This window comes from Pontibacter oryzae (genome assembly GCF_003576375.1).
GTDB lineage: Bacteria > Bacteroidota > Bacteroidia > Cytophagales > Hymenobacteraceae > Pontibacter > Pontibacter oryzae.
On record NZ_QWGE01000005.1, the window covers coordinates 115,344 to 230,686 of the forward strand.

The following is a 115,343-nucleotide window of genomic DNA, read 5'->3' on the forward strand; positions in this document are numbered from 1 at the left end:
ATCATCGCTTTCGGATCAATCACACCGTTTTTCACGTGCTCTATCAGGCGTGGCAGCAGGCGTTTCACCGATGCCTGGTTACCGCGTATTGTCAGGCCTTTGTTAACCGCATTACCTATTGGCACCAAGTTGCCTGTTGGGCCATACACGCCAACCACCGAAACGATACCGCCCTTTTTGGCAGAGTTGATCGCCCATTGCAACGCAGTGGCTGAACCCGCCTGCATCAGTGTTTTTCTACCGGTAATAGTTTGCAGAACATCGCCGGCGGCCTCAGCACCCACAGCATCGATGCATACGTCGGCACCGAGCGAGTCTGTGGTTTTCTTCATAAATAAAACCGGGTCCTTGAGCGAGCGGAAATTATACGTTTCGCACTGTGCATACCGCTGCGCAAATTCGAGTCGGTAATCCTCTTGGTCGAACACGATTACGCGGCCAGCCCCGAAAAGCCAGGCACATTTCGCAGCCATAATCCCGATTGGCCCGGCACCGAATATCGCAACCGTATCGCCCTTCTGTATACCGCCCATCTCAGCGGCCTGGTAGCCGGTTGGCACCACGTCTGTCAGCATTACGGCATCGTCCGGGTGCATCCAGTCGGGTATCACTACGGGGCCAACGTTGGCATAAGGTACACGCACATATTCGGCCTGGCCACCGTTGTATCCTCCGGCAATGTGTGAGTAGCCAAAAATACCACCCACGGCTGTTGCCTGCGGGTTTGACTCGTGGCAGTTGCCATAAAGCTCCTGCTTACAAAAGGTGCACTTACCGCAAGCGATGTTAAACGGCACAATCACCTGGTCGCCCACTTTCAGGTTGGTAACCTCAGAGCCTAGGTCTTCTACTACGCCAATAAATTCATGGCCAAAGGTTTCGCCCACGCGTGTGTCGGGCACGTTTCCGTTATACAGGTGGAGGTCCGACCCGCAGATGCAGGCACGCGTTACCCGAACAATCGCATCCTGGGGGTGTTGGATTTCCGGCATCGGTTTATCTTCAATCCGAACCCGTTGCGGCCCCCTATAAGTCATTGCAAGCATAAGATTTGTTTTCAGTTGTTAAAGTCTAATTATCCGCAATAAGCAGCATGTCAGTTTATTTAAGTTGTGCCCTGTTGCCTAGTGCATTTAACCTGATACTTGCATGCCATACCAAAGGTTTATCCAAAACCAGATAAAAGACCTGCTTTGTGCCGCTCAGCGCAATTTCCAGCAACATGGCCAAGTGCTTCCCGTTTTGCTTTTCACCGATTCAGCCTGTTTTTCCGGATGGCATTTCCGATCTTGCCTCAAGTCCGGAAGTATGTTTTATCTAATGCACCAATTCATGAACCGATTTTTACCAACCGATACCGCGCATAAGCTACTGCTGGGCCTTCAAAAGCAGGACCGCCCCATGGAGTATGATGCGGAGAAGCACAGACTTATACTTACAGATGTGCCCGGCACGGAGCAAGTATACTTTCGGTTGCCTATCACCCTGGCTTACCCCGGAGCTGACATTATCCTTCATAATTACATCATTCTGCTTATACAGGCTGGCAACTGCGCGCTAGGCTATTTTGAGGACGGCATCAACCTGAACCACAAAGCCTTCCGTTCCTACATGGTGCGCAAAAAACAGGGTAAAAGCCAGATCAAATACCTGAAAACGAAAGGAAAATCACGGGCTGGCTCACGGGTTAGGCTCGGCGAGACGGCAGAGTTTTTTGAGAATATCAACGAGCGCCTGCAATCATACTTCGAAGAGCATGACATCCACCGCATTGCGATAAGTTGCTCTAAAACCCTGCTCCCGTACCTTTATAGCGCCAAGGTTGCTACACCCTTTACCAAAAATGATCCGCGCCTCTACAAAATACCAAAGCATATCCATACGCCGATCTATGAGGTGCTGCTGGATGCCAACAAGTTTCTGCTGCGCGGCGAGTTAATTTATCAGGAGAGCCAGCAGGAGTATATAAACGGCCTGCTTGGCAACCTGGCGAGTTACACGCCGGATGATGATACCGTGGAAGATTGGGAGACCGAAAATTGGGGCGAGGAGGAGTGGGAATAATCTTTCATGCTATCCTTTATTAATTTATATTTACTAATACGCTTCGTTCTCTCACAACTTAACTTCACACATATGAAACCACTTACAGCTGTTATACTTACCTGCTTTTGCGGCCTAATGAGCTGCTCCTCCCCTTCCGGAGACGAGCCAGCAGAAAAGCGCCCGGACCTGGCCGAATACCTGGACAGTGCTGGTAAAGAAGATGAGTTAAGCGGGGGCGCACGCCAGATCAAGATTTCAACACCTAAAGGCGATTTTAAGGTATGGACGAAGCGCGTTGGCAATAACCCGACCATGAAGGTACTGTTGCTGCACGGCGGGCCAGGCGGTACTCATGAAGCTTTCGAGTGCTTCGACAGTTATTTTCCGGAAGAAGGGATAGAATATTATTACTACGACCAACTTGGCTCCCATTACAGCGACCAACCCCAGGACACCAGCCTTTGGAATATAGACCGTTTTGTAGAGGAGGTGGAGCAGGTGCGGGCAGCTTTGCAACTTAATAAGGAGAATTTCTATCTGCTAGGTCACTCCTGGGGAGGGATCCTTGCCATGGAGTATGCGCTAAAGTATCAGGACAAATTGAAAGGGCTCATCATTTCGAATATGATGTCGAGTGTGCCGGCTTATAATAAATACGCACAGGAAGTGCTGGGCCCCCAGATGGCACCGGCGGTGCTCGCTGAGGTTAAACAGTTGGAAGCAGACAATGACTTCTCGAACCCACGGTACATGGAACTTTTGCTTCCCAACTTTTACACCAAGCATGCTCTCCGGATGCCCGTTGAGCAGTGGCCAGACCCAGTGATGCGCATGTTCAACCACATGAACCAGACAATCTATGTACAGATGCAGGGCCCCAGCGAGTTCGGCATCAGTGGCAACGCCTCACTCAAAAACTGGGACAGGTCAGCTGACTTAGAAAAGATAACAGTACCCACACTCACCATCGGCGCAACCCACGACACGATGGACCCTAAACACATGGAATGGATGGCAACTCAGTTACCGGAAGGCAGCTACCTTAACTGCCCCAAAGGGAGCCACATGGCTATGTATGATGATCAGAAAACATACTTCAAGGGCCTTGTGTCATTTATCAAAGCTGTAGATCAGGGTGGGAAGCTTTAAGAGGCGAAAGAGCTTTAGTGTTTATAGTAAGCATTTAAGATATTTATTCGTATTTGCCATTTTCTTACATCTCTCCACAAACTTTTATACCTTCATAACCAAATACATACAACTTATTGCATACCAGCAAGTTAAAAATACACTTACCTAAGTATATTTTTAACTATGAAGAAGCTATACTATTTAATTGCTATTTGCATAGGAGCGGGTATTGGCTTTCTGGTGGGAGGTTCTCAAGCTCCTTTAGCAGCTAAAGGCAAAAGCGCAACTAAAGTAATTCAAAGCACACCAACGTATGGCGGCTTTAAAAGCCAGATCGCTTACGGCGAGCATCTGGTCTGGATTTCTGGATGCCACGATTGCCATACACCTAAGAAGATGACAGCCGAGGGTTTTGAACTGGATAGCACCCGGCTGTTATCCGGGCACCCGGCAAAGCTACCAGCACCAGATGTGAACCGTGCCGAGGTGGAGCAAAAGGGTCAGGTGGTTACCGAAACGCTTACGGCATGGGTTGGCCCTTGGGGTATTTCTTACGCCGCTAACCTCACTTCCGATAAAACCGGAATAGGTAACTGGCAGGAGAAAAACTTTATCACATCTATGCGGAAAGGAAAGTATAAAGGTATAGAATCTGCCCGTTCACTATTGCCGCCCATGCCCTGGCCAATGTACCAAAATATGACCGATGAAGAGCTAAAAGCCATCTTTGCCTACCTAAAGTCCACCAAGCCTATCGCTAATGTAGTGCCTTCGCCTAAGCCACCCGTGTCGCCGGCACCAGGCAAATAGGCTCTACTTTATTCGGCTCCAAAGCATACTTTTACCCGTCGCAGCCGCTCCAACTATAATTCTTAAATTGCAGTAAACTGACAGTACGTTCTGCCTTTCCTTATTGAAGACATTGGCTTTGAACGCGATTTAATAAGTATACCGCAATACATGGCAGAAGAAATTCAGCACACAGATAAAACAACATTTAAAGGCTTTGTAAAGATTCGTGGCGCACGGGAACACAACCTGAAAAATATCAACCTCGAAATACCACGGGATGCGCTGGTTGTTTTTACAGGTGTATCAGGCTCTGGTAAATCATCGCTGGCTTTTGGCACGTTGTACGCAGAGGCCCAGCGCCGTTACCTCGAATCGGTTTCGCCGTATGCCCGGCGGCTGTTTCACCAAATGGCAGTGCCCGAAGTAGATACGATTGATGGTTTGCCCCCTGCCGTTGCTTTGCAGCAGCAGCGCGGCACGCCAACAACCCGATCCTCGGTAGGCAGTGTTACCACGCTCTCTAACTTGCTGCGCATGCTCTACTCCCGTGCCGGTGACTATCCTGAAGGTCAGTCTATTATCTATGCAGAGGCTTTCTCTCCAAACACGCCCGAAGGGGCTTGCCCCACCTGCCACGGACTTGGCCGCATCTACGAGGTAACTGAAAAATCCATGGTGCCCGACGACTCCCTTACGATTAGAGAACGTGCCATCGCGGCCTGGCCTACTGCCTGGGGCGGGCAAAACCAGCGTGATATTTTGGTTACGCTCGGTTATAATATAGACATACCCTGGCGGGAGCTTCCACAGAAAGACCGGGACTGGATCTTGTTTGCCGATGAGCAACCTGTGGTGCCGGTCTACCCTGGTTATACACCGGAGCAAACGCAACGCGCCCTGAAACGCAAAGCCGAACCAAGCTACATGGGCACCTTTAGCAGTGCCCGCCGCCACGTATTTCATACGTTTGCAAACACCAACAGCCCGCTCATGAAAAAGCGGGTAATGCAGTACATGCTCAGCACCGACTGCCCCACCTGCCAGGGCAAGCGCCTCCGCCCTGAGTCACTCTCTGTGAAATTTGCGGGTCTGGATATTACTGAGTTGTCGCGGTTGCCGCTGAAACGCGTGGAAAGTATACTTGCCCCGTACGCTGAAGGAGAAAACAAAGGGCATGCTAAACAGGAGGCCGAGCACCCGGAGCAGGCCATTGTAGCGCAACGCATTGCCGAGGACCTGCGTGCACGCATTCAGGTCTTGCTAAACCTGGGTTTGGGCTATTTATCCCTGGAGCGCAGCACACCTACCCTATCTCCTGGCGAGTTGCAGCGCCTGCGGCTGGCTACACAGCTTTACTCGCACCTTTTTGGTGTGGTGTATGTACTTGATGAGCCTTCTGCCGGCTTACATCCCGCTGATAAAGTATCCCTGTTGGAGGCACTGGCAAATCTAAAAAAAGCCGGAAACTCACTGTTTATTGTAGAGCATGACTTGGAGGTTATCCGGCACGCCGACTGGATTGTAGATGTGGGCCCGGATGCAGGCGAGAAAGGTGGAGAGGTGCTGTATAGCGGCCAACCGGAAGGCTTGCGGCAGGTGCAGGAATCCCGTACCGGAGGGTATCTTTTTGGCCGGATTGTGTCTGAACCGCGTACATTGCGCAAGCCGGATGCCTGGCTGCGGTTAACCGGTGTTTCCAGAAACAACCTGCATCAGTTAGATGCGGCTTTCCCGCTAGGCGTTTTCACATCGGTTACAGGTGTTTCGGGCTCCGGGAAATCGAGCTTGGTGAGTCAGGTGCTGGTGGAACTGGTAGCTACTTACCTAGGCCAGACGGTTACCCCTGAAGAGGAAGAGGCAAATGAGTTGGAGCGGGAAGAAGCACCGGTTACCATTGGCGGTGAGATTATAGAGGGCATGGAGCGCATCAAACGGCTTGTTCGCGTCGATCAAAAACCAATAGGCCGCACGCCGCGCTCTAACATGGCAACGTACACCGGCCTCTTCGACCATGTGCGTAAGCTGTTTGCCGCTACGCCACTGGCCCGCAAACGCAAGTATGATGCCGGACGCTTCTCGTTTAACGTAGCCAAAGGCCGCTGCGACAACTGCCAGGGCGAAGGCTTTGTAATGGTGGAACTGCTTTTTCTGCCAAGTGTATATGCCCCCTGCCCTGTATGCCACGGCGCAAGGTATAATGCCAAAACACTGGAGGTTACGTACCGGGATAAAAACATAGCAGATGTGCTCGCCATGACCGTAGATACCGCCTGGGAGTTTTTTGCGGAGGAGGCTCCCGTGCACCGTGCCCTGACAATGCTGCGCGAAGTAGGCCTGGGCTACCTAAGGTTGGGCCAGCCAGCCACAGAACTTTCCGGTGGCGAAGCGCAACGTATTAAACTGGCCTCCGAATTACAGAAGGCGCAGCGAGGCAACACGCTTTACATCCTCGATGAACCAACCACTGGCCTGCACCCTTCTGACGTAGATAAACTGGTAAAACAGTTGCATAGCCTGGTCGATGCGGGCAATACGGTTATTGTTGTGGAGCACGATATGCGTGTAGTGGCTGGCAGCGATTGGGTAATCGACATAGGCCCTGGAGCTGGCGAGGACGGCGGACACATTGTGGCGGAAGGTACACCAGAAACAGTGGCAAAGGCGAAAAACAGCAAAACCGCTCCATACCTGCAAAAAGCACTTAAAGCCATGCAGGGAGAGCTTGCGGCAAGTTAACTTAAAGAATTGATGCGGTTGGCCAGGGTTCTTTATGCCTACTCTAAGTATAAAATTACATAGGAGGAACAAGCAGGCGCTCGCGCAGGCTAAGGTTTTCTTAAGCCGTGTAAAGTATAAAAAAAGCCGCAGCCAGAAAGTATAAATAAATGGCTGCGGCTTTTTTTTGAGGCTATACCTGTTACAGGTTAATCAATAAGTTAGCTTGTAAGATTGATTCATCCAGCCCTTTAATACCCGCCACATTGTTCCAGTAACGCCACTCAGAACCCAAGTATACCTTGCCTGGCTTGTTCCAGGTATTACCTAAATCCAGGAAAAGTTGCGGTTGAGTTAGGTACTGGGTTGTGCCCGGCCCGCGATCTCCGATAAAATCCATAAAACCCCGAAAGCGCAGGTGCACTTTTTCAGATACAGGGAGCGGGACATCCCAGCTTGGCGTAAACTGATACGTACCATCATATTCGCTGCCGTCCTGCTTATAGTAGTAAGTTTCCAGCTGCAGCAAACCATTGCCCGGAATATTAAATTTAAAGGCCGTGCCCGCCACATAAGCGGCAAAATCTTCCGGTCCGCCGAATAACACGTTTATACCTCCGGCTACCAAAACATCCTTTATCGGCCCCAATTTAATCTCGCTACCCGTAGCGCGACTCAGGCTAAGTTTTGGGTACCACTCCAGGTAAAGATCCGGGCTAGCCAGGCTAACATCGTTGGATAGATCTGCAAATCCGAAATGCTCAAAAGCGCCAGCAGCACCAAAATGCTCAAACGTGATGGTGGCTAAATCGCCGGAGTGGTTCAGGTGGCGGCCATATAAAAACTGCACGTTAGAGCCGCCCTGATAAATAACCTGCGCTTCTGCTTGCTCATAAAGCAGCATCGTAAGCGACACAGACAGCAGCAGCGCAAACTTTCTTGCAACAGAAAAAGCTATCTCAGTATAATTAAAACACATGGATGTAAATTAAGGTTGATGATTTTTAGCAAGCCGCAAAGTTAAAGCCTTGTTTTAAAATCACCTGCCTATGCGCCGCGCTTTCTGCTTTATAAAGCAGTAATTTATACTCGGCATATGCTATTTAAAAGCACGCTCGGCTTATTGAGCTGCGCTAAGGCGCTGCAAAATGGCTTTGCAGGGCTCTTCGGAGGTAACTTGCACGCTATGGGGTACATGCAGCGGAATCGCAAAGAAATCGCCTGGCTTCAGAGGGTGCTTTTCTCCAGCAATTGTAATGGTGCAGGCTCCTTCCAGAATCAGGAAACGCTCCAGTTCGTCATGGTGCACCTCAAAATCGGTTGCACCGTGTATCCAAACAATGGCAGTGGTGGCAGCCGGTGTGTAGCCTATAATTTTTGCGAAGATAGCATCGGCATCTGACGGCAGGCGCATATCCTGCCGGGTTAGCCACTTTTCGAAGTCTTGTGAGCGCGATTTCTCAGTGAGGATAGGAGGCGACAAAGGAAGCTCGCCGCGCTTCATCCGCTCCATATAATCGATGGTGGCAAGCATCAATGGCTTTACCGTGTTGCATGGCTGTACGGCATGCGCCTGCGCATAGCGTTCTATGGCTTGGCTGATGGCATTAATTTCCTGATGAACCTCAGGGTGCTCGGCAGCCAGGCGCTCCACTTGTGCCACCTCCCCCGGACTAGCAGCACCCAAGGCATACAGCTCCAAAACCCCGGATTCTATGATATCTTGGATAGGGTTCATGCCGATTTTTCTGCTTTTAGTTGTATAAATGCCTTTTTTAAACTCGTCCGTAAGTCTGTTTCTGTAATTCCCAGTTTGGCTGCTGCCTCGGGACAGGTATAGCCTTTCAGGTAAATCAGCTCAAGTATAGTCCGCTCCTCTGGTTCCAGGTTACAAAGTGGCTGCTTTAAAAACAGATAATACCCCTTCCCATCTGCCCCCACTTTTAAATTCTCTGTTTCAGTCTTGATAATGTGGGGCGCCTGTTTTGCTTTTTTTACAGCCTCCAGGGCAATACCGCGTGCAATAGCCAACCCCCAGGTCAGAAACCTGTTTCTAGTGCAGTCGTAGATGCCAATGCGCGACCAAATGGCCACAAATGTTTCTTGCAGCACTTCTTCGGCTAGATGCTCATCATCAACAATGCGTGTAATAACACCCATCATTACAGGGGCATAAGCATCATATAGCAAGCCTAGCACTTCCTGTTTCCCTTGTTGTAGGGCCTCTACCAAACTTTGCTCAGTTTCTCCCCGAAGATTAATTCCAGACATACTTTATTCATTTTCCGGGTTAGGCAATATGGGTTTACCCCGCCGGAAAGCTCTTTAAATTTAACTAACTCCTTTATAATAACCTAAACCTTTGGCTTGAGAAAACAGGGAACGTAGAAACGCCCTGTAAATCTTAGTGCGCTCTGACGCTGAATTGCTAACGTAGCCGCTGCCTGAGGGCAATCGGCGTCCGTTAAGTTTCCGGGTAGGCAAGTATGCGCAGCCCCATGCATCCAGGTTTTTTACGCTGTTCAGGAAATGTTTTTATCCATACGCAAAAACAACGAAATGTTATTCATGAAACGCTAAAGCACCGAATAATAAAAGTCCGGGGATGAGGGCTACAACTTATGCAACTGAAAGTAACCCAGGTGCATTTCGTTTTCCTCGGCCATGCTTCCGGCTTCCAGGCGCAGGCTGTACTTTTGCTTGGTGTGCTCAGGCAGGATGTCCTTCACCTGCACCAGGTCGTCCACGTCTACGCCATACTTGTCATCGATGTGCGAGGTGGCGCCCTTAAAGCCGGTATGTTTATAAAAAGCTGTTTGCTTTGCCTGCTTCACGGCATCGGCTTGGGTTTGGGCCACAGCCAGCATTTTGTAATGAAACTCATCAAACTCACCCGGCTTGTAGCCACCCAGGTTCAGGAAGAAAAGCTTGTCGGCTTCTTCGGCAGGTTCGGGTGCGCCGGTTTTGGGCACAACCGTTACGCTATAGCCATCCACTTTGGTCACTTCGCGCCAGGCATCCACATGGATGTCGCCTTTCGCCTCGGGCCAAAACGCTTTGATCTCAGGCACCAGTTCTTTTACGGTAGTGGCAACGCCGAAGAAAATGTCGTGTTGCTCTGTGTGCCGCCCCTTTGGGGTGCAGCCAAGCATCAGCATAAAAAGTTTAAGGTCTTGCATGCTGCAAGTATACCAACAATCGCCCGGAAACGCGTTAATTTTATACTTCTTATCTTCGCAGGAAAGTATGGCCTGCCTTTGCAAGGAACCGGCCTTTCAAACTTTCAGCTTTATACTTATAACCATGAGACTCAAAGGAAATATCCAGGATATAAAAACCAGCCGCGACACAAAGAACAAGGATATCGAAGTGTATATTGATGTGATAGAGTACATCACGCACAAAAAGGACGGCCGCTTTTACCAGCCCTTCGATTTTGAAGACAAACTGGAAACACCGCTCGTTATTACCGGCGACTGCCTGGCCCGCACCGATAACAAGCACCTGGAGGAAGGCGAGTATGAATTCTTAGTTTACGATAAAGACGGTGAGGACTATGTTTTGAACGAAAACAAGGAGCTGACCATAGAAACCGCCTATGATTTTGATGAAAACCTGACGATCGTAACGTCGGTGTACTATACTGTCACGGTTTCGAACGAGGAGTTTAAGCACCTAAAAACTGAAAAAAGCAAAGCCGCCAAAGCAGCGCGCAAGGGCAAAGGCCGACGCTAAGCCGTTTGGCTTACTTCCCTTTTCGCCCGATGTAAATGCCGTAGATTGCCAGGCCGGCAGCAGCGGCAAATATCACATACTGCTTTTCTCTCGTCGACAGTCCATTAAAGAAATCTATACCGCCTTTGGCAGGGTCCTTTAATATTTCGGCCAGATCGTTCGGATTTTGAATCAGGCTTTTGAGCGTTTTGGTGGTCTGGCTGTTTTCCATAGGAATGAGGCTGTTAATAGCGATTTAAGATAGATACGTGGCAAGGCCTTTAAGGATATGCAGCAGCAAGTTTATACTTTGCTGGATAACTATTTTCATGCAACGCATGTTGCTTACCCGGCAGCGCAACCCTGATGCCGCGCCATTTCATTTTAACTTATACTTCTGATGCAGAGCCTTCACACTAAAGTATACAAAAAGGAATTTACAGATACATTTCCGGGCGATGAAAGCGGGGACCTACAACCTCGCCAGACGCCCGGCATGCTCTATAGCAAAGCCATACCCACACCTGTTACCGCACCGAAACTAGTAGCCTGGACTGATGAACTCGCCGCTGAGCTTGGTATTCAGAAACCCGAGACGCAGGAGGAAATTGATATACTGGGCGGCAACCACGTTACCGATACCATGTACCCCTACGCAGCCTGCTATGCCGGCCATCAGTTTGGCAATTGGGCCGGACAACTGGGCGATGGCCGCGCCATTACGCTGGGCGAGTGGGAAAAACCTGACGGCCATACCTGGGAACTCCAACTAAAAGGTGCAGGCCCTACGCCTTACTCCCGTCGCGCAGATGGGCGTGCCGTGCTCCGCTCTTCGGTGCGCGAGTACCTCATGAGCGAGGCCATGCATTACCTGGGTGTCCCCACTACCCGCGCGCTTAGCCTTGTTTCTACCGGCGAGCCGGTGCTGCGCGATATGTTCTATAACGGCAATGCCGCCCACGAGCCCGGCGCCATCGTTATGCGTACTGCGCCTAGCTTTCTGCGCTTCGGTAACTTTGAGCTGCTGGCCGCCCGCAAGGAAACAGAGAACCTGACCAAACTGGTGGACTGGACCATCACGCGCTATTACCCGCACATCCAAGGCGACAATAAAATTCTGACGTGGTATAAAGAGGTTGTGGAACGCACAGCGGAGTTAATGGTTGAGTGGATGCGCGTGGGTTTTGTGCATGGCGTAATGAACACCGACAACATGTCTATCCTGGGCCTGACCATTGATTATGGTCCCTACTCTTTCGTAGATGCCTACGATCTGAGCTTTACACCTAACACCACCGACTTGCCGGGCCGCCGCTACGCGTTTGGTAACCAGCCAACCATTGGCTACTGGAACCTTGGCTGCCTGGCCAGCGCGCTGCTTCCGCTAGTGCCCAAAGAGCAACTGGTGGAAACCCTGGAAAGCTACAAGCCGATTTACTGGCAGAAATACTATGCCATGCTCGGCAGAAAATTAGGCTTAGACCAGGTGCGCAAAGATGATATTCCACTGCTGAACAAGGTAGAGGAAACGCTGGCAAGTATACAACCAGACATGACAATCTTTTATCAGTTGCTGATAGAGCTGCCGCTGTTTGTAGCCACAGCCGATGAGGTAGCGGCGCATTTTGCAGACAGCCTGTATACTTCACTAACAGCAGACCAAAAGCAGGCGCTTTATACCATGATCGTTTCATACTTGGAGCGCCTCAACACGAACACCATCACTCGGCAGGCATCGCAGCAGTTGATGCGGGAGGCAAACCCGCTTTTTATACTTCGGAACTACTTACTGCATCAGGCCATTGAACAACTGGAGCAAACCGGGGATGATACGCTATTCCAAAAACTGCAAGCGGCAATAAAACAGCCATATGCTGATGTGTACCCAGAGTTTTACGCCAAACGCCCCGACTGGGCCAACGAAAAAGCAGGTTGCTCTATGCTCTCATGCAGTTCTTAGTTGCGTAAATATTCATTTCAACTAAAAGCATAAAAAACGCTGCCTAAGAGTCTAGGCAGCGTTTTTTATGCCAGGCAAGGAAAAATCTAATGCCAATTCATAACACAGGATAAACAATAGTTTTAAATAACGTATAAAGCATTAGAAACCAACCTTTTGCATTATGAAAAATTTACTCACTTCCTTATGTGTTGCTATTCTGACAATGCTAGTTGCACAAACTAGTTCTGCCCAGGTGGCAAGTCAGCAAGTACCAACCACGCGCGTGCAACAAGACCAGCGCAATCTTTACCTGACTGACTCACTTGTTAAGGTTAGGGAAGCCAGAACCAAAGAAACCAAGCGGACGCTAAATGAAGCGAAAGCCGAACTAGATGCCGCCAAGAAGAAGTATGACGAGGCAAAAAATGCCCACAAGCAAGCCACCAAGGCAGCCTCAGAAGCTAAACGATCCCAGAAAATGGAGCAAAAAGCCCAGAAAGCCCGACAAAAAGCCGAAGACCAGGCCTCCAAAGCGAAAAGCGCCGCTATTAAATCTGGCGAAGACGAGTAATTTCACTAACTCAACCAAAGCATAAAGCCAACTGCCGTATTGCAGTTGGCTTTATGCTTTGGTTGAGTTATACTTACATAGTTAGCGCTTCTCGCTAAGCAGCGATCTGGATTTTACCAACCTGATAAACTCTGCCCGGTAACCTTCGGTGTCTTTCCCCTGAGCGCCCTGGGCCAGCTCCAGCACCTGCGCATAGCTGGCGTCGCCTTTAAACTCCGACTCGCGGAGCAGCATACCAAACGAAGCTACCGCCGCTGCAAACCTGAAGTTATCCGATGTATTCTTTTTGAAGGAGCCTGCTAAAACAGTGCTGGAGATCAGTTTGCTTTCGGTGCCCTGTGGCTCTTTGTAGCGCAGCTTTAGTGTAAGTATCTCGTTGGAGGCGGTGGCTTTCTTGCTCAGTTCGGATTGCTGGTACTTCAGATCATCCATAGTGCCCGTGCTGTTGCTTTTGGCGCTGGCAGGCACAATTTCGTAGAGTGCGGTTACAGTATGGCCCGCACCCAGCTCACCGGCATCTTTCTTATCGTCGTTAAAGTCTTCGCTTTGTAGGGTGCGGTTCTCGTAGCCTATCAGGCGGTAGGCTTTCACGTGGGCAGGGTTAAACTCCAACTGCAGTTTCACATCTTTGGCAATGGTAAACAGCGTGCCACCAAACTCATTGATAAACACTTTTTTGGCTTCCAGTATATTGTCGATGTACGCGTAATTGCCGTTGCCCTTATCGGCCAGCTGCTCCATGCGCGAGTCTTTCAGGTTGCCTGTTCCGAACCCCAGCACGGTCAGGGCAATGCCTGTTTCGCGTTTTTCCTCGATGAGCCGGGTCATTTCGCCGTCGCTGCTCACGCCTACGTTAAAGTCGCCGTCGGTGCCAAGTATAACCCGGTTGTTGCCCCCTTTCGCAAAGCTTTCCTCGGCTATTTTATAGGCCAGTTTTATACCTTCGCCCCCGGCCGTGGAGCCTCCTGCCTGCAACTGATCCAGGGCCTGCAGTATTTTCTCTTTCTGGTTGCCAGGTGTTGGCGGTAGCACCAGTCCTGCGGCCCCGGCATACACCACCAGCGCCACTTTATCCTGGGGGCGTAGCTCGTTTACCAGCAGACGCATGCCAGCTTTCAGCAGGGGCAGCTTGTCCGGCATCGACATGGAGCCCGATACATCAAGCAGAAAGACAAGGTTGGCCGGTGGCAGTTTATCCGTGGGGATGTCTTTGCCCTGCAAACCGATGTGCAGCAGTTGGTTTTCCTTGTTCCAGGGGCAGGCAGCGAGCTCGGTGTATACTTCAAAAGGCGCCGCACCGCTTGGCTGCGGGTAGTCATAGGTAAAGTAATTCAGCATCTCCTCGATGCGCACGGCATCCACGGGCGGTTTTTGGCCCTGGTTCAGGAAACGGCGCACGTTGCTGTACGAGGCTCTGTCCACATCAATAGAAAACGTTGAGAGAGGCGATTTTTTGGCATTCTGAAACGTGCTTTCCTTTAGGTAGGCATAGTTCTCGGTGTTGTGCGGCAACTGCTCGTAGCTCACGTAACTCATGCTACTAGCCGGCGGCGCTGAGGCAACTCCCCGTATCATCACACTGTTCCTTTGTTTGCTCAGGCCAGTTACCACTACTTCCTGCAAAGCACGCGTGTCAGGTTTTAGGCTGATGTTGATGGTGCGTTTTTTACCTACTTTCACTTCTTCGGTTTGGTAGCCGATAAACCTGAAAACAAGTATGGCTTGCTCGTCGGGCACGGTCAGGCTATACTTTCCGTCCTTATCGGTAAGTGTGCCGGTCTGGCTGTTTTTTTGCTGCACGATCACGCCGGGCAAAGGCGCTCCGTTCTGGCTATCGGTTACGGTGCCGCTAACGGTTAGCACGGCCTGGGCATGTGCGTGCAGGCCAAACATCAATAGGGCGAGCAACAGCGGGTAGATTGTGTTTTTCATGGCTTTTAGCGTTTGTTTCCTATAGGATGCAGCCGCATGGTAAATTCCATAAGCCTCTCTGAAAAAAAATTACTTTCTTTAGGATACCATGCTGCAAATGCTCCCCTTTTTCATGAAGTTGTTTACCAACAGTGCGCCACCGCCGCCTGATGCGGAGCTGCTGCGCCTGTACCGCGAGACCGGGGAGCTGGCGCATCTAGCTGAGTTGTTTCAGCGGCACTCGGAAATGGTGTTCCTAGTTTGCAGGAAATACCTTCGGGATGAGGAAGAAAGCAAGGATGCCACCATGCAGCTGTTTGAGCACCTTACAAAAGCGCTGCTGCAACACGATGTGGCTAACTTTAAGGGCTGGCTTTATACCGCCACAAAAAACCACTGCCTGATGCAGCTGCGGGCGCAAAAGGGCCAGGCAGCCACTTTAAACCTCGACGAAAACTGGCCACCGCTTATGGAAAACCACGAGCCGCTGCATCTTACAGAGGCAGAGCAGACCGAAGCGGCAGAACAGCTTTTGCGTGAGGCCCTGCAAGCCTTGCCAGCAGAGCAAAACACCTGTGTAGAGTTATTTTACCTGCAGCAGAAAAGCTACCGGGAGATAACCGACCTGACGGGCTACGAACTCAGCAAAGTGAAAAGCTATATCCAAAACGGAAAGCGCAACCTTAAAATTTACATGGAGAAGCACCATGCACCACGATAAGCAGATCATACTTTGGCCCGAAGGCGAGCACCCTTCGCTGGAAATGCTGCGGCAGTACCAGCAAGGCAGCCTGCCCGTAACTCTGCAGCACCCGCTAGAGCGGCATGTGCTGGGTTGCGCACTGTGTGCCGATGTGCTGGAAGGTATGGAGCTTTCTGATGAGCGACGCACCAGAGCCACTGTGGCCTTGATCAAGCAACGCATCCGTGCCAAACTGGAGCCAGGCCAGCGAAAGGCGGTACCGTACTGGCAGGTGGCTGCGGCCATACTTGTGCTGGTTTGCTCAGCCGTGCTGGTGCTATACTACAACCTGCCAAAAGAGCAGCCACAGCCAGCACTTGCCAAAACAGAAACGCAGCAGGAAAGTATAAACCCACGCTATGCCCCACTTCCGCCACCGGCCAGACCAGAAAAGCAGGAAGCGGCAGCGGAAAGTATAGCAGCCGCCTTACCGCCTAAAAAAGCTGCTCCGGCAAAACGTTTGAATGAGCCTAAACCTCAGGAAAGCATAGCTCCGGCAAGCAAGGAAAAGGAAACGATAGCTTTAGAACAAGCCGATGGGAATTACCTGGCAGATATAAGCGAAGCGGTGAAAAGCCAAACCAATGCAGATAGCATTCCACGGGCAAGTATAGCGGCTACCAGCAGACAAGCATCAAAATCAATAGCCGAGAGTAGCGCCTTCCGGGAGAATAAAAGCGCCATTACAATTCGTGGGGTAAGCAGTTTGCCGGCTACAAACCAAAAGCAGGTAACTGGCAGAGTAGTATCTCCTGAAGGCGAACCGTTGCCGGGCGTGGTGGTGATGTTAAAAGATAAGTCCGCAGCGGCCATCACAGGGCCCGACGGCATCTATCGCCTTCCTGTACCTGCCGATACCAGCCAGACCCTTCGCTTCAGCTTTATCGGCTACTACACCAAAGAGCTGCCGCTTGCTAAAAACGAAACACAGGCAAACGTAGTGCTGGCACAGGATACGAATGCCTTAAGCGAAGTAGTAGTGACCGGATACGGCCACGAAAAAACGAAAGAGCATGAACAAGCACAGCCTGTCATCGGGTGGCGAAAGTATAAAAAATACCTGCAAGTCAATCAGCGCCCCGTGCCGGAGGCGGGCAAGGTAAAAGTCAATTTCACGATAACTGCAGATGGCACGCTTCAGGATCTCCGCATCACCAAAAGCCTCTGCCCTGCTTGCGATGCCGAAGCCCTGCGCCTGGTGCAGGAAGGCCCGGCATGGCAGGCCGCCACTAAAAACGGGCTGCCTGTAAGCAGTTCTGTAAAAGTTTCTGTACGGTTTAGAAAGTAAGTATAAGTTCAGCCAAACCCGTTATCCCGCAAAGATCTCCTCGTCGTTTTTAAAAGCTTTAAACTCCAGCGGGTTGCCACTCATATCCAGGAAAAACATGGTGAGTTGCTCCCCGGTTTTGCCGGCGTAGCGGGTATAGGGTTTTACAACAAATTCAATCTCGTGTTGGGTAAGGCGTTCCTGAAGGTTGATAAACTCTTCATACTTCAGGATGCAGCCGAAATGAGGCACAGGCACGCGTATACCATCTACCTGGCCACAGTAATCGAGGGGTGGGATATGTTCGCTTACGTGCGCAGAAAGTTGGTTGCCGAAGAAATCAAAGTCGATCCAGTGCTCGGTGCTACGACCCTCGGCGCAGCCTAAGATATCAACATAAAATCTGCGTGTGGAGGCAATATCCTTTACTTTAAAAGCATAATGAAACGCATTGCTCATACTTAGTAGCCTTTTTTGGGTGAAACAATATTTTGCAAGGGCTCGCTGTTTTGCAGCCTGTCGTAGTTTTCCAGTACCTGCGGCACTACCGAGGTCGGGTCGGTTTTGCTGGCCATGTGTGGCGTAATAAATACGTTGGGGTGGCTCCAGTAAGCGTGCCCTTGTGGCAGGGGCTCCTTTTCGAAAACATCCAGCGCCGCCCCGGACAGGTGCCCGCTTTCCAGCGCTTGCAGCAAGTCGGCTTCTACCACATGCTCGCCGCGCGCAGCATTAATCACGTAGGCTCCTTGCGGCAGCTTTCGCAGGTTAGCCAGGTTTAAAATGCCTTTTGTTTCTGGAGTTAGAGGCAGCAAACAAACCAGCACATCGGCCTGAACAAGAAAGCTATCCAGCGTATCATCCCCAAAAAACACGTTTACGCCAACTAATTCCTTTTTTGTTCGGGCCCAGCCACTCACGTTAAAGCCCAGGCCAACCATAATAGTGGCTACATGGGCGCCTAGTTTGCCAAGCCCCATAATACCCACGCGCACATCCTTGGCTCGCTTGTAAGCCAGTGGCTGCCATTTTTCCTGCTGTTGCAGCGCTTTATAGGCCCCCAGGGTGCGGGTGTGGTTAAGTACCTGCGCCGCCACATACTCGCCCATGTCTTGCGTCAGGTTTTCGTCGATGATGCGGGTGATGGTAGCCTGCTCCGGCAGTTTTGTATCCCGGAGGATATGATCTACGCCTGCTCCCATCGAGGAAATGCAGCGCAGGTTCGGGTAGTCCTGAAACACGCCGGGCGGGTGGTTCCAGGCAAGAGCGAAGGTGACATCGCTTTTATCTGCAACATCAGGGTAAACATACAGGTTAAGCTCCGGCCTTGCCTGCTTCAGGGCATCTACCCATGCGCTAGGGTCTTTTCCTTCGCTTACTATAACTATCGACATGGAATTACAATTTTAAGAGGATTTGTGATAAACAAAGTTAACATCCTTTTCAGAAAAGGATGTATCTAAACCCAATAAGATGCAGCCACGTTTTTCTGAAAGCTGAGTTTCGGCCAAATATCTGTAAAATACTCTCTTATGCTGCGCTGGATCGATATAATTAAGTATGCCACCTACGGTAACCCAGAGCCAACTCGCCGTGCGGAGAAAACGGAGCAGGAATGGCGGCAGCTTTTAACGCCAGAACAGTACGAGGTTACCAGGCAAAAAGGCACCGAAAAGCCTTATAAAAACGCCTACTGCCGCTCGTTTGAGCCTGGCAGGTATATTTGTGTTTGCTGCGGGCAACTGCTGTTTAATGCCAGTAACCAGTTTAAGGCGCTTGCCTCGGGCTGGCCCAGTTTTACGCAGCCAGCCAGCAAGGCGGCCATAAAGTATGTTTTCGACAACAGCCATAATATGAAGCGCATCGAGGCAGTTTGCAATGTATGCGACAGCCACCTGGGGCATGTTTTTAACGATGGCCCCGAAGCTCCCGGCCTGCGCTACTGTGTAAACTCGACAAGTATGGTGAAACAGGAAGTTTAATGTAGATTCATTAAATTTAAAACCTTTGGAACCTGCCGTTGCTTTAGTACTTACGACTGGCGCACGATGCCTGTGCGCAGATTACATCATATTTTAGCCCGGCGATTTAAGCGCTTATCACAGAAAAGCATGTACCTCACTCGTGAAATAACGTACCAGGCAGCCCGTACGGTGGCAGGCCAGCTAAAAGAGCATTTCAGCAAATTGCTTACTGCGGCGCAGGAGCGCGGCGATACGGAACTGGCAACAGAGCCGCATACCCAAGCCATCGAGGCTATTCTGGATACGGCTTTCTGGGCCAGCCTGCGCCACGAGGAAGGCCGCTCCCCTAAAATCTCGTTGGCTTTTCTGCCACCGGGCCAGGCCGAGCAGCCGCTTTTGTTTGCACAGCGCCTGCCCCTGCTATCTACAGTGCTTACCAAACTGGCGCCGGGCGTGGAACGGCAGGGCATTCATTTGGGTGTTTGGTTTGAGGAGGATGACTTTTATGTATGGGGCACCACGCGCAACATCCCCAGCCTTTGCTTGGTGGTTGATGTATCGGAGCCGGGGCTGCTGGTTGTGAAGCACCGCCGCAATGATGGCTACGGCAAGTATGCCAACGTGGCCATCCTAAAGGGCGACCAGGTTAAGCTGGTGGATGAGGAGCACAGCACTCTGCCTGACTGCCCCAGCATGCTGACTTCTCTGCTGGGTTTCACCTCGCCAGCCACCTGGCATAGCTCCGTAAACGTGCTTATCCAGTTGGCTGTGTCCATGCGTGCGCACCGGCACGGCGGCACCTTGCTGGTTGTGCCCTCCCAAACCTCGCAGTGGAAAGAATCAATCGTGCACCCCATCAGCTACACGGTGAGCCCTGCGTTTAATGCTATGGCAAACCTCCTAAAACAAGAAGACGAGCGGGAAAATAACTTAACAGCGTGGCAAGCGGCCCTGAGGCAAGAGGTTGAAAGTATAGCCGGCTTAACAGCCATAGACGGAGCCACCATCATCAGCGACAGCTATGAACTGCTGGCTTTTGGGGCAAAGATTGGGCGACCCAAAGGTAGCAACCCTGTAGAGGAGATATTTGTAACCGAACCCATACTTGGCGGCGAAGCGTCGGTCATCCATCCGTCGCAAAATGGCGGCACCAGGCACCTTTCGGCAGCCCAGTTTGTGCACGACCAGCGCGATGCCGTGGCCCTGGTTGCCTCGCAGGACGGCCGCTTCACAATCTTCTCCTGGTCGCCGTGCGAGCAGATGGTGCAGGCGCACCGCATCGATGCGCTGTTGCTCTAGCCTAAAATGTGCTGCTATAATCTATCTTAAAGCGGCTTAAATCAGGTTGATGTTTGCGTTTGCGCCCAAGCTCATACTGATACACGGCCTGCCCCAGGTTTTTCATGAACGGGAAGCCGATCGTTTCATACTCATACTTTCCGTCGTTCAGCACCTCGTCCTCATTTACATAAATAACGGCGGTCAGCATAAACTCAACCTTGTTCTTAAAGTCAACAATGTATGCGTTGTCGATCATAAACCCGTAGGCATCCCCTATCTTGTTAAAGATGCGGATGTGCTCCGGAATGGCCGCTGTCTCGTTGCCGAACATCAGAAACTTGGCATAACTGTCCGGGTATTCTTTCGGGTCATACTTCGGGTAGCGGCTCTCGCGCGGCAGCATCGACATGTATTTGTACAGGAAAGTATAATCCTGCGGGCTCAGGTTAAAACGCTGTTTGGTCTCCACAGCCTCCGGAAAAAGTATACTTTTCAGCACGCCTTGCAGCACCTCCACCGAGATGTAGTTCTTAGCCGAGAAATCCATGGGCTGCTCTACCAACTGGTCGCTCTGGTAATAGCCTTTGCCGAGGAGGGTATTTTGCAATGCATTGGGTGGCAGTGAAGTATAAACCGCCTCCGGCTGCCGGTAAAGTATGTTGTTGCCCTGATAAAACGTAAAGGGGTTGGTGCGGCTATTCTCCTCCGGGCTCAGGAAAATGGAAAGCCGGTGCGTGAGCCTTGCCTCGCGGAAGCCCTTGCCCTGGAGCCCTTCGTTAAGCTGTTGCTGGCCCAGAAACTCGTAAAGGCGGTTGTAGGCATCGTTATCGCTGACGAGCAGCACTTTTTTGATGTAATGCGCCAGCGAGGGCAGGCCGCTTTCTGAAGTATGATCTGTGCTCACGGCGCTTTGCCCGGACCAGGCACTGTCTATCTTCACGGAAGTATACTTATCCAGACCCAAAGCATTCAGTTTTTCCAGGGCAAGCGCGGCGGCAGGCAGTTTTACGGTGCTGGCCGGGTAAAAGTATTCCTCCGGGTTTACGTGGAAAGTATGCGAGGCGAAGGCGGGCCGATTCTGCGCATCCCGATCAATCTGGGTATACAAAACCTGCACGCGGTACTTCTCGGGCGCAGCCAGGATGTGCTTAAACTGCTCGGGGTGCTTACGCATGATCTTACGGAGAAGCTTGCTATTGGTAGGTTGTTGCGCCATGGCAGATAAAGGTATAAAGCTGTAGGCAAGCGCTAATACAAAGCTTAAAAGTATCGACAAGCAAAAGCGCCAGCTGGCATTTCCTCTTTTCATAGTTCAGGGATTCCACCCCATCAAGTTACAAAATCATTTTTGGGATGAACAGCATTTTTCCATCATTCTGAGAGTTTTGATGAGTGCTAAACCTGCCCGCCATAGTATAACAGCAACAAATCACCAATTCAAAAAGAGAACAGGTACTTAATAAATAGCAACGGATGGCCAAATCCAGACAAAGTATAAATAAGCGCTGTAGCTGAATACACTGCCAGGACAGGTCGCGACCTGTCCCTACGGTTCGGTTAGAGTTGCATCAGCAATAGCTATTGAAATGATCCCAGTTTTTCCGTGAGGTGCCTTGGAGTGTTGCGGTGCCCGGAGGGCAGCCCGCAGCGTAGCGAGGAGCAGCTTCAATCCACCGCACCGAATGGGAAAACGAGGCCTCGCGGCCTTGAGCGCACCAAAGCCAGCCATGCAAAATGCCAAGTATAAAGCAATGGATCAGCCAAAGCTAAGCTATCTTAACCCATACCGTCCACCATGTCATCCAAAAATCCTTACTACCTTGCCAAACCAAAAACAATCCGCGCAGCACATGCAACAACCAAGTATAGCCCATCAAGCCTTTGAGCAATACGCAACTTACAAAGAGCCGGCCTTAACGCACCGCCGTTTCAGACACGCCGATCTGGAGCCCTTGCTGGAACAACTATCGCAAAGCGATATTTTTGAGGTGAAAAAAGCCGGGCACTCCGTGGAGCAACGCGCCATTTACCAGGTTAAAGCAGGCAGCGGCAAAACCAGCGTCATGCTCTGGTCGCAGATGCACGGCGACGAGGCGACGGCTACCATGGCGCTCTTCGACCTATTCCGGTTCCTGCAGCAATCCGGTGATGCGCTGGACCCGGTGCGCCGGCGAATTCTGGAGCAGACCACGCTATACATGGTGCCCATGCTAAACCCTGATGGGGCCGAGCAGTTTAAGCGCCGCAACGCCCTGGAAATAGACCTGAACCGCGATGCCCTGCGCCTGCAAAGCCCTGAGGCCAGGCTGCTAAAACACCTGCGCGACACGCTGCAACCCGACTTCGGTTTTAACCTGCACGACCAGAGCCGCTACTACACCGTTGGCGATACGCCCATGCCGGCCACTATTTCTTTCCTGGCGCCTCCTTTTGATGCTAGCAGAAGTATAAACCCCGTGCGCGAACGCGCCATGCGCACCATTGCAGGTTTAAACCACCAGCTGCAGCAACTTATACCCGGGCAAGTGGCAAAATATTCTGATGAGTTTGAGCCCAGGGCCTTCGGCGATAACATCCAGAAATGGGGCACCAGCGTAATCCTGATCGAATCGGGGGGATATGCCAACGATGCCGAGAAACAGTTTATCCGGCAGTTGAACTTTGCGGCGCTTGTTTCGGCACTGCACCATATCGCCGACGGAAGCTATGCCAGCCAGCCGCTGGAGGCTTACCACCACATCCCTGAAAACACCAAAAATCTCTTCGACCTGGTTATCCGGGATGTGGCCTACCCCACAAACGGCCATACTTCCCGGCTGGATCTCGGCATTTATCGGAACGAAGTAAACTGCGCCACCCCGATTGGCTTTTACCATAGCAGCACCATCGAGGAGATCGGCGACATGAGCATTTACCACGGCTACGAGGAACTGGATGCAAAAGGCTTGCTGCTGGTGCCCGGCAAAGTATACCCGGAGCCTTTCCAAAGCATGGCGCAGCTAAGCGAGGCAAGTATAGAAACGCTGCTGGCTGAAGGCTATACCACGGTGCGCCTGACGCAACTACCCGATACGCTACACAACCCCTGCGAGCTGCCGCTTAACATTACCGGACTCAGCACAGACCCGGACCATAACCTAAAATTTGGGGGCTCCGCCAACTTCAGCCTGCAGGATGAAACCGGCAAAGTATACTTCACCATCGTGAACGGCTTTGTGCACAGCTGCACCCAACAGCGGCCTGCCCTGCTCCACGGCTTGGTGCACTAGGCTTTTTATACTTAACCTTCAGAAACCCTTGGTTCCGGCGGCGGGGCCAATGGTTTTTTTGTGGCAGCTTTGTATCTTACAGGCTAATTCCAAACCTAGCTAACCTTTTTATAATGGTTTTAAACTACCTGTGGGCAGCCTTTTTCCTGATTGCCTTTGTCATAGCGCTGTTTCAGCTCATCTTTTTCCAGGACGTAGACATTTTTCAGAAGCTGGTTGCCAGCACCTTCGACAATGCCAAACTCGGCTTCGAGATCTCGTTGGGGCTTACCGGCGTGATGACGCTCTGGCTGGGACTGATGAAGATCGGGGAGCGCGGCGGCATTGTGGGCATACTTGCCCGGCTGGTCGGGCCGTTCTTCCATAGGCTGTTCCCCGAAATCCCTCAAAATCACCCGGTGTTTGGTTCTATTCTGATGAACTTCTCGGCTAACATGCTTGGTCTGGATAACGCCGCCACGCCGCTGGGACTAAAGGCAATGAAGGAAATGCAGGCCCTCAACCCCAGCGAGGACACGGCTTCCAATGCCCAGATCATGTTCCTGGTGCTCAACACCTCCGGCCTCACCATCATTCCGATCAGCATTATGGTTTTTAGGGCGCAACTGGGCGCCGCCGATCCTTCGGATATCTTTATTCCGATCTTGCTGGCTACCTTTTTCTCAACGGTGGTGGGCTTAATTGCCGTGGCGCTTTACCAGCGCATCAACCTGTTCGATAAAGTTATACTTGCTTACCTGGGCACGCTGCTGCTTTTAATTGGCGGGCTTATTTATTACTTCTCTCAGATTCCGCAGGAACAGGTGAGCGTAATCTCAACGGTGGTCAGCAATGTCATACTTTTCTCCATCATCATCTCGTTCATCGCCCTAGCCCTGGTCCGGAAAGTGAACGTATACGACGCCTTTATCGAAGGTGCCAAAGAGGGCTTTTCTGTAGCCATTACCATCATTCCGTACTTGGTTGCCATACTTGTGGCGATTGGTGTGTTTAGAACCTCCGGTGCGCTGGATATGCTGGTGGATGGCATTGGGTACCTGGTTGGCCTAACAGGCATGAACACGGACTTTGTACCTGCCCTGCCCGTTGCTTTCATGAAACCGCTAAGCGGTAGCGGCGCGCGCGGCCTAATGGTGGAAGCCATGACAAACTACGGCGTGGATTCTTTCGTTGGCCGACTGGCCTCGGCCATCCAGGGCTCCACAGAAACTACGTTTTATGTGCTGGCGGTTTACTTTGGCTCGGTGGGCATTCGTCGCACACGCCATGCGCTAACCTGTGGCCTTCTAGCCGACTTTGCCGGTATCATTGCGGCCATCTGTATCGCCTACCTGTTTTTCCATTAAAGTATGATTTAACTATGATTTCATACTTTCGAAAAAGAAAACCCGCCCTGCAGTTACTGCAAGGCGGGTTTTCTTTTTGATTCTGTCCTGGCAAAAACATTAATGGCTTGCGAGCCACTCTAAAAACAGCGGGCTTTTAACCTTGCTTACGAGCACCTCATCCGGGAACGGAATAGTGAGCGCAATGTGTAGCTTTCGGCCAAAGTACTGCGATACTTCCTTTACCGCTTTGTGGCTGATGAGGTGCTGCCGGTTTGCCCGGAAAAATCCTGCGGAAAGTATGTTCTCCAGTTCATCCAAGGTATGGTTTACCACATAGCTGCCGCCGCCAAAACTGTGCACCCGCGTCAGTTGGTTTTCGATGCTGGCCAGGGCAATATCCGACACGGCAAGCGGAATGATTTTATCGCGCTGGTACACAAGTATGGAGCTGCGCTTCTGCGTGAGCTTGTTCTCGAACAGGTCAAGTATGTTTTTGAAGGACGTGTTGGTTTGCGAGAAACTGTCGCGGAGCTTTTTATACTTCTGCAGCGTGTTAGAAATCGAGGTGACGGTAAAGGGTTTCAGTACGTAATCTATGCCGTTGGCTTTGAAGGCCTCCAGGGCATACACATCGTAGGCGGTGCAGAAAACCACTGGCGTGGACGTGGGCACGGCTTTAAAAACCTCAAAGCTCAGGCCATCGCCCAATTGTATGTCCGAGAAGATCAGGTCCGGGAAATCGTGTTTCTGAAAGTATGAAATGGCGTTTTTCACCGATGATAAAATAGCCTCGATTTCTACGCCGGCATCTGCCTGCTGCAACGTTTCTGCCAGGTCCTCTGCCGTGAGCGGCTCATCCTCTATAATTACGATTCTCATTTGGTCAGAATGGGTAATTGCACGCAAAAGTGTTTCTCGGTTTCAGTAACACGCACCGCCGCCTCAGAAAGGGCACTGTAGCGCTCGCGCAAGTTCTTAAGCCCGATCCCCGAAGATTGCTCGTTTATGCGCTTGGCCTTCTTGTTGTTGCATACTTCAATAAACCCTTCCGGGTGCTGCCGGATGTGGATGCCCAGCGGCTCCTCCACGGTAAACCCATTGTGCTTTATGGCGTTCTCGGCCAGTAATTGCAAAGCAAAAACGGGCACAAAGGCCGTTTGCTGTATACTTTCGGGGATGTTAATATCATAGGTGAAAGCATCTTTAAAACGCACTTTCTGCATCTCAAGGTAATCGGTGCACAGCTTCAGTTCCTCGCCCAGCGGCACGGTATCCTTGCCATCAGAGGTTAAGGAAGCGCGTAGAAACTCTGCCAGGCGCACCAAATAATCCTCGGCTTCCTGAGGTTTGCGACGGATAAGCGTTTTAAGCGTGTTGAGTGCGTTAAAGAGGAAATGTGGCTGCAACTGGTGCTTCAGGTGCTGGTGCTGCGCCTGCATACTGTTCATTTTGAGTTGCGCGTTTTCCAGCTCAACCTGCGTTTTTTTCCGCTGCAGAACCACCAGCTCAAGTATAATAATAACAATAGTGTTGTTGGTAACCCCCGCTATAAACGGGAAGAACAGCGCCCTGCCATATTGCGGATTAAGCGAGAACCTGCCCAGAACCAGAAAATACAGCGAAATAAGTGCAAACATAAGCGCGTAACTTACAATATAGCGCAGGATGTTTTTGGCTTGCTCCCTGGCTTTCATGACGCTAATTCTGGCGTACAGCAAAATATTCATGAGCCATAGCGTCAGCATCAGCAAAGTGGTAACCAAAATATTTAGGCTGAGCCCCTCCGACGGCGGGCGCATCATCCGTGGTCTGCCCCCGGGCGGCATGGGCGGCGACAGGAAAGACTGACTAGTGGAAAGCAACATGGGCAGCACACTAAAAACCCCGAAAAACACGGAGGTGATCAGCGCCACAACCAGCAACTCCCGGATGTAATTATTCTGTTTCTGTAACATAAGTATGCTGTCTGCTAGTTTGCCTGTGGCCGCTAAATTACAAGACTTTGGCTTTTCCGTCGCTTCTTTAAGAAAAACAAACCGGCCAGTTATCCTGAAATCATACTTTAAAACCTAAACGGGGAGCCAGCTTTATCGCGGCTCCCCGTTTATACTTATGGCTTAGTTATCGGAATAAGCGCTTGGGTCGAAGCGCCACAGGTCGTCGAAGCGGTAGCCGCCACTTTGGCCGGTAGTAATGTAGCCGTAGTTGCCGCTGGCAAAGCCCACGGCACCTTCCCTGGAGCTGCCCTCAAAATATGATTTGGCGGTCCAGGCATCGCTGGCTGGGTCATATTCCCAAACATCGGATAGCACTGATCCGTTTGAGCCGGACACCAAGTATACTTTGTTGTTAAACACGAGGGTAACTGCTCCTGTTCTGGCAGCTGGGTAGTCTTCGTTTTCCCGGTCGTCTTCGTTCAGGCCCTTCAGCTTCACCCAAGAGTCGTTGGCTGGGTCATACTCCAGGAAATCGGTTTGGTAAAGGCCGTTGTTAATGCCGCCGCCAATATAGCCTTTGCCGTTGAATGTAAACGCAAAGGCATTTAGTCTTTTAGCACCGCCCAGGCCAACTTTCTCTGTCCATTGGCCGGTAGCGGGGTTGTACTGCCAAAAATCCTTCTGGTAATTGCCATCGTAGCCTGCGCCAACATATCCTTTTTCATCCAGGGATAAAGCTACGGCTCCGTAGCGCGCCGACCCCGGAAAATCCGCGATCTGCGTCCAGGTGTCTTGTGATGGGTCATACTCCCAAAAGTCTTTCAGGTAGCTCGTGCCATCGTAGCCAGTGCCCACATAACCTTTTCCGTTTGCCGTGAAGCTCACCGCTGCGTTTCTGGCCTGCCCCGGGAATGAGGCCTTTTTTATCCAAGAGCCCTTGTTTGCGTCAAACTGCCAGAAGTCACGGAGCCTGCTGCTTCCGTCGTAGCCGGTGCCCACGTAAGCCATTCCATCAATGGTGAAAGCTACCGCAGAGGTGCGCGAAACGCCGGCAAAATCAGAGTCTTTGATCCAGTCGCCGAGCAGGTCGTCTTCCTCATCGCTGCTGTCGCAGGAAGTAAGCGTACCTAAGCTGCAAACCAGCGCAAGGCTAAGTATAAAGCGCCAGGCTATTTTGGGTGTGTGTTGCGTAATTTTCATGATTTCAGGTATTAGTCTCTCTAAAAAATATGATAGTTAAAGGTTGAGCTATTCGTAGCCGGTGTTGTCAATAAAAAAACTGTTATACTTATCGCGTACTTTCTGCGCCGCTTCCTCAGCTTGTTTTTGGCGCAGCTCTTCTAGTTTCAGAAGTTGCTTGCCCTCTCTCGAGAAAAGGTTGTACATGGCACTTATGGGCGAGCCAGCACTAATTTGCCCTGTCTGTGGCGGAGATTCGAGCGGCGGTATGTACGCCGGGTTCCTGCTGTTTTCGGGTGCCGGTTGCTTGTTGCCGTAATTCCGCTTAAGCTGCTCCAGGGTGGGCAGGGCAATGATTTCAACCTCTTTCAGGTGCACGCTGTCCTCTTCTAAGTATAGCAGTACTTTCTGCTTGTCCAGCGCTTGCTCACGCACGCTATACTTTGTTGGCCGGAACCCGATCGAACGCACGACAAGGGTATCGCCGAGGCTTGCCCTGATGAGGAACTGGCCGGCCTGATCTGCAATTGTTCCCACCTGCGTCTTTATATTTATGATGCTTGCCCCCGCCACACCCTTAGCCGCTCCATGCTCCAGCACTTGCCCTGCCACGTAGTGTTGCTGCGCCTTTGCCTCAGAGAAAAAACAGGTGCATATCACGATGATCATAAAAGCACCTATAAGTTTCATGGATATTGGTTGGGTTAAAAATCAGGCTGATGCACTGCGTTAGGCCATACTTTGTTGCCTTCGCCGCCGTGTTGATACAAATGTGCAGGCGAACTGCCAGCCTAACAAGAAGGCAAAAGCCGAAGCGGACAAATCAGAACTTTAACCGGACCAGATTGGCCCTGAATATTATTGCCGCTCAGGCAACCGGATGTGAAGGCATTCGGCTACCTTTGCCGTTATGGAGATACAAGGCACTTGGGAGAAAGATGAAGAAGGCTACATGAGTTTCGAAACGCCGGAGTTGCAGCGCTATTACGAACTGGTTACAGACAGGTACCACCAGGCATACAACCGCTACCTCGATGAGCTGGACGATGACGATGATGCGTTTTACGCGGCCCAGCAAGCAGGCTACGAAATGATAACCGATTACAAGACTATCAACGAAACGGAGGAGTTTGCCACTACCTACACCACGCCTGGCCATGTGCTGGATGTGTGGTACGAGCTGGACGAGTACAGCGGAAAAAGAATCTACGAGCGCGGTTTTATGCGCATCCGAAGTATAGCCGGGTAGGCTAATTACATAGAACCTATACTATAGGGCAGATTAATAGTATCGGTATAGGGACCAAAAATTTCCAATGGTTTAGCGCCCTGGTCAAAAGCCCCGATCACCTGCACGCCGTTTTTCTCCCAAAGCTCCACAAACTTATTATTAAACTGGTAAAGCGTAATGCCCCAACCTGCGTGCTGGCGTTGCGCCACGGCTATACCTTGGCGTGTAAGGGCTTGCACATTGCTCCAATCCGGGAGGCGCTCAAATAAGGAATGTTCTAGCATGGCTGGTTTCTGGGTGCTTCAAGTATAAGCGGCAAGTATATTAAATAGTTTCAGGCTGGCAATGTATCCGCAGGCCCCTGCACCCCTCTCCTTTTAAATAAATACCGATCTCAGTTAATCTACCCATACTTTCTTGGGCTGATTTGTGCGTATGTAAGCTACTGGTATTTTCCGATTTATACTTATATTGAAATATGAAACTACTCGGAACCATACTTCGTCCCATTTCCCTGTTTATACTTTTTCTGGTGACCAGTGCCTCGTGTCAGCAAGGCCAAAATTCAGACACTACGTACGACCTGCTTATCCGGCACGCCACCGTGGTGGATGGCACCGGCGCCGAAGCCTATACCGCTAATGTTTTCGTGAATGCAGACACCATCGCCCTGATCGAAAAGGACACGGCTGCCACATACAAGGCTACTAAAACCATAGATGCTACAGGCTTGGTGCTGACGCCCGGTTTCATAGACACGCACGCCCACGGCAACCCCATGCAAACGCCAGATTTCAAGAATTTCCTGGCCATGGGCATTACCACCATCACGCTGGGCCAGGACGGATTCAGCCCTAACGAAAAAGACCTAAGCACCTGGATGGACAGCGTGGATGCCGTTAAACCCGCTGTAAACGTGGCCCTGTTTGCCGGGCATGGCACGCTGCGCATGCTTTCGGGCATAGGCTACGACTCCATTCCTACAGGGCAAAAGCTTGAAGGCATGGAACAATTGCTCGCGCAGGCCATGGATGCCGGTTGTTACGGTTTATCCACGGGCTTGGAATATATGCCGGGCTATTATGCCTCCGGCGAAGAGCTGAACAGGCTGGCAAAAGTGGTTGGCCAGAAAAACGGACTGGTTATGAGCCATATGCGCAACGAGGATGATGCCTTTGTAGAGGCCTCGATCAAAGAGCTACTGGCGCAGGGCCGCTACTGCCCCGTGCATGTATCGCACATGAAAGTGGTGTTTGGAAAAGGCGCTGCCCGTGCCCGTGAAATACTGCAGCTCCTGGATAGCGCCAGAGCCAGCGGCACGCAGGTTACCGCCGATATTTACCCGTACACAGCCAGCTATACCGGCATCGGCATACTTTTCCCGGACTGGGCCCTGAAGCCAAACGACTACAAAAAAGTGCTTGCTACCAAACGAAAAGACCTGGCCACTTACCTGCGCCACCGCGTAAACCTGCGCAATGGCCCCGAGGCCACATTAATTGGCTCAGGCCCATACAAAGGCAAAACACTGGCACAGGTAGCAACGGAGCGCAACAAGCCTTTCGAGGATGTACTGATGGATGACATTGGACCATACGGAGCCAGCGGCGCATACTTTGTGATGAACCAGGAGCTGCAGGAAACCCTGCTCACTGACCCGCATGTGATGATCTGTACCGACGGAAGCCCAACTATGAACCACCCGCGCGGTTTCGGCACGTTTGCCAAGGTTATACAGCACTATGTGGTAGCCAAAAAACTACTGCCGCTGGAAGAAGCCATCTGGAAAATGACTGGTTTGTCAGCCAAAACGCTTGGCATCGAGAAAAGAGGAACGATACAGGTAGGCCATAAAGCAGACTTGTTGCTCTTCAACCCGGCCAACGTGAAAGAAACCGCCACCTTCGAAAACCCTTACCAACTGGCCACTGGCTTTGATTACGTGCTGGTGAACGGGCATATCGCCAAAGAAAACACTGACTTCATGGAAGCGCGTTATGGCAAGATGCTTCGCAAGACATCCCGTTAAAGTATAAATTGCCCGCAGGCTTCATGCTTCTTATAGTAAAGAATGAACGGGCATAATAAGGCAGCAGCTAAAGCCATATACTTGTTTGATGCAGTGAAGCTAATTATGCCAATCTAAGGCAGGGAAAATCTCTGTGGATATAAACTAACATGCCCCGCACAAAACTGTGCGGGGCAAGTTAGTTTATACAGCCTATGCTAAATCTGACTAGCCTACTACACTAGCGACAGCTTGCTTATGCTTTAGCTGTTCTGCCAACAGGTTCTGCCACTCTTTGGCCAGCACCAATTCTTGGTTAAAAGCGAGGCTGCTTTCTTTGCTGTAAAAAAGTAGCTCTTGCTCAGGCAAATGCTTTTCCCGAAAGTTGAACTGCAGAGCCACCAACTCAACTATCCGGCTTCCGTGCTGCTCTTTATAATCGTATCGCAGTTTACAGTCCGTTACCATATTCAAGTCAATTAGAAGCGGCTCCCCTTGTTGCCCCACGTACAGCACTTTATTAGAGATAGCATCCAAGCCTATGGCTAAACCGTTCCAGAAAGCATGTCTGCTTACCTGCATGCCATGGCGCTGCGCTACAGCGTTTAAGTCGCGCAGCATGGTTGCTGCCTTTTGTCTTTGTTTCAGGTTAAAAACTATAATCGGGACTAATAGCGATGCAATCACCGCTACGCCTATACTTAATGATTCTAAATCCATTTTTCTTTTCTTTTGAAGTATAAATAAGTGTATGCAAAACCAAGCAGTCTGTGAGATGCACAAACTACTGGCTTATTGGCACCACCACTTGGAGGTGCTTCCAGAAAAAGAAAAGATTACCAGAAGTAGTGAAAAGGAAAGATAATATCGGAACTGCTCAGGCCCAGGCTTATTACAGCTGTTGCTGTGCCTGCTGCCTTTGTACCTGCGCCAGCATTGCTTAAAAGCGCAAGTCTGCCAGCCGCTAAACCCCACAGGTGCTGCTCTGCCCTTTGAGATTCTTGCCGCTGCTCGGGCAATACCACCAGCTCCGCGGCACGCTGTATGTAGCGGAAGCGATGCGTTTCTCCTGCCGCAATTTGATTTTCATCATCAGCATTGGCAAAGGCAGCTACATTAGCTTTTAATGGTGCGCAACCGGCTACGCTGGTTGGAAACCAGGAGAACAGTAAAAGCCAAAGCAGGTGCAGAAGTAAATGCATCCCCAAACATAAAGCTTATTCTGAACTTAAAATCTATAGGTACTCATAATTAATTTATAGCTGGTTTAGCGCAATAGAATCTTAGGTATAGCTAGCCCCCACCAAACATCCTATGCATCCTGATTACTCAGCATATAACCATCGATCAAGAGAAAGAAAAAACAGGAATTACGGAAAGGGCTTTGGCAAAGCTTTACGGTAAGGGATAAATCGCCTGCAGCGTTGTACTTGCTGTTTAGCTAAAATCCAGACTGAATTGCTTGTACACTGGCTTTGGCACCACAGCCTTGGCGGTTATCTCAAACACTGGAGTTTCCTCGAAGCGTGAGGCAACGGTAATGGTAGTGCCATCGGCGTGCTTTTCAAATAGCTGCTGCACCAGTTGGGGGCAGTTATTGTCTTTGGAGAGGTGTGCTAGCAGCAGGTGGCTCATAAAATCTGGCTTATAGGCCGTGAACAGTGCCAGCGCCTGCCGGTTAGATAAATGGCCTTTCCCACCCTTGATGCGGTTTTTAAGATAGTATGGGTAGCGCCCCCGCTGCAGCATTTTCTCATCGTAATTGGCTTCCAGAAAGGCGGCGTGGCACTGCTGAAAATGATGGATGAGGTTATGGCACGGTGAGCCGATATCAGTAAAAACACCCACTTTCACATCCTGGTAAGCAACTACAAAGCTATGCGGGTCGATGGCATCGTGCAGTTTAGAGAAAGCCGTAACAGACAGTTCGCCCACCTGCACAGGCGCATCAGCCAGGAACGGGATGACTTCTATACCTGAAAGATCGAGGCGGGAGTTTTGCAGCGTGGCCAGCGTAATAAAAACGGGCAAATTATACTTGCGGGCCAGCACCGCGATGCCTTTGATGTGGTCGGAGTGCTCATGCGAGATAAAGATCGCTTTCACTTTCTCCATACTCAGGCCAAGGCGTTTCATGCGGCGCTCGGTTTCGCGGCATGAAATACCGGCATCCACCAGGATAGCCTCCCGTTGGTTGCCCACATAATAACAATTGCCGTTACTGCCGGAGTTAAGCGAAGTGATGAAGAGCTGCATAAAATGCAAAGTAACCGATTCCGGGCTTCATATTCAACTGCTTAGCCAATATAACTTCCACCAATCTGCGCAGAAAGTAAGGCGCTGTTATGCATCTTTTTTGCATACATGGAGCAATTCTGTAAGAATTTGCGTTAATTTTGTAACACATTCGGTGCAAAGGCTTATACCTTTGTAGCGTTACTGCAAACAACCATGAAACTATACCGCCAGATAATTTTGCTAACCCTTGCGCTGTTGGTGCTCGTCTCCTCGACGGGTATGGCCGTGGGTGTGCATATTTGTGGCGATGAGTTGCGAGATATCACGTTTTTTGGTGCTGAGGCCGACTGCCCGATGGAGCAGAAACAGCAGGCTTTGCCGCCTTGCCACGCTGCCAAGCAAAAAGCAACCGATACTAACAACTGCTGCGAGGACCATCAGCTTCAGGTAAAAGATTTGGGCGATGCCGATAGCCATAAAATCACGCAGCTGACAAAATACCAGCAGTTTAAACTGTTTGCCGTCGTAAAGGCAGTCGTGCTGCAGTTCTATACTTCGCAAAAAGCCGAGGCTCCCCGCTTCGCACTTTATACTTCTCCCCCGCTGCCCCGCAACATACCTTTGCTGGTGCAGTCTTTCCTGCTTTAAACCTTCCGGAACCCGGTGCCCGCTTTAGTGCTCTGACCTGCTGTGCGCTGTGCAGAAGCATGAAGCTATGCTAGGCACCCAAGCTATTTGCCATTTTGCTGGCGCTTTATACTTTCTGATAAGGTTTAGATTTCCCATTTCATGATTGAGAAGTTAATCTCATTTTCGCTGCGTAACCGCGCGTTCATACTGCTGGTATCCGCCATACTTTTTGGCTGGGGCCTGTACTCGGTGCGAACCAATAAAATAGACGCCATCCCTGACTTGTCGGAAAACCAGGTGATCGTGTTCACCGAGTGGATGGGCCGTAGCCCGCAGATCATCGAGGACCAGGTGACTTACCCCCTGGTTACCAACCTGCAGGGCCTGCCCGAGGTGAAGTATGTGCGCGGCAGCTCCATGTTCGGCATGAGTTTCATCTACCTGATTTTTGAGGATGACACCGATATTTACTGGGCCCGCTCGCGGGTGCTGGAGCGCCTCAACTCGGTGGGCAGTGCCCTGCCACAGGGCGTAACCCCAACCCTGGGGCCCGATGGCACTGGCGTGGGGCATGTGCTGTGGTATACCCTGGATGCCCCGGGCATGGACCTTGGCGAGCAGCGCGCCGTGCAGGACTGGTACGTGAAGTTTGCGCTCCAGAATGTGGCTGGCGTAAGTGAGGTGGCCTCTTTCGGCGGTTTCCAGAAGCAGTACCAGGTCACCGTAGATCCCAACAAACTCACTTACTACAACATCGCGCTGCCGCAGGTGATACAGGCCGTGCGCGCCAACAACAACGAGGCCGGCGGCCGCAAGTTCGAGCGCTCCGACATCGGCTATATCATCAAAACTACGGGTTACCTGGAGTCTGCAGAGGAGATCGAGAATATTGCTGTCACCACCAGTAATACCATACCCGTGCGCATCCGGGATGTGGCCACCGTGCAGATGAGCGGCGAGAGCAGGCTGGGCATCTTCGATTTGAACGGCGAGGGCGAGGCCGTGGGCGGTATTGTGGTGATGCGCTACGGCGAGAATGCCGAGGAAGTGATCTCCGGGGTGAAGGCGAAAATGGAAGAAGTGGCTAAAGGCCTGCCCCAAGGCATGAAGTTCAATATCGTCTACGACCGTAGCGGACTGATAAATGAAAGTATAAGCTCCGTAAAGAAAACGCTAATTGAGGAGATGATCGTGGCCTCTGTAGTCGTTTTCCTGTTCCTGTTTCACTGGCGCAGCGCCCTCGTCATCATCATTCAGCTGCCCCTTTCGGTGGCCATCGGGTTCATACTTCTCAACGCCTTCGGCATCTCCTCCAACATCATGTCGCTTACCGGCATCGCCCTTTCCGTGGGTGTGATCGTGGACGACGCCATCGTGATGGTAGAGAACTCCTACCGCCACCTGGCCCAGGCCGCCAGCGGCAAGAAGTGGATGGAAGAGGAATGAGGTGAAATTTTGAATAACTGAATTTTGAATAACTGAATGATTGGAAAGTATGGACTTAGCAAGGAAAGAGTTTGTAGAACAGTTTCAGAAACGCACCAAGCGTTTGGCAATTGATGTGATCGAGTTCTCAAAATCGCTGCCCAAAACCGAGGAAGCTACGATTATGAAACGCCAGCTTCTGAGGTCCGTCACTTCGGTAGCAGCAAACTACAGAGCAGCATGCCGCGCACGCTCTGCGGCCGAGTTTCATGCAAAAATCAGCATCGTGATTGAGGAGGCAGATGAGACATTGTTTTGGCTTGAGCTGCTCGAAGAATCTGGCACTACAACAAAGGCATCCACCTCCCATCTGATGCAAGAATCAACTGAAATACTTTCTGTAATGGCAAAAGCACGCAAGAATACAAGCAAATAGTATTCAGTCATTCAAAAATCAGTTATTCAAAATTGAAAATATGAAACTAACCAAGCAACAACGACTGTCGATCATCGAGAAGGCCTCTAAGCAGGTCGGGCCCAGTGTGTTCTGGAGCACGGTGATCGTGATCACTTCGTTCCTGCCGGTTTTCCTGCTCACGGGCCAGGAAGGCAAGCTATTTAGTCCGCTCGCCTGGACCAAGACGTTCATACTTATCGTGGATGCCGTGGTGGCCATTACGCTTACGCCGGTGCTAATCTCCTTTTTTCTGAAAGGCAAGTTTCGCGACGATAACGCCAACCCCATAAACCGTGGCATGGAGCGAATCTATGGCCCGGTATTAAAGTGGTGTTTAAAGTGGCGCAAAACCACCATTGGTCTTAATGTGCTGGCTCTGCTCATAGCCATCCCAATGCTTATGAGCCTGGGCACTGAGTTTATGCCGCCGCTGGATGAGGGCTCCATACTTTTTATGCCCGTTACGTTGCCCGATGTATCCAATGCCGAGGCTAAGCGCATTTTGCAGGTGCAGGACAAGATCATCAAATCGGTGCCAGAGGTTGATCAGGTTTTAGGCAAGGCCGGCCGCGCCAGCACCGCCACCGACAACTCCCCTATCAGTATGATCGAGACCATCATCATGCTAAAGCCCCGCTCGGAGTGGCGCGAGGGCATCACCAAGCAGGATATCATTCAGGAGCTGGATGCCAAGCTGCAGATCCCCGGCGTGGTGAACGGCTGGACGCAGCCCATCATTAACCGCATCAACATGCTGGCCACCGGCATCCGCACCGATGTGGGCGTGAAAGTATACGGCCAGAACCTCGACTCTATTTATGCCGTGTCGGAGCGCGTGAAGCAGCAACTGGAGGCTATACCTGGCATTAAAGACCTGTACGTGGAGCCGATTACGGGCGGCAAATACCTCGAGATCGACATTGACCGCGAGGCGCTGGGCCGCTATGGACTCACTGTGGATGATGTGAACATGGTGGTGGAGTCGGCGCTGGGCGGGGCAAGTATAGGCAACACCATTGAGGGCCGCGAGCGCTTCGCCATAAATGTAAGGCTGGCGCAGGATTACCGCAACAGCGTGGAGCGCATCAAGCGCATTCCGCTGCAAACAGCAGCCACGGGTAGTATTCCGCTGTCGGCAGTGGCAAGTATACATTTCACGGATGGGCCGCCCATGATCAACTCCGAGGATGCGCAGCTGCGGGGAGCCGTGCTGTTTAACGTGCGCGAGCGCGATCTGGGCAGCACCGTGGAAGAAGCCATGGAAAAGATCAATACAAGTATAACGGGCATCCCGGAGGGCTATTACCTGGAGTGGAGCGGCCAATGGGAGAACCAGGTGCGCGCTACGCAAACGCTCACCATCATCGTGCCGCTGGTGCTTGTCATCATCTTCCTGATTTTATACTTTTCTTTTAAGTCCTTGAAAGAGGCACTGCTAAACCTGGTCACTATTCCGTTTGCGTTGGTGGGTGGTGTGTTTATAGTATACTTCTATGGCGTAAACCTGTCGGTGGCGGTGGCGGTGGGCTTTATCGCGCTGTTTGGCCTGGCCATAGAAACGGCCATGGTGATGGTGGTATACCTGAACGAGGCCATGAAACAGCTGGTGGAAACAAAAGGAAACTCCTCCGAAACCATCACCAAGCAGGACATCCGCGATTACGTGTTCATGGGTGCTGCCAAGCGCCTGCGGCCAAAAATCATGACTGTGTCGGTGGCGCTGTTTGGTTTGGTGCCGGTGCTCTGGGCAACGGGTGTGGGTACCGATGTGATGTTGCCGATTGTGTTGCCGATGATTGGCGGGGTATTCACCTCCTCCATCCATATTCTATTGGTAACGCCGGTAGTGTTTGAGATGGCAAAGGAATATGAACTGAAGAAACACGGAAAACTCGATATTTACGATGTTAAGCACTAAAAAGCATACTTCCTCCGGGCCAGATTGCATTGCGGTTGTTGCCATACTTTTAGTACTGCTAACTACGCTATCTGCCCATGCGCAGCGACAGGCTCTACCTTTGGATAGCGTATTGCAGAACATCCGGAGCAACAACCCCATGCTGCAGCAGTACGATTTGCGGGCGAAGGCCCAGGATGCCTACGCAGAGGGTGCCACCAGCTGGATGGCCCCCATGGTAGGTGGCGGATTGTTCATGGTTCCGTATTCTGGTAATGCCGAGGACCCTTCCGATCGCCAGGGCTCCTACATGCTTTCTGCGGAGCAAGCTATACCTAACCCAGCCAAACAGCGGGCCAAGCAAGCCGTTTTCGACTCGCGTGCGGCCATAGAGCAGGCCAAAGCCGAAGTGCTCTACAACGAGCTCCGTGCAAAAGCCAAGACAGCTTATTATAACCAGGTGGTGCTTACTAAAAAGCTTAACGTGCTGCAAGATAATGCCCGCATTATGGAGTACATGCTAAAACTGGCGCGCATCCGCTACCCATACAGCCAGGGCAAACTGGGTAGCATTTATAAGGCAGAGGCACGCCTGCATGAGGTAGAAAACATGCAGCTGATGACCCAAAGCGAGATTCAGCAACAAAGCGTACAGCTCAACATTCTTATGAGTCTGCCAAAAGCACAGCCACTCGCAGTAGATACTTTACTAAGTATACCTGCCCCCGTGGCTCTATCCACCGACACGGCCTACCTGAACCAAAACCGCAGTGATCTCCGTCAGTTGGACCGCACCATCGAAAGCATGCGGCTGAGCGTGGAGCAGGAAAGGTTGGAGCGGAAGCCTGATTTCAGGGTTAGCTTTAACCACATGACGCCCCGCAGCAGCATGATGCCTGGCATGTTTACGGCCATGGGCATGGTATCCATCCCGATCGCTCCGTGGTCAGGCAAAATGTATAAAGCCAACACCAAAGCCATGAACCTGGAGGTGGAAGCCATGCAGCGCGAACGCGAAAGCATCCTCAATGAGGCGCAAGGCATGATACGCAACATGGCACTGGAGCTGAACGCCAAGCGTGAGCAGGTAGAGAATTACCGTACCAAAATCCTGCCGGCGCTCAAGAAAAACTATGATGTAACCATGCTGGCGTACGAGCAAAACAGCACTGACCTGCCTGACGTGATTGATGCCTGGGAAGCCCTAAACATGGCCCAAATGGAATACCTGAACAACCTGCAAGCCCTCTACCAGCTAGCTGCAGCTTACGAGCGGGAGGTGGAGAGGTAATTTTGAATAACTGACTTTTGAATAATTGGATATGAAATGACTGAATAGCTACCGCCGTAGTGCTTTTTTATTCAATCATTCAGTTACTCAAAATTCAAAATTAACACACATGAAACGATACCTGAACATACTATTCCTGCTGCTTCTTGTGGCAATCACGGCCTGCTCCGAACAAGGGCAAACGCACGAGCACGCTGAGGGCACAACCTACACCTGCCCCATGCACCCGCAGATCGTGCAGAACCAGCCCGGCTCCTGCCCCATCTGTGGTATGGATCTGGTACCACAAAATGCGGCACATGGCGAGGCACTGGAGATAACCGATGATTTGGAGTTTCTGCTTCAGCCAACAAACCAAGCTGTTATCGCCAATATTCGCACTGTTACCCCAGCCTTTAACTCCCAGACGGATACTATGGAGATGGAAGGACTCATTACTTATGACGACCGCCGTGTGTACTCTATTCCTGCCCGGGTGAGCGGCCGCATCGAGAAGCTTTTTGTGAAGTACAATTATCAATCGATTTATAAGGGGCAAAAGCTGCTGGAGATATACAGCCCAGAGCTGGTAACTGCGCAAAAGGAACTGCTATACTTAGCAAAATCCGCTTCGGAAGACAAGGCGCTGATAGAAGCAGCCAAGCAAAAACTGCGCTTGCTCGGAGCCACTGATGCCCAACTGAACCGCCTATTACGAACCGGAGAGGCCAGCTATACTTTCGCTATTCACAGTCCTTACGATGGCTATGTGGTTGGGTTAAATACGACAGCTCCTGCAGCTAAGCCAGCTACCATGCCTGTGTCAGCTTCTAAAAACTCAGGCATGGAAGGAAGTATGACGCAAAGCGCCCCAAGCCCAGGTTTAAATAGCACAGCCAGCGATCTCCCACTCCGCGAAGGCATGTATGTAAACACGGGCCAACCACTGCTGCGGGTAATAAATCCCGATCAGCTTTGGGCAGAGTTTAACGTTCCGGCCGGTAAAGTAACCGCTGTTGCTAAAGGTGCACCGGTGCAAATTACCTTCCCACAGCTACCCGGCGAACTGCTAGAGGCAAAAGTTGATTTTCTGCAGCCATTTTACGAAGCCGGCGAAAGCTTTGCCAAAATCAGGGTATACCTACCGGGCCAGCAAAAGCTGGCACGCGTAGGGCAACTAGTCTCTGCAAAAGCTACTTACGCCACAAAACCAACGCTATGGGTACCTCGTGAGGCTGTCCTGGACCTTGGCACAAAAGCTGTTGCCTTTAAGAAAGTGAATGGGTCCTTTAAGCCAGTTGCAGTTACAACAAACCAGGTAATAGGCAACCAAATACAAGTCATCAGCGGCCTTACCCAAACAGACACCATCTCTGGCAACGCCCAGTTTATGGTTGATAGCGAGAGTTTTGTGAAAGTCAATTTTGAGTAACTGATTTATTAATGACCAAACTGTGAATAATTGACTTTTGAATAACTTAATGACTACTGTCACATTTTTTATTCAATCATTCAGTTGCTCGAAATTCAAAATTAACACACATGAAACGATACCTGAACATACTATTCCTGCTGCTTCTTGTGGCAATCACGGCCTGCTCCGAACAAGGGCATGAGCATGCCGAGGGCACAACCTACACCTGCCCCATGCACCCGCAGATCGTGCAAAACCAGCCCGGCACCTGCCCTATTTGTGGTATGGATCTGGTACCTGTTTCGCAAAGCGGCACTGAAGAGGGCGAACTGATGCTGAGCGAGAGCCAGATTGCCCTGGGCAACATCAAAACCGAGCGCGTAAAAACCGGTGATGTAAACAGCAGCACCATCCTGACAGGCAAGCTGGTGCTCGACGAAACACAAACGGACGTGATCAGCAGCCGCGCCACTGGCCGCATCGAAAAGCTTTTTATCAAAGAATCAGGACAGGGAGTGCGCCAGGGACAGCCGCTCTACGAGCTTTACTCCGAAGAGCTCCTGACCCTGCAACGTGAATATTTGCTTGCCCTGAAACAGCACCAGGAACTCGGAAAAGAGAATCCGCGCTTCGCATCTTTCCTGAATGCCGCCAAACAAAAACTGCTGCTCTTCGGCCTCACGCAAGCCCAGGTAAAAGCCCTATCGGGTAACAAGAACCTTGATGCGCGTGTTACCTTTGTGGCCCCTGCCGCTGGTGTGGTAACTGACCTGGCTGTTGCCGAAGGCCAATACGTGAGCGAAGGCACTGTACTTTTCCGGCTTGGTAAGCTGAACAAAATCTGGGTTGAGGCAGAACTTTACCCACAAGAGATTGCCAACGTGCAAGCCGGCGATCAGGTAAGCATTTCAGTTGAGGGCTTTGCAGAATCAGTTTCAGCCAAAGTTACATTCATTAGCCCGGAATACCGGCAGGGAAGCCAGGTAGCCATTCTGCGTGCTGAATTACCTAATACCGATAACCAATACCTACCGGGCATGCAGGCCAGTGTAATGCTTCCGGGGAAAAACGGTTCTCAGTTGGTACTGCCCACCGATGCCGTAATCCGGGATGGCCGGGGCAGCCACGTTTGGGTGCAGACGGGCAAGAGCACCTTCAAAGCCCGAATGGTAAACCTGGGCGATGAAAGCGCCGACCGCATAGCCATACTTAGCGGCATCAAGGAAAACGAGAAAGTGGTAACCTCCGGGGCTTACCTGCTCTACAGCGAGTTCGTCCTCAAAAAAGGCGCTGACCCTATGGCGGGGCATCAGCATTAAACCGCCTCGCAATGTTCGGCTGGCATTAAGTGGTAGACCTTATTAAAAAAGCATTTTAAATCAAGTATAATTAAATAACCAAACACATGAAAAAGACACTATTTGCAGCGGCAGCAGTTGCGGCTTTTGCCTTTAGCGGATGCTCAGGGAACGATTCAGCGCAAAATGAATCGGCTGAGGCACACACAGAAGAAATGGAACACGAAACCCTGCCGATATCGGTAGTGGTAGAAACGCCAACGTTTGAGTCGGTAGCTGAGCCTTTCCAAACGCAGGTGGAGGAACTTGTGGGCGAATACATGAAAATGAAGGATGCCCTGGTAAACTCAAATACAGAAGCCACCCAGGCAGCCGCTAAAGAGGTATTGCGTGTGGCCCAGGCCATGCCGCTGGGCACCCTGACTACCGACGAGAAAGCATTTGCCGAAGAGCACACCGCTGAAGTAATCACCAGCGCCGACAAAATTGCCAATGCCACAGACCTAGATGAGCAGCGCGGCAACCTTGAATTGCTTTCGGAAGCCGTATTCTCGCTGGCCAAGGCTTTTGGCGCAGCAGACGGCGAGCTGTACTACCAGCACTGCCCGATGGCCCTGAATGGCGATGGCGGCTACTGGCTAAGCTCCGACAAAGCGATTCGTAACCCATACTTTGGTGAGCAGATGATGAGCTGCGGCAGCACGGAAGAAGTATACAAAAAGTAAGGATTCACACCTAATAAAGAGGCAGAACAGCAGCAGTTGTTCTGCCTCTTTTGTTTTATACTTATTGATCTTCACCCGAAAGTATAACCGGTTATAAATCGTGTGATCATCACGTAACGCTTTAAGTATAAACCTCCCGCATACCCAATCCTAAGCTGGCTTAAACTTCCTAGAGCTTATTCTATTAATACTTTTTATTTATTTTCTAAGCCGCAGGCAACCCTTCCCGGCGAATGCTCATCTATCAGGTCGTACAGCAAAGCACCCGTCTTTTTTGTGCTGCCCAATGTCCTGCAGCAGCGCCGGTTCGAAGAGTTTTCACCCGTGTTAGTCGAAAAAGGAGGGAACCTCGCAAACGGTAACTTGCTATACATAGTACCTTGTTATAATGTTGAACAAATACATAAAACATCAACAACGCCAAACAAAACTCTACTATGAAAAAAATGTACCTACTCTTCGCGCTGCTACTAAGCTGTTGTAGCCACCTGCTTTTTGCGCAGACCTCTGGGGCACTAACCGGAAGCATTACAGAAGAAAACGGCACTGCCGTAGGCTTTGCCAACGTAGCCGTGCTCGAGGCGGCCACCAACAGAATAATAACTGGTGCTATTGCCGATATGGAGGGCAAATTCAACATTCAGGCACCGGCGCCGGGGAAGTATAAACTCAGGATACATGGCTTAGGATACCTCGAATCACATACGCCGGAGTTTGATGTGAGCAAAGCTGGTTTCAGCAAAGATTTCGGCAAGATCATACTTAAAGCCGATGTAAAAACCCTGCGCGAGGTGCAGGTGCAGACACTTCGCCCAACCGTGGTAACGCAGCCCGACAAGATGGTGGTAAGCGTGGAAAACACAGCCATGGCCGAGGGCAACACCGCCTACGACATCCTTACAAAATCGCCGGGCGTGTGGGTAGATCAGGATGGAAACATACAGTTAAACGGCAAAGGCGGCGTGCAGGTGATGCTGAACGGGCGCCGATCATACCTCTCGGGCAAGGAACTGCAAAACCTGCTGCAAAACATGTCCGCTGAAAACCTGAAAGACCTGGAGATCATAACCAACCCATCGGCGCGCTACGATGCCGAGGGCGCCTCGGGCATCATCAACATCAACCTTAAAAAGGGGCAGGATACTGGCATGAACGGCAGTGTGTACGCAGGCTATCAATACAACAAGCTCAGTACCTATACTTCGGGAGCCGAGATAAGCCACAAAAAAGGCAACTGGAACTCCTTCGGAAGTATAAACCTGAACCGCCGCACGCGCTACCGCGACATGGAAATGGACCGTATCTTCTTAAACGAAGACAAATCAACCAGCACCTTCGACCAAGCCGGTTATGAGCACAACGAGCGCTTGCAGCCATCCCTGCGCCTTGGCACCGACTACGACCTGACCGACAAGCACAGTATTGGCGGCGTGGCCAGCGTAAACCTGAGCCGGAGCGACGTTTCTTTCAATACAAAATCATACTTAACAACTGCCAACACGCAGTTTATTGATGCGGATAACCAAAGTGAGGGCACCTATGCCAACGGCACTTTTAACCTGCACTACCTGGGCAAGCTGGATACGCTGGGTACCACCCTTTCGGCTGACCTGGACTACGTGAACATCAGCAGCAAGGACGAATCCTCTTTCAGCAACTACTTTTTTACACTGCCTGCCATCACCCCAGACTCGGTGCAACTGCTGCGCAACGAGAACCCAACCAATTACCATATCTACTCGGCCAAGGTGGATTTTGCCAAAAAGCTGGGCAGCAAGGTAAACCTGGAGTTAGGCGCCAAGGCAAGCTACGTGAAATCGGATAACGAGCTGCGTTTCTTTGTGCGCAAGGATGAGCGCGAAACACCGGACAGCAAGCGCAGCAACCACTTTATTTACGAGGAAAACATCTATGCCGCGTACACCAGCCTTTCGGCCACGCTGAGCGACAGGTGGAGCCTGCAGGCCGGGCTGCGCGCCGAGCAAACCGTATCCAGCGGCAACTCGGTTACCAAGAACGAAACCAAGAACCGCGATTACCTGAACCTCTTCCCTACCCTGTTTTTGCAGCAGAAAGTCAGCGACGATTACCAGATCGGATACAAGTACAGCCGCCGCATCAGCAGGCCATACTATGAGAATCTGAACCCGTTTATCTTCTTCCTGGATCCGTTTACTTATGCCATGGGCAACCCGCTGTTAAAGCCCCAGTACATCAACTCCCTGGAGATGACACATACCTTTAAGCAGACATACAACCTGGTGCTAGGCTATGCGCTCACCAAGGATTTTATAGGTGAGGTGCCTTACCAGAACCCGGAAACAAACGTTACGATTTTTCAGCAGCAGAATATCAAGGATCTGAAAAGTGCCACGGCCACGCTGGTAGCCCCAGTTACTATTACAGACAAATGGCAGATCAGCAACAACGTTACGGGTATGTACCAGGAGTACACAAACATCAACAACGGACAGGTAGTCGTGAAAGACTTATTCTCGGTAGTGGCTAACACAAACCATACGCTCCTGTTGCCAAAAGGGTGGCGCATGGAGGCTAGCGCCAATTATCAGGGAGCCATGGTGTACGGCCTTTATAACATTGGCGAGCAGTGGTGGGCAGATGCCGGCCTCAAGCGCAGTTTTCTGGATGATAAGCTGAGTGTAGCCCTGAATGTGAGCGACATCTTTAAGAGTAAGGTACAGAAAGTGGATACCGAACTGAACGGCAACCGACAGGCCATTGAGCAGTACTATGGCAACCGCGGCGTACGACTCAACCTGCGTTATCGGTTTAGCAAAGGCGCCACGTTCGAGGCCCGCAAACGCAACACCAACTTAGACGAACTGAACCGTACCGGCGGCAATTAAGCATCAGAATAAAAGCTTGTGATTGTTGATTTAAAGAGCAGTGGCGCTTGCCGCTGCTCTTTTTATTAAACCTGTCCTTGGGAGTGCACAAAAGTATATCAATCCACCTTCTGTTATATTTCATTGGTGCTCACTATATTTGCGGCTTTTTAAGTACAGCCCAATCTTTTACCGGCCTATGAAACAACTTATACTCCTGCTGGCTGTGGCGCTGCCATGCCTGTTCATTACCGCCTGCGATTTTACCCCTTCCGGCGAACATTACGAAGAGATCAGCCCCGAACCCGTTGTTAACGCTGACCTGAGCCTGTTCCCAGACAAAGACACCATTTACGTGCGCGGCAGCACCACGTTAAACTTTATCATCTCAATACCGGGCCGGCCTTTGCAGCGCTATGACCTCAGGCTTGATAACAAGACCATTGCCAGTGGAACCCAATACAACGGCACGGTATACTTTAACTCCGAGAACTACAGCAACGGCTACCATGTGTTGCAGTTGGGCGTGGTTACCAACTCGGGCACAGGCAGCCTTGCGGATAAGGTAGGCGTCGAGCTGCTGGAGGTTTACCGCACCTGGACGGTGTACATCGAAAACGGCCCGCCGCAGTCATCGGCTATCGTAAGTATAAAACCGGAGAACGGCGCCCTGCGCATAGACTGGCAAAAGTACCCGGGGCATTTTTTTGAGAGTTACAGCCTGGTAAGACAAATGCCCGGGGAGTATAACAAGGTTATCGGGACGATCACAGATAAGAACCAGACCTCCTTACTGGACACGACCTATGTGGGCGGCACTGCAACTTACTTCGTCATGACGAAGGCGCAGCAGCAGAGCTGGTACGGGAGCAGCAGCAGCGGCCCTAATCGGATTTACTTTTTCCTGATGCCCAGGATAATTAAGCACTCGTATGATGCCCAAAATAACCTGACCGTTTCCTTCTCGTCCACGCCGTTTTACCGCGCCTTCGATAGCTATGAGCTCGTAAAGCCGAATGGGCAGTCCGTCATCATACCAAGCCGCACGGATACTGTAGCCATACTTGGGGAGCAAAGCTTCGGGAGCGACCTTACCGTAAAACTGATCACATACCCTAAAAACACGGCTAACAAACTAAGCTATGCTTATACCAATGCCATGGCGTTCACGGTACCCAGCTACGGGGAGCCCTGGGGGCCCTTAACCCATGTGCAGACGCGGGCAGCAGTTAGCAAATTCTACTCGTTTGCCACAGATAAGGCCACAATAGTAGATGCCCATACTTTGCAAGTGCTGGCGCAAAGTACGTTTGTGAAGCTGAAGCCTTACAACAGCTACTCCAATGTGGCCCTCTCGGAGGATGCGCGCTACCTGTATTACGCTGAGAACGGGAAGATCCATAAGGTCAACCCGACTTCCCTGCAAAACATAGAGAGTTACGAGCTGCCAGCGCTGCTTCAGTTACCGGGGCACCAGTATACCCACCTGGACCTTAGCGTTAGCAACACCAACCGCCTGCTGATAAACGCACACAGCGACTATACTTACAGGGATACCGTTTATGTAGTGGATATGATGGCTAAAAAAGTGCTAAGCCGCAACCGTACGCTTTACTACTTAAACCCAGCCGAGATCAGCCCGAGAGGGAACCAGTACAACATTTACCCGGACATTTACCAGCAGCAGGCCAACGGCACCTGGGAGCCCATCGAGCGCATCCCGGATGAGCAGATAAGGTCCTTTGCCTACCACCCCGCCAAACCCTGGTACCTCACCCGGAAGGGCACCACTATTTCGTTTTATGACGAGCAGAGCCATACTTTGCAGGCCACGCTTACCACAGAGGCACCTCTAGAGGATATACGCCTCGACGCCAGCGCAGACCTGCTCTATGGCTATGCTAACAATACGTTGTACGTGTATAACTTAAGCACCGGGCAGCTGCGCCGTAAGCTTCCGCTGGCCGGCCAGGCAGCGCCTTTCGTATTCGGCAACCGCATCTTCTCCCACAACCGCTTCATCCCCCTTTAACCCATGAAAAAGCTAACATTCAAACTTATCATACTTCTGATGCTGGCCGGGTTTGAGGCAGCAGCGCAAGGCGGTTTTTACCTGGAGCCACGCCTGGGTGCCGGCACCTTTAGCATGGGCACCATGAAGAAGTGGCAGGAGTCTGTTACCTCTGGCAACTTCTCAAATGCCAAGGCAACCGACAGATTCCCGCCCTATTTCAATTTCGGGGTAGGCGTTGCGAAAGACCTGGACGAAAGCACAAGGCTTGGAGTTTTTGTAGAGCACGGCTCCACGGGCGGCCGCGTGACCTACCGCGATTATTCCGGAGAGTTCACCATTGATGACCTGCTGCGCTACAATGCCCTGGGCTTTTCCTTTTACTCGCACAAGCCGGTTAAGGAGGAGAGTGAGCTGGAGTTTTTAGCTGGCATAGAACTTAGCAGCCTGTGGACCACGCTGGTGCATAAGGAGTATTTCCGTTTATACGATGAGTCGGATGAGAGCGAGGATGAGTTTAACGCCATCGGCTTGGGTTTGAAACCCTTCGTGGGCTTGTCCTACCCACTTGGCAACTTCCCGGTGAGCCTGAGCCTGGGCTACCTTGCCAACGCTAGCGGCCCTTTTCACGTCCCCGGCAAGCCCGACTATAAACTATCACTGGATGGCAGAGAGGACAAAGCCATCCGGCCTGGCTGGAGCGGCCTTCGGGTGAATCTATCGCTGGCTTTTATGCTTTAAGGCGAGTAAGTATAAAACGAAAATGCCCCGGCTCATACTTGGCCGGGGCATTTTCGTTTGGTTGAAAGTATAAACTGCTTAATCGATCTTGATGAGCCGCAGGTTATCTAGCATGGCCTGGTTCACCTCGCCGTTCATGTTCTCGTTGTTCGGCTCAAAGCTCAGCGTTAAAGTATGGCTGCCTTTACTCATCTGCACCTGCACGGTATTGGTATAGCCCCAGTTGTTCCATTCGCCATCGCCGCGCTGCGGCAGCACAATGGTTCCGGCAAAGGTATCGCCCAGCTTCAGGGTACGGATAGCTGCTTTATTGCTCGTATTTATTGGCCCGTTGCCATTGGCATACCTAAAGTCAATGGCATAGAGGCCATCGGCTGGCACAGTAACCGGCATGCTTATACTTGTATTCTTCTGCTTGCTGATCTCCACGAAACCGGAGCCCTCAAAATCGCGGGCCGAGAAGGTGCTTTTAGGCGCAAACTTTTCCATCTCATACACCACTTTATACTTAGCGGGCACAACAACCACAGGCTCGCTGGCGAAGGAGGTCACGCCATTCTGGTCCTCGGCCAGCACCATGTACTCGGCGTAGGCATCGGCGGCGGCAGTATACCTTGTTTCGGTGGTGCGCTCCTGCTGCTTGCCGTTTTTAAATACCTGGTAGGCCACGGCACCTTTTACCTCCGGCCAGCTAAGCGTGTTCTGCTGCAAGCTAACCTTTGGGGCTTCCGGCGAAGTATAAACCTGCTGGTGGCTTACCTCTCCCCCGGTATCGTTGTTGGCAAGTTCTATTTTGATAGTGTGCTTGCCGGTCAGGTTTGCAGGCACCTCAGCGTTTTCCAGTGGCTTTCCATCCATTGTAATGGATTTTATCTCGTTACCATAGCCATTCATTTCTAGCGTAAGTGTTGCGCCACGGTAAGTATAGTTCGTGAGCTTGCGCTTGCCTGCAAATGCCTTCGGCACAAAAGGCTTCAGCACCAGTTTATCGGCTTCAAAGTGCATTCCGAAGAATACCTTGTACACCATGCTTAGGTTGCCGGCAAGGCTCCAGAGCATGTTGCTAGAGTTAATCTGCGTGCCGGCATAATCGCCGTTGGCGGCCACAAAGTTCTCCTTGTTGGTCAGGAAAAGTGCGGCAGGGCGGTAAATAGCGCTGATGCTTTCGGTCAGGGCGTTCTCGTTGCCGGCACGGGCTGCGGCCAAACTCCAGTAAGACTGCACAAAAGGCCAGATGCCGTTGTTGTGGTAAGGCGGAATGCCCGGAATCTGCGGGGAGATGCTCGGGATACCGAAGTCGGTTACCGGGGTGCTGGCAACTACCGTAGCGCTTCTCTCGGCATCAGCCACGCCAAAGATAACAGCTAAGGCCTCACCCAGCGCCTCTGCCCTCGGCGACAGGATTTTATAGTTGCGGCCATACAGGTATTGCCCGTAATAGCCTTTCTCCTCGAGCCACAGGTGCTTGTTTATACCTTCGCGGATGCGCTCGGCCACCTTGTTATACTTGGCGGTTGCTGTTTGGTCGCCTAGCTTTTCGGCCATCATGGCGGCTACGCGGTTGGCCTGGAAATGCGCGGCGTTCGTGCCCAGGTTCTCAGACGCGTAAATGTCGGCGGGTTGCATCCAGCGCGGGTAGGTTTGCTCGCGCCAATCCAAAAACGAGGACTCGCCGCGCACCAGCCCGGTTTCCGGGTCAAAGGCGTTCAGCATGTCCTCATCCAATGATTTTGAGATGATCGCGTAGGTATCGCGCAGCCACTGGGCATCACCGGTAGCCTTGTATACTTCCCAGGCGGCAGTTGCCCAGATCATGCGGTCCGTGGAGATGGGGTACGCGCCACCGGTACCGGTATCCTGCACAATGCGGCCGTCTTTTACCTTGCGCATCAGGCTATACTTCGACACCTTGGGTTGCAGCTGCGCCATACTTAGGATGATGCTGTAACTAATGTCGCGGGTCCAGACGCCAGCCCACTCCTTACCTGTACGGAAGGTGCTGTCCGGCTCCACGGCGTTGATCATCTCCTCCAGGGCCAGGTTATACAGGGCATCGGTAAGCGGGTAATCGGAAGTATACTGCGGGAAGGCGGCCACATCGCGGGTCATTTTCCACTGCTGTGCGGTTTGGCGCTCCTCCGGCTTCTCATTCAGGGTCAGCGTGATCTCGTATATCCCGTCGTTGTTGGTATCTTTGAGTTCGGCGCTTTCTTTGCCGCCCAGGTTGTCGAAGTCCCAGCTCAGCGGATCTGTTGCACCGGCAATGTATACACCTTTAAAATCCTCTTTGTAGATCTTATCACCGGTTGGCGTTTCGTAATACCCTTGTTTGGCGAAGGCATCCAGCATGGGTTTCATACTTAGACGCACTTTTAGCTGCGTACCTTCCTCCAGAAAAGCCTCCGAAGGCACGGCCTGCGGGTCGTTGTACTGCTGGCCAAAGGTGATTACAGGTGTTTCGCAGTCGCCGCTCAGGCAGGTAACGTGGTGGTCAGTGCCGGATTTCATCTCATTGTCGCGGCCGTTAATGGCAAACTTAAACGTGATGCGCGGATTTTGGAAAGCGTTTGCCGGGCTCTGGTAGTTAGAAGTAAGCTCGGTGGCTGAACGCGCCTGGGCCACGTAGTTGCCCTGTACCACGCTATCCGGATAAATGATGTAAGCATCAGACTGATAAATGGCAGCAGAGCTTTTTTGCGTCTGTGTTTTGCAGGCGCCCAGGGCTAGCATTGAGAAAACTATCATGGACCTTAGGGTAATTTTTTTCATGCGTAGGCTTAATGTTGGCAATATGTACTGCATCCTGTACGTGTGCGAAGGCAAAAGTATAGGATGCCTGAAATTACGAAAATAAGATGCAAATAGTCCATAAATCCGCAAAACTGGCTGAATGCACTATTCAGGACACTGCGTTGCGGCCATCGGCACCCAACCGTTTCTGCCATACTTTGCGTATGAACGAGCATCATGACAAAGCAACTTAGCCATACAGACCACTATACCCTTACCGTAAAAGAGATCCGAGAGGAGTTACCCGATTTTAAGACCTTTGTGCTGGAGCCCGACCGCCCGTTAGTCTATAAAGCAGGCCAATATCTTACCTTGGTGCACACTGATACCCAGCAGGAGGACGTTCGCAGGTCCTATTCCATCACCTCCTCGCCTGCCCTGCAGGAGCCGCTTAGCATCGGCGTAAAGCGCATCGAAAACGGCTTCTTCTCCAGGAGGCTGATAGACGATGTGCAGGTTGGCGACCGCATTTACGCTGCCGGGGCCGCCGGGCTTTTCACGCTTCCCGAGGACCTAGACGCCTACCAACAGGTAATTTTACTGGCTGCAGGCAGTGGCATTACGCCCATTTACGGGCTGCTTAAAACCTTGCTCTATACTTTCCCCCGTGTTGCTGTAACCCTGATCTACAGCAACCGCACACCGGAACATACCATTTACAAAAGCGAGCTGGAAAGGCTGGCGGCAGACTTCCCGAAGCGCCTGCATGTGCAGTTTTTGTTCAGTAACTCACCGGACCTCTCGCGCGCGCGGCTCTACAAAGACCTGTTGCAGCATTTTCTGCGTGAGTATGCCGTAACGTCCCCAGACCGGATGCTTTGCTACGTTTGCGGGCCTAACAACTACATGCGCATGTGCTATTATGGGCTACGCCAAGCCGGTGTGCCCGAGGAGAATATCCGCAGGGAGAACTTTAACACCACAAAAGTAGCCACCCGGCAAATGCCACCCGATACAGAGGCGCACAGCGTCACCATCCGGCACCGAAACCAGGAGCACACCGTGCGGGTGGAGTACCCTACCACCATACTTCGCGCCGCCCGGGCCGAAGGCATCCAGATTCCCTATAGCTGTGAAGCCGGCAAATGCGGCAACTGCACCGCGCGCTGCACCAATGGTGAAGTATGGATGTCGTACAACGAGGTGTTGACAGAGCGCGACCTGGCCAAGGGACTGGTACTCACTTGCGTTGGCTACCCGGTGGGTGGCCCCGTGGAGCTGGATTTTTGAGCTTCGCGGTTTCTTAGTCGGTGTGCCACGCCAGTGGTTCCCGCTGAAATGCGTACCTTTAGCGCTGCTATTAACCAGAAACTAAACCATACATACTATGAGCACTGAAGTACGCAGCCTGGAGCCAAAGGCGCTTTGGGAAAATTTTGCTGACCTGAATGCCGTACCTCGCCCGTCTAAGAAAGAAGAACGGGTTATAAAGTTTATAAAGGATTTCGGCCAGAGACTGGGCCTGGAAACCTACGAGGATGAGACCGGAAACGTGATCATCAAAAAGCCCGCAACGCCCGGCATGGAAAACCGCCAGACCATTGCCATGCAGAGCCACCTGGATATGGTGCACCAGAAAAACAACGACACCGATTTCGACTTCGACACGCAGGGCATTGCCATGTACGTGGACGGTGACTGGGTTAAGGCAAGGGGCACCACGCTGGGCGCCGATAACGGCATTGGCGTGGCTACGATCATGGCTATACTTGCCTCTAAAGATATTCCGCACCCGGCCGTAGAGGCACTTTTTACCGTGGATGAGGAAACCGGAATGACAGGCGCGCTTGGCCTGAAAGGCGGCTTGCTAGATGCTAAGATCCTCCTGAACCTGGATACCGAAGACGACCACGAGCTTACCATTGGCTGTGCTGGCGGCGTAGATATTACGGCTACAGGCACTTACCAGCAGGAAGCTACGCCAGCAGGTATGGCAGCCTATAAGCTGACTGTAAAAGGCCTCACGGGTGGCCACTCGGGCATGGATATTATCCGGGGACGCGCCAACGCTAACAAGCTTACCAATCGCATTTTGCACCATGCCAGCAAGCAATTCGGCCTGCGCCTGAGCGCTATCGACGGGGGCGGCCTGCGCAATGCCATCCCGCGCGAGTCATCTGCCATACTTACCGTGCCGGAGGCAGACAAAGCGGCTTTTGAGCAGTTTGTAGAAACTCAGCGCGCCATACTTACGCAAGAGTATAAAAGCACCGACCCGAACCTGCAACTGCAGCTTGAGGCAACGGAAGCACCAGCACAGGTTGCTGATAAGGCCTTTACTGCTACCTTTTTGCGCGCAATCTATGCTACCCCGAACGGCATTTACCGCATGAGCCCCGAAATTGAGGGACTGGTGCAGACATCCAACAACGTAGCGCGCGTTGAGCTGGCAGGCGGAAAGTATAAAGTACTGTGCCTCACGCGCAGTTCCGTAGATTCTGAGAAAGAGGATTTGGCGGCAGCCATTCAAGCAGCGTTAGAGCTGGCCGGTGCCGAGGTTAGCCTAAGCGGAGCCTACCCGGGCTGGGCACCAAACCCAAGTGCCTCCATCATTAAACTGATGAGCGACTTGTACCGCAGCAAGTTTAACAGTGAGCCGGATGTAAACGCCTGCCACGCCGGTTTAGAGTGCGGCATACTTGGCAGTAACTACCCAGGAATGGAAATGATCTCGTTTGGCCCCAACATCAGAGGCGCGCACTCCCCGGATGAAAAAGTGCAGATCAGCTCGGTGCAAAAGTACTGGGATTACCTGCTTGATACCCTGCAGCGCATCCCGGAGAAAGTATAGGAAGGTATTCTACTGATATATAAAAGCGGGAGGCCATTCAGAAGTTGATTAGCCTCCCGCTTTTATAATAAGCATCGCTTCAGTGGCGTTTAACTGTTGAAAAGTAAATCATAGTACTCGTGTGCCATGCGGTTTGCCTCAAACTGTGGCACCACATCGCGCATGCTTTGCTTGGTAATATGCAGCCAGCGCTCGTGGTTGTGGTAATAAACCGGCACAATCTCCTTCTCAAACAGCTTCATCAAATTATTATAGTCCTGATCGTCCTGCACCTCATCCGGTTTAGACACGTCTGCAACCGGAAGCACAAAACTATTCTCCCCATTGCGGGCATACTCCGGAATCCAGCCATCCAGCACCGATACATTTACGCCTCCGTTCATGGAGGCCGTCATGCCGCTGGTGCCCGATGCCTCGCGTGGGCGGCGGGGCGTGTTTAGCCAGATGTCGCAGCCCTGCTTCAGCTTTCTGGATAACTCAATCTCGTAACCAGTCAGTACGGCCACGTTATCCAGCTGCTGCGATACTTTTACCAGCTTGTTGAACACGGCAATGGCATTATAATCAAACGGGTACGGCTTGCCAGCCCAAATAACCTGCACCGGCATTTCTTTGTTACTCACGAACTCCACAAAGCGCTGCATGTCGCGCAAGAGCAGGTCGGCACGTTTGTAGGCGGCAAAGCGCCTGGCCCATACCACAGTTAGCACATCCGTCCGGAACAGCTTGCCGGTCTGGTTGGCAACTTCGGCAAACAGCTCACGTTTCAACTCACGCTTCCGGCGGTCCAGGCTGGCATTATCGTCGCGCTCCTGCGCTTGCCACAGTTCCTTATCAGCCCAGAAAGAGAAGTTCTGCGCATTGGTGATAGCCTTGATCTCGCAGACACCCTCGTTCTCGTACCACATTTCGCGGGCCACCTCGCCGTGCAACTGCGACACGCCATTCGCTACCTTGGCCAGGCGCAGTGCTGCCAAGGTATGGCTAAACATATGGCCATGCATGCCTGTCAGTTCGCGGGCCTCCTCCAGCGTGGCACCATTAAAGAAGCTCATGTTATGCAGCAAGTGAATTTCATGCTCCTCGTTACCAGCCTTTTCAGGAGTGTGCGTTGTAAAAACAAGGCGCTTCCTAATCTCATCCAGCTTGCCAAAATCCTCGAACAGCTTAAAGGCCAGCGGCAGCGCGTGGCCCTCGTTCATGTGGTAAATCTCGGTGCCGCCCAATGCCTCTACCACTTTTGCACCGCCAATGCCCAACACTATACTTTGCGCGATGCGCGTGCGCGGCTCGGGATCATACAGGCGGTGTGTAATGGTGCGGGCCAAGTGGTCGTTATCCGGAATATCGGTGGTAAGGAAGTACATAGGCACCGTGCCGAAAATCTCAGGTTTCAGCACCAGGGCCTTTACCAGTACCGGATGGTCGTTTACCAACACCCGAACGGTAATGCCAGAGTCTTCCAGATAAATATAGAACTTCTGCTGAAAGTGCGGCCGCATGGTCTGGTCCTCATTGCGTTCCTGGTCGTAGTAGCCATATTTCCACAGCATGCCAATGCCAATCATGTTCTGGCGCAGCTCAAAAGCGCTGCGCATGTGCGAGCCAGCCAAAAAGCCCAGGCCACCGGAGTATATCTTTAGCGCCTGATGGATGCCATACTCCATGCAGAAGTAGGCCACGCGCTTTTTATACTTTTCGTTTATCTCGTAAGGGTGATACCATCTGTTATATTGTGAAGCCATAAACTTTCTCTCTTATAGAATATATATCCAGCCGGTTACAAACATAAAAGCCGCTACGCGGGCGGCCCGAAAAACCGGCACATACTATCAACCTACGCAAGTTTCCGCTATATAGGTTGTTAACTTTAAATTCAGGCTTTTTAACAACGCGCATCTGCGCAAATCCTATATATTTGCAGCTGTAAATTACCTCCATAAAATTTGGTTCTTAAAATTAGGAACCAAAAGAACTATTCCATACCTTTGTGCTGTTGCAAGGTATAGAAACCTGAAAACAGATGACACCATGAGCATAGAGCTGAACGATAAGAAAAGAGCGCTGATAGAGAAAATCGGGATAGCCCACGAGGAAAAGGGGTTTCAGCCGGTGGCTGGCCGCATATTGGGTCTACTCTACGTTTCTCCGCGCCCTGAGCTCACGTTTGATGAGATCCGGGAAACGCTCAACATCAGCAAGAGCGCTACCAGCACAGCACTGAACTTGCTCATGCACATCGGGCATATTGATTACATCACGTTCTCCGGCGACCGCAAGCGCTACTTTAAACTGAAGATGAGCAACTGGCGCGAGCTTATCCAGAACGAGATTGAGCGTGTGATTAAGATGAGCCATGTGCTGCATGAGGTGCTGGAGGAGCGCACTAAGGATACGCCTGAGTTTAACTGCAGCATTGAGGAGTTTGCCAGCTTCATGCAGTTCATACACAAGGAGTTTCCGGGCTTGCTACAGCGCTGGGAGCAAACAAGGGAGCAAAAGTAGGCCTTTTTTTAGCCTGAATTAGTTCTCTAAAATCAGAACAAAACAACATTATATAAACAGTTTAAAACTAGAGCTAAAGTGATTAAGAAATTCTTTCTGATCGGAGCGTCCATACTTATGTTGCGGCCAGGCTTTGCGCAGCAACAGGCCACTCCAGAAAAACAGCCATTAACGCTGCAGCAAAGCATACAGTATGCGCTGGAGCACAACCAGGACGTTAAAAAAGCTGCTTACGATGAGCAGATTGGCTTGCAGCAAGTGCGCGAGGCAAAAAGCCAGGGCTTGCCGCAGCTGAACGTGTCTGGAGGGGTTGATTACTACCCTGACCTGCCGACACAGATTTTGCCAGGAGCTATTATTGGCTCTCCGGGGGAAGATGTTCCGGTAAAGTTCGGTAAAGACTATAACGCAAACGCAAACGTGCGCCTGACGCAGCTGCTCTTTAACCAATCATACTTTGTGGGGCTGAAAGCGGCGAAAACCACGCAGGACTTGTACCGCTTGCGCACCGATATGGCCGAGGAAGACCTGATTTACAACATTGGTACGGCCTATTACCAGACCTTGCAAACCAAAGAGCAGTTCGATAACCTGGAGGCTAACCTGAAGCGGCTGGCTGAGCTGGAGCGTATCATGGAGTTGCAATATAAAAACGATCTGGTTGCCAAGGTAGATGTAAACCGCATTAAGGTGAACACTACGAACCTTAAAAACCAGCTGCAAACCCTACAAACAAACTTTGAGCAGCAGAAAAACATACTTAAGTTTTTCATGAACATGCCGCTGGAGCAGGACATTGAGCTGGTAAACACCACTAACGAGCTGGACTACCTGCTAACGGAACGCATTACTGTGGAGCAGGCAACCAGCCAGAAAGTACAGTTCCAGTTGCTGAACACGCAAAAGCAGTTGCAGAGCTACAGCATTAAGAACATCCAGGCTGGCTACTACCCTACACTATCTGCCTATGGCCAGTATGGCTACCAAACGCAACGCGACCAGCTTTTCGACTCGGAAACCCCTTGGTTTAAAACGTCGGTGGTTGGCCTGCAGGTGAACATCCCTATTTTCGACGGCTTCCGCAAAAACGCACAGGTAAAGCAGGGCCAGCTGCAAATGCAAAAACTGGAGCAAGACATGTCGAAGCTGGAGACAAACACTGCCGTGGAGCTTACCAACGCGCTGGCCCAACTGCAGAACAGCCAGAGCTCGATTGGCGCTCAGCAGCAGAACGTGGACCTGGCCCAGGAGGTGTACGACACCACCAACGATCGCTACAAGGAAGGCATTTCGCCGCTGACCGATTTGCTGGATGCGGAAGTAAGCCTGCGCGAGGCAAAGACAAACCTGAACAACGAAAGACTAAAGTATAAAATCGCCCAGCTGAACTACCTGAAAGCCAGAGGCGAGCTAGAATCACTAACTAAATAGTAAATCTTCAACAAGAACATGAAAAAGGTAATTTATATCGTAGCTGTGCTGGTAGCGCTTGGAGCCATTGGTTTTACACTGATGAACAACAAGAAAGAAATGGCCGCCACGGCAGCTGTTGCAGAGCGCAAAAGTGAGTCTATTCCAGTGGTTGTAACGAAGGCTGAAAACGGCCAGCTAGATAGATCATTCACAGTGCAGGGCAACTTTATACCGGACCAAGACCTTACGCTGCTATCCGAAACGCAGGGCCAGGTAATAAAGATCTACAAAGACAACGGCGACCGTGTAAAAGCCGGTGACCTGCTGGCACAAGTAGATGCGCAATTGCTACGCGCCGAGCTAGTACGTGCGCAGGCAAACTATACTAAGAGCAAGCGCGACCTGGAGCGCTTCGAGAATCTCGCCCAGGGCGACGCTATTACAAAACGCCAGCTCGAAGATGTAAGGCTTAACTTCAGCAACGCGGAGGCCAGCCTGATCACGGCTAAGAAGCGATTGGCCGATGCAAGTATAAAAGCGCCGATTTCCGGGCGCATCAACAAGAAAATGATCGAGGTTGGCTCTTACCTGAATCCCGGTACCGAGCTATTCAACATCGTGAACGTGGACAACCTGAAGATGAACGTGAAGGTGCCGGAAGGCCAGGTGCTGCTGATCCGCGAGGGCCAGAAAGTACAGGTTAAAGCCGATGCAGCTAGCAGCGAGTCGTTTGAGGGCACGGTAAAAGCCATTGCCGCCAAAGGCGATAACTCCCTAAACTACAATGTAGAGCTTGAGATTAGCAACTCCGCCGACAACAGGCTGAAGGCCGGCATGTATGGTACGGCATACTTCGAGGTGGCCGACCAGCGCGAAGCCCTTCTCCTGGACCGTGAGGTCATTGTAGGAAGCTTACAAAACCCACAGGTGTTTGTAGTTAAAAATGGCAACGCATACTTAAAGGATATTAAAGTAGGAAGCGTGCAAGGCAATAAAGTGGAAGTAACCGGAGGCCTTGAGGCCAGTGAGCAAGTGGTGCAGTCAGGGCAGATTAACCTGAAGAACGGCACCAAAGTGAGCGTATTGTAAGCGCATACTTCATTCAAATTTAAAGAGATCAGATTAAATGAATATCACGAAATTATCGATACAACGCTCAACGATTGTGGTGGTGATTTTCGCTACCCTGACGCTGTTGGGCCTAGCGAGCTACTTCTCGCTGAACTATGAGCTTCTTCCGAAGTTCTCTCCGCCGGTATTAACCGTGTCTACCTTCTACCCTGGGGCCTCGCCTTCTGAAGTGGAGAACTCGGTGACTAAGGAAATTGAAGACGCCCTCTCCTCGCTGGAAAACGTGGACGAGATTAAAAGCACCTCGCAGGAAAGCTTCTCAATTATTGTAATACAGCTGAAACAGGGCACCGATGTAGACCTAAGCCTTCAGGATGCCCAGCGAAAGATAAACGCCATACTTGGCGAGCTGCCGGACGATGCCGACGCGCCCTCACTAGGCAAGTTCGACTTCAGCGACTTGCCAATTATGCAGCTTGGCGCCACAGCCCAAATGTCTTCTACAGAGTTTTATGACCTGATAGAGAACAAGGTAAAACCGGAGCTGTCGCGTGTGCCGGGCATGGCGCAGATAAAGGTGCTTGGCGGCCAGGAGCGTGAGATTAAGGTAAACCTGGATGCCGAGAAGCTGCAGGCCTATGGCCTTTCCATCTCGCAGGTGCAGCAGAAAATACGCTACTCTAACCTCGACTTCCCGACCGGTAAGGTAAAGAACGAGCAGGGCCAAACCCTGATCCGACTGGCCGGAAAGTATGAATCGCTGGATCAACTGCGCAACCTCGTGCTGAAAACCGAAGATAACGGTGCGGTGGTGCACCTGGGCGATGTTGCCGAAGTGCAGGATGCCCAGAAAGACACGGAGGTGCTAACGCGTGTAAACGCTGTTTCTTCCATTGGTCTCTCTATTCAAAAGCAATCAGATGCTAACGCCGTGGAGGTTAGCGAACTAACACGCAAAGCCCTTGACCAACTGCAAGAAACTTATGCTGCTGAAGGATTACAGTTTACCATTGCAAAAGACAGCTCTGAATTCACTCTGGAGGCTGCCGATGCGGTAATCCATGACCTTTTCCTGGCGATTATACTTGTGGCCGTAGTGATGCTGTTGTTCCTGCACTCACTGCGCAATGCGGTGATCGTGATGATCTCGATCCCGGCCTCGCTTATCGCCACGTTTATTGCCATGAGCCTGCTGGGTTACTCACTCAACCTGATGACGCTACTTGGCCTTTCGTTGGTAGTAGGTATACTTGTGGATGACGCCATTGTGGTGATTGAGAACATTTACCGCCACATGGAGATGGGCAAAAAGCCTGCACAGGCTGCTTATGATGGTATCCGAGAGATTATGGCTACGGTTACGTCCATTACCCTGGTAATTGTGGTTGTGTTTGTGCCGATTGCGCTATCTACAGGTCTGGTATCCGATATTCTGCGCCAGTTCTCGGTGGTGGTGGCTATTTCTACCATGCTGAGCTTGTTCGTGGCTTTTACCCTAATTCCGTTACTTGCCAGCCGCTTCTCTAAACTGGAGCATCTGTCTGACAAGAACATCTTTGGCCGGTTTATACTTGCTTTCGAGCGCTTCCTTGACCGCGTGATTGACGGCTTTACTTCTGCTTTGCAGTGGGCCTTCAACCATAAGTTTGTAACCGTGCTTGCCACTGTAGTGATGCTGGTGGCTTCCATTGCGCTGGTTCCGGCTGGTTTTATAGGCAGTGAGTTCGTGAGCGCCGGTGACCGTGGCGAATTTATCGTGGAACTGGAACTGCCGAAAAACGCAACCGTAGAGCAAACCAACTTTGCCGCCCGCCAGGTAGAAGGCTATCTGGAGCAATACCCTGAAGTAACAAACCTATTCACGACAGTAGGAACGACATCGTCGGCACAGGCTGGCCAGAACACTGCCTACATTGCCGAGGTAAACGTGAAGCTGGTAGATGCCACAGAGCGTGCATTTACAACAAACGCCTTCTCACGGGAGGTAAAAATTGGTCTGGAAGAAACTATACCAGGTGTAAAGTTCACGATGGTGCCGGTAAGTATGGTTGGTGGTGCCAACGAAGCCCCTATTCAGGTAATTCTTTCAGGTTCAAACCTGGATACGCTGATGTCTTTCTCAGACAAAGTGCTGGCCGAGGTGGAGCAAGTGAAAGGTACAGCCGAGGTTAAAAAGTCGGTAGAGGATGGTAACCCTGAGATTGCCGTATCTGTGGACCGCGACAAGATGGCGACGCTTGGCCTATCATTGGAGCAAGTGGGTGCCGGCATGCAAACAGCTTTTAGCGGTAATACCGATGCGCAGTTCCGAGGCGTGGAGAAAGAATATGATATCAATATCCGCCTCGACGACTTTGACCGCCGCAGCACAACCGACATCGGTAACCTGACATTCACGAACAGCAAAGGCCAGCAAATCCTTCTGAATCAGTTTGCCAACATTGAGCAGGCCTCCGGCCCATCCAAGCTTGAGCGTAAGGACCGCGTGAGCTCAGTTACAGTAACCTCACAGGTAATTGGCAGACCAACAGGCTCTGTTGGTGCCGAAATTCAGGAACGACTGGCCAAGCTGGATATGCCGAAAGGCTTATCGGTAAACTTTGGCGGCGACCTGAAAAACCAAAGCGAGGGCTTCGGAACGCTTGGCCTGGCGCTGCTTGCCTCTATCATCTTTGTGTATCTGATTATGGTCGCGCTGTATGATAGCTATGTGTACCCGCTGGTGGTATTGTTCTCTATCCCGCTGGCTATTATTGGAGCCTTGCTTGCGCTGGCGCTTTCTGCCTCTACGCTCAGCATCTTCTCCATACTTGGTATCATCATGCTGATTGGCCTTGTTGCGAAAAACGCCATTATGGTGGTAGACTTTACCAATAACCTGAAGGCTGAGGGTGTAGAAGTAAAAGTGGCACTGACTGAAGCGGTGAGAATACGTTTCCGCCCAATCCTGATGACGACCCTAGCCATGGTAATTGGTATGCTTCCGATTGCACTGGCAAGCGGACCGGGTGCCGAGTGGAAAAACGGCCTTGCATGGGCGCTTATTGGTGGCCTAAGCAGCTCCATGTTCCTGACGCTTATTGTTGTGCCGGTGATTTATTACCTCTTCGACCGCCTGATGGCTAAGCTGGGTATGGACAAGAAAACGGTGATTGAACTGGAAGACAAAACCATGGAAGAGCTGGAGCATGAAACCGCTGAGCTGGAAGAGTCTAAAATGAGCCACTCTGCGGCCTACTAAAAGTATACCCTGATCTTCATACTACATATAATTGGTTCAGTATGTGAAGGCTTCTGGCCTTCACATACTTCTTTAAAATCAGCGCAGTACCGGCTCATGCTACACTTGAGTTATACAGTGTAAAACCAACATAACCACTATTTACATCACACACCATGAATACACAAAATTATACCGAGCAGTCCGTTGAGAAAGAAGTTGTGCAGTTGATCAGCTCTGTTACCAAGGTGCACCCTAACCGCCTACGCAAGGTGCGGGACCTGAGCAATGTGGGCCTGGATATTGTGGACGTGGTAGACGTTATCCTGAAGGTTGAAAAGAAGTATAACCTTACCATTCCTGATGAAGTGCCTGTTTATTCCGTGGATGACTTTGTGAATTACATTATCAGCCAGCAAATGCAGCAGGCAAGCTAAAAATAGCATTCCCCCTAAACCAAAAAGAGCCGTGGCTAGTAGCCACGGCTCTTTTTGGTTTATATTTTTCTTAGTGTCTATGCTCGGGAAAGCTGCTTCAAGTGCGATACGTGCGAAGCCACTGCCATGCGCATTTTAGGGATGTTGTGGTACGGGATGCCAAAATCGAGGCAGGCCTGCGCTACAATCTTGCTAAGTGCCGGGTAGTGGATATGCGAGATTTTAGGGAACAAGTGATGCTCCACCTGAAAATTAAGCCCTCCAGAGAACCAAGTAACCAGCTTGTTGTTAGTGGCAAAGTTAGCCGTGGTCTTTAACTGATGCACGGCCCACTCATCTTCCATTTTATTAGTGGGTTGCACTGCCACCGGAAAGTGCGTTTCGCGTACAGTATGCGCTAACTGGAACACGATGCTCATTACAAATCCTACCACTACACCATACACTAAAAACCCTATTAGCCAAGGCAAAAACCCAACCGTAAAGATTGGAATAACGGCAAAAAACAAAATATGGGATGCCTTAAATCCCCAGAAACTTACATGGTCTGAGGTTTTCATTTTTTTCAAAGGCATCGCTCCTACTTTCTTGGTAAAATACTTCTGATAATCAGAGAAGAAAACCCAGAAGAAGAAAAGCATGGAGTAAGCAGCCCAAAAATAGAAATGCTGGTAACGGTGGAATTTTCGCAGCTTCTGCGTTTCGCAGAGCCTGAGAAGCGGCCCAGCGTCCAGGTCGTCATCAATGCCATCTATGTTTGTGTAGGCGTGGTGGATAACGTTGTGCTTGGTGTTCCACATAAACTCGTTGGCCCCCAGCACATTCAGGCAAAGACCTGCCATTTCGTTCAGCTTCTTTTTCTTGCTGAAACTCCCGTGAGAGCCATCGTGCACCACATTAAACCCGATACCAGCCGTCAGTCCACCTAAGATTATGCACTCAAGTATAGCCAGCCAGGCTACCGGCGTAAAAAACACCAAGTGCGTGTATAGTAACAATAGCCCCCCCGTAAGGATTATGGCTTTAATGTATAGTTTGTAGTTGCCTGTGGTAGAAATGCCTTCCTCCTGGAAGTAATCGTTGATTCTTCTTTTTAATTCGGCGTGGAATGAGTCCTTCTGGACCTGAAATTTGGGCGCAGCCATAGTTTTGATTAGTAATGAAAAATGCGTTGTAAGGCGATGTAAAATGACCGCGTCAGAACTGGTTATAAAGGTAACATATATTTTGCAACTATAGTTTGGCCTTCAGCGCTGGTAAGTATAACCAGCTAGCTGCCAATGGCTAAATTTAGAATGCATGACAAACGGGGTTACCCCCCTCAACATGTGCTCGTTGGAAAGGTGCCAGAAGTATAAACGTAAAGTTTGACTGCATAGCTTCTTGGTAGACAAAAATATCTGAAGAAAGTCGGCTTGCTTTCCTGCTAGAGTCGGGGCTGGCATATAATGCCAGCCAGGGTTGTCTATGTTTTAAATGCTGCACCTCGCCTGCCAACCAGGTTTATGTTCAGGGTTTTACCTCAACCCATAAGGTACTCTTCCGTTAAAATGATAGAATTAAATCGCTTTTTTAACCCAAACTATCAAAACTATGAACAGAGATTATTCAGGCCACAGCGACAGAGATGAGAACCGTGGCTACCATACGCACCGCTCTGAACGCTATAGGCACCCAGAATACAGCGGTAATTACCGCTTCGATGATTACGGTTCGCCGGCACGCGGTGGCTATGGCAATGAAAGCCACGGAGGCACCTGGGGAAACCAGGGCAATGAGATGGGCGGCTCGCGCAACATAACGGATCGCGGCACACACCACGCCTACAGCAGTTCCCGTAACTATGGCAACATGGGCAGTTATGGCGGTGCGCAAGGTTATGGCTCATCCAGGGGCGGATACACTTCTCAACGCGAGCGCGGCCACGATTACGACAGCGGTATGGGCAACAGGCCGTCTTCTGGCAGAGGCCAGTATAGCCAACGCAGCCATGGCTACGAAAGCGATTATGATAGCCACGGTTCTACCTTTAGAAATGACAGAAACCCTACCCTTTACGGCTCCGACACCTCCAGAAGGTTCCAGGGCAGCGATCAAGGGCACTATGATTTTAATAGGGATAACTACAATCAAGGCAGTGGTTACTCGTCCGGCTCACAAGGCAATTACGGTGGCTCGCAGGGTAGTTACATGGGCAGTGGCTACAGCCGCAACTCAAACCGCGACTACGACACTGGCAATTATGGCTCTATGGGCTCCTATGATCGTGGTTCTTCCAGCATGGGCTATGGCGAACCTTATGGCGCAAGTAATTACAGGCCGAGCCGCAACAGGTCTTACCCAAACAACACCTATGCACGCGACATGGAGAACTCACGTGTTCAGCACAAGGACAGCGATTACAGCTACAACCCGAACCGCGCCTTTGATACCAGCAAGGATCAGGATTATATAAACAGCCACAACCGGGCCCGCACCTGGGACCAGGAGCATGACCGCCACCGCGATTTAGACAGGTATTAAAATTTGATAAATAGCTTTAAGCACAAAGCGCCCGGCAATAACTTGTCGGGCGCTTTTTTAGTGCTCTGTTGCAAAAGCTATGGGATGCATATACTGCGCAGGTCACGCATACTTCCATAGAATACGTTGCAATCCACAGAGCCCTCAATCCCGTCAATAGAGCCTCCGTCGGTATGCTGCCAGAACGCCAGTTTACGGGTACTGCTTTTTTCTATACTTAGCTTAGGCACCTTATAATGCGCAATCCACAGCGGGTAACTATCAAAATGTCCGGCCAGGTAATCCTCATAGAACTTATAGTTAGTGTATATGACAGGTTTAGCGCCGTAAGCGTTTTCAACCTGCTCCAGCCATACTTTCAGGTCTTTTCGAAATTGGCCCAGGGGTTTTCTGCCACGCACTTCAATATCCAGCACCGGGGGCAGATCGCCGCTGGTTAGCTGCACGGTAGCCACAAAGTTTGCCGCCTGCTCTTTGGGGCTAAGGTATGGCAGGTAAAAATGGTAAGCCCCCCGGATAATGCCTGCGGCGCCGGCTCCGGTCCAGTTCTGCTCATACTTCTTGTCTTTGAGCGAAACGCCCTCTGTAGCTTTTACAAAGGCAAACACCACCTCGCTCTCGCGCACTTTCTGCCAGTCCACCTCTTTCTGAAAATGGCTGACATCTATGCCATATACCGTATGCCCTTCAGGCCAAGCAGGCACGCGTTTTTCTACAAAATACTCTACGTACATCACCAGCACAATAATACCCGCCAAGATGGCCAGCCCAACCCAAAAACGCTTGGGTGGTTGCTTCTGCTGCTTTTTGCGCGGCTTTGCAGTGCGGGCTTGCCGCTTTGCCGGGGCTTTAAATGCCTTGTCGGCAGGTGCCTGCTTTAGTGGTGGTTTTATACTTGTCGCCATATCTCCCTGTCCTGCAAAGGTATAACGCCCCTCAACAATTTGCTACACTTTAGGCTAAGAAACCAGTTCTTGCGGTGGCACCCCCATCAGGTGCTCCAGGCGTTCGCCCTCGGTGGTCAGGTAGCCTTGCATCAGGTTGGCGGTAAGGCAGGAGTGCACCGGCAAAACACCCATCAGGTCGCCAATCTGGTACTTTTTAAACTGCTCCGGCGTGGCTTTCACCACTCCATGCTCCTGCGACAGCGATACCACCTCAATGCCCTCCAGCGGGGCAGACCAGCCTGAGCCGGAAAGCTCAACCACACGCCCGTATGCTTCTGAGGCGTCTTCCTGCAGGATCACATCCTTAGAAAAATGCACGCTGCCGCCGTAAAGTATGATCTCGCTGCGCTCCGGGTGCTTGGCTACTACGGGACAGGCCATGCACACGGCAATATCGTCGAAAGAGCAGGAACCGATGCGCTGCTGGGTCAGGTCGTAGAACACAAAGTTGCCGGGGCGTATTTCGTCCACGCCACGCAGGGTTTCGATGATGCTGCATGAGGGCGTATCGCCGATGGAGAGCTGCAGGTTCGGGAATTTCGATTTATACCTTTCGCGCAGCATGTGCAGTTGGTACACCGAAGTATTATAAATCGTTTGGATGGCATACACGTCGTTTTGCTTGTAGGTATGGCCATCGTGTACTACAAAGCCGGAAAAGTGCATTTTATCCTGCTCCCGTATTTTTTGTACCATCTGGTCGAGCTCGGCATAGTTGGTGGCAAGTATGCCCGTGCGCCGATAGCCGGTGTCTATCTTGAGAGAGAGCTGAACCGGGTGCCGGAGCTGCTGGGCCAATAGTTCTATGGTTTCCTGGTTCACCGCGATCAGGTGCAGTTTGATGCGCGATGCCAGCTCGTTAATCATCTCAATCTCCAGTACGTTTGCCGGAAAGGCCACCATAATATCATTCCAGCCATGGTTAGCGAAGTAGTTTGCCATGCGCACCGAGGAAACCGTGATGGCCTCTACCCCGAATTCACGAAACCACTCCCCTACCTGCGCCGACTGGTGCGTTTTGAAATGCGGCCGCAGCCTGACGCCGTTTTGCCTGGCTTTGTCGGCCATGCGCCGGATGTTTCGGATAGCTTTCTGTTTATCGAGAAGTAGTGTAGGTGTCGTAATCTTCATATAGTTAAAAAATCCTAACTAAGTGGCAAATCCCGTGAAGTTACACAACTTTAGGTAAAGAAACACAGCCACTTGCCTATTTTGATGACGATTATCATTTCTTAACACGCTGATACTCCTCACTTTTGCAAGGAACAACGTTGAAACAGACACTACCAGGATGCAAGCAACCCTAACCGCCACCCCGGCCCAGCTGCTGGCCAAGTATGATGTGCCGTCGCCGCGCTACACCAGCTACCCCACCGTTCCGTTCTGGGATGAGGCGCCGCTTACGAAGGCCCGCTGGATGGAGCATGTAAAGCAAGCGTTCCGGAAAACGAATCGCTCTGAAGGCATCAGTTTATACTTGCACCTGCCCTTTTGCGAGCAGCTTTGCACCTATTGCGGCTGCAACAAGCGCATCACCAAAAACCACGCTGTGGAAACGCCTTATGTGCAGGCCCTGCTGCAGGAGTGGGAACAATACCTGGCTGCCTTTGACGAGAAACCACGCCTGGCGGAATTGCACCTGGGCGGCGGCACGCCCACATTCTTCAGCGCACAAAACCTGGAACTGCTCCTTACAAAACTATTGGAGAAAGCCGAAGTACTGCCCGATGCGGCCTTTAGCGTGGAGGTGCACCCCAATGCCACGCAAGCTGATCAATTGCAGGTGCTGTACAAACTGGGTTTCAGGAGGCTTAGTGTAGGCATTCAGGACTTTGACCCGCGGGTGCAGCTGGCCATTAACCGCATCCAAACCTTTGAGCAGACCAAGTATGTTTTTGGTGTGGCGCGCAGCATTGGCTATAAGTCTATCAACGCTGATGTTATCTATGGCCTGCCCCACCAAACCGCTGACTGCGTGCGCCATACTATTGCACGGGTTAATGAGCTGCGGCCAGAGCGCATTGCGTTTTACAGCTATGCACACGTGCCCTGGAAGAGCAAAGCCCAGCGGCGCTACTCCGAGGCAGACCTGCCCGCTCCGGCAGCGAAACGCGCGCTGTATGAGCTAGGGAAAGAGTTGCTGCAGCAAGCCGGCTACAACGAAATTGGCCTGGACCACTTTGCCCTTCCCGCTGACGAGCTGTGCCTGGCGGCCCAACACGGAACACTGCACCGCAACTTTATGGGCTATACACCGCGGCAAACCACCTTACTCATCGGCCTGGGCGCATCCAGCATCTCGGACACGGGCACGGCATTCATGCAAAACCTGAAAGAGGTGGAGGCTTACGAAGCACAGGTGGCAACCGGGCAATTGCCGCTGCTAAAAGGCCACGAGCTCACGCAGCAGGATCTCATCCTCCGGAAGCATATCCTAAACCTGATGTGCCGCCTGGGCACCCGCTGGACCGATGAAGAGGAAGTATACTTTCCGGAAACCTTGGACCGCCTGTACTTTTTGGCCGAAGATGGCTTACTGTGCCTGCATCCAAACCACTTGCAGGTACTGGAGGCCGGCCGACCCTTTCTGCGCAATATTGCCATGTGTTTCGATGCGCGCCTGTGGCAGGCAAACCCTTCGGCGCCGGTGTTCAGCCGATCGATCTAAGTACAAATTTGCAGTTGGCAGGGTAACATGCAGGTTTCGGGCAATTAAACATTTCGGCGTACCTTTGCGGAAACACACTGCACCATGAGCTATTTTTACGTAAAGGCGCTGCACATCATTTTTGTGGTTACCTGGTTTGCCGGGTTGTTCTACATCGTGCGCCTGTTTATATACTTTGCCGAAGCCGCCGAAAAACCCGAGCCTGAGAGAACCATACTTCAAAACCAGTTCCGGCTGATGCAGAAACGGCTGTGGTACGGCATTACCTGGCCCTCTGCCATACTTACCCTGATCTTCGGCCTCACGATGCTGCACCTTTATGGCTCCATCCCAGGCTGGCTCATCTGGAAACTCAGCTTTGTGCTGGGCCTCTATGTTTACCATTTCCTGTGCCACCGCATTTTTAAACAGCAGCAGCAGGGCATTTTAAAGTATACCTCCACCCAACTGCGCATCTGGAACGAGGTAGCCACGCTTTTCCTGATCAGCATCGTTTTCCTGGTTGTTCTGAAAAGCTCGCTAAGTATGCTTTGGGGCATCCTGGGCCTCATCCTCTTCTCCGCCATGCTCATGCTAGCCATCCGTATTTACAAGAAAGTAAGGGAAGCGAAGGAGGTATAGAGTTTTAGAGTTTAGGAGTTTGGGAGGTAGAGAGTTTTGGAAGTTAGAAGGTTTGTGAGTTTAGGAGGTAGAAAGTTTGGGTGGGTTGAGTTCTTTTACTCCGCTCTTTAGTATGCCGCAAGTTTAGCGGGAGCGTAACTTGTGGCGATGTATGACCAGCAGTTTTCAACTGCTTTGCTTTGAAAAAGCAAGACTCTACAGCCACCAAAGCCATACTTTATACTTCAAACCAAGCCATCGCAAGTTTAAAATGCTACCAAAGCCGAACGCCTTCACAAACCAACCACACCAACCCACCACAAATCCAAAACTCTTTACCTCCCAAACTTTATACCTCATAAACTTTCTAACTTCCAAACTTCCCAACCTTCTAACTTCCCAAACTCTTTACCTCACAAACTCACAAACTCCCAAACTTTTTATCTCTAAACTATTAGCTGTACCTTTGTTGTATGAATAATGCACTGAAGGCAAACGAGAGAGAACTTATTAAGCTGATTCGCTTTTTTAGTAAGCGCGCTACGCAGCTGATGGAGAGCGGCGAACTGACCGCTGAGCATGAGCAACTGACGCAAGCTTGCCAGAACCTGGAGCAGCAGCTACTGACACACGCCGACAACCGCACTGCCATACTTAGCAAGCGTGAGCGCCTCGAGAAAGTGATCGAAGACAATGCCCAGTGCCCGAAGTGCCGCAAGGCCGATATGCTTAAAAAGCAGGGCGTGGTTACCAACGAGCACAGCTGGAAGTGCAACTCCTACCGCTGCCGCCGCTGCAACACCACCTTCACCTGGAACCGCCCAAACAACCCCTGGCACATGGTGGAGTTTCTGCAGCTTTACATTAAAGAGCTGGAAGACACCCTGAAAACCGACATGGAGCCCGAGTTGCGCCAGCATACCGAGGCCGCTATCCCGCAGCTACAGGACAGCCTTTTCCGGTTGCAGCCCGTGCTACAAGACTCTGATGAGGAGGTGCAGGCGCTGGCCGAGAAAGAGCGCGAAATGGATAAGCTCATCCACCAGTTTAAGAACTACCTCCTGATCGAGAAGATCAAAATGGATACTTACCAGGAAGAGTAGGTTTATACTTCAGGGAGATTTCTTGATTGCCATACAGTAACAGCTTGATTCGCCAAGTATGATTTTGCGCTGTGCCTGCAGTTTACAGCAGCTGCAGCACCCAATACCAGAAAGCCAGCGTCAGGAAGGAGAGCGGGATACCGAAGCCTACCATCATGTTTGCCAGGCGCGGTTTTAAGCCATACGATGCCGCCACAATGCTGGCCGTGATCATGGGTGCCATACCTGCTTCTAGCACGCTTATCTCCAGTACCTCGCCTGTTACGCCAAAGCCCCAGAAGTATAGCGCCAGTATAATAAAAGGCGCAAGCAGCAACTGGAACGCCAGCCCAAGCCCCAAAAAGCCCCAATGCTTACTGCGCCGCTCAAGCCGCAGCTGCAAGCCCACCGATGCCAGCGCCAACGGCGACACCGTGCTTCCAAGCCGCTGGAAAACCTCTTTCATATCCGCTGAAAAATGAAGGTTAAACAGGTTTAGAAGTATGGCCAGCACAAAGGCAATAAACGGCGGAAACCGGAAAATACGGTGCAGAATAGCTTTTGCGCTCGCCTCACCTTTAGCGTAAGTGGCTGCCAGCGCAATACCCAGCGTAGACAGCACCATAAACGACCCCGGCTGGTCTACCAGAATGGCGGTTCTCAGCCCTTCTTTGCCATAGAGCGCCTCTATAACCGGAAAGCCGATGAACGAGGTGTTGCCCAGCCCGGCCGTAAGAATAAGGCAGCCAACCAGCTTCCCCGACCACCCGAACAGCCTGCCCAAACCCCAGAACAAAAGCGCGGCAGCGGCAAAGCAGATCCAGGCAACGCCCACCGGCAAAAGCACCTGCAGCGTAAGCGCCACCTCCGGTATAAAGTATAAAGCCAGCGCCGGCAGCGAGATATAGATGATAAACTGGTTAAGTACCTGCGCGGCATTCTTCGGGAAATCTTTGGCGCGCTGCAGCAGCAGACCCAGGCCAAGGCAACCGAACAGGAGTATCAAACTACTCATAAAGAGGTTTCATGAGTTGAGGTAGGAGTTTGGGAACGTATGATCTCCCGAAGGTACTATGGTGCACCCAGGAAACAAAAAACCATACTTCTTCTAAAGTATAAAGCAGGAACATGTTGGCCATGCCCCTGCTTTATACGTTTGGGTTTCAGCCTAACGCAGCACCACGCGCCGCACCACACGGGTATCTCCGGAAAGTATGCTCAGGAAGTATACGCCTGGCGCCAGTTTTTCAGTTGGCAGCTCTAAGGTACGCTGGGCCTCCGAAATGCGGTAACTTACATCCAGCACGTTGGCCGATTGAGCGTTGGTAAGTATAAACCGCAGGTCCGGGTGCTTCAGGTTGTTAATTTTCAGGTTTAGGTTACCGCTGGCCGGCACTGGGTACACTTGCACCGCACGCTCCAGCTGCTCTTTTTCGGCAGAGGCCACCGGGCCGGTATAGGTTAGCTTATACACTGCGTGTGCCTTGTCGTCGGAGATAAACAGGTCGCCTTGCTGGCCTATGGCAATGTCCACGGGCCGTGCATAGGCCTCGGTGGAGTCGCTGTTCAGGAAGCCGCCCACCAGGTCTAATTGCTCGCCGGGTTTGCCGTTTTGCCACGGAAAGTAGATGATCTTGTAGCCGGTGGCTTTGGAGCGGTTCCAGGAGCCGTGCAGGGCAATCAGCGCGCCGTTGCGGTAAGGCTGAGGCATGGTGGTGTTCTGCGTAAACAGCAGGCCCAGCGGAGCCGAGTGCGCCTGTATGCCTTTGCTAACGCGGGTCATGCCGTTGCAGTCCACGGTGCCGTTGGGGTTCAGCTGCACATCTTTCACGTAGGGCATATTATCCATACCCTGGCGCGCATCGGGGTTACAGAAAGGCCAGCCATAGTTGCCGCCCTGCTGCACCAACGTAAATTCTTCGGGCGGATTATTGTCTACGTAACTCTGTACCACCTTGCCGTAGTTTCCGGAGCCATCCTCAAATGGGTAAGCGATGTTGTCGCGGTTGTTTACCGTTACCCATAGATCATTGGTGCCGGGCACAAAATCCAGGCCCTCGGCATTGCGAATACCCTCGGCAAACAGGCGGCGGTTTGTTCCGTCGGCGTTGTAGATGTAGATGGCTCCACGCTTCGGGTTGCTTTGCGTATCCTCGATGCAGGCATTGCAGGTCGATGCGATGGAAACGTACAGGTTATGGTTCGCATCCAGGGCAATATTCTTGAGCACATGGCCGTAGGTACCTTTCAGTTCGGGCAGGCTGTCGTCGGGCAGGTTGTCTACAACCACCTCCATCTGCTGTCCTTTTTCATCGCCATTGCTATACTTATACCGGATAATACGGTTTTTCTCAGCGATGTACACATACTGTTGCTCCCCTATTTTATGGAAAACAATATCGTGGGGGCGCTGTAGGCCGGATGCATAATTGATTTGCAGCGGCACGTTGTTTGGCCGGTTTTTCAGGACACGCACTACGCCATCCCAGGGCATCGACACGAATAAATCTCCGTTTGGCGCAACGGCCATAAAACGCGCACCACTCACGCGGGCATAAACCTCCAGTTTAAAATTCGGGGGGATGCTTGCAAAGCGGTCTACGTTAAACGGGGCTTGGCGCAAAGAGGCCGGCACCTCTATTTGTACTGTTTCGGTGGCGCCCGGCGGAGTATTTTGCGCACTCGCCAGCAGTGGCAAGGCAAGTACAACGGTGGCAAAGTATATTTTTAGTAAATGTTTTAGCTGCATCGTATAAAGTCTAGGTTAACTCCATACTTGTATTGCTTTCCCTTAGAAATGTTGCAGCAAGCGGGGTATTTTTGGTAAACGCAGCTGCTTTAAGATAGTGGAAAACAAAAGATGTAGCCAGACACTGTCATATATGGGTATATGTTGCGAGGAAACGCATACGTGATGGCTTTGGGACATTCTACAAAAAAAGCGGCTATACCTGTTTGTGCAAGTATAGCCGCTCCTGCTTTTTGAAGTATAAGTTAGATAGGTTTTGCCTTTTCCTTCAGCCAGGCCAATTCGTCCTCGTTCAGGTGCGGGCCCAGCCTTTCAATTACCTGCTGGTGGTACTCGTTCAGCCACTTTATTTGGTGCGCTTCCAGCAAGTCCTTCTTCACCGGGGTAGTGTCGATCAGCGCCATGGTCAGGTGCTCGAAGGTATAAAACTCGCCAAACTCGTTGGTCTCGTCCTGCACGGTAAGCACCAGATTCTCTATGCGGATGCCGTGCTTGCCGTTGCGGTACAAACCAGGCTCTACCGAAGAGATCATGCCTAGCTCCAGATCAACGGCGGTAGGTGTTGGGTTAAGCACATGCGGGCCTTCGTGCACATTCAGGAAAAAGCCAACGCCGTGGCCTGTGCCGTGACCATAATTGCGGGCATAATCCCAGAGTGGCTTGCGCGAGATAGCATCGATCTGGTAGCCTTTGGAGCCTTTCGGGTAGCGGGCAGTGGAGCCATCAATCATACCTTTCAACACCAAGGTATAGTCTATACTTTCCTCCTCGGTCAGGTTGCCCAGCGAAACTACGCGTGTAATATCCGTGGTGCCGGACGTGTACTGCCCGCCCGAGTCTACCAGGAACAGGCCGTCTGGCTGCAGCTCGACGTCGCTTTCCTCGGTAACACGGTAATGCGGCAGGGCACCGTGCGCTTTGTAGCCCGAGATCGTATCGAAGCTCTCCCCTACAAAGCCTTCCTGCTGGGCCCGGAACTCACGCACCTTATCCACCACAGTAAGCTCCGTGATCTTGGTTTTGCCAATGTTCTCCTCTAGCCACTTAAAGAAACGGGTCAGGGCCACGCCATCTTTTACCATGGTTGTGCGGGTATGCGCTACTTCCACCTCGTTCTTAACGGCTTTGAAATGTGTGGTTGGGTTGGTCTCCTGAATGACGCGCACCTCTTTCGGTAGCTCTTTATATAAAGCATAACAGTTGCGGCGCGGGTCCACCAAAATGCTGCTGCCAGGTATGGCGGCCACGGCTCTTTCTATCATGTCGTAGGTTTCCAGCTCCACGCCTGCTTTTTTAAGCCTGGCCCGGTCCTCTTCCGAGAACTTGGCCGCATCAATAAACAGCATGGCCTTTTCCTGGCTGATCAGGGCAAAGCTAAGCACCACGGGGTTGCACTTCACGTCGGAACCGCGCATGTTAAACAGCCAGGCCATATCGTCGAGCGAGGAGATGAGGTGATACTCGGCGCGCTGTTTTTTAAGTGCGGCACGCAGGCGTTCCAGTTTGCTCTCCAAGGACTCGCCCACAACATCCTCACCCAGAATATAAGCGGGTACGGCGGGCAACTCAGGCCTGTTGTGCCAGATGGGCTCCAGGTAATCGCGGTCGCTGCTTATTTCAAAGCCGATTGGCGTAAGCTGAGACTCCAGCAGTTGGGCCAGGCTTACCGAGATCAGTTTGCCATCGAAGGCCACGGTAGCTCCCTCGGGCAGGCGCTCGGCCAGCCAGCTAATATATTCCGGCGCGTTCTGCACCTGCAGCTTAGCCAGCTCAAAACCTGTTCCGGCAAGCTGCTCGTTAGCCTGCACAAAGTAGCGGGCATCGGTCCAGAGGTGGGCAGCTTCCTCGGTGATCACCAGCGTGCCCGCCGAGCCGGTAAAGCCCGAGGCAAACTCAATGCACTTGTACCTGTCTGGCACATACTCGCTTATATGGGGGTCAGCCGACGGAATGATGTAGGCGCTCACGCCCTCGCCTTTCATCTGGCTACGGATGGCTGCTAATCTTTCTTTGTAGGTCATGTATGTTTTCGTTTCGGTTTGAGGCAAATTAAGGAAAGCTAGGCAGAAATGCTTGCAAAACGGGCTGAAATAGGCATTATTCTATAGTTGCTTTTTTCGTTTGCGCCGGCCCCAAATCATTTGATCAACGGAGTAGCGGTTATACGTATGTTCAAACGCAAGCAGCAAGGCAAAGTATACTCCGTAGAGCATCTGTACAAAGACGTTGTCCCAGTTTTCGAGCAGGCAGGATCCAAAGATAAGCGCCACCATCAGCAGCGCGCCTACCGTGCTCACGGCGCGTGTAAACAGCCCAAGTATAAGCAGCGCCCCAATGTTCAGCTCAATGTATGGCAGGAAGTAAGCAAACTGCTTCACCAGCGGGTAAGGGAGCCAGGTTTTCTGGAACGTTTCGGCCATGCCCTCGCTAAAGGCTACAAGCTTTGGCAGCCGTGCCAAACCGTGGCCCAACATGCTCATGCCGATGGGTAAACGGGCCAAAAAATATCCAAATGCAGCGTGTTTCATAGGTAAGTATGCTTACGCAGATGTGCGGGTGGAGGGAGAAGCAAATGCTGGCAAACGCACTATATTGATTCTTGACAGTGTTTTCCCTACAAGCCCATCTCAACTAAGTGACCATGATTTATGAAGCTTTAGTTTTTAAGACGCTAAGCGTATTAATTCCCGCCAATTTAAAAAAGTGTCTATAAAATCAGAGTTTATAATCAGCATCGTTTGAAATCCAAAGACGATTAGTCCAACTAAAAAGATAGCCCAATAGAGGAACTTCCACCCCATTCCTGAAGCGTGGATCTTCTCATCATAATATACAATTTTTACCTGCTGACCTTTGATAAATAATGGAATAGAGCATCCTATGTCTAACCTAAGTTCTAAAACATTATCTTCCTGATCCACAAACTGTATAAGCGGATAATACAAATAGCTTGTCGTCTCTCCACTTCCGCCCCATTTCCCTACATTCTTTGTCACTATGCCTAAAGTATGAAACCCATACTTGCTTGCATAAAAATGAAGTGTCAGCAAATAGAGTCCCCCACAAGTTAAGATAAAACCTAACAACAGATAAAATACGCTCATCTATAAATCACATGATTGATTAGGAAGAAATATAGTAAAATTCCGTTATCATCTAAAGCCTGGTAATGGAAGGCACTCCCTTTTACCGCTCTCCCAAAACCGAACAACCTGTTCAATATCGAACACCTTCAACTGCTTCAATATCACCCAAACAAAACACAAAACACTGTAAATAAGCTACTTACACAACTGGCATCTAAATTGGCTATACAGATCCTGAAAAGTATGAAATAAAACTATGGATCGTGAATTATCTGCCGCTGTAAGGCAAGCCAACAAACGGAAGCGCATTGGGCAACTAAGTATAGCCGCCGTGTTGGTGCTGGCCGCCATACTTGGGTTCCGGAGCCTGATTAGTCCGAGCATTAGCCGTAGCGAGATTAGAACGGCAGTGGTGGAGCGCGGGCCGGTGCAGGCAACCTTAAGCGCTTCGGGCGTGGTGGTGCCGGAGCGTGAGCAGGTTATTACCAGCCCCATACAGGCGCGCATTGAGCAGGTGGTTCGCAACACCGGCGAGCAAGTGCAACCCGGCGACCAGGTGCTGCTCCTCGACCGTGCCTTTACCCAGCTCGCCTACGACAAGCTGAAAGACGAGCAGCAGATGAACCAGCACAAAAGCGTGCAAATGCGCCTGGCCCTCAAGAAAAAGCTGAACGGCCTAGAGTCGGAGCTGCGCATTAAGCAAATGAACGTGAGCAGCCTGCAGGCACGCCTCGGGGATGAGCAATACCTGCTTAAAATTGGCGGCGGCACCCAGGAGCAGGTAAAACAGGCGGAACTAAACCTGAAAATAGCGCAACAGGAATTGGCTCAGCTAAAGCGCGACATCGTGAGCGAGCGCGAGCTCCTGAAAGCCGATGAGCAGGAACTGGGCTATACCTTGGCCATGAACGGCCGCTCGTTGGAGGAGTTGGAACGCAAAATGCAGCAGGCCGAAGTTCGGGCTACGCGCCCCGGCGTGGTAACATGGGTGAAGAACGAGCTCGGCAGCAGCGTGAATGCCGGAGAGGTTATCGCCCGCCTCGCAGACCTGAGCAGCTTTAAGATCCAGGGCACTATTTCGGATGCGTTTGCAGGGCAACTGCAACTTGGCAGCGCGGCAACGGTACGCGTGAACAACACCGACCTGAAAGGCACCATCTCCGCCATCGAACCCACAGTTAAAAACGGAACCATCACGTTTTACATCTCCCTGGCGCAGGAAGCGCATGCCTTGCTCCGCCCCAACCTGCGCGTGGATGTATACCTGGCAACGGCGACCAAGCCCAACACCCTGCGCGTGAAGAACGGCCCATACTTTAACAGCGCCTCCGGAAACCAGGTGTTTGTGCTGCGCGTTGATGCCCTGCTGCTTGTGCCCGCCCAGATCGGGGTCAGCAACCCGGATTTTGTAGAACTGGAAAGCGGCGTGCAGGAAGGCGATGAAGTGGTGATCTCCAGCATGAAGGAGTATGACAGCATCAAAAAAATAAGGCTTGACTAACCCTAAAAGTATACCTGGCCAAGAAGCTTTACGCGATGATTTATACTTGCCAAGCAGCCAAAATAAAACTATGAAAAACCTTTACCGATATTGTTTGCTGTTTGTACTCGTGGCGCTGCGCTGCGCCCAAAGTATGGCACAACCTGATGGGCGGCAACTGAGCCTGCAGGAGGTGATAGCTTTGGCGCAGACGCAGTCTACGGAGGCGCTGCAGGTACAGACCACCCGCGAGAACAGCTACTGGCAATGGCGCAGCGTGAAGTCAGAATTCAGGCCACAGCTGAGTTTGGGCGGCACCTTACCGGATTTCAGCCGCACGATCACGCCCGTTATTCAGCCTGATGGCACCACAGAGTTTAAGGCCGTGAGCATTAACAGCTCTGACCTGGGCCTCACCCTGAGCCAGGTTATCAGCCCAACCGGCGGCAAGGTGTTCGTGACCTCGCTGATGCAGCGCTTCGACGACTTTGACCGCGACCTGACCCGCTACAACAGCAACCCGGCGATTATCGGACTGGAGCAGCCGCTGTTTGCCTATAATGCCCTTAAATGGACAAAACGCATCGAGCCCCTGCGTTACGAGGAGTCGCGGAAGCAGTTCGTGGAAGACCATGCGCAAATTGCTGTAAACGCCACCACTTTATACTTTGACTTGCTGCTGGCACAGGTAAACCAAAGTATAGCCGCCAAGAACCTGGCAAACAACGACACGCTCTACCAGGTGGCGCAGGAAAAGTATAAACTCGGCCGCATCTCCAAAAACGACCTGCTGCAACTGCGCCTGTCCGTCCTGAACGCGGACCTGGCCCTGGCCCAGGCCACGCTGGATGAGCAGACAGCCGCGCTTGCCCTGCGCAACTACCTCGGCCTGAAAGACAGTGGCACCCTTAGCCTGCAGGTGCCAAAGCGCATACCTGCAACCCTGGTTGCAACAGAACTGGCATTAGCCGAAGCAAACAAGAACCGAAAGGAAAGTATAAACTTCAGGAGAAGGTTGCTGGAGGCGGAGAGCCAAACGGCCAAAGCCCACGGCGATAACGGCTTTAACGCCAGCCTTTTCGCCAGCTTCGGCCTCACCGACCAGGGCGCGAACCTCTCCGACATCTACAGCCGCCCCGAGAACCAGCAGCGCGCCCGCATCGGCTTTACCCTACCGCTCCTGGATTGGGGCCGGCAGCGCAGCATCACGAAAGTGGCCCAATTAAACCAGCAATTGGTGGAGTATACCATCAGTCAGGAGGAAACCAATTTCGAGCAGGCCGTGGTCACGCAGGTAAACCAGTACAACACCCTGCGCACCCGCATTAACACAACCGCCGAAGCCGATGCCATAGCCACGGAAAGGTATGAAATAGCCAGGAACACGTTTCTCATCGGCCGCATCAGCATCACAGAACTAAACATTGCCTTGTCGGAGAAAGACCAGGCTCGCCGCGCCTACATCGCCTCGCTTAGCGCATTTTGGGAGGCTTACTATGCCCTGCGCCAACTAACGCTCTATGATTTTGAGAACCAGCAAACCATAAAAGTGAATGAGTGAATGAGTGAGTGAATAAGTGGTTAGAAAAGGAATCAACGAGTAACTACCAATTAATAACGATATTTAAAACTATGATCATATTATCCAACATCGAAAAGGTATACCAGACCAAAACCATTGAGACGGTAGCCTTGCAACAGGTAAACCTGGCTGTGCCCAAAGGGGAATTTCTCTCTATTATGGGTCCCTCGGGTTGCGGAAAATCCACGCTGCTGAACATTATGGGCCTGCTGGATGAGCCGAGCAGCGGCACCGTAAGCATTGGCGGCCAGGAAATACGCAGCTACAAAGACAAAGAGCTGGCGCATATCCGCAACGAGAAGATCGGGTTTGTTTTCCAGAGCTACCACCTGGTTAACGACCTCAGCGTGCTGGATAACGTGGAGCTGCCCCTGCTCTACCGCAGCGGCGTAAGTGCCTCGGAGCGCAGCAAGCGGGCCAAAATAGCGCTGGAGAAAGTGGGCCTTAGCGCCCGCACCAAACACTTCCCTAACCAGCTGTCGGGTGGGCAGCGGCAGCGGGTGGCTATTGCCCGCGCCCTCATCGGCCAGCCCGAAATCATACTTGCCGATGAGCCAACCGGTAACCTGGACTCGGTGATGGGTGAAGAGATCATGAACATCCTCCTTGACCTGAACCGCCACGACGGCACCACGATTGTGATGGTAACGCACGACGAGAACATGGCCAAGAAAACAGAACGGCTAATCCGCTTCTTCGATGGCCAGCAGGTATCCGACGCCAAAGTATACGCTAACCTTCAGCAAGTATAGCCATGCTAAAGAACTACATAAAAATAGCCTGGAAGGTGCTGCTGCGGCGCAAGTTCTTCACCTTCATCAGTTTGTTCGGCATTAGTTTTACCCTGATGATTCTGATGGTGGTTACCTCGCTTTTCGACCACGTTTTCGGGCCGCAAACACCGGAGCGCGACACCGACAGGCTGTTGTTCGTGAACTCGATGAAAGAGCAGAAAGAAGGTGGCTACACCAGCAGCGGGCCTCCCAGCTACTACTTCCTAAACAAGTATGTGCGCACGCTCAAAACCCCGGAGCAGGTTTCCATCAACTCTGTTTTCCATCAGGTAAACAGCTACGTCAACAACCGTAAGCTGGCCATCGATATAAAGTTTACCGATCAGGCCTTCTGGCATGTGCTGGATTTCAAGTTTATTGAAGGCGCGCCTTTTGGGCAGCAAGAGGTGAAGAGTGCCAGCCGCGTGGCTGTTATCAATGAGCACACCCGCCAGCAGTATTTCGGCGACGGCCCGGCCTTGGGCAAAGAGATCGTGGTAGACCAGGTTAGCTACCGTGTAGTGGGCGTGGTAGAAGATGTGCCGGTGCTGCGCCTAAACTCATACGCCGATGTATGGGTGCCCATTACCCTTAGGAGCCACGAGTTTAACCGCGAGGGACTGCGGGGCGGCTACTTTGCCATACTTAAGGCAGCCACCCCCGCCGACGTTCCGAAAATAAAAGAAGAGTATGCTCACATGATGAAGGAACTGGAGCGGCAAAAAGGCGAAAAGGACCTTCAGCTTTATTCTTTCCCTGCCACCATCCTCGAAAACTTTGCCCGCATGGTTCTGGGCCAGGGCGAGACCTCCGGGCTACGTATACTTTACGCGGCACTTACCGGTATTACGCTGCTCTTTATACTGTTGCCTACCATTAATTTAGTGAACATAAACATCAGCCGCATCATGGAGCGATCCTCGGAGATTGGCGTGCGCAAAGCCTTTGGGGCCACTTCCAAAACCATCATCGGGCAATTTATTATCGAAAACGTGTTCCTGACGCTGCTTGGCGGTTTGCTGGGATTTATACTTGCCGCGCTAGTGCTGTGGCAAATAAACAGCAGCGGGCTCATAGTATACGCCGACCTGAGCCTGAACCTACGCGTCTTTGCCATCGGTTTGCTGCTTTGCCTGGTCTTCGGCTTTATTTCCGGGGTTTATCCGGCCTTTAAAATGTCACGTTTACACGCCGTGGAGGCACTGAAAGGAGGTTCTAAATGATACGCCATCTCTTTAAACTGATCTGGAACAGGAAGAAAAGCAACTTCCTGCTCATCACGGAGATTTTCTTCTCCTTTATGGTGCTGTTTGCGGTGCTGAGCTTTGTGGTGCACAATGTGCGCAATTACACTAAACCGCTGGGCTTTACGCATGATAACGTCTGGCTGCTAAGCATGCGCCCTAGCTCGGACTCCGCGGCCCTTAACCGCCAGAACCTCGAGCAGGTGCTACAGCGGCTTAAATCTTACCCGGAGGTTGCAAACATCTCGCTTACCTCTAACAACGCGCCATTCTCGTTTAGCATCACCTCCAACGCCATGACGTACGGGCAGGTAAAAGACGTGCAGGCAGACTACTATGAGGTGCAGGACGACTTTCAGGAACTGATGCAAGTGCCGTTGAAAGTGGGGCGCTGGTTTGGCCCGCAGGATGACGCCTCGAACCATGAACCTATCGTAATAAACCAGCAGCTCCAGGAAAAGCTCTTCGGCAACGAACCGGCCATCGGCAAACTGATCCCGATCACCGATTCATCAAGCTACCAGGTGATAGGCATCACCGAATACTTCCGCGGCGCCGGCGAGTTCGCGTCCGATGCTCCTGCCATGCTTACGCGCATAAACTTCGCCAAACGCCAGGACAAATTCTGGGAGAGTCTGCTGATAAAGGTAAAGCCGGGTATCGGCGTGGCCTTTGAGGAGCGCATGGTAAAAGACATTTCCGGTATAACCGGCGACTGGAACCTAGAGGTGAGCATGCTGGAGAAAATGCGCAAGGCCAAAGCCAAGGTTACGCTGGTGCCTATGCTCGGGCTGGGCTTTGTCTGTGCGTTTCTCATACTTAACGTGGCGCTTGGGCTGTTTGGGGTGCTTTGGTATAACATTAGCCGCCGAAATAGCGAGATTGGCCTGCGCCGCGCCCTCGGCGCCGCTGCCAGCCAGGTGTATTGGCAGTTTATAGGCGAGGTGCTGGTGTTAGCCACCTTTGGTTTGCTGCTGGGCGTGTTCTTTGCGGCACAGTTTCCGCTGCTAGAGGTTTTCCAGGTCGATACCGAAGTGTACCTGATCGCCCTCTTTAGCGCCGTTTTCCTGATTTACCTGCTAACGGCTGCCTGCGCCTTTTATCCTAGCCGACAGGCTGCTGCCGTTCAACCCGCCGTGGCGCTGCATGAAGAATAGCGGCCCAGATTGCCATAATTGTTTATATTTATATTTCAAACCTGATTTCATACATCCACCATGATCCTGATTGTAGACGACGATGTTGCCATTCGTGCCTCGCTTGGGCTGCTCCTAAAACAGAACGGTTACAAAACCCGTGAAGCCTCGGACCCCAACGAAGCGCTCGCGCTGGCTCAGCAGCATGCCTTCGAGCTCGTGATCATGGATATGAATTTCTCTATTGATACCACCGGGCATGATGGCATTGCGTTGCTGGAGCAGTTCAAGGCACGTTATCCGCAACTGCCCATCATACTTATAACCGGCTGGGGATCCATTAGCCTGGCCGTGGAGGGTATGCGCCTGGGGGCCTTTGATTTCATCACCAAGCCCTGGAGCAACGACTACCTGCTGCAGTCTGTGCAAACAGCTCTCAGCCTGTCTGCGCAAACGCAGGATGCTGGCACATCGCTCTCGCGCAGCAAGCTGGACAAGCAGTATGATTTCGGAAACATTATTGCCCAGGACCAGCAAATGCTGCAAATCCTGAAAAAGATAGGCCAGATTGCCCCAACCGATGCCTCAGTGCTGATTGAAGGCGAAAGCGGCACCGGCAAGGAGCTGATTGCGGAGGCTATCCACCGGAACAGCCTCCGCAAATCGCAGCCTTTCGTTAAGGTGAACCTTGGCGGCATATCCTCCACCCTGTTCGAGAGCGAGATGTTCGGGCACAGGCGCGGCGCCTTTACCGATGCCAAATCGGACCGGGCAGGCCGCTTTGAGCTGGCAAACAAGGGCACCATTTTCCTGGATGAGATTGGCGAGCTGGACATGGGCAGCCAGGTAAAGCTGCTGCGCGTGCTCCAGGACCGGACCTACGAGGTACTCGGCGACAGCCGCTCCCGCAAGCTCGACATCCGGGTGGTTTGCGCCACCAACCGCGATCTGGCAAAGCTGGTGGAGGAAGGCAGGTTCCGGGAGGATCTATACTACCGCATCAACCTGATCAAGATAAAACTCCCTGCCCTGCGCGACCGGGAAGAGGATATTCCGCTATTGGTGCAGTACTTTGTGGCTAACCTTCGGCTTACCTATAACCGCCCGCAGCTACAGGTAAGCCCGCGCGCGTTGCAATGGCTAAAAAACCTGCACCTGGCAGGCAACATCCGCGAGCTCAAGAACCTGGTGGAGCGTACCATGTTGGTGGCGGAAAACGACATGCTGGAAGCCGACGATTTCAAGGCGCAGGCGCAGCAAAGCCCCGCCAAGCCCGGCGACAAGAACCTACCCGCCGTAGGCACCATGACGCTGGAAGAACTGGAGGCATCCATGATCCGGAAATCCATGCGCTTTTACCATAACAACATCAGCAAAGTGGCCCGCGCGCTGGGCCTGAGCAGGGCCGCCCTGTACCGCCGCCTCGACAAGTTTAACATCCCCTATGACCCTGCGGACTAAGTTCATACTTTTCGCTGTGTTTGTGCACAGCCTGCTGGCCATACTAACGTGGTACCTGCTGCAGCAAAACAAGTGGATGTTTCTGGGCATGGAGTTGCTCATACTTGTATCGGTGTTAGTAACCGTGCAGCTTTACCGTTCTTTCTTTAAACCGCTAAACCTGATCCGGGCAGGCATCGAGTCTATCAAGGATAAGGATTTCTCTACCACGTTCACAGCCGTTGGCCAGCGCGACCTGGACGATTTGGTAAATGTGTATAACCGCATGATACACCAGCTGCGGCAGGAGCGCGTGGCGCAGGCCGAGAAAAACTTCCTGCTCGAGAAGCTGATACAAGCCTCGCCGGCCGGCATTATACTTTTGGGTTTTGATAACCAGGTGGAAGGCCTGAACCCAGCCGCCGAGCGCTACCTCGGCAAAAAGCTCGCTGACTTGCAGGGTTGCCACCTGAGCCAGCTCCCCGAAACCTGGGCCAGCCAGCTACAGCAGCTGCCCACGGGCCAATCCGTTACGTTTCGTGTAAACGGCACCTGGACCTACCGTTGCCACCGCGCCCACTTCCTGGACCGCGGCTTTCAGCATTATTTTATTTTGATTGAGGAGCTAACAGAGGCCATACTTCACAACGAGCGTCAGGCTTACGAAAAAGTTATCCGTGTCATGTCGCATGAGGTGAACAACACGACCGGTGCCATTAATTCCATATTTGGCTCTCTGCAATACTACGCGCCACAGCTAACACCCCACGACCGGCCTGATTTTGAGCATGTGCTGCAGGTTGCCACCGACCGCAACACCAACCTGAGCCGCTTTATGGCTAACTTTGCGGATGTAGTGCGCCTGCCTCAGCCCAGAAAAGAACCTACACATGTACAAGAATTACTAACGGACCTGCAACGCCTTATTAAGCCAGAGCTAGACAGACGCCAAATTACGTTGCATTGGCACCCTGCCCCTCAACCAATTTTTGCAAACCTGGATAGGCAGCAGATGGAGCAGGTTTTACTGAACATACTCAAGAACGCCATGGAAGCCATAGGTTCAGAGGGCGAGATCACCATTGAGGCCGTTGCAACCCCACCTCACATCAGTATTACAGATAACGGTGGCGGCATTCCAGCAGATATTAAACAGCACCTTTTCACGCCGTTTTATACTTCCAAAAAAACTGGCCAAGGCATAGGCCTAACCATGGTGCGCGATATTTTAATGAACCACGGCTTTACCTTCTCCCTCAGCGATACTGGAAACGGCCTTACTTCCTTTATTATCAATTTACATCAGCAGTGATGAGCATTAATTGTGTTTATAAATTAGCCTTTCTTTAATTAAAGTTCCGTTCTAATTGGAACCATTTACCCCATTACTAGCACCCATCAATTATTCAAAATAGTATTTATACTATAAAATAAGCCCTAATCCGTAAAAATAATTTAACTTTTCAGGCATATCACTTTAATTTAAAAAGAATGTAACAAGATTGTTAAAAAAATCGTAGCGCGGCCATACAACCTATGTTGATTTTATTTATATTGTACTTAATTGTTAGTCAAAGGAAATATGGAGTACAATATTATTATCGCACCTGACCTTGAGGGGTTAGCAGTAGAAGTGGCTGGTTTTCTGCCACAAGGATGGAGATTAAAGGGTGGTATTGTAGAGCATGGCAAAGGTTTTGCTCAGCAGCTTGTCCGGCAACCCAAAGATTCTGTGCGCATGCAGCAACAGCGTAAGCAGCCTGCAAAGCAGCGCCGCACGAAGTGGATTGAGTAAATACATTATATAAACACCACTTTTAGCTAAAGTCAAAGCCATTTCTGAACTTACCATTCGGTAACTCAGAAATGGCTTTTTTATTTCCCTATTACCTCGCTCTGAAGCCCGTATAAGGCGAGCCTCCCCTTCCCAGCCATACTATAGGCCTGCACATTTATTAAATATTCAAAATATTACCTATAAAAAGCATCTTTTTAAGCGGGGTAAAGTATATAAGCCTAAGCCGATTTTTCCGGCAGTTCACAGTAAAAATCTAATCACTTAAACCAAAGCAATTTATACGTGTGTGGCACATGGCTGCCCTATACGTATAAGCACCCTTAACCATGAGAAATTTTATTTGCTTTCTCTTGCTACTGCTATTAGCCGCCTCCTGCGTTACAAAGAAAGAGCTCGTTTACATGCAGAATCCTGATTTTAAGCCTTATGTACCCACAGAGTTCAAAACCCGGTTCACTGCCTATAAACTGCAAGCCAACGATGTGCTTTCTGTGAAAGTACTGAGCGTGGACCCAGACATGTCTAATATCTTCAATATTGTAAACCCTAGCAACGCTTTTGGCGTATCCGAGCCCGGTAGCATGTACCTGAGCGGCTACACCATCGACAACGAAGGCTTTATTAATTTACCAACCGTTGGCAAATTAAAGGTAGAGGGACTGACAACATCGCAAACACAGGACCTGATCCAGAGTAACCTGAATCGCTACATCATGGATGCAACTGTGGTTGTAAAGCTTATCAGTTTCAAAATAAGCGTATTAGGCGCGGTTAGAAATCCGGGGTATTTTTATATCTACAACGAAAAGGCAAACCTGTTGGAGGGCCTTAGCCTTGCTGGCGATTTGACCGATGCAGCCAATCGTGGAAGCGTAAAGCTCATCCGCCAAAAAGATGGCGCATCGGAGGTGGTCTTGCTAGACCTCAAAGATCCTAACCTCGTACAATCACAGTATTATTACCTGATGCCCAACGATGTAATTTATGTGGAGCCTCTTGAGACACAGCTAAAGCGTAACAACCTGGTGATTGTGAATGCCGTGCTTGGGGTAATATCTACAGGGGCACTATTATATAATTTGTTTAAGTAAACGAATGAAGAAAAATAAACAAGAGCATGAAATTGACCTAAAGAGCTGGCTCTTTAAATTCAGGTCTAAATGGTACCTTTTTGCTGCTTTCTCTGTGATCGCCCTGGCGGCTGCTTACGTGTATGTAAAGAGCTCCCCGCGTATATTTGAGTACCAGTCTACCTTGTTGCTCGGAGACCAGCAAACGGGCTCTAAAAAAGCGCAGGAATTGCTAGAAGTGCTTGATGTGCAGAGCAAAGGTATAAAAGTGGAAGATGAGATTGGCTTGCTGCAGTCCGCCGAAATGGTAAAACAGGCCCTGAGCAAACTTGATTTCTCTGTATCATACTATAAAGTAACTAACCACTGGCTCAACAACATCACCAACCTAGAAATTGAGGAGCAATACGAAACCGCACCCTATGTGGTGGACCTTGATACTACTTCGTATCAGTTGGTTGATATTCCCTTAAAGGTGCGCCTGCTGGATGACAACACGTATGAGCTTACCATTGAGAGTGAAAACGTACCGCGCTATGATTTCCGGACCCATTCCATAGTAGGCTCTATTCCCTCTATCGAGTTTAAGAAAACCTTAAATTTTGGGGAAGCTTATAAAGACGGTAATCTCAGCTTTACGCTGCACCGCAGCAAGGTAGAAGATACCAAGCCAGGCAAAGAGTACTACTTCGTGATCAATAGCCTCGAAAGCCAGGTTAAGCAGCAGCAAAACGCCCTTTCGGTAACGCCAATAGAGCGTGAGGCACGCGTACTGGTTTTAAAGAGCAAAGGCAGCATCCCGGATAAGCAGATTGCTTTCCTCAACACGCTAATGTCGGAGTACGTGGCCAACGACCTGAAGGAGAAGAACCACAACGGCCTTAAAACCCTGGAGTTTATTGACAGCCAGTTAGGCACACTCTCTGACTCGCTCCGCCAAAGCAAACAGGCGCTTTCGTCGTTCCGCTCAAACAACCGTATTGCTAACATTAATGTGCAGTCAAATATCAACTATGAGAAACTCTCGCAGTTAGAGGCCGAGCGCGCGCGCCTGAATACCGACCGTACGTATTATGCCAACATACTCGACCAAATTAAGAACGGCAACGGTATTGCACAATCGGTTTCGCCAACGGTGGCAGGTATTCAAAGCCCTATCCTAAACAACTTGTTTCTGCAGCTTGCTGAGCTTAACCAGAAAAAGGCCGGCTACAGGGTAAATGCCACGGCAGATAACCCAATGCTGCGCAAAATTGAGGGAGAAATTGAAAACACCCGCGGTGCAATTGTAGCTAACCTGCAAAACTTAATTGAGTCGGCTGATATATCGATCAACAACGTGAATGGGCGCATCGGCAAGATAGAATCAAACTTAGCCTCATTACCGGAAAACGAGCGCAAGCTGATGGACTTGCAAAGCCAGTCTGAGTTTATCGACAAAAAGTATGATTTCCTGCTGGAGAAACGTGCCGAGGCAGCTATTGCCCTCGCCACCAACGCCACCGACAAGAAAATTGTGGACCACGCCTCTATGGTGGGCAACGCCCCGGTAAACGTTAAGCCTAAAATGATTTACCTGTTGGCACTGCTTATCGGCCTGGCCATACCTGCCGGTTTCATTGTGCTGATGGATAATGTGGATAACACTATCCAGGGCAAAAACGATTTGGGCAACATCACTAACATACCTTTCCTAGGTGTGGTGGCGCATGGCAGCAAGTCAGACAAACTGGCTGTGCTAAATAACCAGCGCTCTGCCATCGCTGAGTCGTTCAGGTCCATACGCATTAACCTGCAGTACCTGATGTCTAACAGCAACTTTAAGGTGATTGGCGTTACATCGTCTATCTCTGGCGAAGGCAAGACTTTCTGTTCTGTTAACCTCAGCTCGGAATTGGCTATGTCGGGCAAGCGTGTAGTACTGATTGAGTCGGATATGCGTAAACCCACGTTTGGCAAATACTTCCCGGTATCAGAATCTGTTGGCTTATCTTCTTTCTTAACACAGGGCCTACCATTGGAAGAGGTTATTCAGAAAACAGAGGTGGAGAACCTGGATATCATACCATGCGGGCCTATTCCAAACAATGCCCTGCATTTGCTGGAGCTTCCGAAAATGCAGGAGTTGCTAGCCCTGCTGAAAGACAAGTATGACTATGTGGTTATCGATACCCCTCCAATTGGTTTTGTGTCGGAGTACTTTGTGCTGATGCGCCATATGGATGTAAACCTGTATGTGGTGAAGCATAAGTATACTAACAAAGAAATGCTGACCCAGATCAACGATCTGTATGCGTCTAAAAAGGTGAAAGATATCTACATGATCATCAACGACCTGAACTACGACAAAACATACGAATACGGCTATAAGCGTAAAGGCAGTTACTATTACGCCTAGCGCCAAGCCACTTCAACATTACCAAAAAGCAGGCAGGTTACAGTGAAACGCTGCAGCCTGCCTGTTACCTTAATACCTAAACACGAATGAGTAAAAATTTAGCCTCTAAAGCTGTCAGCGGACTTAAATGGGGATCAGCGGCTACCGTAGCCAATGCAGTCATGCAGATTGGTTATACTTCTGCCATGGCCCGCCTGCTGGCACCAGAGGCTTTCGGTTTGGTGGCCATCTCCAGCGTTATACTCCGGTTTGGAAGCTATTTTGCAAACATGGGCCTTACCAAGGCGCTTATTCAGAAAGAAGAACTAGAGCCACAGCACATTCGGGCGGCCTTTACAGCTTCGTTTCTGCTAGGCTTGCTTTTTACGGGTATAACTTGGCTGGCAGCACCGCTAACAGCAAGATTCTTCGAAAACCCGGATGTTGCGCCCATCGTACGCGTCATGGCGCTTTCCTTTTTGGTTAACGGAATCTCTATTACATCGCTCAGCTTGCTGGAGCGAGAAATGCGCTTTAAGGCTATCAGCATCATCGAAATCATCTCGTATGTAATTTCATACTTAGGGGTAGGTATCGTGCTTGCCTACCTGGACTTTGGAGTATGGAGCTTAATATACGCCACGCTGCTTCAGGCTACGCTTACTGCCGTTGGTACGTATGCCATTGTTCGGCACAGCGTACTGCTGCAGTTTGGCTGGGCCCCTTATAAGCCCCTGTTTAGCTACGGCAGCCGCATGTCGGTTATTAGTTTCCTGGAGTTTTTGAGCCAGGAGTTCGGGACTATACTTATTGGCCGCGTACTTGGGTCTTATAAGCTGGGTTTGTATAACCGAGCCTACATGCTGGTTAACCTGCCCATGTACATGCTTACGCGCACTTTCACGAAGGTTGTGTTCCCAAGTTTCAGCAAGATCCAGAATGACATCAAGAAGCTTGGCCGCATTTACCTTTCCAGCATTACACTGCTGGCTGCCCTTGTTATTCCGGCCTGCCTGGGTATTTCGGTGGCGGCCCCTGAGCTTGTCCGTATAATCCTGGGCGCACAGTGGGGAGAGTCGGTGCCGGTGCTGCAAGTACTAAGCCTGGCTATAGCATTAAGCTTTATAACCATGTTTGCTGGTATCGTTTGCGATGCCAAGGCCGTACTTAACGTAAAGATCGTTCTTAATATCGTATTTATACTTGTAATCAGCGGCTTGTTCTACCTCCTTCGGGAGTATGGATTGGTAGGCTTTGCCTTTGCTGTTTTGATCGGTGAAATGGTGCGCATGGCAATGTACCAGCGCGTCATGCTCAGCGTGCTCCAGTTACCATACAGGCAACAGCTATCAATTTACCTGCCTGGAGTGATAAATGGCTTACTGGTAGCCCTAGGCATATACCTGGTTAGCACTTTGTTGCGCGGGGCCGATGCGCCGGTGCTGCTGGTGTTTGCCGCACAGATCCTAACCGGAGCAGTGCTGCTCCTGGCGCTTACGCTGTTGTTTCCGCACAAACTGCTTCGTGCAGAACTACAAATGGTCCTCAATAAAATGGGCCTTAACAGTAACACCGACTCGACTTCGGGCCGGCTCATTCACAAGTATAAATCATACATTTTAAAGGAGGCTTAGTAACCCCTTGCTTCCCTTTTTTACAAGTTAGAATTTGCTATATGACCATAGGAATTTGCGGACCGATAGATTTAACATTACTGGATTGGGAATTTAGGGGCCAGAACCTGCCAGTGACCAATGCTTTTCCGTTACCGACACATTTTATAAATGCCCTGCTGCACCGCGGCTATGATGTGGTGGCCTATACCAATTCACCTGTCATAGACAAACCCATGGTACTTGAGGGCAAGCACCTGAAAGTTTGCATTGCACAGCAATTGCCACAACCCGGGCGCCGTTTCTTTCAGTTCGAGGTAAAGGAGCTCCAGAAGCAAATACAGCAGCACCCCTGCGATTTTATAAGCGCCTTTTGGTCTTATGAGTATGCCTGGGCTGCGTTACGAACAGGAATCCCTACAGTTGTAAGCCTCCATGACGTTGCCTTACAGATACTTCTGCAACACCGCGATATGTTCAGGCTGGTGCGTTGGGCAATCAATTACATCGTTGTAACTAAAAGCAGCCACTTGATTGCCAACTCCAGTTACACCTACAACATGCTAGATAAAGGCACGCGCCGCAAAACCAAGACAATTAATAATTTCTACCCTGCTGAGTTGGAAGAGCAGCTGAGCTTACCAGCGCAGAAGGAGAATTACATTGTATCAGTGGGCATGGGTTTCTCTAACCGTAAAAACTTCAGTACCGCACTGCATGCATTTGCGCAGGTAAGAAAGAAACACCCAGAGCTAGAGTACCACATGCTTGGAGCCGGCATGGAGCCTGGAGGCGAAGCCCAGCAGTATGCACGCGAGCATGGCATAGAGGATGGCGTGAAGTTCCTGGGTGTGCAGCCTTACGAGACTGTATTACAGAAAATAACCTACGCCAAGGCGCTGTTACACCCTGCCCGCGAAGAATCTTTCGGGATGGTTTTGCTTGAGGCGATGGTTGCGCTTACACCTGTAATTGGTGGTGAAGCCAGCGGCTATGTGCCTACTTTGCTCGATGGCGGAAAAGCAGGAATGCTTTGCGACATTAACTCTCCGGAGGCTATTGCAGATTGTGTGCTCAGACTGGTAGATGACAAGCAGCTAAGTCATCGTATAACCCAGCATGCCTATGCATTTGCCCGCGACAACTACTCCGAGGACGTGATTGTGGAGGAGCACCTTGCCTATTATGCGCAAATTCTTGGCAGGCCCCTAAAACCACGCCGTAACAGAGAGCGTAGCCATAACGATGCTATTGTAGGAGCATAACCATACCTGCGCATGAAGCTGAATTATACTTTCCTCTTTGTTATACCGCTGGCCCTTATCCTGATCATGGACCAGATGTTTATCGAGCTTGCGGCACCAGACAACCCGGATGCCCAGGGAGCACTGCTAAACATAACGGTAAAGGTAATGGCTGGCATTTCGTTAGTCTACTGCAGCCTTTTCTTTCAGCGGATGTCGTCATATATGCGGCTGGCGTTTTTCCTGCTAGTGCTTTATGTGGCAGCGCTGGTGTTTGAGTCGAAGTATGTTTACGGCTCTTTTATGATTTACCCGCACGTGTTTGTTAAGGTGCTTCAGTTTGCCTATGCTTTTTTTGTATATGCCTATTACAAAAGCAACTACCATGTTAAAACAAAGCATGTTACATGGTTTATACTTGGCGGTTTTCTACTGAACGTGCTGTTGGTTAATCCGCAAACACTTAGCCTGTCTGCCTTTACAAACCATGAGCGAGGGGTATATTCCACATCCGTGTACATGCTGGTGGTGCCTTTTTTATACTTCCTGAGCAACTATTTCTATAAGAGCAAGTTCCTCAGCCTGTTTTTGGCCTTCTTTGTCTTGTTTCTGATATTCTTTTTTCAGCACCGTACCGTCTGGATCTCTACTGCATTTGTGCTGGTGGTCTATTATCTGCTTATCCAGTTCAAGACAGATAAGCCCATCAACATTATGGCAAAGCTCCTACCTATAGGTACTATAGTGGGCATATTGGGCGTGGTTGCCAGTGGGTTTATACTCTCGATTCACCCGGAGATCGTGGATAAGGTGCAGGAAAGCTTTTCTGATATCGAAAACTTTGAAAGCCAGGGCACGGGCGGCTGGCGCTACCAGCAGTGGATGTCATACTTGCCGTTCATCGAAAACAATTTCTTGACAGGCATGCGCTTTGAGGGCTTTGAGCTCCCGATCCAGTTTTACCGCGACGACATTGACGCCCCCGTTTTTGAGGACGGGAACGGACACCACTTCCACAGCTTTTATGTGGAGATCTTCTTCTACACTGGCCTGATCGGGTTTGGTTTATACTTACTCATCGCGCTTTACCCCATCCTGAAAGCATTCCGGATGCGCGTGCTTACCATCAACCAAATCCTACTGGTTGCCTTTATCAGTAGTGGTTTCGTATTCGGGGTATCGTACGTGCTGCCTGTGTTTTTCTACGGTGTGCTGGGTTGGGCCATTGCTGCCATAGAAATGGAACGCGTAGAGTATCCTACTTTTATCCGTCAATCAGGCCTGCGTATGAAAGCGCGCCGAACCGTGGCTCAGAAAGCGCTGCAAAGTGCTTAAAAAGCCACAACTTCTTCGCTTAAATAGCAGTAGAAGTATATACCAAAACCCTTATTACTTGTATGAGTACTTCTATACCGCAAGAACCATTGCACACTCCGGTGTTGCTAATCATATTTAACCGCGCACACACCACACAAAAAGTATTCGACCGCATCAGGCAGGTAAAGCCCAAGAAGCTATACGTTGCAGCTGATGGCCCGAGACCGCACGTAGGCACAGACGCCGTACGCTGCGCCGAAACTCGCCGCATTGTAGAGCAGGTCGACTGGGACTGTGAGGTGAAAACCCTGTTTCAGGAGCAGAATCTGGGCTGCGGCGTGGCTCCCTCCCGCTCTATTTCCTGGCTTTTTGAGAACGAAGAAACAGGAATCATACTTGAGGATGACTGCATTCCGTCCAAAAGCTTTTTCTGGTTTTGCCAGGAGATGCTGGAGAAGTATAAAACCGATACCCGCGTGATGCACATAAGCGGCAACAATTACCTGGATGGCTGGCGCCGCGACTCAGACTACTCTTACTATTTTTCGGATAAAGTAAACAGCTGGGGCTGGGCCACTTGGCGCCGAGCCTGGCAACTCTATGACTTTAACCTCGGCAACTACCAGGAACTCAAGCAGAAAGGCTACCTTAATGGCATTTTCCTTAATAAATTTGAGGAGAAGTATAGGCTTAGTAAGTTAGAGGAGACATTCATAAACATCCAGAAAGGCGATGTTTGGGATTACCAATGGGAGTTTACCGTGTACAGCAACTCGGGCCTCTGTATTGTGCCGGAGGTTAACTTAGTACGTAACATAGGATTCGGGGAGGATGCCACCCATACGTTTAACCTGCACGATAAAAAGGCTCAGGTTCATGAAGAGGAGATTACCTTTCCGCTGCGCCATCCTAAGTTTGTGATCCGGGATGTGGAGTCTGACCGCCGTAACTTCAATAAAATGATGCGCGACAAAGCTAGCGCTAAACTTAAAGCCTTATTCAGCTTTAGCCTATGAAATTACTTTTATCAGCATACGCCTGTGAGCCTCACCGCGGTTCAGAACCCGGCAACGGCTGGAACTGGGCATTAAGCACGGCTAAGATGGGGCACGAAGTATGGTGCCTGACCACCACCGAAGGCCGCGATAAAATTGAGCGCGAGGTGGAGTTGCTTGCCATGCCCAACCTGCACATAGTATTTGTAGATGTTCCGGCCTGGATAAATAAAGTATATAAATACCAGCCCGGTGTATACTTGCACTACATGGTATGGCAGCACCGTGCCTACCTACAGGCAAAAGAGCTGGACCAACGTATAAATTTCGACCTGGTTCACCATGTAACATTAGGGAGCCTGCAAATGGGTACAGCGCTCTGGCGCCTCAACAAGCCGCTAATTTTCGGCCCTACAGGTGGCGGCCAGGAAGCACCGCGCGCTTTTAAAAAATACTTTTACCGCTGGTGGAAGATGGAAGTGTTCCGAACGCTTACCAGTGAGCTGCTGCTGGCTTTGAACCCTAATGCGCGCAAAGCCATGCGCCATGCCTCGCTGGTGCTCACTACCAACCAAGACACGTATGACATGGCGCAACGCGTGGGGGCGCTTAACCCTAAAATGTTCCTGGACACCAGCTTGCCGGAAGATTTTTACCCGGAGGCATACCCTGAGCGAATCCCAGATGAAACCATGAAAATACTTTGGGTTGGCCGCCTGTTTGCCCGTAAGGGATTGCCACTCGTGCTGGAAGCGCTAAGCAAGGTGCGCCCCGATGTCAATTTCGAGCTAACCATACTTGGCGATGGCCCTATGCACGACTTCGTGCCCCGCTGGATTGAGGAGTATAAATTGCAGGGCAAAGTTACCTGGAAAGGCCAGGTGCCTTGGGAGGAAGTGAAGCGAGCCTATACGCAAAGCGATCTGTTCCTGTTCTGTAGCCTCCGAGATTCCAGCGCTGCGCAGTTTCTGGAAGCCATGGCCTATGGCCTGCCAATTGTAACGCTGGACTTGCACGGCGGCAAAAACCTGGTGCCTGACGATGCAGGCATTAAAGTACCTGTAACAACGGTTCCGCAAACTGTTCACGACATAGCCGCTGCCGTAGAAAAACTTTACGACCAGCCCCTGCTACGTAGGCAGATGGGGATGACCGGCTACAAGTTTTCCAAGTCTCAGACCTGGACGCTGAAGACACAACACATCAACGAGTTTTACAGTAAGTATACCCAGGCGCAGCCCGCCGAGCTTACAATTGAACACTAGCCCTTAACAAAAATGCTATACATAGTTATACCTGTATTCAACAGAAAGAATTTCACCAGAGAATGCCTCCTCTCGCTAAAGCGTGGCACTAACCAGAAGTACAAAGTAATTGTAGTGGACGATGGCTCCACTGACGGCACTGCGGATATGCTGCGCGAGGAATTTCCGGAGGTTGAAATACTCTTCGGGGATGGAAACCTGTTCTGGACGGCCAGCGTGAACATGGGTATTAAGCATGCCTTGCAGTTAGGCGCCGAATATGTCATGACGCTAAACAATGACCTGGAGGTAGCCGAAGACTACATCGAGAATACCTATATATGGATGGCTAAGAAGCCTGCTGCTGTAATCGGTGCACTGGAGATGGATGCCGGCACGCGAGAGCCTGCCTTTGGAGGTGAGATAGTAGACTTTAAACGTAACAAGGTACGCTATTTATTGGAGGAGCTGCCCAAAGAGCAGCAGGTTGGCCTTCATAAAGTATCGCAATTGCCTGGCCGTGGCCTGCTTATTCCACGGGCCGTATTCGAGAAAATTGGCCTGCTCGACCAGGACAGATTCCCGCACTACGTGGCAGATTACGATTTTACGCACACAGCCCTGCGCAACGGTTTTGAGCTTTATGTGAATTACGACGCAAAGCTCTATACTTACCCTGAGGAGAGCGGCGAGCGTAAAAACCGCCAAAGCAAATCGTTTAACAACTTCTATAAACACCTGTTTGATATTAAAGGAGGTGGCAACCTGCGCGATTTCACACGATTTACTCTTAAAAATTGTCCGCCGCCGTACATTCCATACTACCTGGCTAACGGCTATGCTCGTCGTATTTTCGGCTATATGCTAAAATAACTGTGCTTTCTAAGGCCATATCATATGCTAGCCCTTGCTTTCGCAGCTTTATGTTGCGGTATAGCAAGGGCTGGTTCTATTTTATACTTGCCTTATTTACTTCGATTGCCATACTTAGCCTTGGCCGCACTGTTAGAAATTCTCCGAAAGCAGCGTCGCCCAACTATAGCGGGCCCATTATAATAACAAAAGGCGGCACCTACACAGGTAACTGGGAATCCAGGGATGCTGATGTTGCCGCCGTAGATGTTAGAACCAGTGAGCCGGTAGTTATTGAGAACGCTAATGTGCGCGGTGCCGGTTTCCTGATCAGGAGCCAAGGCTACGGAGCTGATATAACAGTACGCAACACGCGTGGCTATGGTCTTCCGCCTACCCCTTATGCCGATTACGCAAAGCCTCGCCGGTTTGTGGCTATTGATGTCTTTAGGAATGTAGTTGTTGAGAACTGCTACATGCAGGAAACAGCCGGCATTTACCTGGGCGTGGAATATACGGGCAACGGAAGCTCTACTGAGAGCATTTGCATCCGGTTTAACAAGGCCCTGGATATTAACGGGCAGATTTACGGCGGCAAAGAGCGGGTGCAGTTTGTGCAGTTTAACTATCGGGGCGAGGTGCCTAACGCAGAGATTTCATGGAACCAAGTGATAAACAGGCCAGGCACATCGGCTGTTGAGGATAACATTAACATATACAACTCGCGTGGAGCGCCCTACTCCCCTATCCTCATTCATAATAACTACATACAAGGCGCTTTTCCTTACCCCTTAGAGCTGGAAGAGTACTCTGGCGGCGGAATACTCACAGACTCTCCCGGCACCGACTCTTTAACCGCGACAGCTTACGTAGAAGTGTACGAGAACCAACTTGTAGGGCTTGGCAACTATTGCCTTGGTATAGCTGGGGGTAACCATATCAATATGCATCATAACAGGGCAGTTGTGGCAGCTGTGTTTAGCAACGGCAAGCCTTACCATTTCTGGACGGGCGGAATTTGGGCTAAAGATTACTACAAGCGCGATAACACTTTTGCCAACAGTATGCATCATAACACCTTGGCTGTTTTGGGCAAGACCCGCACTTGGCGCAACGATATCTTTGACAGCACTTTTGTTGCAGCCGCTGAGTACAGTAATTACCTTTTACCGGATTCTGTTACTAAAAAATTGGAGCATAACGAATTTAAACGCTGGACGCAAAAAGTATCTCAAAACGGCATTAAATTAGGTCCACAGCTAAGCTCATAACACAGGATAAACTACACACTTTGTGGAATTTGAACCCCATTTCCTGGCATTGAGAGCATATTTATTTTTTTAAGTTCAAATGTGTGGAATTATTCCACAGTTGAAAAGTACAAATTTAAGCCTTTCAAATATCTAATTATCTATATAATCATATACATCTATAATTATGCATTTTTTTGATGCTAACTGTTTCTGATTCTAAGTTTATATATAGACATAACATATCCTGCAAATTTGAAAAGTATAAATTTTTATAAGTAATATTTAATGTAAATAAAACGTGATTTAAAAATTTATTATTGAGAATCAAAAAGCCAAAACACTGAAAAACAGTTAACATACGGGCATTTTCAATTAATGCTTAATTTAATAATTTCAAGTCTCATATAATTTTTTAGAGATTTTTTAACTAAAGGCTATGATTTCTAAAATTTTCCTGTCTATATTTGCAACAATCAATATATGAACAACTTAACTCTACAGCGCCACTTAACCGTGGAGAATTGACTAGACAAAACTCAGACAACGGTGCTAAAGCCAAAGGTATCGTCAGAGTTTTAACAGAAGACAAAACGCAAAAAAATCTAAGTTCTCAACTTTTAGCCAAAGTAAATGAATTCATTAACCTCTAACCTGAACAAGAGGGCTGGTAAAATTATACTAGCTCAAATCTTAGCCTACGTGCTGTTCGTGTTCCTACCCTCTACGGTATTCGCCCAGAGTTATGGCGGGCCACTCGTTATCACAAAGGGAGGTACCTATAAAGGAAACTGGGAATCCAAAGACTCAGAAGTAGCCGCTGTAGAAATCAGAACCAGCGAGCCAGTGATTATCGAAAACTCAAACATCCGTGGTGCCGGTTACCTTATCAAAAGCTGGGGATACTCTGTTAACCTAACTGTACGACACACAAACGGTTACGGTAATCCACAAACTCCTTACAAAAACTACAAGAAGCCGCGCCGCTTTATAACTGTTAACAACTTCCAGAACCTAGTAGTAGAAAATTGCTACATGGAAAGCACTGCCGGTATTTACGCTGGCACGCGTTACGAAGGCGATAATACACCTAATGAGGGTATAAAAATCCGTTACAACATTGCTAAAAACATCGATGGCCGTGTACATGGTGGCGATAAGGAGCACTCTCAGTTTGTGCAGTTCAACTTCAAGGGTGCTATTAAGTATGCGGAAGTTGCCTGGAACCAAGTTACGAATGAGGCAGACAAATCATTGGTAGAGGATAACATCAATATCTACAACACCCGTGGTATGGCAGGTAGCCCTATCCGTATCCATAACAACTATATTCAGGGTGCGTATCCTGCACCGGCCAATGGCACAAAGTATTCTGGTGGTGGTATCATCACAGACGGTGACGCAGGCATCAACGATTGCCCAGCTTACATCGAAGCTTACGAAAACCAACTGGTTGGCCTAGGTAATTACTCAATGGGTATAGCCGGTGGTAACAACATCCGCTACCACCATAACAGAGCTGTTAACGCTGCCACTTTCGACAACGGCTCAAAGTATAGCATGTACACTTCCGGCCTTTGGAGCAAGGACTATTACAAGCATAACACAACCTTCGCAAACTCCATCGACAATAACGTGGTAGGCATTGTGGCCTGGGGCTATACGAATAACAGAAACGATATTTCTGTGGCTGAGAACGCTGATTTCACCAATAACACATTCCTTCCTAATCCAATTAACAAGCAGTCTGAGAAGGATGAGTATAACATGTGGCAGAGCAAGCTTAGCAAAAACGGTGTAGTACTTGGCCCTAACGGATCAGGTGGTTCTGCTCCGGCTAACCAGGCCCCAAATGTGGCCATCACGTCTCCTTCAGTTAACACGAGCTTTGTACAGGGTAACGCTATTGTAATCAATGCAAATGCAACAGATAACGATGGCTCTATCACCAAAGTGGAATTTTACCAGGGTTCTGTGAAGCTTGGCGAAGACACAAATGCTCCTTTCAGCTACACATGGAACAATGCCAATGTAGGTACTTACTCGTTGACCGCGAAGGCGTTTGATAACGCAGGTGCTACTAAAACTTCTGGTGCTGTTTCGATTGGCGTAACTGCTCCTGTTGCTACAACACCTACACCTACTCCTAACCCAGGTACGCCTTCTACATCTACAACGGTTAAAGCTGAAGGCAAAATTACACACGAGTTCTGGGCAAATGTTCATGGTTCCGGTATATCTGTGATACCTGTATCACAAAAGCCAACCAGCTCTTCTGAGGTTACACTTTTCGAGGCACCATCTGGCAAAGGCAATAACTATGGCCAGCGCATCAGAGGCTACATCACAGCTCCTGAATCCGGACAGTATACTTTCTGGGTTGCCGGTGACGACCAAACTGAGCTATACCTGAGCTCTTCTGAAAGCGAAGGCAGCAAGAAGAAAATTGCTTACAACAGCAGCTGGACTGCCTCGCGTGACTGGACAAAGCATAGCTCGCAGCAATCTGCCAAGATTAACCTGGAAGCCGGCAAGCGTTACTACATTGAGGCGCTAAGCAAGCAAGAAGGTGGCGGAGATAACCTGGCTGTTGCATGGCAGCTACCAAGTGGTGCCAAAGAGGCACCGATTGCCGGAAACAGACTTTCTCCGATCGGTAGCCAGGCCCCTGTGACAACAACACCTACAACGCCTCCGGCAACAACTACACCTCCAACTACGTCTAAGCCAGTTTATGCAACCGGCAAAATCACGCTAGATCAGTGGTTAAATGTACATGGTAAGAGTATAAACTCAATACCGGTTAAGAATAAGCCAAACAGCACAAAAGAGATTTCTAGCTTTGAGGCGCCATCTACTTCTACCAACAACTATGGTCAGCGTATCAGTGGATACATCACTGCTCCTGAATCTGGTCAGTATACTTTCTGGATCGCTGGTGATGACAAGGCAGAGCTTTACCTGAGCACATCGGAGAATGCCGATGACAAGAAGAAGATTGCTCATGTAGCTGACTGGACTTACAGCCGCGAATGGACAAAGCATAGCTCACAGCAGTCTGCAAAAATCACGCTTGAAGCCGGCAAGCGTTACTACATCGAAGCACTTCACCTGCAAGGTGGCGGCGGTGACAACGTAGCCGTAGCATGGCAGTTGCCAAGTGGTGCCAAAGAGGCTCCGATTGCCGGAAACAGACTTTCTCCAATTGGAGATTCTTTCCAGAACTTGTCTTCAAGCCATGTGTCTGAGGTAGCAGACTCTAATCCGTTCTTCGCACAGACAACAGCTTATCCGAACCCATTCCGCGATGTGGTTACCCTGGACTTTGGTGACAAGGAAGTAGAACTGGAGCAGCTTGTTGTACTTAGCCAGACTGGCAGTGTGGTTTATGAAGAGAAGCAGCTTACACTGGTAAACAATAAAGTTTCTATCCACTTGGCTGATCTTAAAACCGGTCTTTATATCCTGAAGTATACAGACAAAGCCGGACACAGCGACAGCATTAAAATTGTGAAGGAATAACTCCTTAAATCATATCACAACAAAGAGGCCTGCAAATTTTGCAGGCCTCTTTCATTTACAACTACTATTGCTTATTCAGCTGAAGTACATTTACTCAACAATCACTACTTTGCGGTTTAAAGTACGCTCCTCGGAAGAAAGCAGCAGATTGTATAAACCTGAAGTGATGGCTCTCTTAGGTTGAATCGTTAACTGCAGCGTGCCATCTGGGCTTGCAGTTGCTTTCTGCTCAAGTATAACCTTGCCAACCATGTCTGTCAGTTTAAGCATCACTTTTTCGCCAGGTTCCAGTTTAGAGCCGAACACATTAATCTGGCTTGCTTGCGTTGGGTTCGGGAAGACTTCATAAACTCCTGAGAAAGTCTTGTTATCTGTTATACCAAGTGGCGTAAGCCCACAATAACTGCCTTGGCCGCTATTAAAGGTTGCCCCCACCTCCTCTTCTGAGATGGCTCTGCCATATAGTTTCAACTCATCCATTAAGCCCACAAAATGATAGCCGGCATCGCGGTTCATGTAGCCAATGTTAATGGGCGCAGGTGTTTCAAAATTGCGCACGTAGTAATAATCAGCTTCTGACAGCAAAACGCCATCTACATAAAGCTTGCTTTTTTGGTTAGTACCATCGCGTACAGCCACTATTTTGTGCCAGTTTCCATCGTTTAGAGATGGCCCATTGCCGCCAACGTAAATACCAATGTGCTCAGTATCTTTTAACATGAACATGGCTTGGGCATTCTCGTTAAGGCCTACCCACCAATGTACTTCCGAATCCTTAGCATCACGCCCGATCAGCACAGAGTTGCCTGATTGCTTCGCCTCTGTTTTCATCCAAAGAGAGATAGTAAAATCAGCGTTCTCGCTCCAGTTAAACTTGGTGCCATCAGTGATGTCTACTTTAGTACCGGCTGCAAACTTAAGCGCGTTGTGGAACTTGCCTGTTGTAGACACAGGGCAGTCTGTACACTCAGCTACTGTAGCTGAGGCATAGTCTTCAAACGCCTGGACTTCAGCCTTGTCGAAACCAAAGTAGTGTGCCACACCCGGAAGGCAATCCGTAAGCTCCCCTTGCTTATTACCTCCCACCGAGATATTAATGGCTTCAGAAGTTACACTATGACCACCCGCATCCGTAGCCTTGGCAGTTATACTGTAGGTTCCGGCTGTTGCGCCATTCCAAGTATAGCTAAACGGACTTGAGGTGGCTTCTCCAATCAATGTAGTTCCTCTGAAGTATTCTACCTTAGCCCAGCCACGGTCAGCATCGGCAAAGGTTACCTTTAAGGGTATGGCTGCGCCTACCTCGAAGGAAGCATTATTTGCCGGAGACGACAGAGCAACTGCTGCCTTGATGCCTCCACTGCAATCCGGGTAAACATCTACATAATCAGAAGCTGAAAGGCCTCCCTCATCTGTTACTTTTAAGTGTATGCGGTAAAAGTATATCTCGCTGTCGCAGCCGATCGGAGTAATGGTAGTGGTGGTTTCCTTTTTCCTGTCAATGGGCTCTGGGTGCACGTGTGTGTTATGGTGCAGCACTGTTTGCCATTCGTAGCTCAGGCTACTGCCGCTATGCTCTTCATCGGTAACATCCGCACGTAAATCATACGTTGTGCTCTGGCTTAAGGTATACTTTGTGCCTTCAGCAGGGCTTGTGATATTAACAACAGGTGGTGTATTGTTCAGAGTTATAGTTAGTTTAGCCTCGGTTGATAGGCCAGCGGCATCAGTCACCGTTAGCGTCACCAGATACTCCTTACCCACCCCGGTGCCCGTAAAGGTATGCGTTGGATTGGCTGTAGTGGCTAGTGCTGACCCATCGCCGAAGTTCCAGGAATAGGTAAGGTTCTGCCCTTCGGGGTCAGAGGATTCGCTCCCGGTAAACTTAACCGTTAGCGGGCTTTTACCATACAGCTTATCAGCCTTAGCCACAGCTTTTGGCGGAAGGTTATCGCCATAGTATGATATTTTCTTGATCTGCGTGGCGTAGTTGATGTAATATAACTCTCCTGTAGCGGGGTTAGTGGCAAAAGCCACGACCACTGCATTCTCATCTATAAAATTGCGAACGGCCTTCGGGTCATTGTTCCCGTCAAAAACCGCGTTGCGTATGGTGCCTGCGCCATAGTCGCCGAAGAAGTATGTATTCCGGTATTCCTCGGGCAGCGCCGTGCCTGTGTACCAAATGCCACCAGTGGCTGAGCTCCCGTACCATGGCTTGCCAGATACCGGTGAGCCAGCCTCACCTATACCTACAACAGCAGCATCTTCTCCGTTAAATGTGCCCGTACGGGTGATAGCTTTAGGAACAACATCGTTTCCGTTTTCATCTTGGGTAATAATGTCGTTAACCCAGTCGATTGCCGGGCGAGCATGCGCAAAAGTATAATAGTTTTCAGGAATGGTTTCCTCGTAGCGGCAGGGATTAAAGAAGTATGGATCTCCGGTGCGGACGGGCTGCTTGATCAGGTCTGCGTAACGGAAGTACTCTATGTCACAGTTACCTTCGCCAAACATAGGGTTTGGCGCGCTTGTGTTATACACTTGTTTATGAAAATAGTACCGCTGCTGCTCCAGGCCTTCGTAAATTGGCCAGCCAAAGTTAAGCCCGCCTTTTTTAGCTACGTTCAGCTCTTCCCAATCCTGCCAGCCCACATCGCCAATATAGAGCACGCCTGGGTTAGTGCTGTTACCGCTACCAGGGCGCAAGGTAAACCGGAACGGGTTGCGCAGGCCAAGGGCCCATACTTTTGAGATAGCTGCATCAGGGTCTGAGGACTTATAAAACGGGTTGCTTGGCATGCCTTTGCCCGTTTCCGGGTTAATACGCAGAATTTTACCGTTTAGCGATTCCAGCTGCTGTGACCGGAAGGCTCCTATGTTTTGCTTTTCAGTGATAATGCCATCGGCAAGGGCCTGAGGCACAAAGGTATCGTTGGGTTGCGCAGGGTCGTAGCCTGCATCCAGCCAGCCGGCTGTGGCCCCATCGCCACATGAAACCAGCAAGGAGCCATCCTCCCCAAAAACCAACGAGCCTACTCCATGTGATATATAAAGTATAGGGATGCCGTTTGATGGCTTATCCCCGAGCAGAATCTTACGGCTGGCCAAATCGGCGGTGCGTCGGCCATCGCTGGATTTTGCTGTGTAGCGCGTGACACGCCCTATGGTTGCAGAGTTATAATCATCGGATTTAGAGTTATAGCTGCCTTTTCCGTAGTTCATGAGATGGTGGCGGTCTACTACATACAACAGGTAAAAGTTGCCATTACTCTTGAAGTTAGGGTCTAGGGTAAATCCCAAGAGGCCGTGGTCGCCCCAGTTTCCTACTTCTTCAGAAATATCTATCAACGGGTCGGCCAACCTTTTACCATTCTCAACAATCCACACCTTTCCTGCCTTTTCCCAGACATACATTCGCTCGCCGTCTGCCGAGAAAGTCATGCCCACGGCTGCTTCCCAGTCATCGCCAACCTGTTCTTCTACAAACCCGGTTGGTTGCGCCCATGCGCCAGACGATAAACTTAGGCCGACAAGAAGTATAAGGAAGCTCAAAACCGACCGTGTTGATTTTGAGAATAACAGGTAAGCAGACTTATACTTTAAGAGCAGAGTTTGAGTGCTCCACGCTTCGTAAAGTTTCTTCATAAGGAGTAATAATAGTTTAACATTAAGTGTAGAAGCACCGCAACAGGTAATCCTGATTACATTGTTCTACACGGCAAGAATTAGGATAACTTTGGATACAAACCTGTCAGGTTTGCTTTTTGTACGAGCAAATAGTGCTATAGTTCTATGTATAGAAATAGAAATTAAAGATTGTATATACAGCACGTATTTTAGCGTCTTACAATTAGTTTTCGACTTATAATGCGTTTGCTCGATATTACAGTTAAAGTATACATGCCCGGGCGGTAAACCTCTGTTATAGGCACTATAATTTGTAGCTGGCCAAAATCATCTACCTGCATTTGTTCCTGGACCAAGCGCTTGCCGCGCAGGTCTGCCACATAAAACTGCACCACCTCTCCGGATGGCAAATTAGACAGCTCGGCAGTTACCTCGCCCTGCTCTATAGGGTTGGGATAAATCTTAAAAAAAGTAGCGGTAGGCCCCCCAAACTCAATCATTATGATTTTAGAGTAAGTATACTTGCCATCTTCCTTCATTATTTTTAGCCTGTAGTAATTTTTGGTCTGAAGGGGAGCTATATCATTAAAATTATAGATAATGGCTGTATTACTATTTCCGTTGGCTTTTACCTCACCTAAAGGCTCAAAGGCTTCCATGTCTTCGGAACGCTCTACAACGAAATGCGAAAGGTTAGCTTCTGCGGCTGTTTCCCAGGTTAGCTGAATGGAACCTCCAATGTACTGGCCTTCAAACCGCACTAATTCCGTGATGGCATCAAACACGCTGGAGTAGCGTTCCTCAATTTCATCAGCGGTAAGCGCGCGCCCAAACAGTTTTACCTCATCCAAAATGCCTTCATAGTGGTAACCATTGCCATCATTGAGGTATCCTATATTTACCGCGGAACGACTGGCAAAACCATGTGTGTACGTGTGGCTACCACTAGCTACCTTCGCGCCATCCACGTAAAGTTCAGTCAGGCCTGATTTGCCATTTCTAACAGCCACTACTTGGTGCCATACATTATCATTTAGCTTTGCGCCGGCACCGCCTACAAATATGCCCTGCCACTCGAGATCCAGCAGCTGAAACCCGGCCCGGCCCTCGCCATCCAGGCCTACCCACCAATGCGCCTCAGAGTCTTTGGCATCGCGCCCAATCAGTACCCGGTTGCCTGAGGTGCTGCCGTTGGTGCGTAACCATACCTCTATTGTGAACGTCTCGTTAGCCTCCCAATCAAAGTTATAGCTCTCTTCTACGTTTAAGCCATCATCCTGACCATCAAACTCCTGCCCCCCTGACACAACGCCATTCACAGGTTTTGGCCTGGCCTCCTGAGAGCAGGTTGCATCGTAGGGCGTATAAAAATCGCGGTACCGTGATCCATTTATTTCATGGAGCATCCAATGGTGAATCATACCTGTTTTCTCACCAATGCCTTTTTTTACTGCAACAGTAAACTCCTGCCTGTCGGAGCCGGAGCTGTTAGTAGCTGTAACAATCACTTTGTAATTGCCTTCTGCCGTCGGTGTCCAGGTTATCTGCCCTGTCTTGCTGTCAAGCTGCATGCCAGAGGGAGCATCAGCCAATGCAAATACAGGTGCAGGATTGCCCACTGCCTGCACATCGTAAGTATACTTCTGGTCTACAACGCCGTGTGTCACTGCCTCCGACATTATCATGGGCTTTACCTGTTGTGGGCCGCAGTAACTGCCAGCCCCATTGTTGAAACGTGCGCGTACTTCGGTCTCAGATAAGGCTCGGTTGTACACCATAAGCTCGTCTAACTGGCCTGTGTAGCCAAAACCTTTGTTAAGATCCAGGAAGCCTATATTAATGGGTGAGCTGCTTTCAAAGCTGGCAGTATAGTCAAACTGATAAGAACCTACAGAATAGCCATCCACATATAATTTGTTAACGCGCAGGCGGCCATCGCGCACAACCACTATATGGTGCCATCGGTCATCGTTTATTTTAATGTCCTCGCCTACAATTCCAAAGCCGGTGCGGTCTCTGTCGTAGAGCTCAAAGCGGGGCTTTCCTGATGCGCTCATGCCTAACCACCACATCATCTCGGAATCTTTGGCATCGCGGCCAATAAAAACCTGGTTGTCCGATGACGTACCGCTTGCCTTCATCCACAGCTCCATGGTAAAGTTGCTGTTAGGGCCCCACTCAAATTTTTCGATATCTGTTAGTGTCAATCCGTTTTTACTTCCTGAGAAACGCTGCGCACCATTAAACAAGCCAGTGCTGGCTGCAGGGCAATCGGTACAAGTGGCCACAGACGGAGAAGCGTAATCGGAGTAAGAGCCAGAGCTTGTTTCGTCTAACCCAAAGTAATGCACTAGCCCATCAGGGCAGCCAGACTGCGCAAATACTGCAAAAGGAGATAAGAAGCTGGTAACCAACGCTAATACAAACCAGGAGGTGGCTTTTAAAAAGGTTTTGCCAGCAGAAAATTGGCGTAAAAGGTATAGATATGTCATTTAATTAAATCTGTCGGGAAAACACGCCCTGAACTGGAGCCAGAGCACACGATAAAGCAGTAGGATGCAATAACTGCAAACAACAAAAGCTACATAATTATGTCTCAGGCAAGGCACCACCTCACCTTTATAGAGTATAGTACGCCAATTATATAGCTAAGTTTAATCAGACAGATTTATACTTTGCGAAAGCTATTTTAAGATAAGTTTAAGAGTTTCGGCTTTGCTGCTTGAATTGATTTTAAGCACATAAAGCCCAACTGGTAAATCCACAGTGATAGGCAAGGTTGTTCTTACTTCTCCCGATTGGGCAGGTAATACACTTTGGGAATACATAAGTGCGCCTATCGCGCTGAAGAGCCTGATAGTTACAGGAGTTTCAGCTACGTAGCCGAATGCTAGCAGGTGTACCTGTCCGGGCTTATTGGTTGGGTTAGGGTATACTTGTGCCTCTTTTTGCAGTGTTGGCGCATAGGTCACAGACACTATTTTTGAGTAGGTGAACGTGCCGTCCAAGTCTACTTGCCTTAGGCGATACAATAGCTTGCCAGCCGGCGCAGTATTATCATGGTATGTATAATTTAGCTTATGCAGGCTATTACCCGCCCCGGCTACGGTGCCAATTGTTGTAAAATCGATGCCTTCGTGCATGCGCTGCAATTCAAAGTGACGGTTATTCTCTTCTGAGGCTGTGCTCCAGGTAAGAATTATTTCGTTGTTGGTTGCAGCCGCCCCAAAATGCATGAGTTCTACAGGAAGCGGTGCGGCAGCCGCACTAAGTATCGGAGAAATCGAATTAGACCACACTCCCGCCATTTTATCGTAGCCTTGCTGTGCTGGGTGCTGAAGATCAGCCATATCTCCGCCATCCGATTCGAAATCATAAACAATTCCGGCATCAGCCATGTCTACCAGCTCCAACCTGTCACCATTTTCGAAGCGCTTGCTTGCTAAGGCTTGTAACTTAGTGTTATAAATATCTATCACCTCGTTTTTAGTATAGTGTTCGCCTCTATAACAGCTATTGGTAGCACATACATTTTTAATGATCTTGGCAAGTATAACTGTTACCTCTTTACCAGCAAACTGCTCATACTTATCAATCTCATTCAAAACCATTTCCAAATTATCTACTGCATTTTGTGAGTCATCTATGCCATCGTTGCTTATATCATTCGTCCCTATGTGGAGAAATATAACATCGGGATTAAATTTATCTAAATATGGTCCGTCACCTGGCCCACGAAAATCACCTTGTCCATAAAAATTGAATTTCCCAATTTTCAGCAAGCTAAGTATATCTTGATTACGAGCCCCTCCATACCCTGCATGGTCCACATCCAACTCAAAACCGTTGTCGGCCAGGAACTGATCGGCGAAGCCTTCCCCCATCTGCTCATTACCCACAAAATCAATCTGATAACCGTCAAGCCTTCCGTCTATTACGAGTTTTCTATACAGCTCCTTTCTGTATCCAACGCGATTTTCAGGCGACACAGAGCCGTTACCTCCTTCGGTGTTGGAGTCTCCTAATGGCATTATCCTGATGAGTTCGTCGGGGTTGGTTCTGGCGCTGACTATGGCGCTGTATGGAGAGGATACCGTTCCGCTTGTGCTTTCGGCATTGGCAACTCCGGCAGTTGCCTTTACCCGATAATATGCTTCTTCATCAAGCCCCAGCCCGGCATCCCGAATAGAAAGTGTGCTTGCATCTACAATTGCTAATTCCGAAAAAGTATCTTCTTCGCCTGTTGCAGATTTTTCTATGGTATATCCCTCTGCGCCTTCTACGGCTTGCCATCGCACGATAATCGCCTTTACGAAAGATGCTCTTGCTGTAAGGTTCTCAGGTTTGCTTAGGCTTGTTTGCGCTACCACAGTATATGGCAGAATAATAGCGCACAGGCATAGAGCCAATGCGAGCAAGGTAGCTGAAGTTTGATTCAGAGCGAAGCGAAATAACATAATAAACTTATATAGCAAGTATGTAATGCAGCCCTGTATAACGTGATGTTTATAATTCGGTTACTACTATTTTAAGAATTAATAAAATATTTTTAATTACTATTCAATCCACTGAACGCTTCTAGAAGCTATGCTTCACTCCAAAAAACAAAACCCCTCAATAGAGGGGCTTTTATTTAAGTGTTAAATACAAATTATAAGCCGAAGCCTGCAGGTAATTGTTACCAGATTTTAGTAGGTTTTTGCTGATGATCTGACTTACCTCGTTGCAGCAAATAACCAAGCGTGATCTCGTTAGTGGCTTTGTTAATTGATTCAGAACCTTGTGAGGAGGTTTCGTACGTATAACCCACAGCAAACCTGTCGAGTTGTAAGCCAGCACTTACATGATAGGCTTTGTCGTTTCTATAACCCGCACCTACCCAAAGCATGTTATTGTAGATTGTTTTTGCCTGCCCTTCCAGTAAAGCCTTTTCCTTCCCGTCGTGCTGGAATAACGCATTAATTGCAAACCCTATATTTTTTGAGATATCGGCTCTATAACCAGCTGTTACGATTTGCTTCCTTGTTTCGAAGTCTGCTAAATAATCATCGCCTGTAGAAAGCAACTTGCCCGCTGTGGCATCTTTCATTGCATAGCCAATATAATAATTCTCACTTGTGAGTGTGAGGCCAAGGTTAATGTCGCCTTTGCCACTGCGATTTTGCTGGCCCAGTATATTGCTGAACCTGGGGTCATTTTCTTCTTCCAGGGTCAGACTGTTTCCATCCAAGCTATGTGCGGTATAGGTTAACGCCGTTCCCCAGCGCAGGCTCAATGCTTCAGAAATTCTTATGGCGGATCCGTAACTTAAGCCAACCTGCAGTTCCCGAGCCGGGCCAAACTGGTCGTGGAGCAATGTTAAACCCAGGGCGTGCTTGGCACCAAACTTCGGAGGCTCGCTTCGCTGCCCCTGCCCCCGGAAGTACCCACTTTTCTTATGGCCCAGCATGTCCATGTCTAGCTCTGCCGTTGCCAAAATTGTTTTAGGGGCGTCTTTAAAACCTGTCCATTGGTTGCGGTATAGGCTCTTCACCGCTGATCCGTCTGCGCCTGTAAGTGCAGGATTATAGTATTGCCTGAACTGCGAGAAATTTGCCATATACTTTCTGTTTTGAGCCTGCGCAGCCCAAATCAGCATCATACAGCAGGCAAATAGTATAGCTTTTTTCATGATGTCTTATTTAAATACTGTAACTACACCTTTTTGCACCAGGCTGATATCCTTGATTGAAATCACATAAAAGTATGAGCCGTCAGTTATTCTGCCATCAGCGCCTTTCCCATCCCAACCCTGCTCAGGATCGGTAGTCTGGAAGACGCGCTTGCCTGAGCGGTCATATACAGTTACTTCTATTTGGTTGTAGTAACGCAACTCTGGCACTTTCCAGGTATCATTTATGCCATCTCCATCCGGTGAGAATGCGTTTACCAGCTTAATTTCTTTTTCCGGGTTGTAAAGCGATTTAGTCAGGCTAAAGGTTTTCTCAATCGCATTATTGTATGGGTCTGTGCTGCGCACGCTTATTGAGAATACTGATTTGCCCGATAAGCCCTCGTTAGACTTAAGATGCAACTCGTTTCCGTTGATGATCTCAAACAAATTATTGTCTGCGCCACTTGCTGTAAACTCATAGGTAAATTCTGTATCATCAGGGTCTGAGGTAGTGAATGTACCGATTACCTCTTCGGGCTGTATATCTGGGCGAAAAACATCAGTGCTCAATTTTATGGATACTGGCGGCCGGTTAGGGGCAACTTCTACGGTTATTTTTGCGCCCATATTTTCTGGGTTGCTCGTACCCTCCTTCAGCTCTAACTGCCCAGCGAGCACATAGCTACCAGCTACAAGGCCGTTATAGTCACCTTTTACCCAAGTAATGTTCAGCTTTTCCTTTTCGCCTGTGGTATAGGTTATCTCTACCTGGCGTGGTAAGTCGAGTTCGCCGTATGTTGTTTTGAAAGGCACTTTTATACTTGGCAGAGCACTTACCGCAGCCACACTCTTGGTCTGTTTCAGAACCTTAGCGGAGGTGCTAGTGCCCTTGTTTCCGGCTTGGTCTACCAGATAAAATGTTATAGTAAGTTCCCCATCGTTTAAACCGCGAAGATCCAGGTTTGGCAGATTAAAGTTAACCGCAGTAACCGAAGCTGTGCCAGTAACTGCACTACCGCCTTTGTTACTGCTGACAGAGTACACATACGTGGCACCTACTTCTGCTCCGCTCACTTTAACTGGCACACTAGCTTGATTTGCATAATCCACTACCTCTGTCCCGAAACCTAGGGTATAGCCAGCAGGTGCCGTGGCATCATACATTAGTTCCAACACGTTTGAGGCCATATTGCCATTTGTGGCGGCATCCTGCACTTTATCTGCAGGCAGCGCTATACTCACTTTTCCATCTCCAACTGGTTTTACTAGCATAGTATACTCCAGTTCCGAAACTTTATCCAGATCAGATGCCGAAGCATTTACAAGCACAAAATCATTAATTCCCAGGCCTGTAACCGCTTCTGTAAGGGTTAATCTCACAATGAAAGAAGCGTTTGTCAGGGTTGGCGCAGTTGTGCTCAGCGTGGCGGCCGGGCTGTCTGCATCATAGATTACAGCTAGTGTGTTGGAGGTTAGGTTATCGTTTGCAGCCATATCTTTGGCTGCGCCAGCGCCCACGGTTACCCTTACCTCACCGGCTGCCTGCGGTGTTATGCGAACGGTATACGCGTCGTCGGCTAATTTTTGTAGGCTAGAAGCTGCTCCGTTTACAACTGTAATATCCGTGGCATCAAATCCAGTAACTGATTCGCTAAAAGCCACACGTATGGTAAAGGCTGCATTAAGCGGACTAGTAGCAGTTGTGCTCAACACTACTGTCGGTTGTTTCGCATCAAACGTTCTCTTTAGGGCAGTGGCGGCCAAGTTTCCGTTTCCGGCAGTATCGGTGGCTTTGTTTGCTGCCACAGTTATACTTACTTCACCATCAGCCTGCGGCGTAATTAAAGCAGTGTAAGCGGAAGGGCTTAAAGCTTTAAAATCGCCTGCAGCACCGTTTGTAACACTGATATCCGTAAGGGCAAAATCTGTAACCGGCTCATCAAAGGTGAATGTTACTGTAAATGGCTGGTTTACCATTACCGCAGCTTCAGAGCTTATTGCCAGATGCGGGCGCGTGCCATCATACATTACCTCCAGTGAGTTAGATGCTTCATTTACATTACCGGCAATATCCATAGCTTTACCGCCTGGCAGTACAACCGTTACTCTACCATCTGTGGCAGGCTGCACATTGGCTGAATAGGTTGCTTTGCCTGATGCCGCGAAGTTTGAAAGTGTTCCGTTGCTCACTACTATGTCAGCGGCTGCCAGGCCATAAACATCTTCGTTGAAGGCAATTCGGATGGCAAACGCATCTTTCACCGGTGAAGCAGCTGTAGAAGTTATAGTTGCCACCGGAGCTGTGAGTTCTACTTGCACTTCGAACTCCTTGCTTAACACACTGGCGTTGCCAGCGGCATCGGTAGCAGTGGCTGTAAACATGTAAGTGCCTGCAGCCAACGCTGTATTTTCATGACTTAATGTCCACTTTCCTGCTGCATTGGCTTTTGTGTCGCCAATTGCTTGGCCGTCTTTCAAAACTAAAACCGTAGCACCTGCCTCAGCCTCGCCAGACAGCGAGAGGGTATTGTCAGAAGTTATCGCATCATCGGTTACCGGACCTCTATCTTCGGAAACACGCAAAATTACTGGTGCAATAGGTGCTTTTGTGTCAACAGACCAAGTGTAAATGGCAGGCGTGGCATCAGTATTTCCGGCGGCATCGGTGGCGCGTACCTGCAAGGTGTGCTCGCCTTCCGAGAGCCCCGTTAAAGTATGGGGGTTTGCAACAGTTGTAAACGCAGCCCCATCTATACTTGCCTCATAAGTTACCCCGCTTTTGTTACTGCTGAAGCTAAATGTGGCTTTATTTGTTTTGGTTACCTGCTCGGGTTTGTCGGCAATTGTTGTTTCAGGTGCTTTGGTATCAACTGTGAAGCTTCGAACACTGCTAGCTAGGCTGCTGTTGCCAGCCGCATCTGCGGCTTTCGCTGCAAGTTGCTGTGTGCCATCGGCTAGTGCTGTGGTTGGGGTAAAGCTCCACTTACCGTCTGTGCCAGCGGCTGTAGTTCCTAACTGTTGCCCATTGGCAAATAATGATATAATACTCTCAGCTTCTGCGGTTCCGTTTATACTTGGCTTATTGTTATTGAGCAGTGCATTTTGCGCCGGTGACGAAATAACCGGTGCTGCCGGTGCCTGGGTATCGACCAACCATGTATGCGAAGCGGGTGTTTCATCTATATTGCCCGCCGCATCCATGGCGCGCACGCGAAGCGTGTGCTCTCCATCCGAAAGGTTGTTTACTGAATAAGGCGTGGCTGCATTTGTAAAAGCGGCACCATCCAGGCTTATCTGAAAAGTTACACCGCTCTCGTTGCTTGTAAACGTAAAGCTTGCTGTTTTGCTGTTAGTGATTGCTGCTGGTTTGGAAGCGATAGTTGTTTCAGGAGCTTGTGTGTCTGGTGGTGTTTGCGGGCGCACGTTTAGCAGGCGTTCCAGTGCATTAAACCATACTCCTGCCATTTTATCGTAGCCTTGCTGGGCCGGGTGAAGCGGGTCGGCCATATCGCCGCCATTCGACGTAAAGTCGTACACCATGCCGGCATCAGCCATGTCTACCAGTTCCAGCCTGTCGCCGTTGCCGATGCGCTTGCCCGCTAAGGCCTGCAACTTAGTATTGTAAATGTCTATCACATCGTTTTTACTGCGCTCCGAGCCTTTGTAGCAAAAACCACTTGTGCACACACTTTTAATGATCTTGGCAAGTATAACCGTAACCTCGCGCCCGGAGCTCTGCTCGTAGGTGTCTATTTCGTTAAGTATCTTCTCTACGTTATCTACTGCGCTCTGCGAATTATCTACACCCTCGTTGCTTATGTCATTGGTGCCGATATGCAGCAGGATTACATCAGGAGTAAATACTTCCAGGTACTTGGCCGTATAGCTAAGGCCCATGCGCTGTCCATCGAACCAGCGTACATAAGAACCATTCTTTAATAACTCCAGCAAGTCCTGCGTTCGGGCGGCGCCATAACCGGCATGGTCTACATCCTTCAGCAAATCGCTTCCTGTTTTCTCATCGCCCACATAATTATAATACCCATTAGATTCTGATGCGTCTAGCAACTTCGCTAACCGTGACCGGTAAGCTGCTTTCTGATTGGCTGGAACGTCATTGCTCCCCCCCTCGGTATTGGAATCGCCTAAGGGCATAATGTTAAACACCTTGCTTTCGGCATGGGTGGTGGCGGATGCGGTGCTGCTGTAAGTTGATGTTTCGCTCCCGGATATGGCTTTGATGCGGTAGTATACTTTTTGGCTATAGTATAAACCTGTATGCCTGTATGTTCTGGCCGCCCCGTCCAGCGTTTGCAGCACAGTAAAGCTTCCGGCTTCGCCTGTGTTTGATTTCTCCAGCACATAGCCGGTAGCACCAGATACAGGGGCCCAAGATAAGGTTATTGCCCCAACCAGCGATGACCTGGCCTCTACTTGAGGCGCTGCCAATGCAACCGCGGGGGCAGATTTGTTTTCAGATAACGGAGCAGACACCGCTTTTAGGCACAGCGCTAATAATGCTATAAGAAGCAGCTGGCGCAGTAGAAAGTGTAAGGGCATAGAAATGAATCGAATAGAGTTCTAGCTTTTGAATAGGCTCCCTATATAACGTTAATTCGATTCCTTGGTTGCCCAAATTAATGATGGCTAACTACGAAAAGTACACTTAAATAGTACTATAATATTGAACTACTGTGTTATAACAACGTAGACAGCCGCTAAGACGCTTCTCACCAACTTGCTATACTTAAAAATATATATCTAGCAGAAAAAATATATGGTATACATCACAACCTTTTAGTACAACTTCTATATAATAAAAGAACTGACCCGGATTTTCACTAATGTAGCTGAAGTCCAACTTACACCCGAAGCATAACGATACCTGCTGCAGATTGGAACATAGTACACCCTTTAACGATTGTTTTTATGCTTTTCAACTCTACTGAATTTTTCATATTCTTTCCGGTAGTTGTTACGCTATACTTCTTAACGCCCTTTAACCGGCGCTGGATAATATTGCTGCTTGCCAGCTACTACTTTTACATGTCCTGGAAGCCTGCCTATACGCTTATACTGGTAGCTTCTACAGTGATAGATTATACTTGCGGACGCATGATGGGGCGCTACCCCGACGAGGATAAGTCGCGGCGCAAACCCTGGCTCTATCTCAGCCTCATGGCAAACTTAGGTGTGCTGCTTCTTTTTAAATACTATAACTTCTTCAACGATAGTGCTCGCGACCTGGCCACAGCCCTGGATGT

At 50.3% G+C, this 115,343-nt stretch carries 89 protein-coding genes (2 of these 89 cut by a window edge); 56 read left to right on the forward strand and 33 right to left on the reverse strand.

Annotated features, from left to right (window positions below; all coding sequences use genetic code 11):
* Nucleotides 1-1,046, reverse strand: partial view of a zinc-dependent alcohol dehydrogenase gene (locus D1627_RS15315; RefSeq protein ID WP_119433154.1) — the 5' portion only. Its footprint begins 109 nt before the window's first position; the window shows 1,046 of its 1,155 coding nt (coding positions 1-1,046); the start codon lies at nucleotides 1,044-1,046; the stop codon falls past the left edge of the window.
* A 286-nt stretch (nucleotides 1,047-1,332) separates the two neighbouring features.
* On the opposite strand from D1627_RS15315, the gene D1627_RS15320 reads away from it, so the two are divergent.
* The 4 genes from D1627_RS15320 to uvrA all read left to right on the forward strand — a co-directional run bounded on the left by D1627_RS15320 (nucleotide 1,333) and on the right by uvrA (nucleotide 6,705).
* A complete protein-coding gene (locus tag D1627_RS15320) occupies nucleotides 1,333-2,064 on the forward strand; it encodes a hypothetical protein (RefSeq protein WP_158607198.1) in 732 nt (243 codons plus the stop codon).
* 72 nt (nucleotides 2,065-2,136) lie between these two features.
* Nucleotides 2,137-3,195: a proline iminopeptidase-family hydrolase gene (locus D1627_RS15325; protein WP_119433155.1), complete on the forward strand. Its 1,059-nt coding sequence runs from the start codon at nucleotides 2,137-2,139 to the stop codon at nucleotides 3,193-3,195.
* 165 nt (nucleotides 3,196-3,360) lie between these two features.
* Entirely contained in the window at nucleotides 3,361-3,987 is a 627-nt protein-coding gene (locus D1627_RS15330; RefSeq protein WP_119433156.1) for a c-type cytochrome, read from the forward strand.
* A gap of 150 nt (nucleotides 3,988-4,137) precedes the next feature.
* Nucleotides 4,138-6,705, forward strand: coding sequence for an excinuclease ABC subunit UvrA (gene uvrA, locus D1627_RS15335; RefSeq protein ID WP_119433157.1), 2,568 nt, complete (start codon nucleotides 4,138-4,140; stop codon nucleotides 6,703-6,705).
* A 181-nt stretch (nucleotides 6,706-6,886) separates the two neighbouring features.
* On the opposite strand, the gene D1627_RS15340 is transcribed toward uvrA, so the two are convergent.
* From D1627_RS15340 to D1627_RS15355, 4 genes are all read right to left on the reverse strand, one after another.
* Nucleotides 6,887-7,663, reverse strand: a complete 777-nt coding sequence (locus D1627_RS15340) for an outer membrane protein OmpK (protein ID WP_119433158.1) — start codon at nucleotides 7,661-7,663, stop codon at nucleotides 6,887-6,889.
* A 141-nt stretch (nucleotides 7,664-7,804) separates the two neighbouring features.
* Nucleotides 7,805-8,422 carry a cupin domain-containing protein gene (locus tag D1627_RS15345; RefSeq protein ID WP_119433159.1) on the reverse strand — a complete coding sequence of 206 codons (618 nt, stop codon included), beginning with the start codon at nucleotides 8,420-8,422 and terminating at the stop codon, nucleotides 7,805-7,807.
* Entirely contained in the window at nucleotides 8,419-8,955 is a 537-nt protein-coding gene (locus D1627_RS15350; RefSeq protein ID WP_119433160.1) for an RNA polymerase sigma factor, read from the reverse strand. Before D1627_RS15350 ends, D1627_RS15345 begins: the two co-directional genes overlap by 4 nt.
* Nucleotides 8,956-9,296: 341 nt before the next feature.
* Entirely contained in the window at nucleotides 9,297-9,863 is a 567-nt protein-coding gene (locus D1627_RS15355) for a DUF1543 domain-containing protein (RefSeq protein ID WP_119433161.1), read from the reverse strand.
* Between the two features lie 124 nt (nucleotides 9,864-9,987).
* Between D1627_RS15355 and D1627_RS15360 the strand changes: the two genes are divergently transcribed.
* Complete coding sequence (locus D1627_RS15360; protein ID WP_147383334.1) at nucleotides 9,988-10,419, forward strand: hypothetical protein; 432 nt, start codon at nucleotides 9,988-9,990, stop codon at nucleotides 10,417-10,419.
* Nucleotides 10,420-10,429: 10 nt separating this feature from the next.
* Here D1627_RS15360 and D1627_RS15365 read toward each other — a convergent pair whose 3' ends face one another.
* Entirely contained in the window at nucleotides 10,430-10,630 is a 201-nt protein-coding gene (locus D1627_RS15365) for a hypothetical protein (RefSeq protein ID WP_119433163.1), read from the reverse strand.
* A gap of 168 nt (nucleotides 10,631-10,798) precedes the next feature.
* Here D1627_RS15365 and D1627_RS15370 point away from each other — a divergent pair, with 168 nt between their 5' ends.
* Nucleotides 10,799-12,358, forward strand: coding sequence for a protein adenylyltransferase SelO (locus tag D1627_RS15370; RefSeq protein ID WP_119433164.1), 1,560 nt, complete (start codon nucleotides 10,799-10,801; stop codon nucleotides 12,356-12,358).
* 163 nt (nucleotides 12,359-12,521) lie between these two features.
* Nucleotides 12,522-12,911, forward strand: a complete 390-nt coding sequence (locus tag D1627_RS15375; protein WP_147383336.1) for a hypothetical protein — start codon at nucleotides 12,522-12,524, stop codon at nucleotides 12,909-12,911.
* 81 nt (nucleotides 12,912-12,992) lie between these two features.
* On the opposite strand, the gene D1627_RS15380 is transcribed toward D1627_RS15375, so the two are convergent.
* On the reverse strand, nucleotides 12,993-14,843 hold the full coding sequence (locus D1627_RS15380) for a vWA domain-containing protein (protein ID WP_119433166.1): 1,851 nt from the start codon (nucleotides 14,841-14,843) through the stop codon (nucleotides 12,993-12,995).
* 112 nt (nucleotides 14,844-14,955) lie between these two features.
* Between D1627_RS15380 and D1627_RS15385 the strand changes: the two genes are divergently transcribed.
* The gene (locus tag D1627_RS15385) at nucleotides 14,956-15,543 is read left to right on the forward strand and encodes an RNA polymerase sigma factor (protein WP_233555655.1); all 588 of its coding nucleotides are present in this window, start codon (nucleotides 14,956-14,958) and stop codon (nucleotides 15,541-15,543) included.
* Nucleotides 15,530-16,852, forward strand: coding sequence for an energy transducer TonB (locus tag D1627_RS15390; protein ID WP_119433167.1), 1,323 nt, complete (start codon nucleotides 15,530-15,532; stop codon nucleotides 16,850-16,852). The genes D1627_RS15385 and D1627_RS15390 overlap by 14 nt, the downstream gene beginning before the upstream one ends.
* 21 nt (nucleotides 16,853-16,873) lie before the next feature.
* On the opposite strand, the gene D1627_RS15395 is transcribed toward D1627_RS15390, so the two are convergent.
* On the reverse strand, nucleotides 16,874-17,290 hold the full coding sequence (locus D1627_RS15395) for a VOC family protein (protein ID WP_119433168.1): 417 nt from the start codon (nucleotides 17,288-17,290) through the stop codon (nucleotides 16,874-16,876).
* 2 nt (nucleotides 17,291-17,292) lie between these two features.
* Nucleotides 17,293-18,222: a 2-hydroxyacid dehydrogenase gene (locus D1627_RS15400; protein ID WP_119433169.1), complete on the reverse strand. Its 930-nt coding sequence runs from the start codon at nucleotides 18,220-18,222 to the stop codon at nucleotides 17,293-17,295.
* Between the two features lie 138 nt (nucleotides 18,223-18,360).
* On the opposite strand from D1627_RS15400, the gene msrB reads away from it, so the two are divergent.
* Both msrB and D1627_RS15410 read left to right on the forward strand, forming a co-directional pair.
* Complete coding sequence (gene msrB, locus D1627_RS15405) at nucleotides 18,361-18,810, forward strand: peptide-methionine (R)-S-oxide reductase MsrB (RefSeq protein WP_119433170.1); 450 nt, start codon at nucleotides 18,361-18,363, stop codon at nucleotides 18,808-18,810.
* Nucleotides 18,811-18,939: 129 nt separating this feature from the next.
* The gene (locus D1627_RS15410; protein ID WP_119433171.1) at nucleotides 18,940-20,091 is read left to right on the forward strand and encodes a putative sensor domain DACNV-containing protein; all 1,152 of its coding nucleotides are present in this window, start codon (nucleotides 18,940-18,942) and stop codon (nucleotides 20,089-20,091) included.
* Nucleotide 20,092: 1 nt separating this feature from the next.
* On the opposite strand, the gene D1627_RS15415 is transcribed toward D1627_RS15410, so the two are convergent.
* Nucleotides 20,093-21,382, reverse strand: a complete 1,290-nt coding sequence (locus D1627_RS15415; RefSeq protein WP_119433172.1) for a serine hydrolase — start codon at nucleotides 21,380-21,382, stop codon at nucleotides 20,093-20,095.
* Between the two features lie 373 nt (nucleotides 21,383-21,755).
* On the opposite strand from D1627_RS15415, the gene D1627_RS15425 reads away from it, so the two are divergent.
* On the forward strand, nucleotides 21,756-23,342 hold the full coding sequence (locus D1627_RS15425; protein WP_233555656.1) for a M14 family metallopeptidase: 1,587 nt from the start codon (nucleotides 21,756-21,758) through the stop codon (nucleotides 23,340-23,342).
* A 113-nt stretch (nucleotides 23,343-23,455) separates the two neighbouring features.
* Nucleotides 23,456-24,688 (forward strand): nucleoside recognition domain-containing protein, encoded by a 1,233-nt coding sequence (locus tag D1627_RS15430; RefSeq protein ID WP_119433174.1) that lies wholly within the window; start codon nucleotides 23,456-23,458, stop codon nucleotides 24,686-24,688.
* A 99-nt stretch (nucleotides 24,689-24,787) separates the two neighbouring features.
* Here D1627_RS15430 and D1627_RS15435 read toward each other — a convergent pair whose 3' ends face one another.
* From D1627_RS15435 to D1627_RS15450, 4 genes are all read right to left on the reverse strand, one after another.
* Nucleotides 24,788-25,549 carry a LytR/AlgR family response regulator transcription factor gene (locus tag D1627_RS15435; protein WP_119433175.1) on the reverse strand — a complete coding sequence of 254 codons (762 nt, stop codon included), beginning with the start codon at nucleotides 25,547-25,549 and terminating at the stop codon, nucleotides 24,788-24,790.
* Complete coding sequence (locus D1627_RS15440; RefSeq protein ID WP_119433176.1) at nucleotides 25,546-26,625, reverse strand: sensor histidine kinase; 1,080 nt, start codon at nucleotides 26,623-26,625, stop codon at nucleotides 25,546-25,548. Before D1627_RS15440 ends, D1627_RS15435 begins: the two co-directional genes overlap by 4 nt.
* Nucleotides 26,626-26,787: 162 nt before the next feature.
* Entirely contained in the window at nucleotides 26,788-27,807 is a 1,020-nt protein-coding gene (locus D1627_RS15445; protein ID WP_119433177.1) for a Kelch repeat-containing protein, read from the reverse strand.
* Between the two features lie 48 nt (nucleotides 27,808-27,855).
* Nucleotides 27,856-28,476 carry a carboxypeptidase-like regulatory domain-containing protein gene (locus tag D1627_RS15450; protein WP_119433178.1) on the reverse strand — a complete coding sequence of 207 codons (621 nt, stop codon included), beginning with the start codon at nucleotides 28,474-28,476 and terminating at the stop codon, nucleotides 27,856-27,858.
* Nucleotides 28,477-28,696: 220 nt separating this feature from the next.
* On the opposite strand from D1627_RS15450, the gene D1627_RS15455 reads away from it, so the two are divergent.
* A complete protein-coding gene (locus tag D1627_RS15455; protein ID WP_119433179.1) occupies nucleotides 28,697-29,035 on the forward strand; it encodes a hypothetical protein in 339 nt (112 codons plus the stop codon).
* A gap of 5 nt (nucleotides 29,036-29,040) precedes the next feature.
* Here D1627_RS15455 and D1627_RS15460 read toward each other — a convergent pair whose 3' ends face one another.
* The gene (locus tag D1627_RS15460; RefSeq protein WP_119433180.1) at nucleotides 29,041-29,301 is read right to left on the reverse strand and encodes a hypothetical protein; all 261 of its coding nucleotides are present in this window, start codon (nucleotides 29,299-29,301) and stop codon (nucleotides 29,041-29,043) included.
* Between the two features lie 194 nt (nucleotides 29,302-29,495).
* On the opposite strand from D1627_RS15460, the gene D1627_RS15465 reads away from it, so the two are divergent.
* Complete coding sequence (locus D1627_RS15465) at nucleotides 29,496-31,046, forward strand: N-acyl-D-amino-acid deacylase family protein (protein ID WP_119433181.1); 1,551 nt, start codon at nucleotides 29,496-29,498, stop codon at nucleotides 31,044-31,046.
* 207 nt (nucleotides 31,047-31,253) lie between these two features.
* Here D1627_RS15465 and D1627_RS15470 read toward each other — a convergent pair whose 3' ends face one another.
* The 3 genes from D1627_RS15470 to D1627_RS15480 form a co-directional block, all read right to left on the reverse strand.
* A complete protein-coding gene (locus D1627_RS15470) occupies nucleotides 31,254-31,745 on the reverse strand; it encodes a hypothetical protein (protein ID WP_119433182.1) in 492 nt (163 codons plus the stop codon).
* A gap of 116 nt (nucleotides 31,746-31,861) precedes the next feature.
* On the reverse strand, nucleotides 31,862-32,227 hold the full coding sequence (locus tag D1627_RS15475; protein WP_119433183.1) for a hypothetical protein: 366 nt from the start codon (nucleotides 32,225-32,227) through the stop codon (nucleotides 31,862-31,864).
* A gap of 235 nt (nucleotides 32,228-32,462) precedes the next feature.
* Nucleotides 32,463-33,281, reverse strand: a complete 819-nt coding sequence (locus D1627_RS15480) for an MBL fold metallo-hydrolase (protein ID WP_119433184.1) — start codon at nucleotides 33,279-33,281, stop codon at nucleotides 32,463-32,465.
* 195 nt (nucleotides 33,282-33,476) lie between these two features.
* Here D1627_RS15480 and D1627_RS15485 point away from each other — a divergent pair, with 195 nt between their 5' ends.
* From D1627_RS15485 to D1627_RS15535, 11 genes are all read left to right on the forward strand, one after another.
* Nucleotides 33,477-33,911 (forward strand): HYC_CC_PP family protein, encoded by a 435-nt coding sequence (locus tag D1627_RS15485; RefSeq protein WP_119433185.1) that lies wholly within the window; start codon nucleotides 33,477-33,479, stop codon nucleotides 33,909-33,911.
* A 141-nt stretch (nucleotides 33,912-34,052) separates the two neighbouring features.
* Nucleotides 34,053-35,339: an efflux RND transporter permease subunit gene (locus D1627_RS15490; protein WP_119433186.1), complete on the forward strand. Its 1,287-nt coding sequence runs from the start codon at nucleotides 34,053-34,055 to the stop codon at nucleotides 35,337-35,339.
* 49 nt (nucleotides 35,340-35,388) lie between these two features.
* Complete coding sequence (locus D1627_RS15495) at nucleotides 35,389-35,754, forward strand: four helix bundle protein (RefSeq protein ID WP_119433187.1); 366 nt, start codon at nucleotides 35,389-35,391, stop codon at nucleotides 35,752-35,754.
* Nucleotides 35,755-35,794: 40 nt separating this feature from the next.
* Complete coding sequence (locus D1627_RS15500; protein ID WP_119433188.1) at nucleotides 35,795-37,693, forward strand: efflux RND transporter permease subunit; 1,899 nt, start codon at nucleotides 35,795-35,797, stop codon at nucleotides 37,691-37,693.
* The gene (locus tag D1627_RS15505; RefSeq protein WP_119433189.1) at nucleotides 37,680-38,963 is read left to right on the forward strand and encodes a TolC family protein; all 1,284 of its coding nucleotides are present in this window, start codon (nucleotides 37,680-37,682) and stop codon (nucleotides 38,961-38,963) included. Before D1627_RS15500 ends, D1627_RS15505 begins: the two co-directional genes overlap by 14 nt.
* Nucleotides 38,964-39,072: 109 nt before the next feature.
* Nucleotides 39,073-40,374, forward strand: a complete 1,302-nt coding sequence (locus tag D1627_RS15510) for an efflux RND transporter periplasmic adaptor subunit (RefSeq protein WP_119433190.1) — start codon at nucleotides 39,073-39,075, stop codon at nucleotides 40,372-40,374.
* A gap of 110 nt (nucleotides 40,375-40,484) precedes the next feature.
* Nucleotides 40,485-41,675, forward strand: a complete 1,191-nt coding sequence (locus D1627_RS15515; RefSeq protein ID WP_119433191.1) for an efflux RND transporter periplasmic adaptor subunit — start codon at nucleotides 40,485-40,487, stop codon at nucleotides 41,673-41,675.
* 86 nt (nucleotides 41,676-41,761) lie between these two features.
* On the forward strand, nucleotides 41,762-42,379 hold the full coding sequence (locus D1627_RS15520; RefSeq protein ID WP_119433192.1) for a DUF3347 domain-containing protein: 618 nt from the start codon (nucleotides 41,762-41,764) through the stop codon (nucleotides 42,377-42,379).
* Nucleotides 42,380-42,816: 437 nt separating this feature from the next.
* Nucleotides 42,817-45,246 (forward strand): TonB-dependent receptor, encoded by a 2,430-nt coding sequence (locus tag D1627_RS15525; protein WP_119433193.1) that lies wholly within the window; start codon nucleotides 42,817-42,819, stop codon nucleotides 45,244-45,246.
* A gap of 178 nt (nucleotides 45,247-45,424) precedes the next feature.
* Complete coding sequence (locus D1627_RS15530; RefSeq protein WP_119433194.1) at nucleotides 45,425-47,257, forward strand: YncE family protein; 1,833 nt, start codon at nucleotides 45,425-45,427, stop codon at nucleotides 47,255-47,257.
* A 3-nt stretch (nucleotides 47,258-47,260) separates the two neighbouring features.
* On the forward strand, nucleotides 47,261-47,977 hold the full coding sequence (locus D1627_RS15535) for a hypothetical protein (protein ID WP_119433195.1): 717 nt from the start codon (nucleotides 47,261-47,263) through the stop codon (nucleotides 47,975-47,977).
* Nucleotides 47,978-48,055: 78 nt separating this feature from the next.
* On the opposite strand, the gene D1627_RS15540 is transcribed toward D1627_RS15535, so the two are convergent.
* Nucleotides 48,056-50,722 (reverse strand): alpha-L-rhamnosidase-related protein, encoded by a 2,667-nt coding sequence (locus D1627_RS15540; RefSeq protein WP_233555657.1) that lies wholly within the window; start codon nucleotides 50,720-50,722, stop codon nucleotides 48,056-48,058.
* A 222-nt stretch (nucleotides 50,723-50,944) separates the two neighbouring features.
* On the opposite strand from D1627_RS15540, the gene D1627_RS15545 reads away from it, so the two are divergent.
* Both D1627_RS15545 and D1627_RS15550 read left to right on the forward strand, forming a co-directional pair.
* A complete protein-coding gene (locus D1627_RS15545; protein WP_119433196.1) occupies nucleotides 50,945-51,997 on the forward strand; it encodes a ferredoxin--NADP reductase in 1,053 nt (350 codons plus the stop codon).
* Nucleotides 51,998-52,094: 97 nt separating this feature from the next.
* Nucleotides 52,095-53,558, forward strand: coding sequence for an aminoacyl-histidine dipeptidase (locus D1627_RS15550; protein ID WP_119433197.1), 1,464 nt, complete (start codon nucleotides 52,095-52,097; stop codon nucleotides 53,556-53,558).
* Between the two features lie 89 nt (nucleotides 53,559-53,647).
* On the opposite strand, the gene glgP is transcribed toward D1627_RS15550, so the two are convergent.
* A complete protein-coding gene (glgP, locus tag D1627_RS15555) occupies nucleotides 53,648-55,303 on the reverse strand; it encodes an alpha-glucan family phosphorylase (RefSeq protein ID WP_119433198.1) in 1,656 nt (551 codons plus the stop codon).
* A 286-nt stretch (nucleotides 55,304-55,589) separates the two neighbouring features.
* Between glgP and D1627_RS15565 the strand changes: the two genes are divergently transcribed.
* The 5 genes from D1627_RS15565 (at nucleotide 55,590) to D1627_RS15585 (ending at nucleotide 62,204) form a co-directional block, all read left to right on the forward strand.
* On the forward strand, nucleotides 55,590-56,063 hold the full coding sequence (locus D1627_RS15565; RefSeq protein ID WP_233555658.1) for a GbsR/MarR family transcriptional regulator: 474 nt from the start codon (nucleotides 55,590-55,592) through the stop codon (nucleotides 56,061-56,063).
* Nucleotides 56,064-56,141: 78 nt separating this feature from the next.
* Nucleotides 56,142-57,494, forward strand: coding sequence for a TolC family protein (locus tag D1627_RS15570; protein ID WP_233555659.1), 1,353 nt, complete (start codon nucleotides 56,142-56,144; stop codon nucleotides 57,492-57,494).
* A gap of 18 nt (nucleotides 57,495-57,512) precedes the next feature.
* On the forward strand, nucleotides 57,513-58,565 hold the full coding sequence (locus tag D1627_RS15575) for an efflux RND transporter periplasmic adaptor subunit (protein ID WP_119433200.1): 1,053 nt from the start codon (nucleotides 57,513-57,515) through the stop codon (nucleotides 58,563-58,565).
* Between the two features lie 37 nt (nucleotides 58,566-58,602).
* Nucleotides 58,603-61,788, forward strand: a complete 3,186-nt coding sequence (locus D1627_RS15580) for an efflux RND transporter permease subunit (RefSeq protein ID WP_119433201.1) — start codon at nucleotides 58,603-58,605, stop codon at nucleotides 61,786-61,788.
* A gap of 155 nt (nucleotides 61,789-61,943) precedes the next feature.
* Nucleotides 61,944-62,204 carry an acyl carrier protein gene (locus D1627_RS15585; RefSeq protein ID WP_119433202.1) on the forward strand — a complete coding sequence of 87 codons (261 nt, stop codon included), beginning with the start codon at nucleotides 61,944-61,946 and terminating at the stop codon, nucleotides 62,202-62,204.
* A 77-nt stretch (nucleotides 62,205-62,281) separates the two neighbouring features.
* Here D1627_RS15585 and D1627_RS15590 read toward each other — a convergent pair whose 3' ends face one another.
* Nucleotides 62,282-63,349 (reverse strand): fatty acid desaturase family protein, encoded by a 1,068-nt coding sequence (locus D1627_RS15590; protein WP_119433203.1) that lies wholly within the window; start codon nucleotides 63,347-63,349, stop codon nucleotides 62,282-62,284.
* A 448-nt stretch (nucleotides 63,350-63,797) separates the two neighbouring features.
* On the opposite strand from D1627_RS15590, the gene D1627_RS15595 reads away from it, so the two are divergent.
* Nucleotides 63,798-64,727 carry a hypothetical protein gene (locus D1627_RS15595; RefSeq protein WP_119433204.1) on the forward strand — a complete coding sequence of 310 codons (930 nt, stop codon included), beginning with the start codon at nucleotides 63,798-63,800 and terminating at the stop codon, nucleotides 64,725-64,727.
* 77 nt (nucleotides 64,728-64,804) lie between these two features.
* Here the strand turns inward: D1627_RS15595 and D1627_RS15600 are convergent, their stop codons facing one another.
* Complete coding sequence (locus D1627_RS15600) at nucleotides 64,805-65,632, reverse strand: glycoside hydrolase family 25 protein (protein ID WP_119433205.1); 828 nt, start codon at nucleotides 65,630-65,632, stop codon at nucleotides 64,805-64,807.
* A 54-nt stretch (nucleotides 65,633-65,686) separates the two neighbouring features.
* Nucleotides 65,687-66,805: an alanine racemase gene (locus D1627_RS15605; protein ID WP_119433206.1), complete on the reverse strand. Its 1,119-nt coding sequence runs from the start codon at nucleotides 66,803-66,805 to the stop codon at nucleotides 65,687-65,689.
* A 160-nt stretch (nucleotides 66,806-66,965) separates the two neighbouring features.
* Between D1627_RS15605 and hemN the strand changes: the two genes are divergently transcribed.
* The 3 genes from hemN (at nucleotide 66,966) to D1627_RS15620 (ending at nucleotide 70,045) form a co-directional block, all read left to right on the forward strand.
* On the forward strand, nucleotides 66,966-68,342 hold the full coding sequence (hemN, locus tag D1627_RS15610; protein ID WP_119433207.1) for an oxygen-independent coproporphyrinogen III oxidase: 1,377 nt from the start codon (nucleotides 66,966-66,968) through the stop codon (nucleotides 68,340-68,342).
* Between the two features lie 84 nt (nucleotides 68,343-68,426).
* On the forward strand, nucleotides 68,427-68,963 hold the full coding sequence (locus D1627_RS15615) for a CopD family protein (protein WP_119433208.1): 537 nt from the start codon (nucleotides 68,427-68,429) through the stop codon (nucleotides 68,961-68,963).
* Between the two features lie 452 nt (nucleotides 68,964-69,415).
* Complete coding sequence (locus tag D1627_RS15620; RefSeq protein ID WP_119433209.1) at nucleotides 69,416-70,045, forward strand: hypothetical protein; 630 nt, start codon at nucleotides 69,416-69,418, stop codon at nucleotides 70,043-70,045.
* 82 nt (nucleotides 70,046-70,127) lie between these two features.
* On the opposite strand, the gene D1627_RS15625 is transcribed toward D1627_RS15620, so the two are convergent.
* The 5 genes from D1627_RS15625 to D1627_RS15645 form a co-directional block, all read right to left on the reverse strand.
* Nucleotides 70,128-71,039, reverse strand: a complete 912-nt coding sequence (locus tag D1627_RS15625) for an AEC family transporter (protein ID WP_119433210.1) — start codon at nucleotides 71,037-71,039, stop codon at nucleotides 70,128-70,130.
* A gap of 153 nt (nucleotides 71,040-71,192) precedes the next feature.
* A complete protein-coding gene (locus tag D1627_RS15630; RefSeq protein ID WP_119433211.1) occupies nucleotides 71,193-72,773 on the reverse strand; it encodes a T9SS type A sorting domain-containing protein in 1,581 nt (526 codons plus the stop codon).
* Nucleotides 72,774-73,018: 245 nt separating this feature from the next.
* Nucleotides 73,019-74,794 carry an aminopeptidase P family protein gene (locus tag D1627_RS15635; RefSeq protein ID WP_119433212.1) on the reverse strand — a complete coding sequence of 592 codons (1,776 nt, stop codon included), beginning with the start codon at nucleotides 74,792-74,794 and terminating at the stop codon, nucleotides 73,019-73,021.
* An 81-nt stretch (nucleotides 74,795-74,875) separates the two neighbouring features.
* A complete protein-coding gene (locus tag D1627_RS15640) occupies nucleotides 74,876-75,301 on the reverse strand; it encodes a DoxX family protein (RefSeq protein WP_119433213.1) in 426 nt (141 codons plus the stop codon).
* Between the two features lie 135 nt (nucleotides 75,302-75,436).
* Complete coding sequence (locus tag D1627_RS15645) at nucleotides 75,437-75,769, reverse strand: hypothetical protein (protein WP_147383337.1); 333 nt, start codon at nucleotides 75,767-75,769, stop codon at nucleotides 75,437-75,439.
* A 346-nt stretch (nucleotides 75,770-76,115) separates the two neighbouring features.
* On the opposite strand from D1627_RS15645, the gene D1627_RS15650 reads away from it, so the two are divergent.
* The 18 genes from D1627_RS15650 (at nucleotide 76,116) to D1627_RS15735 (ending at nucleotide 100,796) form a co-directional block, all read left to right on the forward strand.
* Nucleotides 76,116-77,360 (forward strand): efflux RND transporter periplasmic adaptor subunit, encoded by a 1,245-nt coding sequence (locus D1627_RS15650; RefSeq protein ID WP_119433215.1) that lies wholly within the window; start codon nucleotides 76,116-76,118, stop codon nucleotides 77,358-77,360.
* A 70-nt stretch (nucleotides 77,361-77,430) separates the two neighbouring features.
* Nucleotides 77,431-78,900, forward strand: coding sequence for a TolC family protein (locus tag D1627_RS15655; RefSeq protein ID WP_119433348.1), 1,470 nt, complete (start codon nucleotides 77,431-77,433; stop codon nucleotides 78,898-78,900).
* Between the two features lie 71 nt (nucleotides 78,901-78,971).
* On the forward strand, nucleotides 78,972-79,673 hold the full coding sequence (locus D1627_RS15660) for an ABC transporter ATP-binding protein (RefSeq protein ID WP_119433216.1): 702 nt from the start codon (nucleotides 78,972-78,974) through the stop codon (nucleotides 79,671-79,673).
* A 2-nt stretch (nucleotides 79,674-79,675) separates the two neighbouring features.
* The gene (locus tag D1627_RS15665; RefSeq protein ID WP_119433217.1) at nucleotides 79,676-80,917 is read left to right on the forward strand and encodes an ABC transporter permease; all 1,242 of its coding nucleotides are present in this window, start codon (nucleotides 79,676-79,678) and stop codon (nucleotides 80,915-80,917) included.
* Complete coding sequence (locus D1627_RS15670; RefSeq protein ID WP_119433218.1) at nucleotides 80,914-82,095, forward strand: ABC transporter permease; 1,182 nt, start codon at nucleotides 80,914-80,916, stop codon at nucleotides 82,093-82,095. Before D1627_RS15665 ends, D1627_RS15670 begins: the two co-directional genes overlap by 4 nt.
* A 60-nt stretch (nucleotides 82,096-82,155) precedes the next feature.
* Nucleotides 82,156-83,535, forward strand: coding sequence for a sigma-54-dependent transcriptional regulator (locus D1627_RS15675; protein ID WP_119433219.1), 1,380 nt, complete (start codon nucleotides 82,156-82,158; stop codon nucleotides 83,533-83,535).
* Nucleotides 83,519-84,826 carry a sensor histidine kinase gene (locus D1627_RS15680; RefSeq protein ID WP_119433220.1) on the forward strand — a complete coding sequence of 436 codons (1,308 nt, stop codon included), beginning with the start codon at nucleotides 83,519-83,521 and terminating at the stop codon, nucleotides 84,824-84,826. The genes D1627_RS15675 and D1627_RS15680 overlap by 17 nt, the downstream gene beginning before the upstream one ends.
* Nucleotides 84,827-85,096: 270 nt before the next feature.
* The gene (locus D1627_RS15685; RefSeq protein WP_119433221.1) at nucleotides 85,097-85,309 is read left to right on the forward strand and encodes a hypothetical protein; all 213 of its coding nucleotides are present in this window, start codon (nucleotides 85,097-85,099) and stop codon (nucleotides 85,307-85,309) included.
* Nucleotides 85,310-85,638: 329 nt separating this feature from the next.
* Nucleotides 85,639-86,403 (forward strand): polysaccharide biosynthesis/export family protein, encoded by a 765-nt coding sequence (locus D1627_RS15690; protein ID WP_119433222.1) that lies wholly within the window; start codon nucleotides 85,639-85,641, stop codon nucleotides 86,401-86,403.
* Between the two features lie 4 nt (nucleotides 86,404-86,407).
* The gene (locus D1627_RS15695; protein WP_119433223.1) at nucleotides 86,408-88,780 is read left to right on the forward strand and encodes an exopolysaccharide transport family protein; all 2,373 of its coding nucleotides are present in this window, start codon (nucleotides 86,408-86,410) and stop codon (nucleotides 88,778-88,780) included.
* Between the two features lie 86 nt (nucleotides 88,781-88,866).
* On the forward strand, nucleotides 88,867-90,393 hold the full coding sequence (locus D1627_RS15700; RefSeq protein WP_119433224.1) for a lipopolysaccharide biosynthesis protein: 1,527 nt from the start codon (nucleotides 88,867-88,869) through the stop codon (nucleotides 90,391-90,393).
* A gap of 41 nt (nucleotides 90,394-90,434) precedes the next feature.
* Nucleotides 90,435-91,637, forward strand: coding sequence for a glycosyltransferase family 4 protein (locus tag D1627_RS15705; protein ID WP_119433225.1), 1,203 nt, complete (start codon nucleotides 90,435-90,437; stop codon nucleotides 91,635-91,637).
* A gap of 12 nt (nucleotides 91,638-91,649) precedes the next feature.
* Complete coding sequence (locus D1627_RS15710; protein WP_119433226.1) at nucleotides 91,650-92,951, forward strand: O-antigen ligase family protein; 1,302 nt, start codon at nucleotides 91,650-91,652, stop codon at nucleotides 92,949-92,951.
* Nucleotides 92,952-93,013: 62 nt separating this feature from the next.
* The gene (locus tag D1627_RS15715) at nucleotides 93,014-93,949 is read left to right on the forward strand and encodes a nucleotide-diphospho-sugar transferase (protein ID WP_119433227.1); all 936 of its coding nucleotides are present in this window, start codon (nucleotides 93,014-93,016) and stop codon (nucleotides 93,947-93,949) included.
* The gene (locus D1627_RS15720) at nucleotides 93,946-95,193 is read left to right on the forward strand and encodes a glycosyltransferase family 4 protein (protein WP_119433228.1); all 1,248 of its coding nucleotides are present in this window, start codon (nucleotides 93,946-93,948) and stop codon (nucleotides 95,191-95,193) included. The genes D1627_RS15715 and D1627_RS15720 overlap by 4 nt, the downstream gene beginning before the upstream one ends.
* Before the next feature lie 12 nt (nucleotides 95,194-95,205).
* A complete protein-coding gene (locus D1627_RS15725) occupies nucleotides 95,206-96,045 on the forward strand; it encodes a glycosyltransferase family 2 protein (protein WP_119433229.1) in 840 nt (279 codons plus the stop codon).
* Between the two features lie 50 nt (nucleotides 96,046-96,095).
* Complete coding sequence (locus tag D1627_RS15730) at nucleotides 96,096-97,295, forward strand: glycosyl hydrolase (protein ID WP_233555660.1); 1,200 nt, start codon at nucleotides 96,096-96,098, stop codon at nucleotides 97,293-97,295.
* A 612-nt stretch (nucleotides 97,296-97,907) separates the two neighbouring features.
* Nucleotides 97,908-100,796 (forward strand): PA14 domain-containing protein, encoded by a 2,889-nt coding sequence (locus D1627_RS15735; RefSeq protein WP_119433230.1) that lies wholly within the window; start codon nucleotides 97,908-97,910, stop codon nucleotides 100,794-100,796.
* A 90-nt stretch (nucleotides 100,797-100,886) separates the two neighbouring features.
* Here the strand turns inward: D1627_RS15735 and D1627_RS15740 are convergent, their stop codons facing one another.
* The 5 genes from D1627_RS15740 to D1627_RS15760 all read right to left on the reverse strand — a co-directional run bounded on the left by D1627_RS15740 (nucleotide 100,887) and on the right by D1627_RS15760 (nucleotide 114,573).
* Nucleotides 100,887-104,444, reverse strand: coding sequence for a PQQ-dependent sugar dehydrogenase (locus D1627_RS15740; RefSeq protein WP_119433231.1), 3,558 nt, complete (start codon nucleotides 104,442-104,444; stop codon nucleotides 100,887-100,889).
* A 191-nt stretch (nucleotides 104,445-104,635) separates the two neighbouring features.
* Nucleotides 104,636-106,918: a LamG-like jellyroll fold domain-containing protein gene (locus tag D1627_RS15745; protein WP_119433232.1), complete on the reverse strand. Its 2,283-nt coding sequence runs from the start codon at nucleotides 106,916-106,918 to the stop codon at nucleotides 104,636-104,638.
* Between the two features lie 192 nt (nucleotides 106,919-107,110).
* On the reverse strand, nucleotides 107,111-108,796 hold the full coding sequence (locus D1627_RS15750; protein WP_158607199.1) for an SGNH/GDSL hydrolase family protein: 1,686 nt from the start codon (nucleotides 108,794-108,796) through the stop codon (nucleotides 107,111-107,113).
* Between the two features lie 308 nt (nucleotides 108,797-109,104).
* Entirely contained in the window at nucleotides 109,105-110,097 is a 993-nt protein-coding gene (locus D1627_RS15755; RefSeq protein WP_119433234.1) for a PorP/SprF family type IX secretion system membrane protein, read from the reverse strand.
* A gap of 6 nt (nucleotides 110,098-110,103) precedes the next feature.
* Complete coding sequence (locus D1627_RS15760) at nucleotides 110,104-114,573, reverse strand: Ig-like domain-containing protein (protein WP_158607200.1); 4,470 nt, start codon at nucleotides 114,571-114,573, stop codon at nucleotides 110,104-110,106.
* A 435-nt stretch (nucleotides 114,574-115,008) separates the two neighbouring features.
* Between D1627_RS15760 and D1627_RS15765 the strand changes: the two genes are divergently transcribed.
* Nucleotides 115,009-115,343: the 5' end (the start) of an MBOAT family O-acyltransferase gene (locus tag D1627_RS15765; protein WP_119433236.1), read on the forward strand. It continues 1,141 nt past the right edge of the window; 335 of the gene's 1,476 nt are visible here — the first part of the coding sequence; its start codon is at nucleotides 115,009-115,011; its stop codon lies off the right edge, out of view.

Bases quoted from the DNA above. Each gene is read 5' to 3' on its own strand.
- D1627_RS15320 (WP_158607198.1), top strand. From the start codon at position 1,333: ATGAACCGATTTTTACCAACCGATACCGCGCATAAGCTACTGCTGGGC.
- D1627_RS15325 (WP_119433155.1), top strand. From the start codon at position 2,137: ATGAAACCACTTACAGCTGTTATACTTACCTGCTTTTGCGGCCTAATG.
- D1627_RS15330 (WP_119433156.1), top strand. From the start codon at position 3,361: ATGAAGAAGCTATACTATTTAATTGCTATTTGCATAGGAGCGGGTATT.
- uvrA (WP_119433157.1), top strand. From the start codon at position 4,138: ATGGCAGAAGAAATTCAGCACACAGATAAAACAACATTTAAAGGCTTT.
- D1627_RS15340 (WP_119433158.1), bottom strand. From the start codon at position 7,663: ATGTGTTTTAATTATACTGAGATAGCTTTTTCTGTTGCAAGAAAGTTT.
- D1627_RS15345 (WP_119433159.1), bottom strand. From the start codon at position 8,422: ATGAACCCTATCCAAGATATCATAGAATCCGGGGTTTTGGAGCTGTAT.
- D1627_RS15350 (WP_119433160.1), bottom strand. From the start codon at position 8,955: ATGTCTGGAATTAATCTTCGGGGAGAAACTGAGCAAAGTTTGGTAGAG.
- D1627_RS15355 (WP_119433161.1), bottom strand. From the start codon at position 9,863: ATGCAAGACCTTAAACTTTTTATGCTGATGCTTGGCTGCACCCCAAAG.
- D1627_RS15360 (WP_147383334.1), top strand. From the start codon at position 9,988: ATGAGACTCAAAGGAAATATCCAGGATATAAAAACCAGCCGCGACACA.
- D1627_RS15365 (WP_119433163.1), bottom strand. From the start codon at position 10,630: ATGGAAAACAGCCAGACCACCAAAACGCTCAAAAGCCTGATTCAAAAT.
- D1627_RS15370 (WP_119433164.1), top strand. From the start codon at position 10,799: ATGCAGAGCCTTCACACTAAAGTATACAAAAAGGAATTTACAGATACA.
- D1627_RS15375 (WP_147383336.1), top strand. From the start codon at position 12,522: ATGAAAAATTTACTCACTTCCTTATGTGTTGCTATTCTGACAATGCTA.
- D1627_RS15380 (WP_119433166.1), bottom strand. From the start codon at position 14,843: ATGAAAAACACAATCTACCCGCTGTTGCTCGCCCTATTGATGTTTGGC.
- D1627_RS15385 (WP_233555655.1), top strand. From the start codon at position 14,956: ATGAAGTTGTTTACCAACAGTGCGCCACCGCCGCCTGATGCGGAGCTG.
- D1627_RS15390 (WP_119433167.1), top strand. From the start codon at position 15,530: ATGCACCACGATAAGCAGATCATACTTTGGCCCGAAGGCGAGCACCCT.
- D1627_RS15395 (WP_119433168.1), bottom strand. From the start codon at position 17,290: ATGAGCAATGCGTTTCATTATGCTTTTAAAGTAAAGGATATTGCCTCC.
- D1627_RS15400 (WP_119433169.1), bottom strand. From the start codon at position 18,222: ATGTCGATAGTTATAGTAAGCGAAGGAAAAGACCCTAGCGCATGGGTA.
- msrB (WP_119433170.1), top strand. From the start codon at position 18,361: ATGCTGCGCTGGATCGATATAATTAAGTATGCCACCTACGGTAACCCA.
- D1627_RS15410 (WP_119433171.1), top strand. From the start codon at position 18,940: ATGTACCTCACTCGTGAAATAACGTACCAGGCAGCCCGTACGGTGGCA.
- D1627_RS15415 (WP_119433172.1), bottom strand. From the start codon at position 21,382: ATGAAAAGAGGAAATGCCAGCTGGCGCTTTTGCTTGTCGATACTTTTA.
- D1627_RS15425 (WP_233555656.1), top strand. From the start codon at position 21,756: ATGGGAAAACGAGGCCTCGCGGCCTTGAGCGCACCAAAGCCAGCCATG.
- D1627_RS15430 (WP_119433174.1), top strand. From the start codon at position 23,456: ATGGTTTTAAACTACCTGTGGGCAGCCTTTTTCCTGATTGCCTTTGTC.
- D1627_RS15435 (WP_119433175.1), bottom strand. From the start codon at position 25,549: ATGAGAATCGTAATTATAGAGGATGAGCCGCTCACGGCAGAGGACCTG.
- D1627_RS15440 (WP_119433176.1), bottom strand. From the start codon at position 26,625: ATGTTACAGAAACAGAATAATTACATCCGGGAGTTGCTGGTTGTGGCG.
- D1627_RS15445 (WP_119433177.1), bottom strand. From the start codon at position 27,807: ATGAAAATTACGCAACACACACCCAAAATAGCCTGGCGCTTTATACTT.
- D1627_RS15450 (WP_119433178.1), bottom strand. From the start codon at position 28,476: ATGAAACTTATAGGTGCTTTTATGATCATCGTGATATGCACCTGTTTT.
- D1627_RS15455 (WP_119433179.1), top strand. From the start codon at position 28,697: ATGGAGATACAAGGCACTTGGGAGAAAGATGAAGAAGGCTACATGAGT.
- D1627_RS15460 (WP_119433180.1), bottom strand. From the start codon at position 29,301: ATGCTAGAACATTCCTTATTTGAGCGCCTCCCGGATTGGAGCAATGTG.
- D1627_RS15465 (WP_119433181.1), top strand. From the start codon at position 29,496: ATGAAACTACTCGGAACCATACTTCGTCCCATTTCCCTGTTTATACTT.
- D1627_RS15470 (WP_119433182.1), bottom strand. From the start codon at position 31,745: ATGGATTTAGAATCATTAAGTATAGGCGTAGCGGTGATTGCATCGCTA.
- D1627_RS15475 (WP_119433183.1), bottom strand. From the start codon at position 32,227: ATGCATTTACTTCTGCACCTGCTTTGGCTTTTACTGTTCTCCTGGTTT.
- D1627_RS15480 (WP_119433184.1), bottom strand. From the start codon at position 33,281: ATGCAGCTCTTCATCACTTCGCTTAACTCCGGCAGTAACGGCAATTGT.
- D1627_RS15485 (WP_119433185.1), top strand. From the start codon at position 33,477: ATGAAACTATACCGCCAGATAATTTTGCTAACCCTTGCGCTGTTGGTG.
- D1627_RS15490 (WP_119433186.1), top strand. From the start codon at position 34,053: ATGATTGAGAAGTTAATCTCATTTTCGCTGCGTAACCGCGCGTTCATA.
- D1627_RS15495 (WP_119433187.1), top strand. From the start codon at position 35,389: ATGGACTTAGCAAGGAAAGAGTTTGTAGAACAGTTTCAGAAACGCACC.
- D1627_RS15500 (WP_119433188.1), top strand. From the start codon at position 35,795: ATGAAACTAACCAAGCAACAACGACTGTCGATCATCGAGAAGGCCTCT.
- D1627_RS15505 (WP_119433189.1), top strand. From the start codon at position 37,680: ATGTTAAGCACTAAAAAGCATACTTCCTCCGGGCCAGATTGCATTGCG.
- D1627_RS15510 (WP_119433190.1), top strand. From the start codon at position 39,073: ATGAAACGATACCTGAACATACTATTCCTGCTGCTTCTTGTGGCAATC.
- D1627_RS15515 (WP_119433191.1), top strand. From the start codon at position 40,485: ATGAAACGATACCTGAACATACTATTCCTGCTGCTTCTTGTGGCAATC.
- D1627_RS15520 (WP_119433192.1), top strand. From the start codon at position 41,762: ATGAAAAAGACACTATTTGCAGCGGCAGCAGTTGCGGCTTTTGCCTTT.
- D1627_RS15525 (WP_119433193.1), top strand. From the start codon at position 42,817: ATGAAAAAAATGTACCTACTCTTCGCGCTGCTACTAAGCTGTTGTAGC.
- D1627_RS15530 (WP_119433194.1), top strand. From the start codon at position 45,425: ATGAAACAACTTATACTCCTGCTGGCTGTGGCGCTGCCATGCCTGTTC.
- D1627_RS15535 (WP_119433195.1), top strand. From the start codon at position 47,261: ATGAAAAAGCTAACATTCAAACTTATCATACTTCTGATGCTGGCCGGG.
- D1627_RS15540 (WP_233555657.1), bottom strand. From the start codon at position 50,722: ATGATAGTTTTCTCAATGCTAGCCCTGGGCGCCTGCAAAACACAGACG.
- D1627_RS15545 (WP_119433196.1), top strand. From the start codon at position 50,945: ATGACAAAGCAACTTAGCCATACAGACCACTATACCCTTACCGTAAAA.
- D1627_RS15550 (WP_119433197.1), top strand. From the start codon at position 52,095: ATGAGCACTGAAGTACGCAGCCTGGAGCCAAAGGCGCTTTGGGAAAAT.
- glgP (WP_119433198.1), bottom strand. From the start codon at position 55,303: ATGGCTTCACAATATAACAGATGGTATCACCCTTACGAGATAAACGAA.
- D1627_RS15565 (WP_233555658.1), top strand. From the start codon at position 55,590: ATGAGCATAGAGCTGAACGATAAGAAAAGAGCGCTGATAGAGAAAATC.
- D1627_RS15575 (WP_119433200.1), top strand. From the start codon at position 57,513: ATGAAAAAGGTAATTTATATCGTAGCTGTGCTGGTAGCGCTTGGAGCC.
- D1627_RS15580 (WP_119433201.1), top strand. From the start codon at position 58,603: ATGAATATCACGAAATTATCGATACAACGCTCAACGATTGTGGTGGTG.
- D1627_RS15585 (WP_119433202.1), top strand. From the start codon at position 61,944: ATGAATACACAAAATTATACCGAGCAGTCCGTTGAGAAAGAAGTTGTG.
- D1627_RS15590 (WP_119433203.1), bottom strand. From the start codon at position 63,349: ATGGCTGCGCCCAAATTTCAGGTCCAGAAGGACTCATTCCACGCCGAA.
- D1627_RS15595 (WP_119433204.1), top strand. From the start codon at position 63,798: ATGAACAGAGATTATTCAGGCCACAGCGACAGAGATGAGAACCGTGGC.
- D1627_RS15600 (WP_119433205.1), bottom strand. From the start codon at position 65,632: ATGGCGACAAGTATAAAACCACCACTAAAGCAGGCACCTGCCGACAAG.
- D1627_RS15605 (WP_119433206.1), bottom strand. From the start codon at position 66,805: ATGAAGATTACGACACCTACACTACTTCTCGATAAACAGAAAGCTATC.
- hemN (WP_119433207.1), top strand. From the start codon at position 66,966: ATGCAAGCAACCCTAACCGCCACCCCGGCCCAGCTGCTGGCCAAGTAT.
- D1627_RS15615 (WP_119433208.1), top strand. From the start codon at position 68,427: ATGAGCTATTTTTACGTAAAGGCGCTGCACATCATTTTTGTGGTTACC.
- D1627_RS15620 (WP_119433209.1), top strand. From the start codon at position 69,416: ATGAATAATGCACTGAAGGCAAACGAGAGAGAACTTATTAAGCTGATT.
- D1627_RS15625 (WP_119433210.1), bottom strand. From the start codon at position 71,039: ATGAGTAGTTTGATACTCCTGTTCGGTTGCCTTGGCCTGGGTCTGCTG.
- D1627_RS15630 (WP_119433211.1), bottom strand. From the start codon at position 72,773: ATGCAGCTAAAACATTTACTAAAAATATACTTTGCCACCGTTGTACTT.
- D1627_RS15635 (WP_119433212.1), bottom strand. From the start codon at position 74,794: ATGACCTACAAAGAAAGATTAGCAGCCATCCGTAGCCAGATGAAAGGC.
- D1627_RS15640 (WP_119433213.1), bottom strand. From the start codon at position 75,301: ATGAAACACGCTGCATTTGGATATTTTTTGGCCCGTTTACCCATCGGC.
- D1627_RS15650 (WP_119433215.1), top strand. From the start codon at position 76,116: ATGGATCGTGAATTATCTGCCGCTGTAAGGCAAGCCAACAAACGGAAG.
- D1627_RS15655 (WP_119433348.1), top strand. From the start codon at position 77,431: ATGAAAAACCTTTACCGATATTGTTTGCTGTTTGTACTCGTGGCGCTG.
- D1627_RS15660 (WP_119433216.1), top strand. From the start codon at position 78,972: ATGATCATATTATCCAACATCGAAAAGGTATACCAGACCAAAACCATT.
- D1627_RS15665 (WP_119433217.1), top strand. From the start codon at position 79,676: ATGCTAAAGAACTACATAAAAATAGCCTGGAAGGTGCTGCTGCGGCGC.
- D1627_RS15670 (WP_119433218.1), top strand. From the start codon at position 80,914: ATGATACGCCATCTCTTTAAACTGATCTGGAACAGGAAGAAAAGCAAC.
- D1627_RS15675 (WP_119433219.1), top strand. From the start codon at position 82,156: ATGATCCTGATTGTAGACGACGATGTTGCCATTCGTGCCTCGCTTGGG.
- D1627_RS15680 (WP_119433220.1), top strand. From the start codon at position 83,519: ATGACCCTGCGGACTAAGTTCATACTTTTCGCTGTGTTTGTGCACAGC.
- D1627_RS15685 (WP_119433221.1), top strand. From the start codon at position 85,097: ATGGAGTACAATATTATTATCGCACCTGACCTTGAGGGGTTAGCAGTA.
- D1627_RS15690 (WP_119433222.1), top strand. From the start codon at position 85,639: ATGAGAAATTTTATTTGCTTTCTCTTGCTACTGCTATTAGCCGCCTCC.
- D1627_RS15695 (WP_119433223.1), top strand. From the start codon at position 86,408: ATGAAGAAAAATAAACAAGAGCATGAAATTGACCTAAAGAGCTGGCTC.
- D1627_RS15700 (WP_119433224.1), top strand. From the start codon at position 88,867: ATGAGTAAAAATTTAGCCTCTAAAGCTGTCAGCGGACTTAAATGGGGA.
- D1627_RS15705 (WP_119433225.1), top strand. From the start codon at position 90,435: ATGACCATAGGAATTTGCGGACCGATAGATTTAACATTACTGGATTGG.
- D1627_RS15710 (WP_119433226.1), top strand. From the start codon at position 91,650: ATGAAGCTGAATTATACTTTCCTCTTTGTTATACCGCTGGCCCTTATC.
- D1627_RS15715 (WP_119433227.1), top strand. From the start codon at position 93,014: ATGAGTACTTCTATACCGCAAGAACCATTGCACACTCCGGTGTTGCTA.
- D1627_RS15720 (WP_119433228.1), top strand. From the start codon at position 93,946: ATGAAATTACTTTTATCAGCATACGCCTGTGAGCCTCACCGCGGTTCA.
- D1627_RS15725 (WP_119433229.1), top strand. From the start codon at position 95,206: ATGCTATACATAGTTATACCTGTATTCAACAGAAAGAATTTCACCAGA.
- D1627_RS15730 (WP_233555660.1), top strand. From the start codon at position 96,096: ATGTTGCGGTATAGCAAGGGCTGGTTCTATTTTATACTTGCCTTATTT.
- D1627_RS15735 (WP_119433230.1), top strand. From the start codon at position 97,908: ATGAATTCATTAACCTCTAACCTGAACAAGAGGGCTGGTAAAATTATA.
- D1627_RS15740 (WP_119433231.1), bottom strand. From the start codon at position 104,444: ATGAAGAAACTTTACGAAGCGTGGAGCACTCAAACTCTGCTCTTAAAG.
- D1627_RS15745 (WP_119433232.1), bottom strand. From the start codon at position 106,918: ATGACATATCTATACCTTTTACGCCAATTTTCTGCTGGCAAAACCTTT.
- D1627_RS15755 (WP_119433234.1), bottom strand. From the start codon at position 110,097: ATGAAAAAAGCTATACTATTTGCCTGCTGTATGATGCTGATTTGGGCT.